We start from the raw sequence: 115,343 nt of genomic DNA on the forward strand, positions 1-115,343 counted from the left end.
ACTGGAAATCGGCACTCAATCAGTTTGCGATCATCTTCGGCGACAGGATGCCGACTTATTAACCGACAAACCCATTTACACAAAATCCTTTACAGGCCCGCTTGGCGTGGTTCAAATTTCAGATCTCGCTAAGAAGTACGATTACAAGTTCATCGATGATCAGTCCACGTTTTCGACGTCAAAAGTCGAGGATATCAAACGGTACAAACAGTCCATCTCAGGCGTCGCGGCGATTGCCGATGAAGACCATGACATCAATGTCTGGGTTTTCCAGGGGAACCCAAACCGCTACGACATCCTCAATGCCCTTAGCGATGAAGAGATTGGAAACTCGATTCATTGGCTTGTCTGCCAGAATAAGAATCGCATTCACAAAGGACACATGGTCCTGCTCTGGATGTCAGGAAAAGAAGCTGGTATCTACGCATTGTGTCGTATCGAGTGCGAACCGTCCCTCATTTCGGAAAATAGACCTGAGAAGAAATATTGGTTGGAAGACGTCGAAAACGAAATTGAAAATCGGGTGCGTCTCTCTGTAATTCGTCGCTTTGTCAACAAACCAATCTTGAAAAAAGATCTACTTAAGATTCCAGAATTGTCAAAGCTTTCGATCCTACGGCAGTTTCAAGGAACAAACTTTCCAGTGCGCGACTCCGAGTGGGAATTAATTGCACAGTTAATGTAGCCATCTAACAACTCGCAAAAGAGCGGACGGGTTAGAAGTCAGAAAGAAATGATGATGCGTAAATCAAAAGCTGAATTTGTAAAATGGTTTGGGCCGCTTCTTGACGCGCTTCGTGACCTTGGGGATTCTGGAAGGCCGCGAGAAGTTTCGGACCGTATTGCCAAGAATCTTAACCTCCCTGACGAGGTTCTGGACGAAACATTGAAGTCCGGTGGCAGCAGGTTTCACAATCAGGTTGCATGGGCGAGGCAGTATCTTGTCTGGGAGGGGATGCTCGAATCTTCTAAGCAAGGTACGTGGACGCTCACGGAAAAAGGACGTACAGCACACGTTACGGAAGCTCAGGCGGCCGAAATATTCAAGAAATGGGTGGCGATTCACGCTGAGATCCGAAAGCAAAAGGCTACTAAGTCGGTTGAAGTGCCTGAAGAGGAAGCACCGGCCCCGGACACACCGGAAGCAGACCAAAAAATGAGCCTGATCGCTGTTCTTCGCTCATTAAGCCCGCTCGGTTTTGAAAAGGTGTCTCGGGAACTCCTGCGGGAATCGGGATTTGAGAATGTCGAAATCACAGGTGGATCTGCCGATGGTGGCATAGACGGTTTCGGCACTCTGGAGATCAATCCTTTCGTAAGTTTCAAGGTATTGTTTCAGTGCAAACGCTACGCGGAGGGCAATTTAGTTGGCCGTTCTCAGGTAGGCGACTTTCGCAACGCCATGATTGGAAGAGCCGAGAAAGGAATCATCATCACAACATCTTCGTTTACCAACGCAGCGGTAGTTGAAGCCAATCGAGAAGGTGCGCCAAAGGTCGAACTTGTTGATGGTGTGAAGTTAGTGGAAATGTTTCAACGGGTTGAGCTTGGTGTTAAAAAACGGACAGTCTATGACGTCGATCCAACATATTTTGAGAGATTCAGAAATTGAATACTAAAACAATCGATCTAATTACCCTCCAGTCTTGCTAAGCACCACAAAAGGAACCGCCGATGCTTCATCCAGACCAATTCCAAGTCAACCAAGCCTGGATCCTCTTTCAATTGAATGACGCACCTATTCACATCAAGGCGGATGGCGACTTCAACTGTCTGGCACTCATGGACGCCGCCAGCTGCTACATCCTAACCTCATCGTTTTATCCCCTCTCCCAGGGTGAATTTTCTGAACTCGAATCGAGACGAATACTCAAACAGGCTTCGGAGCACAAAGGGGCACTGCCAAAAATTCTTTATATCCCCGTTGAACAAAAAGCCGATTCTTTGGCCCGTGCAGCCGAACGTCAGAAGATAGAAGTCATCCGTGTTCCTGAAGAGCAACTATTGATCTTCATCGGCGAAGCGCGACAAGGATTTCGTGAACGCTTTGGTGGCGCAGGCAAACATTCATGAGTTGCTATGGCTCCGACGCTTAAGTTGTGAAACGATCTGGCATCCGCCGGCGCTATCGCGAGCTGGAGCTCGCTCCTACAGAAAACGAATTTAATTGTTTGGTCATGAGGGCAATAAATTCAGCTCACATATGATCACCTGGTGATAAAATCGGTTCTCCTTATGGCTTGTTTTGAGAAAAATTGTTTGCGGTTGCTCTTGTTTGTCATCCTCCTGACGAACACTGTAGCGCCACACACTGCGATGGCGTCGGTCCTGGATCCGCAGGCCATTCAGCGTCCCCTTTTTAATGCGGAGCGCATCCAGCTGACCGTCGATTATGCTCGTCACCACTACGGCACAGCGACCGCAGTTCTGAGCAATCCACAGATGATCGTCATCCACTTTACAACGATCCCGACGTTGCAAAAGACCCTCGATTTTTTCCGCCCGGCCCGAATTGATCAGCAGGTCCGCCGGGATATTGTCGGCGGCGGCGAAGTGAATGTTTCAGCGCATTATCTCGTTGACCGTGACAGCACTCTGTATCAACTCGCCGGAGAAGACATCCTTTGCCGCCATATTATCGGCTTCAATCACAGCGCCATCGGCATCGAAAATGTTGCTGTTAATGCCGATGATCTGACGCAGGCCCAGCTCGAAGCTAATGCCGCGCTGATCAGCCGTATCGTGCAACGCCAGCCGATGATTCGCTATCTTCTGGGCCATCATGAATATCGCGACCATACCCTGCCGCACTATCAGCTGTATCGTGAGGATGACACCAGTTATCGTTTTACGGACAAAATCGATCCTGGGACGCTCTTTATGGCCCGCCTCCGTGCTTTACTTGAGGAACGATATAATCTTCGCTTCCAAAAGTAACGATCCAACAAAAAAGCCCACCGGATGACCGGTGGGCTTTTTTGTTGGAAGGGAAAGTCTCTTGCGAAGACTATTCGCAGAGATCGACTTTGACATCCCAGTTCTTGAGTTTCATGGTGCCGTTCTTCTCAAGGTTGAGGTGCATCTTGAAGGCGCGATCCCAGAGCTGCGGCTCGTGCCCGACTTTACGCTTGAGGCAGTCGGCTTCAGCAATGTTCAGATACTCGTTGAGCTGGTCTTTGTAGTCCGGATGGGCGCACTTCTCGATAATGCGACGGGCGCGATCCTTCGGAGCCAGACCGCGCACGTCGGCCAGGCCCTGCTCGGTGATGACGCAGTCGAGGTCGTGCTCGGTGTGGTCAATGTGCGAGCAGTGCGGAACGACGCAGGAGATACCATTCGGATCGGTCTTGGAAGGCCGGCTCGACGGGGTGTGCATCATCTTCAGGTAGCCGTTGCGCAGGAAGTCGCCGGAACCACCAAGACCGTTGATCATGCGGGTGCCGCCGACCAGGGTGGAATTGGCGTGAGCGTAGATGTCAATCTCAACCGGGGTATTCATGGCAATACACCCCAAACGACGGATCGGCTCCGGCGCATTGGAGATCGACAGGGGCCGTAGGGTGATCTTGTCGAAATACTTGTCCATGTTGGCGAAGAATTTCGGGAAGCCCGGCTCTGCCGAGAGGGAGAGAGAGCAGGAAGAAGCGGCATCGAGTTTGCCCGAATCGAAGAGGTCGAGCATGGTGTCCTGCAGAACCTCGGTGTAGACAGTGAGATTGCTGAAGGGCCCTTTGGCCAGACCGCCGATAACGGCGTTAGCGATGGAGCCGACGCCCGACTGGATCGGCAGGAGATTTTTCGGCAGACGACCGGCCTTCACTTCGTGGGTGAAGAAGTCGATGACATGACCGGCGATCGCTTCGGAGGTGTCATCCTGTTCGGCAAAGGCGCGACCCTGGTCACGGAGTTTGGACTCGACGATGGCAACGATCTTGCTCGGATCGCAGGGGCAGTAGGTGGTGCCGATGCGGGAATCGGCCTTGGTGATGTTGAGCACCTGACGATTCGGCGGGTGGTTACAGGAAACGATGTCGTGGATCCCTTCGAAAGAAGGCTGTCCGGTGTTGACCTCGATGATGACCTTGTCGCAGATCATGAGAATTTCGGGGATAACACCGCAGGAGGAGGTCGGAACCAGGCCGCCATCTTCGGTGATCGCTGAAACTTCGATGATGGCGAGGTCAAGTTTGCCGCTCGGGGTGTCTTTGGTGTAGAAGCCGTAACCGAGATCCTGGGCAAAGAGGGAGAGATGCTTGTCGCCCATGCGGATGCGGCCGGCATTAATCCCGGCGGCGATATCCTTGCCGGTCTGATAGGGCCAGCGACGGTCGATCATGTCGTTGATCGCCCAGCGGTTTTCGGTCTCGGCACCGACAGAGGCGCCGATAAAGAGATTGAATTTGAGCTTGCCCTGCAGGTTGTTTTTTTCAACATGCTCGGCAAGGGCGATCGGCACCATTTTGGGGTATCCGGCCGGGGTAAAACCGGACCAGCCAAGGTTCATACCATCTTTAAACATCGGGATGGTCTGTTCGGCGGTCATAACTTTACTCATCAGGGATTTACAACGTACGCGGTCTTGCAGGGTGCCATACTCGGACATAATTTTCTCTCCTTCATTGGTATAGGGGTCGCGTCATGTTGAGTGCGCGCCATTAATGCCAGTTTGACTACTAAAAGCGAGGGCGTTATGCGCTCACCGTATAAAAAAATGTAAAAAAAAGCTGTGAGAATTCAGATTATCTTTTGTATTCAAGGTCGTTATCTTTTTAAAATTGCGTTACATTTTATATAGAAGCGTCTTGACCAAGTCAAGAAAAAAGGCTGAAGTTGCAACCCGTCCAATTATAACTTCTCAGCGACAAGTTTCTGTGCTTTGCGCGTGTAAGAACTCTCCGGATACTCTGTTGCGAGCCGGTTGAAGTACTCTGCAGCCAACTCACTTTTATCATTATGGAGGTAGGCGCTGCCAAGGATGAAGTAAAGCTCATCTCTGCGACTGAAATTCGGGTAAGCAGCGACTAGAGGTTCAAGGCGGGCGATAGCCGCGGTGCTGACCCCTTTTTTTTCATAATATGCGCCGATATGGAGTTCGTGGGCAGCCAGAGCATCCATCTCCTCGGCCATGAATTTTTCGACAGCGGGTCGTCTCGGGTCGGCAGGATAACGGGCGAGGAAGGTTTTGAATGCTGACAGCGCATTTTTTGTTGTCGTTTGATCCCGCATCGGTGCCAGCATTTCACGATGATAAGAGACCCCGAGATTGTACAGAACATTGGCGTTATGTAGATCGTCAGAATGAGTTTTGAGATAGGACTCATAGGCCACAACCGCTTCGATATAGCGTTCTGCCAAGAAGTGGGCTTCCGCAATTTTTAGCTCAGCTAATGCATTCATCTCTGGAGAAACGTAGCGCTCACGCACCTTTTCCCAAGCGGCAATAGCCTCGTCATAGCGTTTCTCGGCAAAGAAGGTTTCCCCCTCGCTCATCAATATTTCCGCGGAACGGGGGGAGGGGGCGACGCTACTGCTGCAGGCAGTCATCAAAAGGAGGAAAAAGCTTGTTAACAACATAAAATGCATCGAATTTATCTTCCTTATAGGGTTTAGGCGGTGAGTAGTCCAAAAAGTTTTAGCGACAATTCCCCTGGCGTTTACCGGTCAAGGTGTAGGTGCGCATTTCCGTTTCTTTTCCGACTGCGGAGGTCATTGTCTGCACGGCTCCTTCAACTTTGCTGATGTCGTAGGTCGCATTGCCGACACTGCGGGTGACAAATTCTTTTTCACGGCACTCGGCGACCCAGAAGACGGTGTTCCCTTCGATCTCTTTGGTAAGGAGTCGACATCCCGCATTTTTCGCGGGGATCGGAACCGGTTCGTTTTGGCTGAGGCAGAGCATCTGAACGATCGGCAGGAAATCGGGAGTTTTTGGGTTGAGTTGCAAGGTGATGTTCCACGCCCCTTCTTTCAGAGGGATCTCAGGCGAGGCTGCAAAAGTCGCAGTCATGGGTAACATAGTCACCACAAAGATGTAAAAGCTAATAAAGGGCAGACGGTGCATCTAATTTAAAACCTTCCAGAATAAAACTATTGGGTCAAAATTTAATTTTCCATGAGGTGTTGCAATAATATTTTGGTGCCGATTGCGCATAAAATTAAACCTCCCAGTATTTCCACCCGTTTTCCCCAGATTGTGCCGCACCGCCGCCCCAGAAGTAAACCGGCAACAGTGAGGATTCCGGCGACCAGGCCGATGATCAGGGCAGGAGTCCAGACCGAGATGTTAAGCATCCCCAGACTCAGGCCGACTGCAAGCGCGTCGATACTGGTGGCGATTGACAGAATGATTAGAGTCCCCCCGCGCGTCGGATCTTTCCCGCTTTTTGTCTCCTCTTCCTGAAAGGCCTCGTAGAGCATCTTTACCCCGACAATAAAGAGGAGAACAAAGGCAATCCAGTGATCGTAAGCATGTATCCATTTCTGGATCGTCATGCCGGCGAACCAGCCAAGAATCGGCATCAAAGCTTGAAAAAGTCCGAAATGGAAACCAAGGCGAAAAAGATGTCTGCCGGTCAGGCGGGAGATGTTTATTCCCACGCCGAGAGCCACGGCAAAAGCATCCATGGCGAGGGCGATGGCAATTGCGATGATGGTCAGCCAATCCATGTTGTTGAAGTGTCATCCTGTAGATAAGGGGCTCGGATTCAGAAGGTTTTGCGATATTACCGACCTCTGAGTTGTGACACAAGCATAAAAAAACAAATTTATTCCTATCAAATTTTCAAGATACACAAGCGATTTTGTGGTAAAAGAATCCCGTTGGACAAAGGAAGTACTCGTGTTTTGAATGAAGGGTAGAATCATGATGGTGGAGAAGAATATAAGGCGTCAGTCGGGTGCCATTGATCCCCTCTATTTTTATATCTCGTCATGGGTGTTAGCCGCTGTCGTTCTTACTCTGGTTCTCAAACTGCATCTACTCCCGGCTCTCTTCGCCGGCTTGGCAGTCTATGAACTGGTGCATCTCATCTCTCCAAGATTTCATGGCTATACTTCGACGAAAAATCGGGCGCGACTCTGGGTTCTTGTTCTCATTGCTTCCTCGATTGTCGCTATTTTGTGGGTTTTTGCCCTTTGGTCCGTCTCCTTGTTTCGTTTCGGTGCAGGGAGTCTGCCGCGGATGGCGCAGATGATGGCAGAAATTATCGAAGGATCCCGGGATATTCTACCGGCAGGATTGCTGCAATATCTGCCCGCTAATGTTGATGCAATGAATGCCGCAGTGGCAAAATTATTACGTAACCACGCGGAAACGTTACAGGCAGCTGGAGGAATTTTCGTCCGATCGCTCGCCTACATACTCATTGGTATGGTGGTCGGCGCTTTACTTTCTTTACGGGAGGTTACCTCAGGGCGCAAGCGGCTGCGTCGACCTCTAGCCACAGCGATTGCAGAGCGGGCAAGACGTTTCACCCGATCTTTTCGTCGGGTTGTCTTTGCGCAGGTGCGGATTGCCGCTTTAAATACTTTTTTAACCTGGTTATATCTAGGCGTCGCACTTCCATTGTTGGGAATTTCAATTCCTTACGTCAAGACGATGGTGGCATTAACCTTTATTGTCGGACTGTTACCGGTGATCGGTAACATCATTTCAAATACAGTCATTGTTGTCATCAGTTTGAGCGTCTCTTTTCAAGTCGCTGGATCTTCGCTTCTCTTTTTGGTCATCATTCATAAACTTGAGTACTTCATTAATGCCCGGATCATTGGTGCTCGCATTGATGCGCATGCATGGGAATTGCTTCTGGCCATGCTGGTTATGGAGGCAGCTTTCGGGCTAAGCGGCTTGGTTGCGGCCCCGGTCTATTATGCCTATTTAAAAGATGAACTTGAAGCGCAGCACCTTGTCTGATTTGTGGTAAACAGATCAACGTGTCGAAATTACATTGGATTATTCAGAGATATGATCGATTTTTTGAAAAGTTTCATTGCGATCTTGCAGCAATTGCAGCGCAATCGTATGGCTTTGGCCGGGGTGGTGATTGTTGTCTTTATGTTTCTACTCGCCCTTTTTGCACCCCTGTATAACCGCGACCCCGGTGCTATCGATATCACGCTGCGCCTCATGCCTCCAGGGTGGGGGCATCCTCTTGGCACTGACGACCTTGGTCGGGATGTTCTGGCTAGGATCCTTTATGGTGCGAGAATCTCCCTTCTTGTTGGTTTTGTTGCTGTCGGCATTGCTACTCTGATCGGTATCATTGTCGGGGCAATGGCCGGTTTTTATGGCCGCTGGGTTGATGCTGTCCTGATGCGCTTTGTCGATATCATGCTCTGTTTCCCGACATTTTTTCTCATCCTTGCAGTCATTGCTTTTCTGGAGCCCTCCATCTGGAACATCATGATTATTATCGGTCTAACCGGCTGGATGGGGGTTGCGCGCCTGGTTCGTGCAGAGTTTTTGTCTTTGCGCAGTCGTGATTTTGTGGTTGCCGCCCAATCGATCGGCGCCTCCGACCAGCGCTTGATCTTTCGTCATATTCTCCCGAATGCACTTTCACCGGTGATCGTTTCGGCGACGCTGGGGGTGGCCGGCGCTATCCTTACTGAAAGCGCCCTGTCATTTCTCGGAATTGGTGTGCAGCCCCCGACGCCGTCTTGGGGGAACATGTTGATTACCGGGAAACAGACACTCGGTTCCGCCTGGTGGCTTTCGGTCTTTCCCGGCATGGCAATTCTGCTGACAGTTCTCGGGTACAATCTCCTCGGAGAAGGTTTGCGCGATGCCCTTGACCCGCGTATGGACCGCTAAGGAGGATTGATGATTCTGGCGTTGACCCCGGAAATTCTGATTCAGGAGCGTGTTGCCGCCTTCATGCAGCAGGATTTTCGTACCATTTTTTACAGCTATCACCCTGACGCCCCGTTTCTGCATTTCTTTCCTGATTGTGACACTTATCTGGCATATGCTACGGCAGAAATTGCAGGGATCTTCGAGATCAGTGCCTGTGAAATTCTGCGAAGTTGTCAGCACAGTGAGACCGCCGAAATTCTTTTCCGTCAACGATTGCACCTTAAGGGCGAAGTCCTTGACTCCCTTGAAATAGGCCGCTGCCGCCGCGCTGCAGATGGCAGGTGGTTATTTGTGGCAGCGCTGCGGCTCGATCTCTGCAAGTTACCAGCTGATCTTCAATCCTGTTCATGGGATGATCTGCGTGCTGCCGGTAATGACCTGTGGATTTAAACGATGCCTGAATTACCGGAAGTTGAGACGATCTGTCGCGGGATTGCCCCGCTTATTGTCGGCTTAAGCATTGCGGAGATTATTGTCCGGGAACCACGTCTACGTGTTTTGATCCCTGCGAATCTTTCCGTTTCTTTGCAAGTACGGACGGTTCTTGCCGTCAGCCGCCGGGCAAAATATCTGCTGATTCATTTTAGTGGTGATTGTACGCTGCTAATCCATCTGGGGATGTCCGGTACGTTGCGCTTCCTTGCTGAACCACTCCCTTTTGAATGTCACGATCATGTGGAAATCATCTTTGCCCAAGGGGGACAACGACTGCGCTTCCGTGACCCCCGTCGTTTTGGCGCCATCTTCCCCTGTTATGGAGATCCCCAGGCGCATCCTGCGCTGGCAGGGTTGGGGCCGGAACCCCTTTCGGATGAGTTTACAGCGAACTACCTTTATCAGCGTTCACGACAAAGGACAGTCACTGTCAAATCTTTTTTGATGGAACAGAAAACAGTTGTCGGGGTCGGGAATATTTATGCCAGTGAGGCTCTGCATGCGGCCGGAATTGCACCGTGGCGACAAGTCGGAAAGATCAGTCGCCGGCGTTATGCTTTACTGGTAAAGGAGGTCCGCGCCGTGCTGCTGCGTGCCATTAAGGCGGGGGGGACGACACTTCGCGATTTTAAAAGTGCTGCCGGGAAGCCGGGCTATTTCGCACAGGAACTAATGGCTTATGGTCGTGCCGGTGAACCTTGTCGAAGGTGTGGCGGGGAAATTCAGCGCATGCAGATTGATGGACGATCGAGTTTTTATTGCTCCGATTGTCAGTCGTAACCAAGAAAAAAGGCTCCCGATCATCTCGGGAGCCTTTTTTCTTGTCATATCCTCATAACTAGCCGAGAATTTTTTTCATGTCTTCGAACCCTTGTGCGTAAGCTTTTCTGTTGAGCTCAATGAAAGCTTCCGGAACACGGGAAAGGACAGCTTGTAAGCCGGCTTCGCGCGAGACAGCATCGGTCAGAGCAATCATGGCGCCGAGAGCGACGACGTTGGCGACGATTTCACGACCGACAACATCTTTGGCAGTGCGCATGATCGGCATCTTATAGACTTTAAAGTCGCCTTTCGGCTCGTTTTTGACAAAGTCAGAGTCGATGAGCAGGACACCGCCCTTTTTGATGCCGTTGGCGTATTTGTCAGCAGATTCCTGGGTCATTGCCAGGCAGGCGTCAACAATAGTTGCCTTGGGGTAATCGATGGGGCCATCGGAGATGATAACTTCCGACTTGGATGCCCCGCCGCGGGCCTCAGGGCCGTAGCTCTGGGACTGAACGGCATGCTTTCCCTCGATGATCGAGGCGGCCTCGGCCAGAATGATCCCGGCGGTGATCAGGCCCTGCCCGCCAGCGCCGGAAAACCGTATTTCATATCTTTTAGACATTCTTCGGTCTCCTTCGTCTGATTATTTCACGCCCTGGGCGCGGGCAATGACCTTGGCGTACTGCTCGCAGTACTCGGGCTTGTCTTCTTTGTAGAGGACGCCGGTCAGGATCTTCCCTTCAAGCTGTTCGGCAGTCATCTTGCCGGCGGCTGTGACAGGAACAGCAATATCCTTGAGGCGTTTCATCATATCGACAACGCTACGGAACTTGTTGCGACGACCGTAAGTGGTCGGGCAGTCGTCAAGAACCTCGATAATCGCCATCCCTTTGTGCTTGATCCCTTCAACAATCAACTTGTCGATCTGGGTAGCATGAAAAGCGGTGGTCCGGGCGACAAACGTGGCACCGGCGCCGATTGCCAGTTTGCTGATATCGAAGGTCGGGTCGGGGTTGCCGTAAGGCGTGGTTGATGCCTTGTCACCGGTCGGTGTGCAGGGGGAGAACTGACCGCCGGTCATGCCGTAGATGAAGTTATTCATGATGACATAAGTCATGTCGATGTTACGGCGGCAGGCGTGAATGAAGTGGTTACCGCCAATGGCGGTACCGTCGCCGTCGCCGCCCATGACGATGACATTCATCTCGGGTCTGGCCATCTTGACGCCGGTGGCAAAGGCAGCAGCGCGACCGTGGGCGGTGTGCAGGGTGCACATGTCAACGTAGCCGGGGAGACGGCTGGCGCAGCCGATACCGGAGACCAGAGCGGTGTTGTTCTTCTCAAGACCGCAAGTATCCATGGCCCGGAGCAGGCCCTTCATGACGATTCCGTGGCCGCAACCAGGGCACCAGATGTGGGGCAGTTTGCCAGGACGGAGAGATTTTTCGTAATCGTAAGCCATGTTACTTGACCTCCTTGACCTGGGCAATGATCTGGCCGGGGTTGAGTGGCTCACCGTCGACTCGACCGATGCTGATAACCGGGCAGCTGCCCTTGACCACACGCTCGACTTCAAGATTCATCTGGCCGAGGTTCATTTCGGGGACGATGATCGCCTTGACCTGTTTACCAAGAGCGGAAATCCGCTTCTCCGGGAAGGGCCAGAGGGTGATGGGACGGAAGAGGCCGGCTTTGATTCCTTCTTTACGCAGTTCGTTGACCGCGTAACGGGCGGAACGGCTGGTGGAACCGTAGGCAAAGACCAGAATATCGGCATCTTCAGTCAGATACTCTTCGTTCAACTCAATCTGGGCGCGAGCCACTTCGCCTTCGACTTTGCGGACCTGGCGACGCTCTTCAGCATCGACGTACTCCGCTTTCGTGGTCGGGAAGCCATCCTGTGCCTTGTTCAGACCGGTGACATGGAAGCGGTAACCGGAACCGAAAGCAGCCAGGGGAGGGACGTCACCGAAGGAGGTGTCGTACGGCTTGTACTGCTCGGGCGGAACGGTCGGCAGGGTGCGATTGATAATCTCAAGTTCGCCCGCTTCGGGGAACTCGATACGCTCGCGCATATGTCCGACGATTTCGTCATAAAGGACCTGTACCGGCATGCGGTACTTTTCGGCGAGATTGAAGGCGCGGACGGTCTCGGTGAAGATCTCCTGAACCGACGCGGGGACCAGAGCGATGGTTGCGTGGTCGCCGTGGGTGCCCCATTTGGCCTGCTGCACATCGGACTGGCCGGGGCCGGTCGGCATGCCGGTCGACGGACCGCCGCGCATGACGTTGATGATAACGCAGGGGATCTCGGCAATACAGGCGTATCCGATGAGTTCCTGCTTGAGGGAGACGCCGGGACCCGAAGTTGCGGTCAGAACTTTGGCGCCGGTCAGGGAAGCACCGAGGACCGAAGCCATAGCAGCAATCTCGTCTTCCATCTGGATAAATTTACCGCCGACTTTAGGGAGTTCGTTAGAAAGAACTTCCGCGACCTCGGTGGAGGGTGTAATGGGGTATCCGCCGAAGAATGTGCAACCGGCGTACATTGCGCCGTGCGCACAGGCTTCGTTCCCCTGCATCAGAGCTACTTTTTTTGCCACGTTAGCTGACCTCCTATGAATTAATCAGTGTGGACTTTGATGGCGAAGTCGGGACAGCGCAGTTCGCACTGCATGCACTTGATGCAGTCGTCAGGGCGAGCTACCTTCACGATGAACCCATCCATTTCAAGGACGTTCTTGGGACAGAACTCCACGCAGATGCTGCATCCTTTGCAGTATCTTTCGATGACCTCAATGCTCATTCCTATTACTCTCCTTTACAGATTTTTGAGCAGCCGAAACACGGTTTTACAACTTGCGGAGATTAGCACAACTGCCGGGAATCGATCTATAGAAAATTTCGAATATTTTAAAAAGAGTCGATGCTCGGTTTCTTCGCATTTTTTAGTAAAGAAGGGCAATGTCACCATTGCCCTTCTTTACTCTTTTACGTGTGGAGCAAATGATTAAAGAAGGCCCTGAGTTTTCAAAACACCGACCAGATCTTTAACCGCAGCAACGGATTTGTCCATCATTGTCTGCTCGGTGGCGTCAAGTTTAAATTCGAGAATTCCTTCAACACCTTTGTCGCCGAGGATGGCAGGGACGCCGACATAGTAGCCTTTGATGCCGAACTCACCATTGAGATAAACGCAGGTGGGGAGGACACGTTTCGAGTCTTTGAGGATCGATTCAGCCATGGCGATCGCCGAAGAAGCGGGGCTGTAGAAAGCACTGCCGGTCTTGAGCAGGGCAACAACTTCACCGCCGGCGCCACGGGTGCGCTTGACCATCGCTTCCATAACTTCTTTGGCTTTGTCAGCACTTTTGTACTTCTGTTCCAGGAGTTCCATTACCGGGATGCCCTGAACGCTGGCATAACGGACCAGGGGAACCATGTCGTCACCGTGGCCGCCAAGGGTCATAGCAGTGACGTCTTTTACCGAGACGCCCAGTTCCCAGGCGATAAAGGCTTTGAAGCGGGCCGAGTCAAGGACGCCGGCCTGGCCGATAACCCGCTCGTAGGGGAAACCGGTGATCTTCTGGCAAAGGGTGACCATGGCGTCAAGAGGATTGGAAATGACGATAACGATCGACTCGGGAGCGAATTTTTTGATCCCTTCGGCGACAGAAGTCATGATCTTGCTGTTGACTTCGATCAGGTCATCGCGGCTCATACCCGGTTTGCGGGGGAGACCGGCGGTGACGATAACAACTTTGGAACCTTCGATATCTTTGTAATCGTTCGTCCCTTTGAGACAAACATCAAAGCCGTCGACAGGCGCTGCTTCGGCGATGTCGAGCATCTTGCCCTGGGGAAGGCCTTCGACGATATCGAAAAGAACGACATCACCAAGTTCACGCAGCGCGCAGAGTTGTGCGAGAACGCCGCCAATTTGTCCACCACCAATCAATGAAATCTTCGGTCTTGCCATTGTCATCTCTCCTTGGGTTGGGAATTTAAGAATAAGAGCAGGGCATCAAGGATGCCCTGCTCCAGCCAAAATGCAATTTATAGAGTATCAATAATTGCGTTCAGTGTTGCACTGGGGCGCATCGCTTGGGCAACCTTGGTTTTGTCCGGGTGATAGTAGCCACCCATATCGACTGGTTTCCCCTGTGCAGCAAGGAGCTCTTCGTTGATCTTCGCTTCATTGGCGGCCAGAGACTGGTACACCTTGGTAAACTTTTCCTTCAGTTCCTGGTCTTTGTTTTGAGCAGCCAAGGCCTCTGCCCAGTACATGGCAAAGTAGAAGTGACTGCCACGGTTATCAATCTGGCCGACCTTGCGGGCCGGAGATTTGTTGTTGTCGAGGAACTTGGCAAGGGCTTGGTCAACGGTCTCGGCCAGGACTTGGGCCTTGGCATTGTTGAAGGTTGCGGCCAGGTGCTCCAGGGATGCGCCGAAGGCCGAAAACTCACCAAGGGAATCCCATCGAAGGTAGCCTTCCTTCACGAATTGCTGGACGTGCTTGGGGGCCGAACCGCCGGCCCCGGTTTCGAAGAGGCCGCCGCCAGCCAGCAGCGGAACGATGGAGAGCATTTTGGCGCTGGTCCCCAACTCCAGGATCGGGAAGAGGTCGGTCAGATAGTCGCGCAGTACGTTGCCGGTAACTGAAATGGTGTCCTGTCCTTTGCGGATGCGGGCCAGGGAGAACTTCATCGCTTCGACCGGGCTCATGATGTGGAACTCCAGGCCGGACGTATCGTGATTTTTCAGGTATTTCTCAACTTTGGCAATGACATTGGTATCATGCGCCCGGTTTTTATCGAGCCAGAAAACGGCCGGTGCGCCGGTGGCGCGGGCACGATTTACGGCCAGCTTGACCCAATCCTGGATCGGAATGTCTTTGACCCGCGACAAACGCCAGATATCGCCTTCCTCGACGTTATGCTCCATCAGCGCCTTGCCGTCGGCAGCGACAACGCGGATGGTGCCGCTGGCCGGGATCTCGAAGGTGGTGGGGTGGGAGCCGTACTCTTCGGCCTTCTGTGCCATCAGGCCGACGTTGGGGACCGAGCCCATGGTGACCGGATCGAAGGCGCCGTTTTTCTGGCAATCCTCAATGATCTCCTGATAGAAGGTTGCGTAGCAACGATCCGGGATCATCGCCTTTGTGTCCTGCAATTTCCCTTCGGCATTCCACATCTGGCCGGCTTCACGAACCACGACCGGCATGGAGGCATCGACGATAATATCGTTCGGAGTATGGAGATTGGTGATCCCTTTGTCGGAATCGACCATGGCCAGAGGCGGACGCTGTGCGTAAACAGCTTTGATGTCTGCTTCAATCTCGGCCTGCTTGGCTGCCGGAAGTTTTTCAATTTTCTTGTAGAGGTCGCCAATACCCAGATTGGGGTTCACGCCCAGTTCCTTGAGGGTCGTGGCGTGCTTCTCGAACACGTCCTTGTAGAAGACCGTCACGGCGTGACCAAACATGATCGGGTCGGAGATCTTCATCATTGTCGCTTTTAGGTGCAGTGACAGCAGGATGCCACTCTTTTTGGCATCTTCAATCTGGTCGGCAAAGAATTTCCGCAGGGCCTTCTTGCTCATAAAGGTTGCTGAGAGGATCTCTCCCGTGGAAGCCGTTAGCTTGTCCTTCAGTACGGTGGTCTTACCGTCAGCCACCAGTTCAATCCGGAAGTCGCCACCATTCTCCATATTCACCGACTTCTCGTTACCATAGAAGTCGCCGTCGGTCATGTGCGCGACATGCGCCTTGGAGCCGGCCGCCCAAGGGCTCAAGGGGACGGTCTTTGGATTCTTTCTGGCGTATTCTTTGACCGCGAGAGGAGCTCTGCGGTCAGAGTTGCCTTCACGCAGCACCGGGTTGACGGCGCTCCCGAGGCATTTTGAATAACGCTCTTGAATCTCTTTTTCTGCTGCATTTTTAGGGTCTTCAGGATAGTTGGGAAGATTATAGCCCTGGCTTTGCAACTCAGCGATGACTTCTATTAACTGGGGAACTGAGGCACTGACGTTGGGCAGCTTGATGATGTTCGCTTCTTTTTTCTGGGTAAGTTCGCCTAACTGTGCCAGAAAGTCGGGGACGCGCTGGCTTTCGGTCAGTAATTCAGGAAAGGTGGAGATAACCCGTCCGGCTAATGAGATGTCGCGCATCTCGACAGAAACCCCGGTCCCCTTGGTAAAGGCCTGGACGATAGGGAGGAGGGAGTAAGTCGCCAGAGCAGGTGCTTCGTCAATCTCGGTCCAGATAATAGTGGTATTCTTCGTTGTCATTTTCTCTCCTTTATTAAGCCAGTGGATGAAAGAAAGGTGATGAATATTCACCTTTATGAATGAAGCGAGCAAAACGTGTATACAGTATGTAAAAGGTTAAGGGGTGTCAAGAAAAAATAAGGGAAAAAACGCGGGTTTTGTGAGGTCCGCAGTAGCGGAACAACAACTTTATTCTGGCGAAAAAAAGTTGGATTTTTTTGCGAGAATACGTGCTTTTTGCCGCTCCTCCTCGCTGACATTGCGAGGGATGGTGAGGGTTTGACCAGCGTAAATTTTACGGGGATCTTTGATCTGGTCGCGATTCGCTTGATACAGGAGGGGCCAAAGCAAAGGGTCACCGTAGATGTCGGGGCGTTTGGCAATGACCCACAAAAGTTCTCCGTCGCTGACGATATAGCTCAAGCGCGTTTTGCTGTTTCCCCCGGTCGGCGGCAGGGACTGCTTGCTTGCCGTTGTGGCGACGGGTTCGGTCGTGGCTGACGGCGCCAATTCAACCGGCCCTGTTGCTTCTGCTACCGGCGGCGGAAACGTTTCTGCGGCAGAAAGAGGTTGGTTGCGGCACGGCAACAGGGTGCAGCCTGTCAATAAGGAGTTAATACAGAGGGTAATGAAAAAGAGTTTGAGAAGAATTTTCATGATGAGAAGATCATTCAGTGCAGGGGGGCGACGAGTTGAGACGCTCTTCGCCCCCCTGCTTTTCTTTTATTTAGCTTTAAGATTGGTGCGGATGGAGAGTTCCCGCAACTGCTTATCGTCAACTGCGTTCGGTGCATCCGACATCAGGCAGGTGCCGCGTTGTGTCTTCGGGAAGGCGATGACGTCGCGAATTGAATCGGAACCGGTGAGGATCATGATCATGCGATCGAGACCGAAGGCGATGCCGCCGTGTGGCGGGGTGCCGAAGTCAAGGGCATCAAGGAGGAAACCGAATTTGGAGTTGGCTTCTTCTTCTGAAAGCCCCAGCATGCGGAACATCAAGGACTGCACATGCTGCTGATGAATACGGATGGAGCCACCGCCGATCTCGTTGCCATTGAGGACAAGGTCGTAAGCTTTGGCGCGGCAGCGGCCGGGATCGGATTCGACATAATCGACGTCTTCATCCATCGGCGCGGTAAAGGGGTGATGCACAGCACACCAGCGTTTTTCGTCCTCATCCCACTCCAGCAGGGGAAAGTCGGTAATCCACACAAAACGGAAGTCCTCTTTGCTGGTGAGATTGAGCTGTTTGGCGAGGTGATTGCGCAGTTTGCCGAGGGCATCATGGACGACCTTGAACTTGTCAGCGACAAAGAGGAGGAGGTCGCCTTCTTCGGCGTTAAAGGCGGCGCTGATTGTCGCCATCTCGGCTTCTGTAAAGAACTTGGCGATCGTCGAATGCCACACGCCGTTCTCGATCTTGACGTAGGCCAAGCCTTTGGCGCCGTAAATCTTGACGAACTCGGTCAGTTCGTCGATCTCCTTGCGGGAGAATCTGGCGCAGCCCTTGGCGTTGATCCCCTTGACAATACCGCCGTCGCTGACAACATCGGCAAAGACTTTGAAGCCGGAATTTTGCACGGTTTCAGAAAGATCGACGAGTTCAAGGCCAAAGCGCAGGTCGGGATTGTCGACCCCGAAGCGCCGCATGGCTTCCTGGTAGGTCATGCGTTCAATCGGCAGAGTAATATCCAGGCCTTTTGTCTCCTTGAAGACGCGGGCCATCAAGCCTTCCATCACTGTGATGATGTCATCGCGGTCAATAAAGGACATTTCGCAATCGATCTGGGTAAATTCCGGCTGCCGATCGGCGCGCAGATCTTCGTCGCGGAAGCAGCGCACCACCTGGAAGTAGCGATCGAAGCCCGAGATCATCAGGATCTGCTTGAAGATCTGCGGCGACTGGGGGAGAGCATAGAAGCAACCGGGATTGATTCGTGACGGGACGAGGAAGTCGCGGGCCCCTTCCGGCGTCGATTTGGTCAGAAACGGGGTTTCAAGTTCGATGAACTTGTTCTCCGTCAGATACTGACGGGTGGTCTGCGCAACTTTGTGGCGGAGGATCAGATTATGCTGAAGCTGCGGACGACGCAAATCGAGATAGCGGTACTTAAGCCGGATATTCTCGGCGACGTCGCTGTGCTCGTCGAGCATGAAGGGGAGGACTTTCGAGCGGTTGAGGAGTTTGCACTCGACCACCTGCACTTCGACCTCGCCGGTCTTCATGTTAGGATTGATCGTGCCGGCCGGTCTCGGAATGACCTTGCCGCGGATCGCCAAAACATATTCGTTGCGCGCGCTCTCGGCGACTTTGTGGGCCGCTCCGCACAGATCCGGATCAAAGACGATCTGGGCCAGACCTTCACGGTCACGCAGATCGATGAAGATCAGACCACCATGGTCACGACGGCGCAATACCCAACCCATCAAGCAGACATCGCGACCGATATCGGCTGCGCTGAGATCCCCACAATAACTGCTGCGTTTCCAGTCGCCTATTACATCACTCAAGGTCTTATCCTCCGGTTCAAATATTTATCGTTAAAGATCGGTGATTATAGAGAGGGGTGAAGCATGGGGTCAATCTCTAATTACGGTGTGAAATCACCCGACAAAATTGTCGGCAGAGTTATTTCAATCCGGTCGAGAGCGATCGTACTTTGTGTCCCGGCATCCATATTTTTGAGCTGGGCCGTGCCACTGCGAATTTCATCCTCGCCGACGATCAGCACATGCCGCGCCAGCAGTTTGTCGGCGCGTCGCATTTGGCTCTTCAGGCTCTTGCCGGCATAGTCCAGTTCAGCGCTGATGCCGAGGCGTTGCAGTTTGGCAGCGAGGAGGAACCCCCAATCCCCCGCTTCCGCTCCAAGGGCGGCAACAAAGAGATCCGGTCGTTGCGGGGCAACACTTTGCTGCCCTTTGAGGAGGACAAGGCGCTCCAAACCCATGGCGAAGCCGATGCCGGGTTGATCGGGGCCGCCAATCTCCCGGATCAGACCGTCGTAACGACCGCCGGCAGCGACGGCGTTTTGCGCGCCGAGACTGTTGGTGACCATTTCAAAGGTCGTGCGGGTGTAGTAGTCAAGTCCCCGAACCATGCGCGGATTAACGGTAAAGGGGATCTCCATCTGCTTCAGGAGGCGGTTGACAGTGGCAAAGTGATCATCACAGTCCGGACAAAGGTGTTCAATGATCGCCGGAGCATGGCGGGTGGCGCTTTGACAGTCGGGAACCTTGCAGTCGATGACCCGGAGCGGATTGGTCCGGAAACGGCGCCGGCAATCTTCGCAAAGGTGCTCAAGTTGACTTTCGAGGGCGGCAATCAACTGGTCGCGATAGGCGGGGCGGCAAGTTGGACAACCGAGACTGTTGATTTGCAGCGAGATATCAGGGATCTCCGCTTCGGCAAAGAAATGGGTGAGCATCGCCAGAATCTGGGCATCGATCTTCGGGTCGGCAACGCCGATCGCTTCGGCGCCGATCTGGTGAAACTGGCGATAGCGGCCTTTCTGCGGGCGTTCATAGCGGAACATTGCGCCGAGATAGTAAAGTTTGGTCACGGCGTCGAGGGCATGAAGTTTGTGTTCGCAATAAGCCCGCATGACCGGCGCCGTCCCTTCCGGGCGCAAGGTCAGCGAGTTATTACTGCGATCGTTAAAAGTATACATCTCCTTTTCGACGATATCGGTCGTTTCGCCAATGGAGCGTTTAAAGAGTTCGGTCTTTTCCACGACGGGAACACGGATTTCAGCAAAGCCGTAAGCCTTGAAGACCCGGCGCGCTGTCTCTTCCATAAACTGCCAGGTCTCAACTTCTCCCGGCAATATGTCATTCATTCCTTTGATGCCTGTGATACTCACTTTGACCTCACTTTATGATTCGCCGGTGACGACGGTCCCGGTGTTTGAAATTAAAATATTAGTTAGAGCGAAGGGGAGGGAGGGGGGGCCTGAATTGGCAGCCCAGCGATCATAACGGATCGATTTCCCAGATGCCGCGAACGATGTTGCGCTGTGATTTGCCGTGATACATAGCCCGATCCGCCATTTCAAGAATACTCTTTTTATCAAAGGCATTTTCGGGATAGGTCGCATAGCCGATGGTGGCTGTTAACCGCAGTGACTTGCCGCTTTCCTGTTGAAAATGGAAGGCCTCAATCGTCGAGCGGATACGTTCGGCAACGCTGGCAGCACCTGCTGCTGTCGCTTCAACGAGGAGGATGGTGAATTCATCGCCGCCATAGCGAAAGAGGATGTCGACATCTCTGACACAGGTGCGCAGTAAGTCACCACATTCGCGCAACACATCGCTGCCAATCAGATGCCCCCGGGTGTCGTTGACGATTTTGAAGCGATCGAGGTCGATGAAGACCAGGGAAAAGGAGAGTTTATAGCGTTCGGATCGGCGAATTTCGAGATCAAGAACCTTTTGCAGGTAACGGTAATTATAGAGACCAGTTAAGTCATCAGTATAAATGAGTTCGCGGGCGCCCTGAAAGCGGAAGGCATTTTCAAAGCTGAGAGTGGCTTGTTCTGCAAGAAATATCAGATTGTCCACAGGAAATTCGGATAAAAAATCACCGAAATGGGGATTGAGCAGGACGAGTCCGCCTTTGACATTCTTTTCGCTTCTTAAGGGGAAGACGCAAAGGGTCTTGATCTGTTTAGGTCCGCCTGGAAGTCGCAAGGAGGAGAGATCTTCATCTTTGAAAATACGAATCTGCTCGATTTTATGCAAGTCGGGAAGTAACGCTTGTGCCAGCGTCAGGGCTTCTTCAAAATTAACACCTTCGTTGCCATCAACTTTGGAGATGTCTCTACCTGTTGACAGGAAGGCAAAGCCGCGACCTTGACCGATTTCGTTAATGAGGGTCGAGATGCTCAGGGCAAAGAGGCGATCGATATCGATGAGAGAGGCAATACTTTGTCCTCGCTGATAAAGACGAATCTGTTTTTTGAGGAGGAAATTTTCATCCAGCAGGTGCCGTTGATCGATGCAGGTATTGACCTGGTGATAGAGTTGTTCGGGCGAGAAGGGTTTGAGCAAGTATTCCCGCGCCCCCGATTTCAACGCTTCGATAGCGATTCCCAGGGTGCTTTCGGTTGTGATCAAGATGAGATCGGGGGTGGTTGGCAGCTTGCGGGCGTAGTCGAGAAACGGGCGACCGGCAGTGTCGAGGGTTTGCAGATCAGCAATAATGATGTCGACTTTTTGTGAATCAAGATAGATTCGGGCGTCTTCTTCCGAGGGCGCAATCCGGGTCTGATAGGTGGCATCAAGGAAGAGGTTACTATAATGCTGGTGCGCGGACGGGTCGCTGTCGACGATCAAAATAGAAGAAGATGTCATTCCGGCCGGCTCCGCTTCGGGGTTAATAATCCGCTAATCTCTAGCAAAGTAGCGACGCAGTTGTCAATGAAAAAGCCTGATTTCAGCTTTTCTACTGTCCAGTTTTTTTCGTTAGCGCGAAAGCGGAGAGTCCCGTCCTGATCCGTCCGGAAAAGCGGAATTTTTTTACCTTCGAGATAAGTCACGAGGGATGGATGCGGGAAATCGAAGCGATTTTGATAGCCGACTGAAACAAACGCAGTCTGCGGCTGCAGGGATTCAATGAGGGGGGCGGGCAGGGAGTAGCGGCTGCCGTGATGTGGCAACTTGAAGAGAGTCACCGGTCCCGGCGGAGGATTTTCGATCAGGTTTTGTATCCCCTTTTCACCGAGATCGCCGGTTAATAACGCCCCATGGATCTGGTTGCGGACATAAAGGGCCAGTGACCGGTCATTTTCGTCACTCGTTTCTGTCTCTGCTGGACGAAACAGGAAAAGTTGCATGTCATCAACAGTGAAAAGATGCGACCATCCCGGCAAAGCCACTACGAGGGGAATCTGATGGTCGCGGATCACCGGTAGCAAGGGATCATTTGCCGCGAGGGGCGTACCAATGATGAAGGATTGGCAGGGGATGTCGCTCAAGATACCGAGCAGTCCCTTGGCATGGTCGGGGTGGGAGTGGGTGAGGATTACCCCGTCTAGGCGGTGGATACCGAGTCTCCCCAGCGTCGGCGCTACGAGTTGGCGGCCGGTATCGAGCCGGTCGCCATAAAGACCGCCCCCATCGACGAGAAAATGGCTGCTGCCAAGGGAGACCAGGAGAGATTCCCCTTGACCGACGCTGATGGCCGTAACCGTTAATTCGGGTGGGGAACGCAGCCCCCAGAATAGAGAGAGGCCGGCGGTAGTGAGCAAGATTCCGCTGAGGATGAAATTTCTTTTGTGGAGAAAGAGGGTGATGATGACCAGGGAGATGGCCGCAAGGAGGGGCAGTGAGGGGTAAAGTATCCAGCCGGCCAGGCCGGGGGAAGTAATTATCAGCGCAACAATCTTGAGCAGGGCAGCAATAACCGCTTCGCAGCCGACAAGGAGGAGGATGGCAATATCCGGAAAGAAGGGCCAGAGCAGGGAACCGGCTAAAGCCAGGGGGACGCCGACCCAGCTGATCACCGGAATGGCGATGATGTTGGTGATGATGCCGCTCGGGGCGATGAGATGAAAGTGGTAGATGACCAGGGGCAGGGTTGCCAGGGTAGCGGCCATAGAGGAGAAGAAGAGGGCTGCCAGGTATTGCACCGCCTTTGGCCGATCGGCCACAAGGGGTGACCAGATGCGACTGCCGCCGAGGATGCCGGCCAGGGCGGCAAAGGAGAGTTGAAAGGAGGGGGTAAAGAGCAACAGCGGTTGACAAAGAAGGATGGCCAGAGCAGCAAAGCAGAGGATATTCAGCGGTACGGTCTTGCGGCGCAGCAAAAAGAGCGCTGAGCCGACCAGGACCATAAGTAGAGCGCGTTGTGTCGAGACGCCGATACCGGTCCAGAGCAGGTACAGGATCAAAAGCGGGGCAATGAACAGGGGGAGGATGCGGGCCGGGGGAGCAGCGAGCAAGAGACGGGTGGAACGGCAATAAATGGCGAGACCGACAGCGTATAGAGACAGTCCGATCAGCGCGAGATGCAGCCCCGAGATGGCAAAGAGGTGCGAGACGCCGCCGCGGGCAAGGAGATCACGAATCGCGGGGGCCAGACCGCTCTTGTCACCGATCGCCAGGGCTTTGACCAGCGGACTGTAACTTGAGGGGAGTTGTGTTGTGATAAAGCGTGCAGTGGCGGTGCGGCCCCGTTCTATCCAGTTGCGCTGGCCGGGGAGGGCGGGGCGCAGTCGTAAAATCTCTGTACTGTTCGGCACAAAACCGGTGACAAAGATCTCGTTGAGAGCGAGTTGCCGACCGAGATCAAACTCCCCCGGCGTGCCAAAAGGCCGCGGCTTTTTCAGCTTTGTACTGAAACGGATATCGTCGCCGGGATTCCATAAATTCTCGCCGCTTTCGACATAAAGCCGCAACCGCCCCTGCACCTCGCTCTCGTTCCTCTTGGCGATGATCCGCGCACTCTGGACATCGATGGAGTAGCCGCTCAACGCCCGCGTTGTTGTCGACAGAATCCGCCCATCAATAATAACCGCTGCTCCTTCTGCCAAGTTGAGGAGATGATCATTGCCAGGCAGGGGATAGCGATTGAGATCATAAAGGACGATGCCGAGGCAGAGAGTGATGGCGCAGAGCAGGGCAAAGGCGAGCGTTGCTTGCCGACGAAAGAAAAACCACAGGGAGATCAAAGAGAAAGGGACGATCAGGCTGGAAATAGAAAAGGGTGAAGAGTTATCCCCGATCAAGATCCCGGTCACATACGCGACCAGCAGGAGGAAGGACGACACGTGAGAGAATTAATCCCGGCGGTACAGGCAGGCAGGAAGGGTCAAATTTGCGGCGATTAGGGACATTCGATGGGACTCCCGGAAAGAGTAAGTGGCGACGCATGAGTGGATACTTAGCACAACCGCCAAGGAAAAGGGAAGAAAGGCAGTCAGAATCAAAGCTGCTTGCGCCGTCCCTGCTTTACTCTGGCTAAAACCTTGATAAAAGGCTGAGTTGTCCGTTGACATCATCGTTAAAAAATCGTATACAAAGTGCGCTTTTGGCAAAGGCCGGGCCGTTACTTTCAGGCCTTTATTTTGTCTCGAATGTTAACCATGGGCGCTGGCAGTCTTTGTCACGTCATATTTATCACGAAGGAGAGAGTTGATGATCGAAGCGTATCTCAAACATGAAGAAGAGCGGGCCTCGCAAGGGATTCCCGCCCTGCCGCTGACCCCCGAGCAGACGACCGAACTGTGCAAGCTGCTCGTCGCGCCGCCGGCCGGTAAAGAGGCATTTCTCCTCAATCTGCTGAAAGAGCGGATCTCTCCGGGCGTTGATCCGGCCGCTGAAGTCAAGGCGGCGTTTCTTGCCGAGATCATTCAGGGGACAAAAAACTCTCCCCTGGTCTCCAAGGTCGATGCCGTGCGCATTCTCGGCACCATGATGGGGGGCTACAATGTCGCGCCGCTTGTCGCTGCGCTGAGCATTCCCGAACTGGCCGACGAAGCCGCTTGTGCCCTTTCCGGCATGACCTTGGTCTACGACGGTTTTGATCAGGTCGCTGCCCTGGCCAAAACCAATGCTGCCGCTAAAAAGGTCCTCACCTCCTGGGCCAATGCTGAGTGGTTCACTCACAAGGCTGGCGTTCCCGAGCAGATCAAAGTCAAGGTTTTCAAAGTCGAAGGCGAGATCAATACTGATGACTTCTCCCCAGCCGGCGATGCCTGGAGCCGCCCCGACATCCCGCTCCATGCGTTGGCCATGGGCAAGACCCGTTTCCCCGAAGGCCTGGCGACGATCGCCAAGTTCCGCGCTGAGGGTTATCAGGTCGCCTTTGTCGGCGATGTCGTCGGCACCGGTTCTTCCCGCAAGTCGGCCTGCAACAGTGTCCTCTGGGCGATCGGTAACGACATCCCCTGCGTCCCCAACAAGAAGACCGCCGGTGTCATCATCGGCAGTGTCATCGCCCCGATCTTCTTCAACACCGCTCAGGATTCCGGCGCTCTGCCGCTGAAGACTGACGTCAGCAAGATGAATACCGGTGATGTCATCGTTATCGACACCACCAAGGGTGAGATCAAGTCCGAAGCGGGTGAACTCCTCTCCACCTTCGCCATCGCCCCCAACACCCTCGCCGATGAATTCCGCGCCGGCGGCCGTATCCCGTTGATCATCGGTCGCGCTGTCACCGACCGTGCCCGCGCTGCTCTCGGCATGGGTGCCACTGATATCTTTACCCTGCCGGTCAATCCGGTGGCCAAAGCAAATCAGGGCTACTCCCTGGCGCAGAAGATGGTCGGCAAGGCTTGTGGCGTCACCGGCATCCTCCCCGGCACTGCCTGTGAGCCGAAGATGACCACCGTCGGTTCCCAGGACACCACCGGGCCGATGACCGCCGACGAGCTCAAGGAGCTCGCCTGCCTCAAGTTCCTGTCGCCGATGTTCATGCAGTCCTTCTGCCACACCGCTGCTTATCCGAAACCGGCCGACGTCAAGATGCACAAGACCCTGCCGAGCTTCATCATCGAGCGCGGTGGCGTCCCCTTGAAGCCGGGCGACGGCGTCATCCACTCCTGGCTCAACCGTCTCCTCCTCCCCGACACCGTCGGCACCGGCGGCGACTCCCACACCCGTTTCCCCATCGGCATCTCCTTCCCGGCCGGTTCCGGTCTGGTAGCCTTTGCCGGCGCCATGGGCTTCATGCCCCTCGATATGCCCGAGTCGGTCCTGGTTCGCTTTAAAGGGAAACTCAATCCAGGCATCACCCTGCGCGACGTTGTCAATGCCATCCCTTACTGGGCGATCAAACAGGGGAAACTCACTGTTCCCAAGAAGAACAAGATCAACATCTTCAACGGCCGTATCCTCGAAATGGAAGGTCTCCCCGACCTCACTGTCGAGCAGGCTTTTGAACTGACCGACGCCGCTGCCGAGCGCTCTGCTGCGGCCGGTTGCATCCAGCTCTCCAAAGAGTCGGTCGCCACCTATCTGCGTTCCAACGTCGCCTTGATGAAACAGATGATCAAGGACGGCTATCAGGATGCTCAGACCCTGCAGAACCGCATCGATGCGGTCAATGCCTGGCTGGCCAAGCCCGAGCTTCTCGAAGCCGACAAAAATGCCGAGTACGCGGAAGTCATCGAGATCGATCTCGCCGAGATCACCGAGCCGATCCTCGCTTGCCCGAACGATCCGGACGATGTCAAGCTCCTCTCCGATGTCGCCGGTACGCCGATTCAGGATGTCTTCCTCGGCTCCTGCATGACCAACATCGGCCACTTCCGTGCCGCCGCCGAGATCTGGCGTGGTCTCAAGTTCAACCCGGAGGTCCGCACCTGGATCTGTCCGCCGACCCGCATGGATCAGCAGAAGCTTAAGGATGAAGCGTACTTCTCGGTCTACAGTGCCTTCGGCGCCCGCATCGAGATCGCCGGCTGCTCCCTGTGCATGGGCAACCAGGCCCGCGTCCCGGCCGGGGTGAACATGTTCTCCACCTCGACCCGTAACTTCGACGATCGTATCGGCGATGGCGCCAAGGTCTTCCTCGGTTCCGCCGAACTCGGCGCCGTGGCGGCGACCATGGGCAAACTCCCGACTGTTGCCGAATTCATGGCGGTTTACAACGCCAAGGTTGAGCCGAAGAAAGAGATGATCTACAAGTATCTGCAGTTTGATGAAATGCCGGAATACAAGTAAATCGTTTGCGATGGAAAGGCTTGAGGCTGAGAGGCTGATGGCGTAAGATGACCCCCGTCCGGGCTGCCTGGACGGGGGTTCTGTATTTTGAAACAGGGGGGAAGAGTCAATCAGAAGCATTTAAGACAACTCCCACCAAAAAGGATGATTCCCATGGGTTTTTTTAATAAAATCTTCGGCGGCAATGAGACCGTTGCTAATGCTGCTTCGCCCAAGGTGAACGATTTCATCGATGCCTTGGCCCTGCACCTGCGCGGGGATATCGATCCGGCCCTCGCCATCTATTTACAGATCGTCAAAGAATTCCCCAACGATTATCTGTCCCCCTTCTTTACCTCGGCGATTATGGCCGGCCAGGGACAGAGCAGCGAAGCCGCGGCAAATCTGCGCTCGCTCAGCCAGCAGATCGCTGGACAGGGGGGGACGATCTCACAATTAATCTACCAGCGTATTGTCGTGCAGATGGATGAAGCGCCGCATCTGAACGTCCCCGCGGTTGCGGAGATCATCACCACCTTCGGCGATCGCCTCAAAGAAAACCGGTTTATTCAGGAGTGTGCGGTCTGTTTCGAGATTGCTAAAGCGCTGGATCCGGAGAATGCCGACCTTCTCTACAAGTTCGGGGACACCCTGCACGATCTGCGTAACTATGATTATGCCGAGGTAATGCTGCAGGAAGCCCTGAAACACGCGCCGGAGCACTGGGGTGCACTTTACACCTATGGCGTCCTGCTGCAGGATCTCGGCCGTTTTGACGAAGCTATCAGCTGTTATGAAAGAGCCGTAGCGATCGATCCGGATCATGCCAAGTGTCAAAACAACTTTGCTGCTGCTCTGCTGATGTCAAACCGGGGCGATGAAGCTCTTGCCCACTGTAAACGCGCCGTAGAACTCGCACCCGATTTCCCCCTTGCCAGAATCAATCTCGGTCATATCCATTTGCGCCAGGGAGAGTATGAAGCTGCTCGCAGCTGCTATAAAGAAGCGATTGCCCTCGATGAGAAACTTGCTCCGGCCTATTTTGGTCTCGGTTCGGCCGAGAAGGGCTTGGGGAGCGGCAAAGCAAGAGTCGAAGAGCTGTATCGCAAAGCGATTGAGCTCAGCCCTGGGGTTCCGGTTTTCCAGCAAGCGCTGGATAAGTTTTTGGCCGCTGCAGGGGAAGGTTAAAGCGATATGAGAGAGACAAGCAAAGACGCTACAACCCTTGCCTACGACGACAACGGCAGCGGCCAACCGCTCATTTTGATTCACGGCTTTCCCCTCAACCGGACAATGTGGCGGCCGCAGATCGCGGCTTTGATTAAGGCCGGCTACCGGATTATTACTCCCGATCTGCGTGGCTACGGAGAGAGCAGGATGACTTCCGCAACGGTGAATATGAGCAGTTATGCCGATGATATCGTCGCTCTCATGGATCACCTTCGCATCCCGCAGGCGGTGATCGGCGGAATGTCGATGGGCGGTTACGTCCTTTTGAACCTCCTGGAGCGTTACCCCGAACGGGTCAGCGCCGCGATCTTCATCGTCACCAAAGCCGGCGCTGATGATGCGGCGGGGAAGGGCAAGCGCACCGCCCTTGCCACCGCGACCTCTGCAGAGGGGATGAAGCCGGTGCTGGAAGTTTTCCGCAGTCTCCTCTTTGCTCCGGCCACCCTGACTACCAACCCCGAGCTGGTCGCAGAAGTCTCGGGCTGGATCTCGGCCACCGACCCGCGCGGCGCTGCCGCCGGTCTGATCGCCATGCGCGAGCGGAAGGATTATCTCCCCCTCCTCGGGGCCATTCGCCAGCCGGCTCTGGTGATCGGTGCTGAACAGGATCAAGTGATGCCGATCGATCATTCCCGCGCGATCGCCGGCGGGATTGCGGGTGCAAAACTTTCAATTTTGCAGGGCGGCGGGCATCTGGTGAATCTGGAGCAACCGGACGAGTTCAATGCGGTGATAAAGGAGTTTCTGGCGGGGGATAAAACGATTGGGAAAACCGCCCCTTGATGCTATCCTGTTATTCCTTGCAGCTTGTTTTTAATCCTGCTCACCCTACTTTATGGAAGTGCTATGAGAAAAACCTTTAAAACGACCCATCCTAAGATCAAAGTTCCCAGGCTCTTTGAAGCCATCAAGCATGAAGTTAAAAAATATATCCAAAGAGAACGAGGAAAGCCTCTGCCCGCCGGCGTCGATTTTTGGGATTTTGACTGTCGCTACGGTGTTGATGAAGCAAGTAGTGAAGTGATTCATTTATCCGCCATTAATAAGTCCATTTCAGAGGCCGAAGCACAACAGCTCGAATCCTTTTATTTGGAAATTCTCGTCAAACCGGGGTATCGCAGTAAAAAACCGAAGGGTGAGCAAGCAGACCGGGAAGATTAATAGGTAGAGTTGGCAATGAAGTTAGAATCAATCAAAAAGGCCCGTCGGGATTTCCCGGCGGGCCTTTTTGATTGATTTTGTTCAATTCTCAGATTTTTGCAAAATTTTTGAGTAATTCCTGACGGTTGGAAACACCGAGCTTGTCGCAAATGCGTTTCATGTAGGTCTTGATGGACGACTCCGAGATGGCGAGTTCCTGAGCGGCTTCCCGATAGTTTTTCCCGGAAAGAATAATGGTCAGGACATGGATCTCGCGCCCGGAAAGGAGACATTGCACGGCTGCGGGGAGGGGAGGTGAGCCGCCTGACAGCGCGGATGACGAGTCAGAGCGCTGCTGCCGGTGATGACGGAGAAAGAGTGTCAGGGCGGCAATGTTGAGAACGAAACTTCCAGCCATCCCCACCATTGTGGAAGTAGAACTGAGGGCCAAGCTGATAAACTGCCCGGCGGCGATACCGCCACACAACACCGCTAATCCATAAGCAAAGGTCGCCACTGAACGGACACTGGTCAGCAGAAGGGCGAGCAGAAAGAGGTCGATACAGCCCGTTGCGGCTTGCATGAAGAACATACTCAGGTTGATGGTGAGTTCTCCCCCGACTTGAAGTAAGGCAAACGCCGCCATGGCCAGGGTCAGTCCGCCGACTAAGAGCAGATCGTGATCGCGGCGATAAATCGCCACCGCCGCCAAGACTGCCAGCATGTAAAAGGGGAGTTCCAGCCCGTGGACAAATGCGTGGTCGGCATAAGCCGGGTAAAGAAAGGCGTACATGAGGCCGCTGACGATTTGAAAAATAAAGACAAAGAGCAAATAACTTCGCTTCAATGGCGGTCTGGTATCGTCATCCTTCTCGACGGTTGTGACGATCGGCATAGTTAGTAATGGAAAAAATGGCAGGAGTATCGGCCAGATTGGCCAGACAACAGTCGATTGAATGACTGCCAACAGCAGGTTGGCAGCGATCAGGCACCAGGCTGCCGTGCGGGTTGGATGGGGAGAAGCGTGCAGATCAGAGCAGGTTTTGATGGTCAACGGGGCGGCGCTGATGCCGATGATGGCCATGAGGAGTAAAGAAGAATCTCCCGACACTGGCAGCCCCAGGGTCAGCAGGGCTGTCGCTACAGCCCCGATCCGGACGAAGAAACGCAGTCGGCTCGGATTCACCCATCGGCCAATTAGTACCAGCGTTGCTACATGGGTCAAAAGAAACCAGCGACTGCCACCGGCTACACCCCAATTTGTTAATAAGGGACCTTCCATCGGGACGGTAAGGAGCCAGAGGACATAAATGAAAAAGGGGAAAGCAGCAAAGGGGAAACGCATGATGAAAAACCTTGTCGGTGGAAAGGTTGCTCAGTTTATGAAGAGTTTTTTCGATGATAAGAGGCGGATCGCGTAAAGTCTACAAAAAGTCGACTTTACGCGTGGATGAGAATGGCATAATTTCAGAACAAAAAAGCGTAGCATTAGCCTCATCGCGATGACCTGAAATAAGTCTATCCTCCCCGAATCAGCTTACAGCTAAATCTCTTGTCGAGCAGATATAAACAAACTTTTTGAAAGTGGGTGGTGATCATGGCAAATGAATCCCGGACAAAGCAGTTGTGGAATTTTTTGTGGGTACAGGTCGTTGCTGCTTTGCTTGCTGTTGGTTGTGCTTTAGCGACTTCAGGCCCTTTTGCAGGCGGCGATGGTTCTGCCGACGCTCCTTATCAGATCGCGACGGCAGAACAATTGGACGCCGTGCGTAGCCATCTGGACAAGCACTTCATCCTTATCGTCGATATTGACCTCGGTGTCGCCCCCTACAATGCGGGGGAGGGCTGGGAGCCGATCGGAGTCTCAGGTGCGCCGTTCACCGGCAGTCTCGACGGCAAGGGCCACGCAATTGCCAATCTGTTCATCAACCGTCCCGCTCAGGATCACATCGGCCTGTTCGGCGATGCCAGTGGCGCTACCTTTGCCAACCTGAAGCTGCAGGTCGAGGTAACTGGTAATTACAGAGTGGGTGGATTGGTTGGCAATCTTGAACCCGGTTTGATCACGGGCGTCCATGTCACCGGCACGGTCACCGGCACCACCAACGAGGTCGGCGGCCTGGTCGGCCGGATCAAATATGTCGACATTATGTCATCGAGCGCGAACGTCCAGGTGTCGGGAGGAAGTACGACATCCGGCGGCGGGTCTGATCTCGGCGGGCTGGTGGGCAACGTACAGAACGGCTCGTCTATCGCCGATTGCGCGGCCTACGGATCCATCTCCGTTAACAGCGTATCTTCTCTTCTTACCGGCGGACTGCTCGGCACCCTCTGGGAATCGAGCCTCGAGCGATCCTTTGCCACCGGCGATGTCGTCGGCAGGGACAACGTTGGTGGTTTGGTCGGGCATAACGGCAAGAGTTCGATCGCCAATTCCTTTGCAACCGGAAATGTGACCTCCACGGCTAACGGTATCACCAACTACGGCGGGCTGGTCGGCTCTTCCGACAGCGGCTCGACAATCGCCAATTCCTTTGCCACCGGCAATGTCAACGGCATTGCCATGGTCGGCGGCCTGATCGGTCGACAGACAGCGGACAGCAGCGTGACCAACAGCTACGCCACAGGGCACGTGGCCGGTACCACCAGTGACGTTGGCGGGCTGATCGGCATCAATTACGATGGCGGCGTCACCTCCTCCTACTACGACAGCACCACCACCGGCCAGTCCGACACCGGCAAGGGTGAGCCGCACACGACCGTCCAGCTTCGGCAACAATCCACCTTTACCGACTGGGATTTTACCGAGATCTGGAAGATTGTCGAGGGTGGCAATTACCCTTATCTGGGTTGGCAAACCTTTGCCACAGTCGTGCCGATGCTCACCTCCCCTGCTAACGACGGGACGGTTGCCGACCTTCGGCCAACTCTTGCCTGGCTTCCCACTCTGACCCTTGAGGGCCGGGGAGTCGTCGGCTATGAAATTCAACTCAGCACCAGCAGTGCTTTCCCGGCAGATGCTACCGAAAGCTGGATGGTCTGGACCGGCGATCCTTTGTTTACAAATTTCGGCTTTGCGGCGCTGTTGCTGCTTGGTGGGCCCATGCTCTATCGCAACTTCCGCCACAAACTTGCCCTTCTGGCGATGGTTGGTCTTTTGGCCACTGCACTTGTGAGTGGTTGTGGCAATAGCAGCCATTCTAAACTCGTTGTTGAGCAGGATAGCAGTATCGTAACCCACTCTCTGGCGACCGATCTTCTCCCTGCGACCAATTATTTCTGGCGGGTCAAAGCTTTGGATGATCAGGGTCATTGGTCAAGTTGGAGTCCGGTCAGGAGCTTTACGACGCCTGGAGGAGATCGGTAGTTTAAGCTTTAGAACGTTGAAACGCTTTGGCTGGTGAGAATCAGCGCGTTTTAAGCCCTTAGCTTATTTATTTTGGACATCACCCCCAACAGGAGGAATACAAATGTACCTGCGAACGCTTTGGATAATCGGGGTGTTGATCACTCTGCTGATGGCCGGTTGTAGTAGTAACAGCGACTCGAATCACGTGCCGGTAGCCAATGCCGGACTCAACCAGAATATCACTGCCGGCACTATGGTTACGCTTGACGGAAGTAACTCTATCGATGCTGACAGTGATCTCCTGAGCTACGTTTGGAGCTTTGTCAGTCGACCCGACGGCAGTAGCGCTACACTTGCGTCGAGTACAGTTGTCAATCCGACATTTACAGCGGACATTGATGGGGAGTATGTCCTGCAACTGATTGTCAACGATGGTACGCTTGCGAGTACCCCGGACACGGTGACGATCATCGCCACGACCGTCACCCCCGAGTCCCTCATCATTACCGGGGTATGGTCCCAACCCCAACTCCTTGAAACATTAACGACAGCAGTAGTTGCTGAAAGACCTGCTGTTGCCATCGGAGCTGACGGCAGTGCGACGGTGACATGGTTGCAGAACTCAAGCACTATCGGATCTAATTTTTTCTCCCGTGGGAGTGGGTCTTGGGAGCAAGAGGCGGTATTAATGGAGGGGAGTAATCTGTCTGATCCGACCGTAGTCATGGATGCATCGAGTAATTCCATCGTAGCATGGCAATCACAGCTAGAATCACCTGCAATTCTTCGTTATAACTTTCGAAGTGCAGACGGTAACTTGTCCGGTCCTTCCCGACTTGATGAGTATGATTACAGTTGGTGGGGCCCCATTGGTGCGGCGTTTCCACCGAAACTGGCCATGAATAACGCCGGACAGGGGTTTGCTATATGGAATCAAATGACTCCGAGTTCCTATGGCTGGTATCAAAATCTTTGGATTCGTTTATTTAACACAACAACAGCACAATGGACCGGCCCCTTCAATCTGAACTATTCCAATTTGGGGGGACCAGCCGGGGATTATTATTCAAACTCCTTCGAGCCGCAGATCGCCATGAACGCAGCCGGTAGCGCCGTGGTGGTCTGGAAACGTACTACAGGTTTTTATGATTCTGGTTCTCCATATTATGAGCCGCCAGCACTGAAAGCCATGGTTTATGATAACAATGGCCTCACGCCCGCCTGGAAAGCACTGGCCCGGCTTGACAACGAAAGCATTTTACCCGCCAAAGCCAAAACGGTCATCGATGCTCAAGGCAATGTCGTCGTCGTTTGGCTGCAGGAGGTGGGGGCGGTGAACAACCTCTATTATAGTCGCTTGGCAGCCGGCGCAGAGACCTGGAGTGCAGCGGCATCCTTGGAAAACAGCGATACCCAGATCCGTGATTTTGATATGACGGTCGATGGTACCGGCAATGTTTTGGTGGTTTGGGATCAGGAAGTCGATTCCATCCCTCGTTTCTTCTTCAGTCTCTTTGATGTCGACAGCAGTTCCTGGAGCGTACCTGTTTCCGAAATGATCGCCAGTGGCCGTTTGGTTGTTGGGATGGATGAGGATGGCAATGCCGTGGCCGTCTGGCGCATGCCGAAGAGCGGTGGCGGTGATGGTGTCTATGCCAGTCGCTATAACCCCGCTGCGGCCAACGTTTTCTGGAGTTCTCCCGAGCGCCTGGATACGCTTCCTGGAACGACCGGTGACCCGGTTCTCGCCGTCAATGCTGCAGGCAATACATTTGTATCCTGGATTCAGAGCGACGGCACAACGGATAGTGTTTTTGCCAGTTATCTAAAATAAAAACCACAAGACCACTGATCAGCAAATGAAGAGCACCCCGACTAGTTTTGTCGGGGTGCTCTTCATTTATACGGCGTATTAAAAAAGATTGGAAAACACAACTCCATCAGTGAGGTTAACGCCGGCCTCGCTCCTGGTCTCTTTCCTGTCCTCGTTCTTGATTATCCTGTCTTTTTTCCTGCCTTTGCCCTTGCTGCTTTAACTTCTGGTCTTGCGATCTGGCTCTTTGTTGCTCGCGCTGCTGCACAGTTCCTGGCTGTTGCTGTAGTTTTCGTACTGACGATCCCGCCCAGGACGGGGATCGAGGCGATGACTGCGCGCGTCTGTTATCCGGACCGACCTGTTGTCTTTGGCTTCTTTGCGGTGGTTCTTGCACTCTTGCCCGCGGCGCCGGAGCGGGAGTTCTTCGTTCCATCCGTGGTTGAATGCGCTCGCGGATCATTGTGTCCCGGGGTTGGTAGCGGTAAAGCTGCTGATGCAGGTTGTACTGCTGCTCTACCCGTGGATAGCGATCTCCCGAATAGCGCCGTTGATAATCAGGTCGCGGGGCGGGCGGCGGCACAGAGCGTCGATCCCATCGATCCCAGTCGCGGCGCCGTTGCTCCCATTCACCCCCCCAGTGCCGATCCCAGCGCGGTGGCGCATTCGCCGGCCAGCCGTAAAAGTACCTTGGTGGACTCCGGTAGTAACGCACCGGGATGCGGAGGATGAAGACCGGCACAAATTCGGGCTCTACCCGCCACCAGGGACCGTTGTACCAGTCACTCGTGTACCAGTAATCATCCTGATAGACCCAGTACATGCCGTCGTAAAAGAAATAGTTGGCACTGAGCCGTGGCGCATAATAGACCGGATAGCCCGGCACCAGAGCGAGTTCCGGGTACACCGGCAGGTTGATCCCGATGCTGACGTGGGGGAGGCTGATACCGACACTCATCTGGGTGGTAGCGGAAGTCGCAAGGCACAACATAATCCCCAGGATGATGAGTCCGTAGCGTATTTTCTGCATGTTGTCCTCCATAGTGACAAGCTGGGCCGGCCATGCGACGACCAGCATTTTTTGAATTGTAGCAGTCACATCGATGGACGCAACCGATCCGGATGGAAAATATAGGAAGCGGATGTCTCAGCGGAGCGGAAATCGGGACGAGTAATCACTGAACTGGCGCAAGGCTGCTTCTTCCAGGCGGATGCGCTGGCGCAACAGGAGGAGGTTGATGGGGAAACAGAGGAGAAAGGTCAGGGGGGTACGAAACAAGAGGGGGAGGAGGAGGAATTCCAGGGTGACGATCAGGTAGTTGGGGTGGCGCAGCCAGCGATAGGGGCCACGTCTTTGCACCGGGGCGTCAGGGACGAGGAGAATGCGGGTGTTCCATTGCTCACCGAGGGCAGTGATGCACCAGTAGCGCCCCCCTTGCAGAAGGAGCAGCAGACCAAGGGTGCCGAAAGTCAATGCATCGAGGGGGACGTCCCAAGGGTAGGACTCCAGGGCGAGAGACAGGAGAAAGACGGCGTGGAGGGCGACGATGGGCGGAAAGGTCTCTGGATAAAACTCCCGACCGCCGCGGGCTAACAGGGCGCGGGTGTGGCGATGGGCAAGGACGAGTTCGAAGAGGCGCTCGCTCAGCAGTAACAGGAAGATCCAGCCGAGCGCCATCTACTCCACCTGCAACAGTAGCAGTTCGGCAGAGAAGCCGGGGCCGAAGGCGGAGAGCAGTCCGTAACCCGGCGTTTGGTGCGGGGTACTCGCCAACCAGGCTTCCAATACCAGCAGCACAGAGACCGAAGAGACGTTACCGTGATCCCGCAACGCGGCTTCGGTCAGCGTCAACTCATCACCGTGCAGTTCCAGCACGTCGCGGTAGACATCGATGATCCGTGCACCGCCTGGATGGGTGATGTAGTGCCGTACCTCACCGAGGTGGACGCCGTGCGCGGCAAGAAAATCATCGACCAGCGGTCGCAGCTCCTGCCGGATCAGTAGTGGCAGTCGGGGTGAGAGGACCAGCTGCATCTCTTGGCCGATAAAATTCCATCCCATAATTTGATAACTGTCGGGAAAGAGCTGTGAGCGGGTCGCCAGAACCCGCGGACCCGCCTCTCTGGTGCTGTCTCCGGCGATTAACGCGGCAGCGGCACCGTCGGCGAAGAGGGCGGTGCCGACCAGATTTGTCTTGCTGACATCCGCGGCCATAAAGGTGAGGCTGCAACATTCGAGGGCGACCAGCAGGACACGGTGCTCCGGGTAGGCGCGACAATGGTCCACGGCTCGTGCCAGACCGGCCGCACCGCCGGCGCACCCCAGTCCCCAGAGGGGGAGGCGAGTGGTGTTCGGCTGTAGCCCCAGGCGGTTGATGAGGTGGGCGTCGAGGGTCGGGGTGGCATGGCCGGTCGAGGAGACGACAATGATCTGGTTTATCTCTTCCGGCTTACAGCCGGCCTTTTCCAGACAGCGCCCGGCAGCCTGGACCATGAGTTCGAGCCCCTGTTCCTGATAGATGCGAGTTCTTTCCGCTGGCGAGTGCGGTGCTAAATACCAGTGAAGGGGCATCATGAACTGGCGGGTATCGATACGGGCGTTATCAAAGATAGAAAGTAGTTTTTCCAGATCCTCGACCTGATTGGCAAAGATCCCCCGGACCAAATCCCGGACAACGGATTGCGGAGCAATATACGGGGGCAAGGCGTGGCTGGCAGCGATTATTTTCGGCATGATCGGGAGTCCGATCCTTGGTTGCAGGACCTTAGTGTTACAATTTCATCGGATTAGGACGGATGATGCGGGATCGCTTCCAACGTCGTCTTTAATTCCGCGGTCGCCTTTTCGAGTTCGGCAATGAGCGTTTCTAATTCCTGCAATTCGCTGTCAACGCTCATCGTTCGGGCGAATTCCTTGATCGCCCCGATCTTGAGCGCGATCAGATCATTCAGGCGCGTTGTTTCGATGTGGGACATAGTCGTCATCTCCCTTGAGTGTAACGGAGTTCAGTTCGTAATTGATGCAGCGGAACGGTCGTGTAAAGAGGATACCGCTGCTCAACGATTTTTCAAGGACCAGGCAAATCAGATTTGTCGGGGGCGCGGGGAGATTTTCTTTGCGGCTGTATTGGAACCAGGGATGAGCGGTGAGTTACTGAAATAGTAGGTCATCGCCCGACGCGCGTAGTCGCTAGCGCGGATACCGATAAATTTCTCGTGCCCGACCATAACCGCCACCACCAGCTCCTTTTGGCCGTAGCGCTCTCTGGCAAAACCGACAAACCAGTCGTAGCGGACATCGTGGGTGGCGTTATCAAGCGATCCGGTCTTGCCGCCGATCTGCAGGGGCGCCAGGATTTTGTCGGTCTGGTGCTTGCGGAAGGCTTTGCGGGCAGTACCTGAGGTGATGGTCGTCTCCATCATTTCCCCCAGCGCAGTGGCAGCGCGGGCGGACATGATCTGTCGTGATGCCTCCCTCTCCGGACGGAGGTAAAGGGAGTTTCCCTGGTCATCGACAATGCTCTCAACGATGCTCGGTGTTATCATCCGTCCGCCATTGAGGATCGCTGTGGCCATCGCTGCCCCGTGCAAGGGGGAGAGGGTGGTTCCGAGGTTGAAGCCGCTGGCGACTTCGGCCCAGTTGTACGGTTTGTCGCTGATCTCAAACTGGCTGGGGGGGACGGAGACTTCGAAATCGAGGGTCTGGTTGAAGCCGAAGTTGCTGGCGGCTTCCTCCAGCAGCGGCTTGCGCAGCCGCAGTTCACCGAGTTTGCCAAAGACCGGATTAATCGAGTCGGCAAAGGCTTCGCGTAGCGGGATCGTTGTCGTATAGCGATCGACCTTGTCGGTCAGTTGCCGCTTGTACAGAGTGTGCTTGGAGCCGTTGTAATGCATCGGTGATTCGGCGGAATAGCCGTAGTGGTCCATGGCTGTTGCTGCGGTGACGATTTTGAAGATGCTGGCGGCCGGGAATTGACTGCGCAGGCAGGGGTTGCCAAAGGTATCGATGCGGTCGAAACCGGCCAGGGCCAGCACCCGGCCGCTCTCCCCCTCCATGACGACAATGCCGACATGGCGTGAGTTGACGCGATCGATGGTGTCGAGGAGGTAGTTCTGCAGGCCGGGATCGAGGGTGGTCTCGATATGCAGAGTGCTGCCACCCGTCGACAGGGAGAGATCTTTTCTGGTCAGGTGGCTGAAAGTCTGTTCGTCGAGGAGTCCCCGGATCTCTTCCTTGTTGAGGCGGACGACAGTCGGTGCCAAAACTTTTTCTACAACCGGGTGGAGATCCTGCGCGGTGCTGCGAATCATGCTGGAAAGGCCAAAGACAGCGATCAGTGTGAGGAGGCCGACGACGATGATACGCAGAGGAAGGCGCCGTTGCGGACGCGGTTCTCTGGCATATTTTTTGGTCATGCCGCGCTGGTAGTCCCGCCAGTTGCTGTGCTTGTGCTGGTGGTGACGGTGTGTAGGCGGTTTTTTTGAAAAGGGCATGAGAAAACCTGGAGGAGATTGATAGTGTCAGATAAAAGCAACTTTTTTCAGCTAAGTGATACGGCATCCGGCGGCGCCTGTCAAATATTGAAAGCTGTTTTCAGGTAAAAATTCTTTGGGGATGTGTCATCTCAGAAATTTGCCGCCAGCTGTTCAAACTCCGCCGGGGGGAGCGGTGCACTGATCACGTATCCCTGAAGGTGATCGCAGCCGCATTGCTGGATCGCTGTCCATTGTTCCTTTGTCTCTACCCCGTTGGCCACGACTTCGATTTTTAGATTGTGGGACATGGCAATAACGGCATTGACCACTGCCAGGTCGTCGGGTTGAGTTAACATGTTATTTATAAAACTTTTATCGATCTTAAGGCGGTGCGTCGGTAACTTTTTAATCCAGTGCAGAGATGATGAGCCGCAGCCGAAGTTATCGATGGCGATGGTCACGCCCATATCAGCGAGAGAGCGCATGCTGCGTAGTGAAAAGTCGGTATCCGCCATGATCGTCTGTTCGGTCAGATCAAACTCCAGTTGCTGCGGTTTCAAACCTGTCTCATTCAGGATCATGGCCGTCCTTTCGACGAAATTCGCCTGATGGAACTGACGACTCGAGAGATTCACTGAGATACTGAGGGGGTAGCCTTTTTCATTCCAGATTCGCGTCTGATGGCAGGCATTACGGAGAACCCACTCGCCGATGGGGATGATAGTGCCGCTTTCCTCGGCAGTGGCAAGGAATTGAGCCGGGGCCAGCAGCCCCTGTTCCGGATGCCGCCAGCGCAGAAGGGCTTCTGCGCCGATAATAACCCGCTTATTACTACAGACCAAAGGCTGGAAGAGGAGTTCCAGTTCTTCCTTGTCGACGGCTTGACGCAGGAACCTCTCCATCTTCTGGCGCTTCATGGTCCGGGCGTTTATCTCGGCATTATAAAACTGATAAGCGTTTTTGCCGGAGCCCTTGGCGTCATACATGGCGACATCTGCTTTTTTTATCAATTCTTCACTGTGCCCGCCATCGTCCGGAAACATGCAGACGCCGATACTGGTGGAGGTGTCGACGGCAACGTTATCCAGCATGAACGGTCTTTCGAAGACGCCCAGAATCTTTTGCAGCACAATCCCCACATCATCACTATGGCTGAGATCCGGCATCAGCACAGTGAACTCATCCCCGCCGAGGCGGGCAACGGTATCAGATTCGCGGATGCAGGCTCTGAGTCTATGGGCCACTTCCTGCAAAAGGAGATCACCGCAACTGTGTCCCATGGTGTCGTTGATCTGTTTAAAGCCATTGAGGTCGAGAAAGAGCAGGGCCAGCCTGGTATCGTTACGCCGCGCCAGGGCCAGTTCCCGTTCCAGAAAATCCATAAAGAGCTGCCGGTTTGGCAAATCGGTGAGAGTGTCGTGATAGGCCTGGTGCTGAATGATCTTTTCCAGCTGTCGACGCTCGGTAACATCGCGGGCAATGACTGAATTACCGAGTATTTTCCCATTCGCGCCGAGTATTGGTGAGGTGGTCAGCGAGACATAGATCTGGCTGCCATCCTTTCTCAGTCGCGTCGTTTCAAAATGACGGAGTTCTTCCCCTTGCAAAATTGCACGCAGTATATGGGGTCTTTCACCGTAACGTTCTGGCGGCATGATGGTGAAGATCGGACGTCCGATGATTTCCTTGGCAGTATAACCGAAAATTTTCTCCGCCCCCCGGTTCCAACTGGTAATGGAATCGTTGAGAGATACGCTGAAAATAGCATCATTTGAAGACTCAACTATTTGCGCCAGTCGGGCGCGTTCTTCGTCCAGTTGCCGATGTTCGGTGACATCATGAGCTGTACCGATGACCGACAGCACTTTGCCGTCGTTATCAAGATTCACTTCTCCCTGGCCGTGGATGGTGCGGATGGAACCATCCGGACGAACGATCCGGCAATCGTGACTGACAAGAGGTTGGCTTTTCCTTAAAGCTCTTTGTATAACCTTCTTTACAACTTCCCGATCTTCCGGGTGAACCCGCTCCATAAATCCTTTGTAGGATGCCGGGGTTGACAGCGGTTCCAGCCCTAATATCCGATAAAGTTCATCCGACCAGTACGTTTTTCCACTGACAAAATCCCATTCCCAGCTACCGAGATGCGTTATTTTTTGTGCTCTAGCGAGTTGTTGTTCGCGTTTGCGGATCTGCTCTTCCTGCTCGCTGATCAAGCGCTTTTGTTTAACGTCTTGCAGAGCTTTATCGATGGCGGCAAAGAGGTCCAGATTTTTAACCGGCTTCATTACATAATGACGGATACCGACCTCGATGGCATTGACGAGGAAATAAGGATTATTTTGTGCCGATATTGCAATAATGACAGCCTCTGCATCAATACTCTTGATCTCCCGGGTCATCTGCAGACCATCCATGACCGGCATACTCAAGTCGGTTAAGACGATATCCGGGCGTTGTTCCCTGAACAGCTCAACTCCCTGGGCGCCATTCTCTGCGACAAACAGTTTTAGGTGGGGATAGTTAACAGCTATAATTTTATTCAGCAAGCTGCGGGTTCCAGCATCGTCTTCCACATAAAGGAGCTTGTAACTGCGCACAACGCTCTTTATTAAAGGTTGCAGATTATAATGTCGACCACGGTGGGTGTTTCTCTTCGGCCGATGGTGTGCGACTCGTCCCTCTTTTTTAACAGTAAACATCGTCTCACTCCGGCCGGCGATAGAAATGGTTGCCAACGCACAAAGATATTTGTGATCTGACTTTACTTCTAACGAGAAGAAATTCTATCACCCGAATGATTATTTGTTGCCGCTGAATGGTTCGATACTATTAGGTGAAAAGTTGTTTAGAAAAAATCGATAAAATTGAACGAAATCGCCAGCCCCGAGATCGATGATGACGCGGTTTTTTTTTGACAAATTACTTTATTCTGCGGCCCCTATCCTCAGGCGACTATTGGAGAATCGTCATGGAGTCGATTAACGACGAGGTTAACTTCCTGTTGTCGTGGTGGGGCTGGCCCGACTTAACCGACGGCAAACGCACAGGCAAAATCATACTAAAGTTTAGATAAGACTTTAAAACTTTCCTCTTGTACTTCTACCTTTCCTGTCTCATCCCTTCTGTTGAAAGATATGGTCTTAGGACCCATTGCACCTTCCTTTTTCTAAACTATAGATAAGAAAGATGGAAAAAACGTCAAGTTGCCAAGAACAACCGTACCTGTGTCCAGCACACCGTAGGCCTTTCTCACTGACGCCATCATCGTCCAACGTTACAGCGTGGTGGAGAGCCGTTTGCAGCGGGTCATGGCGGTGGTCAAAGTGCGTGGCAGCACCCATAGCAACGAGATCAGGCGCTACGTCATTACTGCGGACGGTATTGTCATCGGTGACCAGGTGCTCGAGTACAAAGGGATCCTCGGCGGGCAACCGAGCCTGAAGAAAAACGACCGACAGGGCTAAGCGAGGCAAGCCATGATCAACAAAAAGAAGACCACGCAGAGAAAAAAGGCGAACAAACCGCCGCTGGCGACCAAAGAGCATGTGCCATCTCCGGCTCCGGCAACCGCTAAGAATCTCGCCAAACGCGAGACCGAAGTCATTGCCGACGAAGAAGCTGTCCTTGGTCGTGAAGAGGAAATCGACCTGCGGGAAGAGGTCGTCGACAAGCGTGAGAAGGTCCTGCGCACCGAAAAGAAGACTTCGAAGGCGAGGATTGCGCTGAGTGAACAGCTGCGCGATGCCAATGAACAGCTCATTCTTGCTACGATCCACGCACAGATCATGACCGAGGCGGCAGAACAGACCGTTGCCATCATGACCCATATGGCCGAGCACGACTTTCTTACCGGTTTGCCGAACCGGGCGCTGCTCACCGACCGTTTGTCGCAAGCGATGGCGCTCGCGCACCGCCACGGTAAAAAGGTCGCTCTGATGTATCTGGATATCGACAACTTCAAGCATATCAATGATTCCCTCGGGCATGCGATCGGCGATCTGCTGCTGCAGTCAGTGGCACATCGGCTGCTCACCTGCGTCCGTTTCTCGGATACCGTCTGCCGTCAGGGGGGCGATGAATTTGTCATCATGCTGCCCGAAGCCGAGGATGTACTGGATGCTGCCCACGCCGCCAAAAAGTTGATCGAGGCCGTCGCCAAACCCCACCTCGTCGTGGACCACCAGCTCCACGTCACTCTGAGCATTGGCATCAGCTTTTATCCCGACGACGGCAAGGACGTGGAAACGGTCCTTAGAAACGCCGATATTGCCATGTATCAAGCCAAGAAAAGCGGGCGTAACAACTACAAGTTGTTCACTCCAGAGATGAATGTCCAGGCGGTCGCGCGGCAGAGTATCGAACAGGCGCTGCATCGCGCGCTGAAGGAGAGCGAGTTCGTGTTGCATTATCAGCCGAAGGTCAATCTCGAGACCGGCGCAATTACCGGTGCCGAGGCCCTTATTCGCTGGCAGCGTACCGCTCATCGCCTCGTCGCCCCGACGCAGTTTGTGAGTATTGCCGAAGAGTGCGGCCTGATTCAGTCGATCGGCAGGTGGGTGCTGCGCGAAGCCTGCCGTCAAGCTCAGGTCTGGTTGCAAGCCGGCCTTGACCTTGGGCAGATCGCAGTCAATGTCTCTCCGGTCGAGTTCCATGGAAAGGATTTTCTCGCCGGAATCCGAAAAATCCTCGACGATACCGGCCTCGACCCGCATCGTCTTGAATTGGAGTTAACTGAAAGCGGCATGATGCAGGACATGGAACAGACAACGGCAATCCTGCATGCACTGAAGGAACTCGGCGTACAGATAGCCGTCGATGACTTTGGTACCGGTTATTCGAGTCTGAGCTATCTGCACCGCTTCCCCATCGATACGCTCAAGATCGATCAATCGTTCGTGCAGGACCGCGACGGTGAACCCATTGTCAGTGCCGTTATCGCCATGGGGACAAGCCTCAAACAGCGGATTGTTGCTGAGGGGATTGAAACGAAAAAACAGCTCACTTTTCTGCAATCCCAACACTGTGCCGAGGGTCAAGGTTTTTACTTCGGCCGACCTGTGGCTGCCGAAGAATTCGCCACCATGCTGGGCGGTCAACATTAGTTGGCTAGTCAGCGCTATGCAATTTAACGTTCATAACAGAAAGGAGAACATCATGAAATCGAGCATGAAGGACAAGGCAGAAGGGACGTTGCACGAATTGAAGGGAAAGGTTAAGGAGGTCGCCGGGAAGATCACCGATAATCCAAAGTTGCAAGCCGAAGGCACCGGTGAAAAACTTGCGGGTAAAGTGCAAAAAAAGGTCGGTGATGTCAAGAAGGCTGTGGGGAAGTAGTCCGCGCGGCGACTCCTTATGAACAACGTCACTGGCCAGACCTTCACCTCCGATTTCGATCTGCGGCAATCCGGCACTTACTGGTATCACAGCCATACCATGCTTCAGGAACCGCGGGGTATGTATGGATCGCTGGTCATCGCGCCGCAAGTTAAGGGCAGGTTTGACCGGCTCCGTGATCATGTCGTGGTGTTGTCCGACTGTGAGAGCTCGGTATTGCATTCCCACAAACCCGTCAGCGAAATTCGCCTCACCCTCGATGGCGATATGGAGCGCTACGTCTGGTTTGTGAATAACAAACCTCTCTTTGAAACCGATCATATTGGAATTAAACGCGATGAAATTGTACGCTTCATCATGATCAAGCACACCGTCGATGTCCCCCCGATGACGACCACCGTCATCGAGTTTGTGGCGGAAGAGCTCGGCGACTGGTTTTTTCACTGCCACCTAAGTGGTTTGCGTTCACTCCGAAAAGCACGAAGGCATTTTTAGGATGTGCTATCTGTTGCCCCTCAATATCGGGTCGCGAGTGAGGGTGGACACAGCCGGAGAATTTCAGTTCACGGTTGATAAGCACATGGAACTTACGCCGCGACTGGAGATATTTACAGAAGCTGAATATGGCACCGGAGAAAAGTGGGAATCCCGGGCGGGGGGCAACTATCTGCTGGCCAAGAATTTTTCTCTGGTCGGCCAGTGGCATTCCCGCTTCGGCTGGGGAGGCGGTCTGCGTTGGCAGTTTTGAAGGATCGCTGGCGGGCCGGTCGTAGCGCAACCAAAGAACGCCAACTAGGGAAAAAAGCCGCCAACCCGGATGACGATGGGTTGGCGGCTTTTTTCTGCTCTTTTAAGTCGTATCTAAAAGTTTATGTTCATCCTTTTTTATGACAACCGGTGCATTGGGTGGGACCGGAACCTTGCTGCTGATGACATCCCTTGCAGAGTAGATGCGCCTTGTCCTTTCCCAGGACGATCTTGGCCGGCGCTTCGGTGGAGTGACAACTGTTACAAGCATTGTTCGCGGCATGCTGCTGGTGATTAAAGGACACATTGCCATTGGTGGCTTTATAGATCACAGTCGGGGGGGCGGTCGAAGGAGTTGCTGCTGGTTTCACGGCCGGAGTTTCGGGCACGGGGGCCACCGGAGTTGGTTGTACGGTCGTGGCCGGTGCGACCTTTTCTGTCTCGATTGGAACCACCTTCACAGGTGCGGGCGGAGCCGGGATGATTGTGGCGGCGGGGGGAGAAGTTGTGTCCGCAACGACCGGAGGCGGCTCCACCCGGGCGGCCGGTTCCTGCTGAGCGGCGACGACTGGCTCCGGTTTCGGTGCTGGCGGCGCTGTTCCCTGTTGCTTGCAGCCTCCTGCAAACAGAATGACGGTGACGAGAGCGGACAGCCAAATGGTGTGGTTCATTGTTGTTCTCCTTAGTGGAAATGTTGGATAGTTGCTCAGGCTTCAGAGTGTAGCAGCGCAACTCTAAATGTCCAGAAAGGTTGGACCTGATAGTTTTTCAAGGCTTAGTAGTTCATCTTTTTGGCCTGGCCGGGAGGAAGATTGCCGCGGTGATGGCCATCGACAATGATGCAGCCAGCCAGATTTGAAAAAAGAAATGCCGTGAGTGCAAAAAACATAAGTGAACGGATCATGATAAATCTCCTGATGTATAGTGAAGCGTTAAGGGTAGAGCTTGACTTGGAGCGGCGAAAATTCGAGGGGAGGCGTCGATCTTTATGTTTACCTTTCCGATAGTTCGGTTGTGATGATCGGGCGCTGTTGTATCAGAAATAACTCCTTGCACCGAGAAAACGTTCGCTATAGTAAGGATGGTGTAGCGATTCAATCTGGACGTTCTCGCCGGTGCGCGGTGCGTGGATGAAACGGTTTTCGCCGATGTAAAGGCCGACGTGGGACACGATCCCTTTTTTGCGGGTGGCAAAGAAGACAAGATCGCCAAGGCGTAATTCCTCTTTGCTGATGGCTTGACCGGCACTGTATTGCTGTTGTGAAACGCGAGGGAGATTCAGCCCGTTCAGGCGATAACTGACCATGGTCAATCCGCTGCAGTCGAATCCATCTTCGTCAGTCGTCCCCCCCCATCGATAAGGTATGCCGAGATAGCGCAGAGCGGTTTGGACGAGTTCGTTACGCAAATCACCGCTGTGAGTCTGGTCGATGTGGGCAATAGCATACTCTTGCGGGGCGACAATGTAAAAATCGGCAATCACTCCCTGTTCTTTGAGTCTGAGGGCTTGCGTCTGTGCCTCTTGCCACTCTCTGAAATTACCGAATCTGACCTTGTAAAGACCGGAGTCGTGGCGAAAATAGAAAGATTCCATCCCACGGCGGTCGAGGTCACTATCGAGGCGCACGGCGTTATCAAGATTAGCAAAGGCTCCGACCTGAATAGTATAGCCGAGGCGGGGCAGGGACGAGGCGATAATGGCGTTAAGCAGTTCGGCGATGGGATCAGGGGGATCAGTAGCGTTGACCGCCGGTGCCGACAGCGGCAATACCAGCAGGACCATGAACGGGAGTATGAGCGCGCAACGACGAAAGAACGGGTGCATGAGCCATCCTGACTTTTTTTGCTGTTACAAAGTAAATTTGTTATATTCGGCTGTAAATATGGAATGACGGAGTATTATTCCATCCCGCCTTCCTTTATTCAAGAGATCAATCCTGCCTCTGCATGAAAACATTTCTGAGAGAATTAACTATGCCCTCAACAACCGAACTTCTGGAACGCCTCAACTCACAGCGCGGCACTGAAATCCACGTCGGGCCGTGGCTGACCATCACTCAGGAGCGGATTGACGCTTTTGCCGAGGTGACCGGTGATGTGCAGTGGATTCATACCGATGTGGAGCGGGCCCGGCGCGAATCCCCCTACGGGACAACCGTTGCACACGGTTATCTCACCCTGTCATTGCTTCCCTGCCTTACCGAGAGTAACCATCCTGATTTCTTTGCCAGCAACTATCCGGGGATGCGCTATCGCGTTAATTATGGGCTCAATCGCGTCCGTTTCCCGGCGCCGGTCAAAGCCGGGGCCCGCATCCGCGCCCGCTCGACCCTCCTCGATTTCGAAGCGTTGCCCAAGTGCGTACAGATAATCTATCTGTTGACCATCGAGATTGAAGGGGAAGTGAAACCGGCCTGCATTGCCGAGTCGGTCGTCCGCGTCTATCCTTGAGATTTTCAGCTTTTTCTTTACAAATCCCCCTCGTCTCGTATAAATTATGCGGTCGCATCAAGGCGCTGTTCTGTGCAGCGTCATCGTCGCTGCTTCGCAAAGGGAGTTCATGGATACCACGCTGATTCGCAACTTTTCGATTATTGCTCATATTGATCACGGTAAATCGACCCTCGCCGACCGACTTCTGGAAGCGACGGGTGCGTTGCAGTCCCGCGAGATGTCAAATCAGTTCCTTGACAAGATGGATCTGGAACGGGAACGCGGGATCACCATCAAGGCCCAGGCGGTTCGCCTTAACTACACAGCTGACGACGGCAAGACCTATATTCTCAACCTCATCGATACGCCGGGGCATGTTGACTTTACCTATGAGGTCAGTCGTTCCCTGTCAGCTTGTGAAGGGGCATTGTTAGTCGTCGATGCTTCGCAGGGGGTGGAAGCCCAGACCCTCGCCAACGTTTATCTCGCCATTGATCAGAACCTTGAAGTCTTTCCGGTCCTCAACAAGATCGACCTGCCGGCGGCCGATCCGGCGCGGGTCAAGACGGAGATCGAAGAGATTATCGGTCTCGATACCTCCGATGCGGTGGAAGCGAGCGCCAAGGCAGGGATCGGCATCCACGAGATTCTCGAAGCAATCGTCAAGAAAGTCCCGCCGCCGCAGGGAGATGTTACGGCACCGCTGAAAGTCTTGATCTTCGATTCCTGGTACGATGCTTATCAGGGGGTCATCATTCTCGTCCGCGTCATTCATGGCACGGTTCGCAAGGGTGAGAAGATCTTCCTGATGGCGAGTCGCAAGAGCCATGAAGTTTTGAAGGTTGGCGTCTTCACCCCGCATATGACTGAGGTCGATGAGCTCGGCCCCGGTGAAGTCGGCTTCCTGATCGCCGGCATCAAGGTTGTCTCCGATGCCAAGGTCGGCGACACCTTGACCCACTTCCATCGCCAGACCCCGGAAGCCTTCCCCGGTTTCAAAGTGGTCAATCCGATGGTCTTCTCCGGCCTCTATCCGATCGATAGCACCGAATACGATCTGCTGCGGGATGCCCTGGAGAAGCTGCGCTTGAACGATGCTTCCTTCTCCTTTGAGCCGGAGAACTCCATGGCTCTCGGTTTCGGCTTCCGCTGCGGTTTTCTCGGTCTTCTCCACCTCGAAATTATTCAGGAGCGCCTGGAGCGGGAATTCGGGGTCGATCTGATCACGACCGCACCGACCGTCCCTTTTCGGGTCACCACCACTAAAGGGGAAGTCATCACCGTCGAGAGTGCCAACAAGCTCCCGGAGCTTCAGTATATCGATTACATCGAAGAACCGTTTATCCTTGCCTCGATCCATGTGCCGAATGAATTTGTCGGCGCCGTCCTCGCCCTCTGTGAAGAGAAGCGCGGGGTGCAGCGGGAGATTCGTTATCTCACCGCGACCCGGATCATGATTATCTATGAACTCCCCCTCAATGAGATCGTTCTCGATTTTTATGACCGGCTCAAATCGATCAGTCGTGGCTATGCCTCCCTTGATTACGAACACCTCGATTATCGCCGCAGTGATTTGATCCGACTGAACGTCCTGATCAACGGCGATGCCGTTGATGCCCTCTCTCTCATTGTTCATCGCGACAAGGCGCAGTTTCGCGGTCGCGATCTGGTAGCCAAGATGCGGGAATTCATCCCCCGCCAGCAGTTTGAGGTCGCCATTCAAGCGGCGATCGGTACCAAGATCATTGCCCGTGAAACCGTCAAGGCATTGCGTAAGGACGTCACCGCCAAGTGCTATGGTGGCGATATCAGCCGTAAACGGAAGCTGCTCGAAAAGCAGAAAGAAGGGAAGAAGCGGATGAAGCAGGTCGGCAATGTCGAACTGCCGCAGGAAGCCTTTCTGGCTATTCTTAAAGTGAAAGAGTGAGATGATGAGTGCTGCAGAAGAGAAGCAAGTTGAAGCTGCGCCGGAAGCTCCGGTGCTTGCGCCTAAACCGCACAGAACAAAGACCAGGGAGTGGACGGAGTCGATCGTTGTTGCCCTGGTTCTGGCTCTGATTATTCGCACTTTTGTGATCCAGGCCTTCAAGATTCCTTCCGGGTCGATGGAGGATACCTTGCTGATCGGCGACCATCTCCTCGTCAGCAAATTCGTTTATGGCATGCAGATTCCCTTTACGGAGAAACGGATTTTGCGCTTCAAAGATCCGCAGCAAGGGGATGTAATCGTCTTTGAATTCCCCGAGGATCGGGATAAAAGTTACTTCGCAAAGCGGGATTTTATCAAACGAGTCGTCGGTGTCCCGGGAGATGTGGTCGAAGTTCGGGATAAACAGGTCTATGTCAACGGTCTGAAGTACGAATTGCCCCAGGCCATTCATAAAGAAGCCGATACCATGCCGGCAAAATCTGGCCCGCGTGACTTCATGAAACCGGTCACTGTCCCCGCTGATTCTTACTTTGTCATGGGTGACAATCGCGACCGCTCCTATGACAGTCGCTTCTGGGGCTTTGTCACGGAGCCGGAGATCAAGGGGAAAGCCTTTATTAAATATTGGTCCTGGGATTCAGAGCGCCATTTGCCGCGGTTTAGTCGTATTGGTAAACTGATTCATTAGCCCGTAATGCCCCGGCAAAAATCGATCATAACTAAAATTCTTCCGTTGACTTTCTGCCACTGCTCTTGGTAGGATTCGCGAAATTTTGAACAGCAGTTTCTGTCCCTTTTAAGTCGATCCTGTGAGGTTGACAAAGGTACTCATGAACACAAAAACTTTAGTCATTTTGAGAATACCTTTCTACTCAAGCAGTGGAGAGGTATTTTTTTTGTCCCAACCCCGATCAAAGAGGTGATTGAATGTCGCAAGATACGGTAATTCTTGATCAGGCTGGAATCGCCCGGGCGTTGACCCGGATTGCGCACGAAATTCTGGAAAAGAACAAGGGGACTGAGGATCTGGTCCTGGTCGGGATCCGCAGTGGCGGGGATCATCTGGCACGACTGTTGCGCGACCGGATTGCCGAGATTGAAGGGGTGGAGATCCCTCTTGGGACGGTCGACATTACCATGTATCGCGACGATATCAGCTCGCGCGGTACCCTGCCGGTCGGTAAAACAGAGATTCCCTTTGCTCTCGATGGTAAGAAGATCATCCTCGTCGACGAAGTCATCTTTACCGGGCGGACGATTCGCGCTGCTCTCGACGCCCTCATCGATATCGGTCGTCCCGACTGTATCCAGTTGGCGGTATTGATCGATCGCGGCCACCGGGAGTTGCCGATCCGTCCGGACTTTGTCGGACGCAATGTGCCGACCGCCCGCGATGAAGATATCTGTGTCTTTTTCGATCATGCGCAACCGATTGAAGTGCGCCTGGTTAAATCCTAACCTTACTTTCAGGAGAAGAGCGATGTCATTTCGGCACAAGCACATCATTGCCCTGCGTGATCTCAGTAAGGACGATATCGAGCAACTACTCAATACCGCCGAAAGTATGCGTGAGATCAACAGCCGTGAGATTAAAAAAGTCCCGACCCTGCGCGGCAAGACGATTATCAACCTTTTTTACGAATCATCGACCCGCACCCGCACCTCCTTTGAAATTGCCGGCAAGCGCCTCTCCGCCGATACGGTCAATATAACTTCGTCGAGCAGTTCGGCGACCAAGGGCGAGACGCTTGCCGACACCGCCCTGAATCTCCTGGCGATGAAGCCCGATATCATCGTCATGCGTCATGCCGTCTCGGGGAGTCATTATTTCCTTGCCGAGAAGGTCAATTGTTCGATTATCAATGCCGGCGATGGTGCCCACGAGCATCCTTCCCAGGGTCTTCTCGACATGTTGACGATCAAGGATAAATTCGGCCGTCTTGACGGGCTCAAGGTGGCGATTGTCGGTGACATTACCCACAGTCGTGTTGCTCGTTCCAATATTCAGGGGCTGACCAAGATGGGATCGTCGGTTTTTGTTGCCGGTCCGCCGACAATGATCCCTCCCGGCGTCGAGCGTCTCGGCAATGTCACGGTCTGCGCAACGATGAAGGATGCGATTCAGGATGCCGACGTGGTGATGATGCTGCGCATTCAGCAGGAGCGGCAGGGCAAGACGCTGATGCCGAATGCCCGCGAGTATTCCCGTTATTTCGGACTGAACCCGCAGAATCTCCAATATGCCAAGCCGAACGCCATGGTCATGCATCCCGGTCCGATCAATCGCGGCGTAGAAATGTCTTCCTATGTCGTTGATGGCAGCCAGTCGCACATCCTCAAGCAGGTGGAGAATGGCGTAGCAGTACGGATGGCGATGCTATATCACGTCTGCGGCGGCGAAATGGAATGAAACGGCCGCTTTTCCGCCAGCTCGGCGTAAGTCTTCGGGTTCGCTTGTGCGGCGTAGCTTGCTACGCCTCCGCGCTCTCCCTCGACAGCCTTGATCTGACGAAAAATCGACCATTTCCCCTTAACCTTTATTGCTACGAAGCGAGGTAATCATATGAATCTCTTGATCAAGAACGGCCGGATCATTGATCCGACACAAAATCTCGACCAGACCTGCGACCTGCTGGTCGAAAATGGGAAAATCAAAGAGATCGGCAATAAACTTGTCGCTCCGTCCGATGTGCAGAGTATCGATGCTTCCGGCTGTTATGTGACACCGGGACTCATCGATATGCACGTCCATCTGCGCGATCCCGGTCTCGAGTATAAGGAAGATATCGTCAGCGGCACCAAAGCGGCCGTGTCCGGCGGTTTTACCTCTGTCTGCTGCATGCCGAACACTAAGCCGGCCATCGACAACAAAGCGGTGGCGAGCTATATCATCAACAAAGCCAAAGCAGAAGGGTTCTGCAACGTCTTTCCGGTCGGTTCGATTACCCAGGGCTCAAAAGGGGACGCCTTGGCAGAGATGGGTGAATTGAAGGAGTCGGGCTGCGTCGCCGTCTCCGATGACGGCCATCCGGTGAAGAGTTCCGAGTTGATGCGACGCGCCCTGCAGTATGCAAATGGGATCGGTATCCCTCTGATCACCCACGCTGAAGATCTCGAGCTGGTCGGCGCCGGGACGATGAACGAGGGCTTTACCTCCACCGAGCTTGGTCTGAAAGGGATCCCCCACGTTGCCGAAGATATCGCCACCTCCCGCGATGTTCTCCTCGCCGAGTACACCGGCGCCCCGATTCATATTGCCCATGTTTCGACCTTAGGTTCGGTGCAGATCATTCGCGAAGCGAAGGGGAGGGGGGTCAAGGTCACCTGCGAGACCGCGCCCCATTATTTTACCCTTACCGACGATGCGGTGCGCGGGTACAATACCAATGCCAAGATGAATCCGCCTTTGCGCGAAGCCGCCGATGTCGCGGCGATCAAGGCCGGCCTGCAGGACGGCACCATCGACTGTATCGCCACTGACCATGCACCGCATCATATTGACGAAAAGGATGTTGAGTTTGATGTAGCGCTGAACGGGATTGTCGGTCTCGAAACCTCTCTGCCGTTATCCCTGAAACTGGTGAGTGAGGGGGTCTTGACCCTTGCGCAACTGGTTGAAAAGATGTCATGTAACCCAGCGAAAATCCTCAGTCTTGATCGCGGGACCCTGGCGGTCGGCGCGACTGCCGATTTGACGATTATCGATCCGGTCACCACCTGGAAGGTTGCAGCGGAAAAACTGGCAAGCAAGTCGAAAAATTCACCCTTTCTCGGCTGGGAAGTGCAAGGATGTGCCAAGGCAACGATTGTCGGCGGCGAGATTAAATTTCAACGGTAATTAATTCACCAATCATAAGGGCGAAAAATTTTCGCCCTTACAAAAACGATATGTTTCAGGAGAAATACATGAAAGCAGTTCTAGCCCTGGCCGACGGGCGCATCTTTACCGGAAAATCCTTCGGCGCAACGGGCGAAGCCCTCGGCGAAGTCGTCTTTAATACCGCCATGAGCGGTTACCAGGAAGTCCTCACCGACCCTTCCTACAAGGGGCAGATGGTCACCATGACCTACACCCAGATCGGTAACACCGGCATCAATTCCGAGGATATCGAGAGCCGCGGCCTCTTCCTTTCCGGTTTTATCGTCAAAGAGTATCAGGATTGCTACTCCAACTGGCGGGCGACCATGAGCCTCGATGCCTATCTCAAGGAGAACAGCATCGTCGCCATTCACGGTATCGACACCCGCGCCCTGACCCGCCATCTGCGTGATCACGGCGCTCAGAACGGCATTATCTCGACGATCGATTTCGATCCCGCCAGTCTGCTCCGTAAAGTGCGTGCTCAGCCGAGCATGGCCGGCCTTGATCTCGCCTCCGGTGTTTCCTGCGAAAAACCATATCAGTGGAACGAAGGGACCTGGCAATTAGGAAGCGGCTATCCGCAGGTCGATAGCAGTCAGCTTAAATACAAAGTCGTCGCCTACGACTTCGGCATCAAGTACAACATCCTCCGCTGTCTGGTCGATGCCGGCTGCGATGTCACCGTCGTTCCCGCCACCTTCCCGGCGGAAGCGGTGCTGGCGATGAATCCCGACGGTATCTTCTTCAGCAACGGTCCCGGTGACCCCGAGCCGGTGCTGGCCGCGCAGGAGATTATTCGCGCCTTTGTCGGCAAGAAGCCGATCTTCGGCATCTGTCTCGGTCATCAGCTCATGGGTCTCGCTCTTGGTGGCCGGACGATGAAGCTCCCCTTCGGCAATCACGGTTCCAATCTGCCGGTCGTCGATCATGCCACCGGCAAGGTGGAGATTACCGCCCAGAATCACGGCTTCTGTGTCGATCTCGATTCCGTGGCGGAGATCTGTGAGCTTGCGCACGAAAATCTTAACGACCAGACGGTCGAGGGGATTCGCCACAAGAGTCTGCCGATCTTCTCGGTGCAGCATCATCCGGAAGCCTCGCCCGGTCCACATGATTCGCAGTATCTCTTTGGCCGTTTCGTTGAGTTGATGGAGAAGGAACGCGCCACGGCATGAGAACCGTCGTCCTGCTGGTCATATCGAATATCTTTATGACTTTTGCCTGGTACGCGCACCTCAAGCACCTGCACAATCGCCACTGGTTCATCGCCGTCCTTCTTTCGTGGGGGATCGCTTTTTTCGAATATCTGGTCATGGTGCCGGCCAATCGCATCGGTTACAATGGCAGTTTTACTCTGGCCCAGCTCAAGATCACTCAGGAGGTGATCACACTTTGTGTATTCATCCCCTTTGCGGTCTTTTACATGGGGGTGCCGCTCAAGTGGGATTATCTCTGGTCCGGGTGTTGCATGGCCGGCGCGGTTTATTTTATTTTTCGATGAGTTGATGATGGAAAACAAAGAGATCGCCGACATTGTTGCCGCTTACTGCGCCGAACGTCCGGAGATCGTCGCCTGTTACCTCTTTGGCTCGCAGGCCACAGGAAAGGCGCGGTCTGACAGCGACGTTGATCTTGGTTTTCTGCTGAAGAGTGATATCCCACGAAGTAACTATACCGACCTGAGTCTTGAATATTTTGTACGACTTTCCAGAATGTTACGGCAGGACATTCATCCGCTGATTATGAACAGTGCCGGCGAGTTGGTCCTGGAACAGATTTTTCGTAAAGGGATGTCGATCTATGGTGGGGATTCCTTCGACTGCGCCTATTTCCGCATGGTACAAACGGTGCAGATCGCTGAATTCTCTCCGCTTCGCAAACTGACGGAAGATTCGTTTCTGGCGAGACTGAAGGAAAAGTACAATGGTTGATCGCCGCATTATTATAGAAAAGGCTGACACTATAGAGCAGAGTCTGCAACGGGTTGTCGAACGTCGGGGGAGCAACTGCGCAGTGTTCTCAGCCGATCGTGATTTGCAGGATAGCGTGATTCTTCACCTTATGCAGGCCGTGCAGGGTTGTATTGATTTGGCTGCACACGTCGTAAGTGACGAAGGTTTAGGTGTTGCTTCCAGTACCCGTGATTTTTTCTATATCCTCTCCGATAAGAAACTGATTGAGGCTGAATTAAGCGAGAAGATGGTCAAGGCGGTCGGCTTCCGTAACCTGTTAGCTCACGAATATGCCAAACTTGATCTAGCTCAGGTGTACGCTATCGCCACTGAGGGGGTTCGCGATCTGGAAGCTTTTCTAGCCGCTATGCTACGGCGGTTTGTGTGATTGCATTTGTTGCTTTCATCGTTCTCATGTTTAATGTCTTAACTAAACGTTATTTCGCAGACGCTCTACATAATTCAAGGAGTTCACAGTAATGCCCAAAAGAACCGACATACACAAGATTCTCATCATCGGCGCTGGCCCCATTGTTATCGGCCAGGCGTGCGAATTCGACTATTCCGGCACCCAGGCGTGCAAAGCGCTGAAAGAAGAGGGGTACGAAGTTATTCTCCTCAACAGTAACCCGGCGACGATCATGACCGATCCTGACTTTGCCGATCGCACCTATATCGAGCCGGTGACTCCGGAGATCCTCGCCAAGATCATTGAGAAGGAACGTCCCGATGCCATCCTGCCAACCCTCGGTGGCCAGACCGCTCTTAATACCGCGGTAGCGGTGGCTGAGGCGGGGATTCTCGAAAAATTCGGGGTGGAACTGATCGGCGCCAAACTGCCGGCGATCAAGAAGGCGGAAGATCGCACCCTCTTCAAGGCGGCGATGGAGAAGATTGGTTTGACCGTGCCGAAATCGGGCCTAGCGCATAACCGTGCGGAGGCGATGGAGGTGATTAAAAGCATTGGTTTCCCGGCGATCATCCGTCCTTCCTTCACCCTCGGCGGTACCGGCGGCGGCATCGCCTACAACATGGAAGAGTATGAGCGCATGGCGCTCTTCGGCATAGAATCGTCGCCGACCGATGAAGTCCTCGTCGAAGAGTCGGTGATCGGCTGGAAAGAGTACGAGCTCGAAGTCATGCGTGACACCGCTGATAACGTCGTGATCATCTGCTCCATCGAGAACTTCGATCCGATGGGGGTCCATACCGGCGACTCGATCACCGTTGCCCCGGCGCAGACCCTGACGGACAAGGAGTATCAGATCCTTCGGGATGCGTCCCTTAAGATTATTCGCGAGATCGGTGTCGATACCGGCGGTTCCAATATCCAGTTCGGCATCAATCCCCGTGACGGGCGCCTTGTTGTCATCGAGATGAATCCGCGCGTCTCACGCTCTTCTGCCCTGGCGTCCAAGGCGACCGGTTTTCCGATCGCCAAGATTGCCGCCAAGCTCGCCGTCGGTTATCGTCTCGACGAGATCCGTAACGACATTACCCGCGAGACCCCGGCCTGTTTCGAACCGACCATCGATTATGTCGTCACCAAGGTGCCGCGCTTTACTTTTGAAAAATTCCCGGCTGCCGATGCCACGCTGACGACACAGATGAAGTCGGTTGGCGAAGTTATGGCGATCGGCCGCACCTTCAAGGAGTCGTTGCAGAAGTCGTTGCGGGCACTGGAGGTTGGTGTCTGTGGTTTTGATTCGAAATTCTTCGATCTTAGCGACGATGTCCGCCGCGCTCTCTCCGAGAATGAGCGGCAACTCCTTCTCGATAAGTTGCGGGTACCGAATGCCGATCGTATCTGGTATCTGGCCGACGCGCTCCGCACTGGCATGAGTGTCGAGGAAATCTGTCAGATCACCTTCTTTGATCCCTGGTTTGTGCACAACATCCGCCAGATTATCGAAAAGGAGGAGGAACTCAAGGAGGTTGGCTGCGCAGGGATGTCCGTTGAAACCCTTCTGGAGGCGAAACAGTACGGCTTTTCCGACAAGATGCTCGGCAAGTTGTGGGGTAAAAGCGAAGATGAGGTACGCGCTTTGCGCCACGGTCTCAAAATCCGCCCGGTCTACAAGCGCGTCGATACCTGCGGCGCCGAATTTGTCGCATATACGCCTTACCTCTACTCCACCTATGAGGAGGAATGTGAAGCCGCGCCGACCGACCGCAAGAAGATCATGATCCTCGGCGGCGGACCAAACCGTATCGGTCAGGGGATCGAATTCGATTACTGCTGCGTGCACGGGGTCTTTGCTCTGGCTGAGGACGGCTACGAAACGATCATGGTTAACTGTAATCCTGAGACCGTCTCCACCGACTACGATACCTCGGATCGCCTCTATTTTGAGCCGCTGACCCTCGAAGATGTGCTGGAGATTGTCCACGTCGAGAAACCGGTTGGCGTCATTGTTCAGTTTGGCGGCCAGACGCCGCTGAAACTGGCGGTCGCCCTGGAGAAAGCCGGGGTGCCGATCATCGGGACTTCGCCAGACGCTATCGACCGCGCTGAAGACCGTGAGCGCTTTCAGGAGATGCTGCACAAACTCGGTCTGTTACAGCCGGAGAACGGTACCGCCCGCTCCTTCGATGAAGCCGAAGTTGTGGCCAATCGTATCGGCTACCCGGTTGTCGTCCGTCCTTCCTACGTCCTCGGCGGTCGGGCCATGGAGATCGTCTATGACGTCGAGAATCTGCGGCGCTACATGACGACGGCGGTGCTGGCGTCGCCGGAACATCCGATCCTCATCGACAAGTTTCTCAATGAAGCGATCGAGATCGATGTTGACGCCCTCTGCGACGGCAGCGAGGTAGTGATCGGCGGGATCATGGAGCATATCGAAGAGGCGGGGATTCACTCTGGCGATTCAGCCTGTTCTCTGCCGCCTTACACTCTGGCACAGGAAGTGATTGACGAGATACGCCGGCAAACGGTCATGATGGCTCTGGAGCTGAACGTCAAAGGGTTGATGAACGTGCAGTATGCCCTCAAGGATGGAAAAATCTACATCCTCGAAGTCAATCCGCGCGCGTCCCGCACCGCCCCTTTTGTTTCCAAAGCCACTGGACGCCCCCTTGCCAAGATTGCGGCACGGGTAATGGCCGGCAAAAGTCTCAAGGAGTTGGGGGTCTTTGGCGACATCGTCCCCTCCTACTATTCGGTCAAGGAAGCGGTCTTCCCCTTTGCCAAATTCCCCGGTGTCGATACCATTCTCGGGCCGGAGATGAAATCGACCGGTGAGGTCATGGGGATCGGCGACACCTTTGCTGAGGCCTTCGCCAAGGCGCAACTTGGCGCCAATGTCAAGCTCCCCTTGACGGGAAATGTTTTTATCAGTGTGCGCGATATCGATAAAAAGTGCATCCTTGAGACGGCGAGGAAGCTGCAGACATGTGGTTTCGGACTGATTGCCACCGATGGCACGGCGGCTTTCCTGATCGAAAAGGGGCTGAACGTTCGGCGTATCAACAAGGTTCTGCAGGGGAGACCGCATATCGTTGACGCTCTCAAAAATGGTGAGGTGCAGTTGGTGATCAATACGACGCACGGGGCGCAGGCGGTGATCGATTCTTACTCGATCCGACGCGAAGCCTTGATGCAGGGGATTGCTTACGACACCACCATCTCCGGTGCCAGTGCTATTGCTGACGCTATTATTGCTCTCAAAACGCAGGAACTGCGGGTCAAGCCGTTGCAAGATTATCTCGCAACCCTTTAAACTCGTTTGAAGAAATAAGAAACAACAATGGTCACGACTCCCTCATGGGATCGCGACCATTGTTGTTTCTTATTTGGCAATTTTGTTGTTTAGGATTTAGAGGTAAAACGTTCCATCGTTACGGCTATAGCATTTTTCTGCTCTTGCAGTTTTTCAATAATATCCTGCCTTGCTTCCGTACTTAAATCTTTTTTATAAATTTCTTGTTCCAGTTGATCGACATAGCTTGAAAGGCGTTCGTGGTCTTTTTTTAGAGAGATTACATAGCTGCGTAAATCGTCCGAAAAGAAATTGAATTGTTCGGCCAGTTCCTGCAAATCGTCCCATTTTCTTAAGCGGATCCTTATGTCAAGATTGCCGTTAATTAACTCGGTCAAGGCATGCTTCAAGCGATAGACTGGCCCGGCAATCTTATGGGTTAAAAAGATGCTGAGAATACTGAAGACTAAAATAGCCGCGCCGGTCGTCGGCCAGACCGTGCCGTGTAAAACAAGAAAAGTGCGGGCGGCTTCGGCCTTTTCTGCAAGGGAGTAGTCGAACAAAAGGGTAATTATTGAGGGTAAAAAGAGAATAATAGTCAAAATAAAAGTATAGGTGCCGAGTAAGAGGATAGTCAATAGCACGTATTTAAATTGGAAACGTTTGTCGATGAAATAGTTCGTGAAACTCCGTTTGTATAGTCTCATGTCAATTTCCCTGAATGTTTAACGCGTGTTCCGTCAGGACCAGGACGGTGTGATTCGAATCATTCGCCTGGGCTATAAGGGTGAAGCCGGCAGTATTGCCGGTGTAGCTGAGAGATGACGGGAAGAGGTCTCTACTGATCTGTTCTCGTAACAGTGGCGGGAGGATGGTGCGTCCCTGATCGTCATGGCCGGTAGTAAAATCAATGGTTGCCGGGTAGGAAGCGTTTGTCTCAGTAATCGAGTTCATCAACGTATCGCGGATGGTGAGCAGCGTATTTTGTGCAACGGTAATTTTGGCTTTGCCGACAAAATGTTGGTATGAAGGGATTGCCATTGCCGCAAGAACGCCGATTATTGCCACCACGATCAGCAGTTCGATCAAGGTGAAACCGGCGGCTCCTGTTACAGCCCGATGCGGATTTTGCTTGAGGGGGGGATAGGTATGCATGATAATTTTCTCACAATCGGCAAATACATAATACGTTGGCAGAAAAGAAAAAAATGTCATGTTTTTTTCTGGTTGTTTGCGATAGGTCCAGCGGTGTTAAAGATATCATTTGGAACTGCCGGGGATAAAGCGATAAGCGCCGGCGCCGTAAGCCGCCCCTTTACCGATATTCATCAAGGAGCCGAGGCGCAGCAGGGCAATGAGATCATCGGGGAGCTGCCCTTTTAGCCACAGTCGACCGCTGACCCCCCCGAGTTCGGTCAATATTCCATCACCCGAATGGCTGCGCCAATCGATCCAGCGCAACTCACTCACTTCTTCCTCTATCCCTGCGTTCATGGTCAATAGTTCTGCCGCCTCTGTAATTTCAATGTGGTTATAAAAGTAACAAAGTGCGGTTACGCGGCGCAGGATAAAGGGGAGAAGATGGCGAAATGCCGGGCGAAAGAGGGGTTTCTTCTTCACCAAAAGGCGCGCCGGGGTGATGATTTCCAGGCACCACTCGGTGCTCGGGGGCAGAGGATCAAAGCGCCAGGCGGCGATGATGCGCGGTGGATCGGCGCACTTTGTCATTCCTTTTTGCCAGATCGTTACTTCTTGTCCCGAGGCGTCAGCGGCGGACACGGAAGTGAGACAGCCATGCTGTTGGCGGTTGTTGAAGGCAAATGGTTGAACTCCTTTCATGGTTGTAATCAGATCATCAAGCAGAATAATCCCGTCCCCAAAGAGGTGACAGGAGATGCCCCCCTGTTCGGTCGCAGTTGGTGTCAGGATATTGGGGTGGGGCTGAAAGGCAAAGGACGGGGCAGGGCGTTGGTAGCGGCGTAGCGCCGTCGGGTCGTCGGGCAGGGCCGGGGTGAAGAGGCGTTCAAAAGGATCCGGATCGAGTAATTCCATCCCGATTTGGTGCAGTGGCGAGCGCAGCAGTAATTCGGGAAAAAGTGGTAAAACCCGTGGTGTCTCTAATTGATAGTGGAAGGAGATCGCTGCAAATTCGATATCCTGAAGATAAGAGCTAAGTGCGCGCATCAGGGGATCGGGGTCGCCGGCAGTGGAACACCGGTCAATTGCATGAAATGGCTCACCAGGCGATAAGTAATCCCCCAGAGGACGGTTCGGCCCGGGCCAAGGAGATCGATGGCAGGGCGTTCGAGTTGCTCCCCGCGGAACATGACATAATGCAAGCGCTGACGATCCGGGTCGGCAAGGTCCGCTAACGGTACCCAGAAGGTTTCATTGATCTCCCGGTTGGGAAAGAGCGGGGTGGATGCGGCGACACGATAGGAAAAACAGGACACGATCACCGGTAAATGGGCGCCGGCAACATCGTCAAGGCGTCCCAGAAACTCTTCCTTTTGCAGGTCAATACCGATCTCTTCAAGAGTTTCCCGCTCGGCCGCAGCTCGCACCGTTTCATCGTCGGCTTCAATGTGTCCCCCTGGAAAGGCGATATTCCCTGACCAGGGATCACCCTGGAATTCGGCCCGCAAAATAAAGAGGATCTCAACCCCGCGCCGGCCTTCTCTTAAAAGCAGGGCAACTGCGGCGTGCGTGTGTCCGGGCCAGGCGCTGCGCTCAGTCAGGCGGGGTTGATAGCTGGCAAGGGCGGAACGAAGGTGTCCAAGTGTGAAGTAGTAGTCGGGAGTTATATGCATTTATCGGGTGGTCTTCTTGCTGCGCATGAGGGCTGCACCGAGCTGTTGACGAATTTTACTGCTGTTTTCCAGGGTTAATATCTCTTTGGCGATTTTCCGGGTGGAGATGGTATTGAGGGTTGAAAGGATCTGTTTGACTTTAGGAATGTAGGGAGCTGCCATCGACATTTCACGAACGCCGATGCCGATCAAAAAGAGCAGGGCTTGCGGGTCGGTCGCCATTTCACCACAGATACAGAGCCCTTTATTGTGAGTGCGGGCGACGTCGGCCACATGCCGCAGTGCATGCAGTACGGCAGGGTGAAAGGGATCATAATAGTTCTTCACCAGGGGATTGTTGCGGTCGGCTGCGAGCATGTACTGCACCAGATCGTTGGTGCCGAGGGCAAAAAAGTCAACATGCTTTGCCAGCATCCCGATTAATTGCACGGCCGCCGGCACTTCGATCATGATCCCGACCGGTACAGAATCACTAAAGGGAATCCCTTCGCGCCTTAAATTCCCGGCCGCTTCTTCAACGATCTTACGGCAGGACAGGATCTCTTCAACGCCGCTGATCATCGGAAAGAGGAGTTTGACGTTGCCATGCACCGCCGCCATCAAGATGGCTTCAATCTGAGTGCGGAAAATATCCTGATAGTCGAGAGAGACGCGCACCGAGCGCCAACCCATAAAGGGGTTATCCTCCTTGGGAAGGGGGAAGTAAGGCAAAGCCTTGTCACCGCCGATATCGAGGGTCCGTATTGTCACCGGTTGACCGGCAAAGCCTTCAACCATGCGGCGATAAAGGAGGTATTGTTCGTGGCGGGAAGGGAAGGAACTGCGGGTCATGTAAGGAAATTCGGTGCGGTACAGGCCGATGCCTTCCGCGCCATTATGCACGGCAATACCGATGTCGCTCACCAAACCGACATTGGCACGCAGGCTGACCCGCTCTCCGTCGCTGGTCACGGCCAGTTGATCACGGAACTCCGCCAAGGACTCTTCTTCACGGTCCTGATCCCGTTCGATGCGCAGATATTCCGCGACAATATGTCGGGGCGGATTGATATACAGGCAACCTGAATTCGCATCGAGGATAAGGTGATCGTCGGGACGAATCGCCTGGATGACACCGAAGACCCCGACCAGCGCGGGAATGCCGAGGGATTTTGCCATGATCACCGCATGCGAGTTCATCTCGCCGACTTCCGTGACAATGCCGCGCACCTTGCTGTGGTCCAGGGTCGCCATGTCGGAAGGGAGGAGGCTGCGGGCGATCAGGACGCCGGCGTGCTTGAGTTGCAAGGGTTGGTATTCGTTGCCGAGGATATTGGTATGCAGGCGTCGAGCGATATCTTCCATGTCGACGGCCCGTTCTCGAAGGTAAGAGTCCTCCATCCGGGAAAAAGCTTCAATATATTCAGCGGCAACAGTTTTTAAAGCATGTTGGGCGCTGCGTCCCTGTTCAATTTCGCGGCGCAATTTTTCGATGAAGCCGCGATCCTCAAGGATCATCAGGTGGGTGTGGAAGATCGCGGCGTCATCTTCTGAGAGGCGTTCAGCGACCTGCTTTTCGAGGTAGATAGTTTCAATCCGGGTCTTTTCCAGGGCGCTTTCCAGGCGATTGAGCTCAAATTCCGGGTCTGACCATTCGTCGTCGAGAATATCGGTAAAACCGAGGCGTTCATCGAGAACATGCGCCGGTCCCGTTGCCAATCCCGGATAGGCGACCGTCCCGCGCAGAATGGATTGCGACTCTTTCCCCTTTTTTTTCTTCTTGTTATGGAGAAATGTTGAACGCGCCTTCGCTAGTTCCAAAGCGACATGACGCGATTCCTCCTCTTTCTGGCCGATGGAGTAAAGGAGGCGGGCATTAATAACAATAGAAGAGATCTGAAAAGCGATAGTGGAGAGGGCGCTGATCTCTTCGTTGGTAAAAGTACGGGGTTCTTTGGTCTGGATGACGATGACGCCGATGGGACTTTTCCGGTCAAAAAGCGGGATACCAAGAAATGAGTGGTAACGCTCTTCCCCTGTCTCCTTGAAGTAGCGATAGCGGGGATGGTTGTGGGGTTCAGGGATAGAGACAACTCGCCGTTCTTCCACGGCCAGACCGGTCAATCCCTCGCCGAGTTTCATCGAGACTTTGCCGACCGAGCGGGGCGAAAGTCCTTTGGACGCCCGTAAACGTAAGGTTTCACCATCGTCGTCAAAGAGGTAGATAGAACAGACTTCTGTTCCCATTCGTTTGGCAACCAGGGCGACGATGTTGCCAAGAGTCTCTTCGAGATCGTGGGATTGCAGAATCAGGGCGCTGATGTCTTCAAGGGTACTGATACCGAAATTTTCTGACTTGTTAATAGGCATATGTCATCCTGACAGGGGCAATGAGTTCAAATATTTTATCGTGAACCTGACCGGAATAACAGGAAAAAATAAAAAAAGCGCCATCCGGGGAGAGAGAGCCGGATGGCGCAAAGGGGGGTGGATGTCGGTGGTAAACCAAGTCTTATTCCCCGTTCAATGATTTATTGTTTAGCAATTACTGTGCCAATTATTTAAATTGCTGTTTTTGTTTGATTTTTAAAATTTTGAGCGCTGTGCTGCTTTTGCTGTTCCGTGAAATTCCGTATTTGTGCCGGAGATGGCACAGATTGTTGAGGCATTTTGCGCAGAAGTGCAGTTTTGGTGCGTTAATGAGTGTGCCGTTTTTGGCCCGTCATGATGAAGGAGTGTGCCATTTTTGGCAATACAGTTATGTCTGTCGGTTTTTATTGAATTCTTTTCCATTTAAATCGTTACGTTTGAGGAGGCGATAGAAGGTACGGCGGGGAATTCCAGCCTGAATTGCCGCCGCTGAAACATTTCCTCTGGCTTCCCGGAGAAAATGAATGAGGAGATTCTTCTCCATTTGGCCAATATGTTTGTCGCGTTGCGAGCGAAAGCTTGGTGTTGCGAGGTCTGTTTCCGTGCGTCCTTCGTTCAGGGCGAGTTCGGTAAAGACGACCGGAAGATTCTCCAGTCTGATGACGCTGTCCTGTGCCAGAACAGAGGCGCGTTCGATGATATTTTGCAGTTCACGAATATTCCCCGGCCAAGGGTAGCGCATTAGTGCTTGCAGCGCCCGCTCGTCGATTCCCTTGATCGGTTTGTTGAGACGGCGACTGGCCCGAGCCCGAAAATTTTCCACCAGGGCCGGCAGGGACTCGAGTCGACTGCGCAAGGGTGGTTGGGAGATGGTAAAAACATTGAGTCGGTAATAGAGATCTTCGCGAAACCAACTTTCGCGAATTCCTGCTTCTAAATCTTTGTTGGTGGCGGCAATGAGGCGGACATCGACTTTGATCGGAGCGTTCCCTCCCACCGGACGAATCTCGCCGTTGTCAAGAACCCGCAGGAGTTCCGCTTGCAGTTTCGGGGTAATGTCACCGATTTCGTCAAGGAAGATAGTACCGCCGTTAGCAGCCTCGAAGAGCCCTTTTTTGTCAGCAACAGCACCGGTGAATGCCCCTTTTTTATGACCAAAGAGTTCACTTTCCAAAAGACTGTCGGTAATTGTCGTGCAGTTGATGGTGACAAGCGGTTTATCGGCACGCAGGCTCTTTTCGTGAATGGCCCGCGCCGTCAGTTCTTTGCCGGTACCACTCTCGCCGCGAATCAGTACGGTCGTCGGCGTGGGTGCAACCTGATAAATAAGCCCGAGAATATCCATGGTGCGCGGATCCTCGCCGACGATTGCCGATGATCCGACTTCCTGCGCCAGGGCGCGTTGTGCCAGTTCAAATTTTTGCGTCAGCATGGTGTGATCCTCTTCCAGGCGTTTGACCGCATAAGGAAGACACATCTCACGCTCGGCCAATCCCTGAAAGACGGCCACGGCATATTCCCGGCAAGTCGCATATCCGCAGGCCCCACAATTCAATTCGTCACTTTCGACAAATTTATTGATCGACTGAAGAATGTTGCGCACGCTCTCGCCCCCCGGCAGTTCCAAACGCTTATGTTTGTTTCTGAAGCTGCGATTTGTGGCGATGCTCTGTTTCACCGTACAGTAATGACTGGCGGTCTGATAAGGGACTTCGCTGCAAGAATGCTGGTAGATCAGATTGCGTTTGCTGAAAGTTGTCAGGCGGTTATTTTTGCCTGGCCCACCGATACAGCCGCCGGTACAGAAGCGGATATCAATAAAGCGGGGGGTAATACGCCCGGCTGCGACGTCGCGGATGACTTCAAGGGCATTCTCCGGGCCTTCGGAGCTGAGGTATTCAGGATGAAAAATGTCGCTCTTGATGCCGAAAGCGTTCAGGGGACCACCGGCAATGGCAAAGAGTCGACTATCGTTATGTGGTGGCATCCCATTGAAGGGGTGGTTGGGGAGGCGGCTTAAATCGAGCTTCCTGAGCTTGAACATTTGTTGCAACTCTTTGTAGGTCAGGACGACATCGATCGCGTCCTGGATCTGTTCTTCTTCAATTTCAAATTTTCCGGCAATACATGAACTGATATAGACAACCTTGGTCCTGGGGCCAAGAGTCTCTTTGATAAAGCGTCCTGCGGCGATCTTCGGTGACACTGTCTTCATCAGGTTTCGTAAGAGTTGGGGGTAGTGCCTTTCAATTAAATCGACAATCGCTGGACAATGACTTGAAAACAGAGTGGCGGCGTTCTTCTTCTGGCTCTCAATCTCGGCCTGATAAGACAAACGGATTAATTCGACACCGCTGGAGCCTTCGTGAACTTCTGAAAAGCCGAGGTTTTTGATTCCCGCCACCAGTTGTCCGGGGCGAATATCATTGAAGAATGCCGGATAAGAACATCCGAGAATGGCAACGACCGGTTCTGACCCGTCTATGAGTTTTTGTACGCTCAAAATACTGTCAGCAATCACTTTGGCCTGCTGGGAGCAGACCTGTACGCAAATACCGCAGCCAATGCAACGGCTGTCAATGATTTCAGCGTGATCTTTGTGGACTTTAATCGCTTTAACCGGACAGTTGCGGACGCAGGAATAGCATTTGCGGCAGCGTTCCTGCAGCGTGGTAATCGGCCCTGTCATCTAGGATTCTCCTGTCAGATGTGCTTGCTTTGGCACGCTAAAGTGCCATGTCTGGCACAAAATGTCAAAAAGGATCTATAGGCGACAGGGAAATTCAGGCGAGGTTGCGGGAGAATTCACCGGCAAAGTGGCAGGCGGCGAAACGCGCCGGATCATGCTCCAACAGGACGGGACTGAGCTCCCGGCAGATCGACTGAGCGTAGATACAACGGGGATGGAAGTGGCAGCCGGCAGGCGGAGAGAGGGGGGAGGGGATTTCTCCTTGCAGGAGGATCCTTTTATGCTGCCGTCCGGGGATGGGGCGGGGGACAGCTTGCAGTAAAGCTTCCGTATAAGGATGAAAGGGGGCGCGGTAGAGTTCGATCGCCGGTGCGATTTCAATAATCCGGCCGAGATACATAACAGCCACGCGTTTACACAGGTGTTCGACCACTGAAAGGTCGTGGGAAATAAAGAGATAAGTCAAGCCGAACTGCTGCTGGATATCATCGAGCAGGTTGATAACCTGAGCCTGAATCGAGAGATCGAGAGCGGAGACAGGTTCATCGGCGATGATCAATTCGGGTTTGACTGCCAGAGCACGGGCGATGCCGATGCGTTGCCGTTGTCCACCGGAAAATTCATGCGGATAGCGTTCAAGTATATCACTGCCGAGACCGACGGTTGCCAGCAGATCAATGACGAGATCCTTGACCGTAGCCGGGGTCGCCAGGCCGTGAATGAGTAATGGTTCAGCGACAATGTCGCCAATTTTGCAGCGGGGATTGAGTGAGGAGAAGGGGTCCTGAAAGATCATCTGCATCTGCCGCCGCCGCGGCCGTAGCTCCTTTTGTCCCATGGGGACAAGATCTTCGTTGTGAAAGAAGACCGCACCGCTGTCGGCTTCAAGGAGACGTAAAATCAGGCGACCGGTTGTCGATTTTCCACAACCCGACTCGCCAACCAGACCGAGGGTTTCACCGGGAGCAAGGTCGAAGCTGATATTGTCGACGGCACGAAAGCGCTGCTCTTGACCGCCAAGCGGGCCCTGTGCCGCCGCAAAGGATTTGGTCAAATTCCGGACCGACAATAAAGGATTCATAAGGCCTTCCAGCAGCGCACCTGATGATTCGGCGCCACTTCCCGTAAGGGCGGCAGATGTTCACGGCACTGGTGCATTACTTCGCGGCAGCGCGGGGCAAAGGGGCAGCCGTCGCCATGCTGCATGGCGTCGGTCACTTGATCGGGAATCGGCACCAAACGTTGCCGCTCTTCTCCGAGGCGGGGAATGCAGGCAAGGAGACCGCGAGTATAAGGGTGGAGAGGTTCATTGAAGAGGGGGGCAACGTCTGCTGCTTCCATAATCAGGCCGGCATACATGATCGCCACCGCATCAGCGGTTTCGGCAACGACACCGAGGTCGTGCGAAATAAGGAGCATCGACATCCCGCGACTGCGGCGTAATTCATCAAGAAGCGCAAGAATCTGGGCCTGTATCGTCACGTCGAGGGCGGTCGTCGGTTCGTCGGCAATCAGCAGTTGCGGATGGCCGGCAAGGGCCATGGCGATTACGACCCTTTGGCGCATCCCGCCGGAGAGTTGGTGCGGGTACGATGCCAGTCTTTTCCGCGCATCCGGGATGCCAACCTGCTGCAGGAGCGCGGCGGCTTCTTCTTCTTGTTCCTGGCCGTGCAGGCCACGATGGAGCTCGAGAACTTCGCCAATTTGCCTCTTGACGGTAAAGACCGGATTCAGTGAAGTCATCGGTTCCTGAAAGATCATGGCAATCTGGTTGCCGCGAATCCGCCGCATCTCTGTCGGTGGCAGCCGGAGCAGATCTTCTCCGGCAAAAGAGATCGTTCCTTCGACAATCTTCCCTGGTTCCGGTACCAGACGCAAAATCGACAGCGCCGTCATCGATTTGCCACAGCCTGATTCCCCGACCAAAGCCAGAGTACGACCGGACCCAATCGAAAAGTCGATGCCGCCAATTGCCTTGATCAGGCCACGGGGCGTAAAGAAGTAGGTTTTAAGGGAGCAGACATCAAGAAGAGGGGAAGTCATCGATCGATCCTGGAAGGAGAATGTCCGGACTTTACAATGAATTGTTTAAGGGGTCAAGGAAGCGGCAAAAGTTGACGATTCTATTTATTGACAACAAGCTGCACTAAAGGCAGGGTTTAAGCATTGGACCCATTTATTTGTGAGGAATTGAAGCGTGAACAGGATTCAGCCACAACAAAGTCTCTTTACCCCTGAACTGGTGCAGCGCCTGCAGCGTGCTTTGCTGGCCGAAGGGGATGAGCTCTTTTCTCTGGTGCAGGATGGCGCCCCCGAAGTTCTCCGGACTTTGTTGAAAAATCGTTATCTAGCGGAGGAACACCTCCTGGCTCTGTTGCGGCGCCGTGATCTGGGAGAGGATCTGCTCAAAGCGCTGCATCAGCATGAACTGACATTGTCGTCATATCGCCTTAAGCTTGCTTTGGCGGTCCATCCCAAAAGCCCGCCAGCGGTGCTGCAACCCCTCCTTCCCCACCTTCATCTCTTTGATCTCCTCGGCATCTGTCTTCACCCCGGCACAACTCCCGATCAGAAGCTGGCCGCGGAGCGGACGATTGTACAGCGTCTGCCGGGAGTGCCGCTCGGCAACCGCATCACGCTGGCGCGTCGGGCCCCGTCGACTCTTCTGGTGGAATTGTTGGGGGGAGGGGAGGCGCAGGTTGTTACCGCCGCGCTTGACAATCCCCGCCTCAAGGAAGGGGGTCTGGTGCAATATCTCAGCGGTGGCCGGGCGACGGCGTACGCGATTAGCACGATCTTTCGTCATCACCGCTGGCAGAAGTTGCCGTCGATCCGTTCGACTCTGCTGAAAAATTCGCAGACACCGGAGACCATCTTCAGTCAACTCCTTGCCTCCTGCCCCCTTCCTGAGCTCAAAAACCTGCGCCTTTCCAATCGTCTTAGTACAATTCAGAAGCTTTTAGTTGCACAGGAACTCAAGCGCCGTCAGGGATGAAAGTTTACTCTGGTGACAATCCTTGCACCAAATCTTCCCAAAGATCCTCAACATCCTCAATCCCGGCCGAGATACGCAGCAGCGTTTCGCGAATGCCGAGCTGTTGTTTGGTGGCGACCGGGATAGCGGCGTGCGACATGCTCCAGCAGTGGGTGAGGATGGTTTCGACGCCGCCGAGGCTGGGGGCGATGATCGGCAATTTGACGCGCTGCAGAAGTGGAGCGATCTGGCTCTCATTTTTGAGCTCGAAGGAGAGGATGGCGCCGGCGCCGCTTGCCTGGGAAAAATGGAGTTTCCGGTCGGCAAAGTCGGGGAGGCCGGGGTAGTAGACGCGGCTGACGGCGGGGTGGACAGCGAGGCGCTCGGCGAGGATCTGGGCGTTGGTCTGGGCGGCATCAAGGCGCAGTTTGAGAGTCTTGATGCCGCGACTGAGGAGGAAAGAGTCAAAGGGGGCAAGGACGGCGCCGAAAGCGTTCTGGAAGAACTTGAGGCGTTTGGCCAGGGCCGGGTCGGCGGTGGTGACCAGACCGGCCAGGAGGTCGGAATGGCCGCCAAGGAATTTGGTGGCACTGTGAATCGTCACGTCGATACCTAGATCGAGGGGGCGCTGCAGCAGCGGGGTCATGAAGGTGTTGTCCAAGAGGGTGAGGAGTCCCCGTTCCTTGGCGATGGCGGCGATGGCGCGGAGGTCGACGATCTTGAAGAGGGGATTAGACGGCGTTTCGAGGAAGATTGCCTTGGTCTCGGGGCGGATGGCGGCAACAACAGCGTCGAGATCGGTCTGATCGACGAAAGTGGCACTGATGCCGTTGGCAGGCAAAACCTGCGACAAGTAGCGCCACGAGCCGCCGTAAAGATCATCCGGGGCGATGAGGTGATCGCCGCTGTTAAGCAGGGCCAGGGCGCTGCCGATCGCCGCCATACCGCTCGGGTAAGCAAAACCGCGCACCCCGCCTTCGAGCAGGGCAATGGCTTCTTCGACCTGGTCACGGCTGGGATTGCCGCTGCGGGCGTAGTCGTATTCACCGGATTTTCCGCCGCTATGGTGGTAGGTGGAGGCGAGGTAGACCGGGATGGTGCTGGCGCCGGTCGCCGGATCACGGTCGCGGCCCTGATGCACGAGAAGGGTGGCGGTACGATAAGCATGATCGCTCATGGAATAGTCCTTAGTCAGTGGGGCGCCCCTCGTGGGCGCCAGAATTTCAGTTCAAAGCCTGTTCAAGATCAGCAATCAGATCGTCAACATTCTCAATCCCCACCGAAAAACGCAGCAGGGAAGCACAAATACCGCGCCGCTCCCGTTCCGCTTCCGGGATATCCCCATGCGTCTGGATCGCCGGTAATGTGAGAAGCGATTCAACGCCGCCAAGGCTTTCGGCAAAGGAGATCAGCTCGATCTTCTTCAATACCTGGCGGGCGAGTTCTGGGCTGCTAACACGAAAAGAGAGCATGCCGCCGAAGCCGCTGCATTGCTGTTTGCTGAGTGCATGGCCGGGGTGATCTTCCAGTCCCGGATAGTAAACAGCCGTCACTTGCGGCTGACGTTGCAGCCAACGGGCAATCTGCAAAGCATTCTGGCAATGCCGCTCCATGCGCAGGGTCAAGGTCTTCAAGCTACGGATCAGCAGCCAGCAATCCTGCGGTGGCAGCACGCCACCTGTGGCATTTTGCAGGAAGTAGAGACGTTCACCGAGAGCGACATCTTTGGCGACGAGGACACCGGAACAGAGATCATTGTGACCGCCGAGATACTTGGTGCCGGAGTGTATCACCACGTCGGCGCCAAGGTCGAGGGGGCGCTGCAGGATCGGAGTGAGAAAGGTGTTGTCGACACAAAAAAGGAGGCTGTGTTGTCGGCAGATGGCGGCAAGAGCGATAATATCGCTGACTCCGAGGAGTGGATTTCCCGGCGTTTCAAGAAGGAGGGCGCGACTCTGCGGGGTGATGGCGGCGGTAACAGCAGCATGGTCATTGGTGTCAACGTAACTGGCAGAGATCCCCAGTTTAGCGAAAATCTGCTCTAAAAGGCGGTAGGTGCCACCGTAGAGATCTTCGGAAACGATGACGTGATCGCTGCTGGAGAAGTGGAGGAAGAGGGTGGTCAACGCCGCCATGCCGGAAGCAAAGGCGAGGCCGCGGCATCCTCCTTCGAGGGTAGCGAGCCCTTCTTCAAGGATCTGCCGGGTCGGATTGCCGGAGCGGGTATAATCAAAGCCGGTACTTTCGCCGACGCCGGGGTGGCGGTAGGTGGCGCTCGGATAGATCGGGAAGCTGATGGCGCCGTTTGTTTCATCACGGCCGACACCCAGGTGGACAATGCGGCTTTCAAGGCTTTGTGCTCCGGACATAGGTCTTCTCCTCTGAGGTAGTCCTGGCGAGGGGACATAAAAAAGCCCCTTCTCAAATATCGGATGAGAAGGGGCTTCGTAAAACGGCGCAGAGAATAGAAAGCACGGTCTTGCGAAACACCGTCCTCATTTTTCCCCGGAAAGACCGGAGCAGGAATTAGCACCTGGCATCCGTACAAAACGGATCGGTTGCTGTGGTGTCGCAGGGCCTGTCCCTCAACCACTCTGAATAAAGACGTGTTTAGTCGGCAGTAAAAGCCGTATGTAGATTTAAAATACAGAAGACAAAGTTGTTTTGTCAACAATAAAATATGCAGAAGATATTAAACTACTTTATTTTGATAAAGATCTCTCGTGGGGTACTGACTGATTATTTATATATTTGAAGAGGGAACGCCACATCATTAAAATATTTGGCGTTGTTTTAAGATCAACAGGTATCCCTGAGTTAATAATTGTAATTTACTCAAATATCTCTATACTTTCAAGTTGAAAACTCTGTTTGAAAAGGAGTCTGAAAATGATAATGATTTTCTCGAATTTTTACATGCAGACCCAACTTCGCTCCCTTGCAGGCCCCTTGTCAGCATGAGTATCACACAAACCGGCGTTGCGGATTATTCTGCGCGCCGGTTTTTTTAAAATCAGCACCTGCATAACCAGGAGGCATCTCATGAACCCGCAAGATCTCAGTAATCAACTGCTGACCACCATGATTAATGCCGACCGTTCCGCCGCAGCGGCACTGGTTGAACAGGCGCTTTCTGATGGAATCGAACCCCGGCAGGTGATTGCCGACATCCTTGATCCGGCAATCGTCCGCCTGGGACGACTGTGGGAGGATGAAACGATGTCGCTGGCACAGAACTTTGTCGCCTCAAAAATCGCCGAAGACACGCTGCTCCGCTGTATTCCGAACAAGGCGGATAATTCCCACAGCAAAGGCGCTGTCGTGATCGGCAATATTGAGGATGATTTTCACAGCCTTGGCCGTAAGACAGTGGGGCTGTTTCTGGCCGCCGCCGGTTGGGAGGTGCACGATCTCGGCAATGATGTCACTGCTGAGGAGCTGCTTGCCAAGGCTCTTGAAGTAAACGCCTGCGTGATCGGCGCCTCGGCCATGATGCAGACTACCGCATTGAACATCCGCAAGCTACGGCAGTTGATTGATGAAAGGGGTCTTGCCAACCGGATCAAGCTGGCGGTCGGGGGGGCGGTATTCAACTGGCGACCGGAGCTGGTGGAGGAGATTGGTGGCGACGGCACTGCTAACAACGCTATCGAAGCCGATGAGCTGTTCATGCGGCTGCAGGCAGAAGTGCGCGGAGAGGTGACGCCATGAATTCCTATCAGCGGGTCATGGGCACCTTGATGGGGCAGCCGGTGGATAAGCTCCCGGTCTTTGCGGTGCTCGGCGCGTATGGGGGCAAGTTGACCGGCGTTGACCTGCGCACCCTGTTCAGCGACGCCTCTGCCTATGTCACAGGACAAAAGGCGCTGCAACAGGAATTCGGTTTTGATCTGGTGATGACAGCCTTCGATTACAGCGTCATTGCCGAGGCGTTCGGCGGCGAGGTGGCCTGGTCGAACGATCAGGTGCCAAACATGAAGAGACCGGCGGTCCGTAAGGCCGCCGATGCCCTGCTGCTACCGCTCCCCGATCTTTCCCGAACCGCTCGCCTGCCGGTGGTCCTGGAGATGAACCGCCAGCTGGCCGGACTTTACAAGGAGCAGGTGCCGATCATCAGTGTGCTCCCCGGCCCCTGTATCTTGCCGTCGCTGCTGGTCGGTATCGAACAGTGGATGGAAGCGGTGCTGTTTGATCCGGAACTGGCCCAGCAACTGCTCGACTATACCGCACCGTTTTTTATTTCATGGGCCAATGCTTTACTGGATGCGGGTGCAGACTGCCTGGCCTTTACCGAAGGAATGGCAACCTCGGCAGTCGCCCCGCGCGCAATGTTTGCCGAACAGTTCCTGCCGCACCTTCAGTCTGTTTTTACCAGGATCCATGGTCCCAAAGTTATCAGCAGCACCGGCGGCTGTATGAATCATATTCTGGATCTTCTCCCCGGCACTGATGGCCTGGTCGGAGTCATTGCCGGATCAAAGGACGATCTGGGCGAAGCCAGGCGTTTGCTTGGTCCCGACCTGAACATTATCGGCAATCTCGATAACCTGAGCATGCCTGCTGCGTCTGCCGAACAGGTCTACGACATGAGCATGGCCTGTTTGCAGGCAGCAGCGCCATCAGGGCACTACATTCTGGCCAATGCCGGCTCCGACATGCCGCAAGCGACGCCGCCCGAAAACCTGCGCGCGATGCAGGCCGCCGCTGCGGCCTACGGTCGTAAAATATGACGCCGCACACCGTCTGGCTCAGTTGCGGTGTCGTCCGCGCCGAGATGGAGGAGTTACAGCGCCTCGGGCTGATCGAGGGAGAACTGCTGTTCCTCGACTCCATGCTGCATATGGATCCGCCGCTGCTTGAGACAAAGCTGGCTGCAGTGCTGGAAGAAAGGTCCGGTCAGCCCGGCATTCTGGTGCTGGTCTATGGCGACTGTTCGGCTCACATGCTCGATCTGGTGCGCCGCTTTCATGTCGGCCGCGTCTCCATTATCAACTGCGCCCAGCTGCTGTTGGGGCGTGAGCGTTATCGCCAGTTGATGCGTGAGGAAGCTTTTCTGGTGCTGCCGGAATGGGCAAAGCGCTGGGAGCATATCATGAAGAGCGAACTGGGGCTGAACGAAGAGGTGGCACGTGGCCTGATGGGAGAAAACCGTGGCGTACTGGTCTATCTGGACAGCGGCCTGGCACCGGTGCCTGATGAGCAGCTGGCAGCATTTTCGGAGTACAGCGGGCTCCCCTGGCGGATCGAAAAAGTAACATTGGACTGCATGCTGGCAGCGCTGCTGGCAGCGCAGGCCGGGGCGGAGGATCAAACATGAGCATCATCACCAACCAACCCGCTGTCCAACTGATGGCCATCGAGGTCATCTCGGAGCTGCTGGCTTCCACATCACCGCGCAAACTGGGAGAAGCGCTGACCGAGCATCTGCGCGAGTTGACCGGGGCCCGAACCATCATGGTGCTGGCCCATCGCCCCGGACCTCAACCGGGTGAACTGCTGTATGCCAGCCCGGAACGGCGGAGTACACTCTTTTCTGCCGCAGAACTCAATCTTTTCTGTCCTGAGATAACGCCGGGGGAGCTCCCGTTTTTACCGGAAGAGCTTTCTGTCGGGCATCCGCTGCGCTCGCTACTGCTGAGAGCCGGTATCCATTCCCTGGCGCGCTATCCGCTGCGCGCCGGTGGTGAGTTCGTCGCCCTGCTGCTGCTCTTTGACCTGCCGGGGGCAGAACGGATGGCCGGGACCAGCCATCTCATCAACCTCCTTGCCGCGCCGATTGCGCTGGCCCTTAAAAACGCCCTGGCCTTTCGTCTGATTGAGGAGCAGGCCAAAGAGCTGGAACAGCGGGTGGAGGAGCGGACGGCTGAGCTGCGGCAAAGTGAAGAACGCCATCGCTCCATCCTTCAGACCGCCATGGACGGCATCTGGCTGATAGACGCACAGGGGCGTTTTGTTGAAGTAAACGAAACCTATTGCCGGATGAGCGGTTACAGTATGCAGGAGCTGCTCTCAATGTCTGTTTCCGATGTCGAGTCTTTTGAGACAGCCAGTGAGACCTCTGCCCGTATCAAGAAGGTTATGGAACAGGGGGAGGATCGTTTCGAGTCCCGGCATCGCCGCAAGGATGGTACCGTTTATGATGTCGAAGTCAGTGTTCAGTACCGGCCGGCTGACGGCGGGCAGTTTGTGTCTTTCGTGCAAAACATCACCGAGCGCAAGCGAGCCGAAGAAGAAGAAATCAAACTCCAAGCCCAGCTCCAGCAGGCCCAGAAGATGGAGTCAGTCGGTCGCCTGGCCGGTGGCGTGGCTCACGATTTCAATAACATGCTGACGGTCATTCTCGGTCATGCCCAGCTGGGGCTGATGCGCCTGGATCCGAACCACCCGGTCGGTGCCGACCTCAAAGAGATAATCAGCACGGCACAGCGCTCCGCCGATCTGACCCGGCAGCTGCTCGCCTTTGCCCGCAAACAGACGGTTACTCCCAAAGTTCTGAATCTGAACGCTACCGTGTCAGAGATGCTCAAGATGCTGCAGCGGCTGATCGGCGAGGATATTAACCTTAGCTGGCAGCCAGCACCCGATCTCGGGCAGGTCCGGATAGATCCGTCCCAGATAGACCAGATTCTGGCCAACCTTTGTGTCAACGCCCGGGACGCCATTGCAGGAAACGGCCGGATCACCATCGAGACGGCAAACAGCACCATCGACAGGGATTACTGTGCCGTCAATTTGGAGGCAGTGCCCGGAGAATATGTCTGTCTGACGGTGAGCGATTCCGGCAGCGGCATGGACAAGGAGACACAGGCCCATATCTTTGAGCCGTTTTACACCACCAAAGAGTTGGGCAAGGGGACCGGGCTCGGGTTGGCCACGGTCTATGGCGCCGTCAAACAGAACAACGGCTTCATCAACATCTACAGCGAACCGGGTCAGGGAACGACCTTCTCGATCTATCTGCCCCGGGAAGCGAACTTGGGCACGGCACGCCGCACCCCGGATGCGGACACTGCCGTTCCGCGCGGTCAGGAAACCATCCTTTTGGTGGAAGACGAACCGGCCATCCTTGATATTGCCTCCGAGATGCTTGAAATGCAGGGCTATACCGTGTTGAAGGCAGATACCCCCGGCGAGGCGATTCGTCTGGCCCGTGAGCACGTCGGTGAGATCCAGCTGCTCATGACTGACGTGATCATGCCGGAGATGAACGGTCGGGATCTGGCTAAAAACCTTCTGTCAATGTATCCCCATATGAAACGCCTGTTCATGTCGGGGTATACAGCCGATGTCATTGCCACTCATGGTGTGCTCGACGATGGCGTGCATTTCATCCAGAAACCGTTCTCGCTGCCGGATATGGCAGCCAAGGTGCGGGAAGTTCTGGATAAACCGTAGATATAATGGTTGTCGTGCCCCTGATTTTGGAGATACCACATGAGAAAATATATCATATCGACTCTCTGCCTGTTGCTCGTCCTCATGAGTTGTCTCACCTTGTATGCGGCTGACCCACGTGTTGTAAGGGTTGGAGCGTTCAATTATTATCCCGCAATTTTCAAAGACACCGATGGTGCTGTCAAAGGCTTTTATGTTGATGCCCTGGCTGATATTGCACAAAGAGAAAATATCCGCTTCGAGTATGTGTATGGCTCCTGGAGTGAAGGACTGGAGCGGATTAAATCCGGTGAAGTCGATGTGCTGACCAGTGCTGCCGTGACACCGACGCGGGCTGAATTTCTGGATTATGGTAAAACACCGCTCCTGACCGTGTGGGGTGAGTTATATGTGCCGATTTCATCCGACATTGACGGGATCCGCGCAGTACAAGGTAAAAAAATCGCGGTGATGAAAAATGATTTCAACGCCCTGGACTTTATCAAACTGGTTGAAAAGTTCGATATAACCTGTGAATTCATCGAGATGCCAGGATTTGAAGAAGTGTTCAATGCGGTTGCGACAGAAAAAGTTGATGCCGGAGTTGTCAGCAGCACCTTCGGTGTTGCCAAGCAAAAGGAGTTCGGTCTTCGCTCTACAGGGGTCGCATTCAATCCCTTTGATATTTACTTCGCGGTTGCCAAGGAGAAAAACGGTGATCTTCTGGTCATGCTGGATAACTACCTGCACAACTGGAGACATCAAAAAGATTCGCCCTATAACAAGGCCCGTCAAAAATGGTCGCATGGCAGCGACAACGTCATACACGTCATTCCCGACTGGCTGATGACAGCCGTTGCCGCGATGACCATACTGGCGCTTTGTGCCTTTGCTTTTATTTTAATGCTGAAGAAACAAGTGAGCAGCAAGACCCGCTCTATTATTGAGTCCTCGAAGAGATATCAAATCGTATCCGAACGCCAGAATGCAATCCTGGCAGCGGTTCCCGATATCATTATGGAAGTTGACACCAGCAAGGTTTACACCTGGGCCAACCCTGCGGGACTTGAGTTCTTTGGTGATGACGTTGTCGGCAAGGAAGCCTCCTTTTATTTTGCGGGTGAGCAGAACACCTACGAAGTTGTTCAGCCTTTATTCGACAGATTGGAAGAAGTAATTTATATAGAAAATCTGCAGCGCCGCAAAGACGGCACGGTTCGACTGCTGGCCTGGTGGTGCAAGGTGCTTGTTGATGAACAGGGGGTCGTGACCGGCACTTTGTCGTCAGCAAGGGATATTACTGAAAGTAAAACAACAGAAGAACAGTTGCGCCGATATATACACCTCTTTAGAAAAACTGAAGAGATAGCACAAATAGGAGGCTGGGAGCTTACCATTTCGTCAATGGAATTATTCTGGTCAGAGCAGACTTATCTTATACATGAAGTCACTCTTGACGCCAAAGTTACGGTTGAAGAAGCAATCAGCTTTTATACTCCGGAAACCAGACCGCTTATTCAGGATGTTATGCAGGCTGCCATTGAGTCCGGCACACCATTTGATCTGGAGTTGCAAATCAACACTACCATGGGCAACCTACTGTGGGTTCGTGTCCAGGGTGAAGCTGAGTATGACAGCGGAAAGATTGCCAAAATATTCGGCACGATCCAGGATATCACCGGACAGAAGCAGGCCGAAGAGGAACTGATAGCAAACACAGTCGACCTGAGAGAATCGCAGCGTATTGCTCATGTGGGAAGTTGGCGGCTAAATATTGCCAGCAATCAGGTTGTCTGGTCCGAAGAACTCTACAGTATGTATGGCTTTGACCCGACACTTCCACCACCACCTTACACCGAACACCAGAAACTGTTTACTCCTGAAAGTTGGGAAAGGTTGTCAGCAGCCATACAAAATACCCGAAGCACCGGAATCCCCTATGACCTTGAGTTGAAAACACTTCGGCTTGATGGCAGTTCCGGATGGATGTGGGTACGCGGCATGCAAGTAGTTGATGAAAATGGCGTGACAATCGGCCTGCGGGGTATGGCGCAGGACATCACCGAGCAAAAACAGATCGATGAAGTTCAGTCGTATCTGCTGCAAATCAACTCGATCAGCCCGGGCGAGGATTTTTTTGAAACTCTGGCCCGCTATCTTGCCAACACCCTCGGCATGGACTACGTCTGTATTGACACTCTTCATGGAGATTGTCTCTCAGCCCGCACTCTCGCAATCTACAATGATGGCCGATTCGAGGACAATGTCGAGTATACCCTGAAGGATACCCCCTGCGGCGACGTGGCGGGTAAAGAGATCTGTGTATTCCCCCGGGAAGTTTGCAGCCTGTTCCCACATGATGCAGCTTTGCAAGAGCTGCAAGCTGAGAGTTATGTCGGCACCACGCTCTGGAGTTTCGATATGAAGCCGATCGGCCTGATCGCCGTTATCGGGCGAAAAGAGCTGCTCGACTCTCATTTTGCAGAAAACGTGCTGAAGCTGGTGTCTGTCCGGGCGGCGGGGGAGTTGGAACGGAGGCAGGCCTATGAAGAAAAGCACCTCATCGAACAGCAATTCCAGCAGACCCAGAGATTGGAAAGCCTCGGCGTCCTGGCCGGTGGCATTGCTCATGACTTCAACAATATTCTGACAATTATTGTCGGATATTGCGGCATGACAAAAATGGATTTTAAATCCGCAGAAAAAAATATCCCCAAAATAGAAAAAGCCGCCGAACGGGCCGCGGCATTATGCCGTCAGATGCTGGCCTACGCCGGTAAAGCCACACTCAGCGAGAGTCAGGTCAATGTTCGGACATTGGTAGATGAGATGGCTTCCATGCTGAAAACGACTATCCCACATAACGTCGTCATCAAACCTGATCTCAGCTCTGATATCCTTTTCATTATGGGCGATGCCAGTCAACTCAGGCAGGTGGTCATGAATCTGATCATCAATGCCGCCGAAGCTATCGGCGATGCAGAGGGGGAGATCGATGTCAAGCTGGCAAGGGCAGAGATCAAGGCGGAGCGACCAGAGAAGGATTATCTCGGCATGATCATACCGCCGGGACGTTATATCTGCTTTGAAGTCAAAGATAACGGCTGCGGCATGGATGAAGACACCAGATGCAAAATCTTCGAGCCGTTCTACACCACCAAATTCACCGGTCGTGGCCTGGGGCTCTCGGCAGTCCTTGGCATCATCAAGGCCCATAACGGGGCATGGCAGATGGAAAGCCGGTTAGGACATGGCACAACCTTCCGAGTCTACCTGCCAGTCCAGCCCGGCATTTCAGAAACAGAGGAAGCGCAACCGATCACAGCTTCAGCAGAGTGGCAGGGGAGCGGCACCATCCTGCTGGCAGAGGATGAAGAGCAGGTCAAAACCATTGCAATCATTCTCTTACAGGAGCTCGGCTTCACCGTTCTTGACGCCGCAAACGGTAAGGAAGCGCTGGAGCTGTATCAGCAGAACGCCGCTGACATTACCCTGGTCGTGACCGATATGGGGATGCCGGTTATGAACGGTTATGAACTGTTCCATAAACTGAAACAGCTCAACCCGCAGCTGCCGATCATTATCTCCAGCGGTTTTGGTGAAGGTGATATTTCTTCTAAAATTCCATCTGAGGAGATCGCCGGATTGATCAACAAGCCGTATAGATTTGAACATCTGCGGGAGGTGTTACGGAGTGCTGTGGAGCGATCCCCGGATCTCAGCTACTTTCCCACCATTAAAAGGGCTTCGTCGCCGTAAAGATCGCCCTAAGCGGTGCAGGGTGCCCTTCAAAGGTCTTTTCCGGATCGTCCTGATCCAGAAAATCCGCCAATGATTCAAAGTGCATCCACGCCGTCGAGCGCTGCTCCTCCCGACTGGTGCGGTTGGTGTCTACGCAAGCAATCTTTGTGAAACCACAGCGCTGCAGCCATAAGGTCATCGCTGCAATCGAGGGGAGGAACCAGACATTGCGCATCTTGGCGTAACGCCCGGACGGCATGAAGATGGTCTCCTGATCCCCGGCGACAATCAGCGTTTCCAGAATTAACTCTCCCCCGGATCGCAAACAGCCCTTCAGTTCGAGGAGATGGTCGAGAGGGGAACGTCGATGATAAAGGACACCCATAGAAAAGACGCTGTCAAAGCAGGCAAGATTGGCCGGCACATCCTCGATGCCGATCGGGATAACATGATGCTGTGGGTCGCGGAGATAACGCTGCATCACCTGAAATTGCAGCACCGAAAGGAGGAAGGGCTCGATGCCGAGGACAAATTCAGCCCCGGCGCCGCGCATGCGCCAGCCGTGATAACCATTGCCGCAACCGACATCGAGCACCCTTCTTCCCGCTAACGGTTGAATGTGCGGCAGCAGGCGCTCCCACTTCCAGTCGGAACGCCACTCGGTATCGATCTCCACTCCGAAGATGTTGTAGGGGCCTTTGCGCCAGGGGTGAAAGGTTTGCAACCCGGCAATCAATTCCTCCCGGCTGAACTTTCCGAGGTCTGCCGCTTCGCCGATGGCCACCATCTCCTTCAGTTCCAGCCGGGAAGGATTGATGTCCGGCAACGCCTGCAGCGCCTTGAGCCAGCCCGCCATCTTGCCGTGACTGCCCTGGATCATCCTTTCCGACAAGGTCGCTTGCAGTTGTTGCGACCAGAGGTGCTGTCCCAGCGCTTCGAGTTGTGGCCAGAGGGAGTCGTAAAAATTCATTTGATCGCGACCATTGAAACAAAGTTCAAGCACTGGAACCAGAGATCGACAAAGTTAAAGCCCGCCACATGCAGCCGCTGTTGATGACAATCCAGGGTCTCCGGAATCAGCACATTTTCTAACGCCGTCCGTTTTTGGCTGATCTCCAGATCGCTGTAGCCATTAGCCCGTTTAAAGTCATGATGTAACACGACATGAAACTGCTGCTGCTCCGGCTCGGCAAAGGCGATCTTCTCCGAGAGGATGAGGATACCGCCCGGCTTTAACCCCGCATAAATCCGTTTGATCAGCCCTAAACGCTCCTCAACGGGGATGAATTGCAGGGTGAAGTTCAGAACCACGACGGAAGCGTTGGCAATGGCGACCTCCTGGAGGTCGCTACAGATCATCGTCACCGGAACAGTCGATGTCATATCGCGGGCCAGAAGCGCGCGACCCTGCTCAATCATGGCCGGAGAGTTGTCGACAGCGATTATGTCACACTCCGGCTGAGCGATCCTTTGCCGCATGGCGAGGCTGACCGCCCCTAATGAGCAACCGAGGTCATAACAGTGACTGCCTGGCTGGGCATATCTCGCGGCGAGAATGCCGATGGTGGAGATCATCACCCCATAGCCGGGGACCGAGCGTTGAATCATGTCGGGAAAGACCGCAACGACCCGTTCATCGAATTGAAAATCGATCATTTCGGCGAGAGGCGCAGCATAGATGGCATCAGTATTTTTGGTCACAATCTGTGTATCCTTTCGGCGATTCCTTAGTCTGTCGGAGCGAGTTCGATCAGTGAACCATGTTTTTCTTGACATGCTTCCCCGTTGAGTCAATTATCCTCACAGTTCAATACAATGGTTAAACGATAATACTAAACCATTCGCGAGAATGGGACGGAAAGCCTACAGGGTCTCACAGAGATAGCCGGGTCGCCGAAATATCCAGAAGATATTCGGTGACCCGGCTTTTTTTTACCATCAAATTCATAGCTTTGCCTTTATGGTAATTTCGAAAAATTCGGTCATACTACGATACATCATTGAAAGGATCTTATTTGACCCATGTGCCGAATCATTGAACTGATACCCTTATCCAAAACGCTTCGTTTTACAACTCTTTTTGTCCTTATCCTGTCTCTACAGGGATGTATTGCCATGAAAAGAGCTCCTGACGAATACTCGATTGCTCCAAAATATTTGGAGGAAGATGTCATACGAAACGAGTTTTCTGTTGCAAAAGGAGATGACGTCATTGGCCGGTTGGCATTCATCCGTCTTGAAAAGAGCGATACGCTACCAGATATTGCAAGGCACTTCAGCCTGGGACTCAATGAAGTCAGTGCAGCGAATCCCGGGGTAGATACATGGGTACCTGAGGCCGGAGAACGCATCATGTTGCCGCTGAGTTTTATCCTGCCGGACGCTCCGAGAAATGGAATCGTCATCAACCTGGCAGCGATGCGGCTGTTTCAATTCAAAGGGAATAGCGAGCCATTGACGGTGTTGACCTACCCGGTCGGTGTCGGCAAAGAAGACCGTCCCTCGCCCAGAGGTCTCATGCATGTGGAACGCAAGGCAAGCCGACCGACTTGGCATGTCCCTGCCTCAATTGCCAGGGATCATCGGGAAAAAGGGGATCCTCTGCCCGCCAAAGTATTGCCGGGGCCTCTAAATCCCTTGGGAGAATACGCCCTTTATTTAAGTGAACCGAGTTATTTGATCCATGGCACCAATAAACCGGCCAGCGTTGGTCTTATGGCAACAAATGGCTGTATGCGTCTCTATCCGGAAGACGTGAAAAGACTTTTTGAAAACACTCCGGTTAAAACAGCGGTCAACATCGTTAATCAACCCTATCTCCTGGGTCAAAGCAATGGCATGGTTTACATGGAAGTTCATGCATCCACAGAAGACTTGGACGCTGCTGAGTTTGATAAGCTCTATGCAAAATTGAAGAATATCGAAAAGAAATCAGGGCGCACGCTTGACTGGGGTAAAATTAAAAAAATATTGGCTGAGGCGCGCGGGATACCAGTCCCCATCTTTGCGACCAGGCAAGGAATGGGAATAGGGATTGCGGAACCGGTAGAAGTCAAGCACCCAGAGGTATTATATGGCAAGCCCAAAATACCGGAACTGAAAAAAGATGCGTGGTCGGTTTTGGCTGCTGACCTGCGTGACAAGAACGATGCGGTACGGCTTACCGCCATTATCAACCACCAGGGCCCACAAATCCCGGCACGGGTGATTGCAAAGAACTCCAGCTACCAAGTCGTCGCCGGTCCGTACAGCGATATCAAAGAGGCCAAAGATGCAATCAAACGCTTGAAAATTGATTTGGAAATAGAGGGCAGATTGATTGAACCAGTCAAGAAGGGATAGCCGGAAGAGAGGAGGTGAAAAGCGATGCATGGAGAAGGTCGCTGTTTAAAATAAAAAAAGAAGATGGCTGACGAGATTTTCCGTGAATCATTGAAGAAGTAAGACCATTTCGAGGAGGTAATAAACGATGAAAAACCTTTTAGTGTTCACAGTGATGCTTGTTCTTGCCCTCTCTTTTGGGGGTTGCGCAACAACAGGCGACCTTGAAAAAGTTCAGGCGCAGCAAATGATGACTGGTGCAAAAGCTGATCAGGCAGTGCAGGATGCGCAGGCTGCCAAGGCGGCAGCTGATGCGGCCACGTTAAAGGCAGAGGCTGCCGCAATCCGGGCAGAAAATGCTGTAATGATGGCAGAGGAAAGGGCGAGGATCGCAGATGAAAAGGCGAGGATCGCAGACGAAAAGGCCAAGCAGGCTGACGAGATTTTCCAGAAATCAATGATGAAGTAAGTCGATTTTATAGGGAGTCGTAATCTTTGTCCGTTAGAGCTATGGAGAGAAAGTGGCAGGGTTTTGATACTCTGCCACCTTCTTATGCTTTTACCTGGCAAAACTGACTGGAACATTCAACCCTTTAATCTGTCAAAACCATACTAACGAAACGAAGTGGATATGGGTAAAACGCAACGCAGGGTGGTTAAGCGTCTAAACTTTTTCTTTGTCTGCATTATCATGGCTCCAATGCTGCTATGCGGATGCAGTCTCTTTCATGAGGGACATCGGGCCAAGTCGACCTTTGTAGAGGCGAATGTTTTTTTCGGCCAGGGGGACTACGAGGCCTCTCTGACTAAATATCAGCAGATTATTGAAAAGTATCCCACGGTGGCAGACAGGGTTCTTTTCGAGATGGGTATTATTTATGCCTATGCCGGGAATGCGCAAAAAGATTACCAAAAATCTCTGGAATGTTTTCAGCAACTCATAAATGATCACCCGCAAAGCGGTTACAGGAAAGACAGTGAGATGATGATATTTAATATCAATAATATCATTGTCAAGGATCAGACAATTGCTACGCAACAGGCACAGATTGAGGCACTCCGGCTAGAGGTCCAAAACAGGAGAGGTGAGCTCATTGCCTTGCAAAAAAAGCTTGAAGCGCTTGAACAAGAGCTTAACAGCAAAGAGAATGCAATTATTACCCTGAAAAATGAGGTTTTTGTCCTTAAAAATGGACCGGCAGACAAGATTTTGATAGAAAAAAAAGATCGACGATTGACGTTGATCGCAAAGGGCAAGGTGCTTAAGACCTACCAAATAGCTTTGGGGGGAAACCCGATTGGTCCAAAAGAAAGGCAAGGGGATAACAAGACCCCGGAGGGAACCTACGTTATCGATTCAAGAAATAGAGACAGCCGTTATTACCTGTCTCTTCATATCTCCTATCCGAACGAGAAAGACAAAAAAAGAGCAAAGCAACTTGGTGTTTCTCCGGGTGGAGACATTATGATCCACGGCATTAAGAATGGATTCTCGTGGGTTGGTGATCTTCACACAGGGGTTGACTGGACGAAGGGGTGCATTGCCGTTACGGACGAAGAAATAGAAGAAATTGACAGATTGGTGCCAAATGGCACGATCGTTGAGATCAGGCCCTGAAGTCATGATGGGGAGCCGTTGATTCGCTGACTAATTTCCTGCCGCCGTATAAAAAGAAAGGGCCTCTGATTTCTCAGGGGCCCTTTCTTTTATTTATCCGATATCAGATCGTCTCGGATGTTTAACTGGTGATCCCTGCGGGAATCGAACCCGCGTTACCGACGTGAAAGGCCGATGTCCTGACCGCTAGACGAAGGGACCACTATCTTTTCATGCGACGATGTCGCTCTAATCCTGGCTGGGGAGCTAGGATTCGAACCTAGGATACCGGTGTCAGAGACCGGTGCCTTACCGCTTGGCGACACCCCAAAATTTGAGAAGCGATATTTAACAAATGGCGGTATTCAAGTCAAGAAAAAAACTGGCTGATTGGCGATTTTAATTTTCTTGTGACACTCTTTGCGGTTCTTGTCGAATCCGACCGCCACTGGCCGCGGCAATACCTTTCAGCATGCCGTTAAAGACAATATGATGCGCAGGGAGGACAGAGTACCAGTAAAGAATGCCGGCTAAGCCCCGAGGACGAAAACGGGCGGTCTGCTGTAACCGGAAAATGCCGTCACTGACCTTGGTAATGGTGAATTCCAGGGTCGCAACGCCGGGGACCTTCATCTCCGCGATAAGGAGAAGGCGACTTTCTTTCTCTAGTTGTGTGACCCGCCAGAAGTCGATGGTATCACCAAGGCGCAAGTCGAGAGGGCAGCGCCGGCCGCGCTGGAGACCGACACCACCGACAATCCGGTCGGCTAATCCTCTGATCTGCCATAAAAAATTAGCAAAATACCAACCCTGGCTGCCGCCGAGGGAGGTGATGGCCCGCCAGAGTTGCAGGCTTTGGGCTTCGACTTCAATTGTGCGTGCATCGACATAGCACGTCCCCCCTGCCCACTGCGGATCACTCCCATCCCGCCATTCCGCCGGCGGCATGGCGCCGCTTTCTCTCCACGAGCTGAGGACTTGTCCCATACGAATCTCTTCGAGAGCTTGATGGATCGCTTCCCGGCAGTCGAGAAGATGCTGGGGAATGATCGACCGGATCCGGGTGTCGTGACAGATCACCGGATTACGCAGGCCTTCAACCAGAGGGCGGGCGAGGGCGGCAGGGAGGGGCGTGACCAGATTGATCCAGTAGGAACTGAGGCGTGGGGTCAAGACCGGAACGGGGATGACAATGCGTCGCGGCAGCTGTGCTTCTTCGGCGTAGACTTCCATGAGTTTACGGTAGGAGATGACCTCCTCCTGACCGATATCGTAGACCTCACCGGTGGTCCGTTTTTCTGACAAGACGCCAACAAGATAGTGAAGGACATTAATGATGCTGATCGGTTGACAGGGTGTATCGATCCAGCGAGGGGTGACCATGACCGGCAAGCGGTCGACAAGGTAGCGGAGAATTTCGAAGGAGGCACTCCCCGAACCAAGGATGACGCCGGCACGCAGGATCGTGGCGGGAACCTTGCCCTGCTGAAAGATCCGGGCAACTTCGGCACGGGAACGGAGATGTTCACTGAGTTGGTCCGTGTCCTCACCGAGACCGGTGAGATAGATGATCCTCTCAACTTTGCTCTGCGCTGCCGCGGCTATGAAGTTTTCTGCAGCTTTGCGGTCCACGGCAGCAAAATCCTTGACCGCCGCATTCATCGAGTGAACAAGATAGAAAGCACACTGGCAGCCACTCAGCGCTGTCTGCAAGGACTCCGGTGCAAGGACGTCGCCTTGTACGATTTGCAGGCGGGGATGTTGCCCCCAGGATTGACTGGCAATTTTGGCAGGTGTTCGCGCCAAAGTGCGGACGCGAAAGCCGGCGTCAAGGAGCCGGGGGACAAGGCGGGCTCCGACGTAGCCGCTGGCACCGGCAATCAGGATGGGGCGGTGCTGATCATCGGTCATATTGCGTGCCTTTCGGGAATCAGAGCAGCCGATTTACCTTCTTTGACAACAATTGTGCCTGGTTATCGCAGATGACAAGGAGTGGCAACCCTGATAGAATGCCACCCAGAAATCCTCCACTCGAAAGGAATCATTATGTCCCGTTCTCCGGTTGTCGATCAAGAGGCCTGTATCGGTTGTGAAACCTGCACCCTTGTCTGTCCAGAAGTCTTTCGCATGCAGGAAGAAGAGCACAACAATGGCCACAGTCATGGCAAGGCGATGGTTTATAACCCCGCTGGTGCCCCTGAGCCGAAGATCGAAGCTGCCATGGATCAGTGTCCCGCCGCTTGTATCTACTGGGAGTAAGGAGCGCCTAAAGCATGCTTTGCTCCATGAGCCCGGCCAGGGTGAAGTTGACGAGAAATTGCTCATCATCAGGCCGCTCGCGATAGGTAAAGATGACGCCCCAGCATTGGCCGCGATATTCGAGGTTGGCGCGATGTTCGAGAAACTCTTTGCCGTCAACAGAATAGCGGGCTTCATAAGCAAAGCTGGTCTGGTCAGTTAAAGGCATTTTTAAACGACCGGACAGGTAGTTGGCGCCGTCCCCGTCCTCGTCCTTGTCCCGATAGTAATAATCGATGCTCAGTTCGTCGCGCCGACGATCTTTGAGCTGTATGCCGCTCATGACGGAGTTCCAGCGGTGTTCTCCTGCCTCAAGACCATAATTGGCGTCAGAGCGCAAGGTGAGCCACTCTGCGACATTCAGCGACACTTCACTGCGTAACGGGAGAATGGTCTCCGGGGCAGTGGAATCGGCGCTTAAGGCATAGCCGCTTGAAAGACGCAGCCAGAGGCGTTCGACCCGGAGAGAGTTCCCCTCGGCGTCACTCGTTCTCGTCGTCAGGCGGTTGGTCAAAGCGAGTGTGACGCGATCGGTCGGCAAGAAGGAATTTTCAGGGATCAATTCGCTAAAGTCCGCTTGCCTTCCATTGGCAATATGAAGATAGCTGATTTCCGGTTCAATGTCATGGCGGAGGCTACGATTTCCCTCTGCACTGATGAAGGTTCGTTGTAAACGGGTTCCGAGTCTGGCGCTGAGATCGTGAAAGCCGACATCCCCTGCATCATTGGGAGTTTTTGACAGCATAGAGCGATAACCGGCTTCAAGGTCGAGGCTGATACCAGTGACAGGGGTGAGAGCCAGGCGGGCGGCAGGGCGCAGTAACAGTGTCTCGCCAATCGTCGTTTGACCTTGTTGCAGATGAACTCCCTGAACATCGAGACGTAAATACAGGGGGGTTGTCGCAATTCGTTGCGGCAGGATGGCGAGATGAACTGCCGGCAGGCGTGACAGCGGGTAAGCATCAGTCGACGTTGAAAGATCGCTGATATACTCCCCCTGCACCGAGAGATCCGTCTTGTTCCAGGCGCGGGAGAGATAAAGATAGGATTCAACCAGTTCACGATTGTAATCCTTGGCCTCGACGGCAAAATCTTGCAGATAGCTGCGATCACTTACATATTCCAGATTCGTCCGCAGGAAAATTTCCCCCGGCAGAACGCCGCTATGCTGCCATCGTCCAGCGTAAACATCTTTTCTCCCCTCAATGCCAGTCACGTGATACAAAAAAGTTTCGCCACGGTTGACTTCCCCGAAGATATAACGGTACTCCAGTCCCTTGCCGAGGCCGGCGCGTGAATAGCTGTCGAGCAGGAGGGTCGCATCCATATTGCGACCCAAAACTTGATAATAGGACAGATAGGTCTCAAATCCGCGTACGCGAGACATACCGAGGTGGGGAATGAGCAGTCCCGACTCCCGTTCGGTTTTCACAGGATAAAAGAAGTAAGGGATATAAAAAACCGGGATGTCACGAAGATAGAAGACCATATTCCTGGCGCGAGCATAACCCCCCACCTCAACGTCGACAGTGCTGGCACCAAATTTCCAGGCAGGGGGAGTGGCGGTGCAGGCGGTAAAATTTCCGGATGTCACTCTATAGTTATTGGCATCAAGGCGTTCGATGCTTTCTCCGGAGAGATTAAAGCCTTCCTCGCTGAGGTGGGCTTTAGCATGACTGAGACGGGCCTGTCCGCTGGTGAAGTTTAACAAAAGATCGTCACCGACGAGGGTCCCGCTCTTTTCCATCAGCGTAACCTTCCCCTTTGCACCGGCTTCGTTCTTGCGTTTGTCAAACCAGATGCTGTCGGCATGCAGGGTGAGATTCTCCTGCCGCAACGTCGCCGCACCGATGGCGTCAAAACGCTCATCGTTGTAACTGCCGCGCATTTCATCGGCTTCAAGACGAATCGGCTGATTGAGTTGAATGGACATCAACGATTCAGCGTGTGCCTCCGAAATCACCAGGATGAGAAGAAAGAGGAATTGCAGGCAATATTTCAAGATCTCTCCTCTTCTCTGCTCAACAGCTCACGCACGGCTCCGACCAGAAAAAGTGAACCGGCGACGAGGATAATATCCTTCGGCTGGCAGGCGACGCGGGCGGCCTGTAAGCCCTCTGCAACACTGGCAAAGACTTGTGCCGGGACGTTGGACATTCGGGCGACTGTGGCCAGTTTCTCTGGCTCTGTGGCTTTAACCTCCGGAGGGGCGACAGCATAAAGTCTCGTCGTCAGCGGCAGTATGGCGGTGAGGATCTCGTGGAAATTCTTGTCATTCTTTACCCCGACCAGCCAGTGCAGGGCAGGGGCGTTCAAACTCGCAAGGTAGGCAGTCAGTACGGTTGCTCCGGCGGGATTATGAGCGCCATCCAGAAGAATCTGACGCTTTCCCCCCCACCATTCGAGGCGGCCTGGCCAGTAAACCTGCCTTAGTCCCTGACGAATCGCGGCCTCGTCGATGTTAAGCCCTTGCTGACGCAGGCGGAATGCCGCCGTAATCGCCAGGGCTGCATTGTGGGGCTGGTGGTGTCCCGGGAGTCCGGACTCCAGAGCCTGTAGGTGATGATCATCATTGTCTTGATAGTCAAACCCTCCGGAATTATTCACTGTCACGAAGAAGTCACGTCCGGCACAAAGCAGCGGAGTGTGACAAGTTGCAGCTTTCCGGTGGACGATGGCAAAAACTTCTTCTTCCTGTTCACTGCAGATCACCGGCACGCCATCCTTGATGATTCCGGCTTTTTCTCCGGCAATCGCCGTCAGGGTCAGGCCGAGATGCTCCTGATGGTCGAGGCTGATCGGTGTGATCAGGCTCAGGTTGGCGGTGACGGCATTGGTGGCATCGAGGCGTCCCCCCAGCCCGGTCTCAAGGATGGCGATCTCGACTTTGTGCTCTGCAAAGGCACAAAGAGCCATGACCGTGGTGAATTCAAAGAAAGTAACAGGAATCTCTGCACTTAAGGTGCGGAGCCGATTGGTCAGCGCTGCTATCTCGGCTTCACTGATTGCTTTTCCGTTGATGCGGATACGCTCGCAAAAAGATTGCAGATGGGGAGATGTGTAGAGACCGACCCGATATCCTGCTGCCTCGAGGATGGCAGCGAGGAATGCGGCGGTCGATCCTTTACCGTTAGTTCCGGCAACGTGGACACAAAGGAAGTGTTGCTGCGGCATCCCCGCACGCTCTAAAAGTGTGCGGGTAATCTCAAGGCCGAGTTTGATTCCGAAGCGTTGCAGGCCGTAAAGGAATTCCAGGCTCTCCCGGAAATCCACGCGCTTAGCTCTTGGTAAAGATGTGCAGGATTTGGGCGAGGCGATCTTTCATCTCGGCGCGCGGCACGATCATGTCGACCATGCCGTGTTCTAGGAGATATTCCGAGCGCTGAAACCCTTCCGGGAGGGTCTGACGGATCGTCTGTTCGATAACGCGAGGGCCGGCAAAGCCGATCAAGGCCCGAGGTTCGGCAATGTTAACATCGCCGAGCATGGCAAAGCTGGCGGTGACACCACCGGTCGTCGGATCGGTGAGGATTGAGATAAAGGGGATACCGGCGGCCTTGAGTTTGGCCAGAGCGGCACTAGTCTTCGCCATCTGCATCAGAGAGAAGATACTCTCTTGCATGCGAGCGCCGCCGGAAGCGGAGAAGATCAGGACCGGGCGGCGTTCAGCGAGCCCTTTTTCGATGGCACGGGTAATTTTTTCACCGACAACCGAGCCCATGCTGCCGCCGAGAAAGGAGAAGTCGAAGACGGCAAGTGCGACGCCGAGGCCATGAATATCCCCGGTACCACAGATCACGGCATCGGCAGGGCCACATTTAGCGACGGCGGCCTTGATGCGATCTGCGTAGTTTTTACTGTCCTTGAAGTTGAGAACGTCGACCGAAGCGACAGTTGGATCCATTTCGACAAACGTCCCGTCATCAATGATCAGCTCAATGCGTTCACGGGCGGAGATACGGAAATGATACTCGCACTTGGGACAGACATTGAGGTTCCGTTCAATCTCTTTGGTGTAAATGATCTCGTTACAGTTTTTGCATTTGGTCCAAACCCCTTCCGGGATCTGTTTCTTGCGCTCTTCAATCGGCGTCAACGGCGCCTTTTCTTTACTGAACCAGCCCATATGCCTCCAGGGTGTGTCGGGGTTTCCCAACACAGGTCGATATTGCAGTTGCTGTTGTCCAGGGGGAGTGATTGACATCCTCGCCCGCGAAGAAACTTTAACGTGTTTTTCTGCTGTTATCCAGTCCGGCGCGGATCGCTGTTATAAAGTTTTTGACTTCGTCAAGCAGGGCCGGGCTTTGCCGATGCTGGTGGATAATCTTGACCAAGGCACTGCCGATGACGACTCCATCAGCAAAAGCGCCGACGGCGGCGGCATCTTCTGCTGTACTGATACCAAAGCCGACCGCTACCGGTACCGGTGACACGGCCTGAAGATTTTCGACCTCGCCGCGAATTGCGGATGTATCGATGCGAGCTGTTCCAGTCACTCCGGTCATAGAGACGTAGTAGAGATAACCCTGCGCTGCTGCGGCCAGCTGGTCGCGACGTTCCTGCGGCGTCGTCGGCGCAATCAGGGTAATCAGCGGCAGATTAAGGGGGTCAGTGCAACAACGCAGTTCCTGAGCTTCCTCGGGAGGGAGGTCGACAAGCAGAAGCCCATCGACGCCGGCGGCTACGGCATCGGCGGCAAAACGCTTTGTGCCATAGGCAAGTAGCGGATTGTAGTAGCCCATGAGAATGATCGGGGTCGCATTGCTTGCGCGTACTTTGCGCACGAGGTCCAGAACCCGGCTCAAGGTCACTCCTGCCAGCAGTGCCCGTTCGGAAGCCGCTTGGATGACCGGTCCGTCCGCCATCGGATCGGAAAAGGGGATCCCGAGTTCGATGACATCGGCACCGGCGGCAGTCAAGGTGTGAATGATGGCTTCCGTCCTGTCCAGATCAGGATCACCAGCGGTGATGAAAGGGACAAGGGCTGGAGTGCCGCGCTCTTTGGCGCCTTGAAAGGCACGGTTAAGACGATTCATAGTGACAGTGACCTTCGAAAAGATGCGAAGTTTATCCTAGAGCCGCTATCGGGTTCAAGGTTTTTTTCCCCGCGGCCGGTTCCGTCCCGGGGCGCTGCTGTTATTGCCGGGACGGGGCGGGCGCCCCTTGTCTCTGCCGGCTCCGGCGCCAACGCCGGGACGCAACGGGCTGCGTCGCTGCACCTTAGGTTTGTGATAATCCCAGCGGAAATCGCTCTCTTCCGGTATGGAGCTGGGGATCTTCTGGCCGATATACTCTTCAATTTCCGGGAGATGAAAGACCAGATCTTCGTCGGCAAAGCTGATCGCTATGCCGGCGGCGCCGGCACGAGCGGTACGGCCGATGCGGTGGACGTAATCCTCGGCATCCTGGGGCAGGTCATAATTAAAGACGTGGGTGACGGCGTCGATATGCAGTCCGCGCGAAGCAACATCGGTGGCGACCAGGAAGGTGAGTTTACCGTCCTTAAATTCACTGAGGATGCGCATCCTTTTGTTCTGCGGAATATCGCCGGAGATGACGGCGGCATTGTAGCTGTTGGCACAAAAACAGTCGGTGAGGTATTCCGCTTCCCGTTTGGTGTTGACGAAGACCATGGCGCGGGTGATCGTCGGATCCTTGCTGATCAGGCCGAGGAGGAGGGGGAACTTTTCGCGGCGACTGACGTGGTACAGGACCTGCTCGACTCGTTCGGCGGTGACCTGTTCCGGCTCGATGCGGATCTTTTCCGGCAGATCCATGAATTCCCAGGCAAGTTCCATAACCCGCGGCGAGAGGGTGGCGGAGAAGAGCATGGTCTGGCGATTTTCCAAGGTCGGAAGTTTGCGGAGAAGATAACGCAGATCCTTGATGAACCCGAGATCGAACATGCGGTCAGCTTCATCGATGACGACCATCTCGACACTGTCAAAGGAAAAGACCTTCTGCTTGGCATAATCGATCAGACGACCGGGGGTGGCAACAATAACGTCAACCCCATCCTTTAGCGCCTGGCGCTGTTTATCGTAATCCATGCCGCCATAGATTGCCTGCACTTTGAATGGGCAGCCGCTACCGAGAGTTTTAGCGTCAGCAACGATTTGAACCACGAGTTCGCGGGTCGGGGCGAGGATCAGGGCGCGCGGGTTGCAGCCGGTCTTTTTGGGGTGACGGAGGAAACGGGTAAAGAGGGCGATTAAAAAAGCCGCAGTCTTGCCGGTGCCGGTCTGCGCCTGGGCCGCGACGTCCTTTCCATCAAGGGCAAAGGGGATAGATTCTTCCTGGACAGGGGTGAGCTCGGTAAACCCGGCAGCTTCGACTCCGATCAGGACTTCGGGCGGCAGGTTCAGTTCGGTGAATTTCATGAAAGCCTTTCTTGTATAACTACAACATCGTGCGCTGTAGAAGCGGGCTCCAGCCCGCGAATTTAAAGATTGAATGCAAGCTGGAGCTCGCTTTTAGAGTTCTACGCCCATTGCATCGGCGACAGTATGAATATCCTTGTCGCCGCGGCCGGAGAGACAGACGACGATAATAGCATCTTTCGCAAGAGTTGGCGCGATCTTCATGACATAGGCAATGGCGTGGGCACTTTCCAGCGCTGGGATAATCCCTTCGCAGCCGGTCAAGGCCTTGAAGCCGTCCAGAGCCTCGTCATCAGTGATGGATACATATTGAGCGCGACCGATTTCGTGCAGGAGAGCATGTTCGGGGCCGACGCCAGGGTAATCGAGGCCGGCGGAGATCGAATGGGCATGGGCAATCTGGCCGTCATCATCCTGCAGTAGGAATGTCTTGTTGCCATGCAGGACCCCGACTTTGCCGGCACTGATACTCGCGGCATGCTTGCCGCTTTCAATGCCGTGGCCGGAAGCTTCGACCCCGACCAGTTGTACGCTGCGATCATTGACAAAGGGATAAAAGAGCCCCATGGCGTTGGAGCCGCCGCCGATGCAGGCGATGGCCATATCCGGCAGACGTCCCTCCAGGGCGAGGATCTGTTCCTTGGTCTCGCTGCCGATCACCGCCTGAAAATCACGGACCATTTCGGGATAAGGATGGGGGCCGGCGACCGTGCCGATGACGTAGAAAGTGTCGCGCACGTTGGTGACCCAGTAACGCAGGGCATCGTTCATGGCGTCTTTAAGGGTGGCGGTACCGCTGGTAACACCGTGCACCCGCGCCCCCAGAAGTTTCATGCGAAAGACGTTGAGGGACTGGCGGCGAATATCCTCGGTCCCCATGAAAACGTCGCATTCCATGCCGAAGAGTGCGGCGACTGTCGCCGTGGCAACGCCGTGCTGGCCGGCACCGGTTTCGGCGATCACCTTCTTCTTCCCCATCCGTTTGGCGAGGAGGGCCTGTCCGACGGTGTTGTTGATTTTGTGGGCGCCGGTATGGTTGAGATCTTCGCGCTTGAGGTAGATTTTGGCCCCACCCAACTGCTCGGTCAACCGTCGCGCAAAGTACAAAGGACTGGGGCGACCGACATAGTGTTGAAGATAGTAGTTAATCTCCTGCTGAAAGGCCGGATCCGCCTGCGCCAGTCGATATGCTTCTTCGAGTTCGAGGAGGGCGGGCATCAATGTCTCGGCAACATAACGACCGCCAAACTGGCCGAAGTGTCCTTTAATGTCGGGGTAGGTGTACATGTAAGGATCCTTAATGTTTTTTGCTCGAGCGTTGTTACTGCGACTACTATTAAAGGCTGCTGGTCAAGAATTCTGCCGGTAGGTTTTGTTTTTTTTGTCGAGCGCTCCTAAGAAGAGAGGCGTCAGCAAATCCCTCAGAAGCATTACCCCCGGCCTAGACAGGTGATTACCATCAATATAGAGGGACTTTCCCTCCAAACGGGTGATGCACGCACCAGACTTACACAATACTTCGGCTGGGTCTGGAAAATAAAGGCCGTCATGACGTGCCTCCTTCAATAGACGATTCATCAACTCCATTCGCTGGTTATGTTCTGTCAACGGCTGTGAAACTTTGTTGATGTTTCCGTAGATCGCGTTTTTAGCCAAGGCATGCGAGACGTTATAGCTGTAGCTCGGGACGTCCTTAATAATCCACAAATCGACACCATTATCCCGAAAAAAGTTAATGGTATCGACTAAACTCTCTTCAAAGATGTGGTTTCTTTCGGCAGTATTTCGGGAGAGAATATATCCACCATCCTCACGGTCGGTTGAATATTTTGCCCAGAATGCAGACAATATGACCGTTTTTATCTGCTTCTCTATGACGAGGCGGAACATTGCATCGTTGAACTCCTTGCGCACGTCACTTCTTTTATTCTTCTTGTAGACATAAGTGCCCAACAGCGGGGGATTGGAGGCATAAGCCGTGTACCAACCGGTAAGGCCATAGGCTTTAGCCAGTTCGTCCAGAACCGGGACGAGCATGTCGGCGTGACTGTCTCCCCAGAGGAGGAAATCCGGCACTCCATTCGAAGATTTGCCGATACCTTGTATCTGTCGTTTTCCGATCTTTCCTTCAGAAAGTTCAAACCCCGGGTTGTGGATTATATTTTCGCTGGTATTCAAGTATGCAATGGCAGAATCAGGAAAACGAGATGGCGCGCCCTTAGCACCATACGCTATTCCGGCACCGATTACCGCTAGGATGAGTAGTTGTGCAAAAGAGGCGATAAAAAGGGGCTGGCGTTCGGTAAAGATTTGACGACGGCGAAACGGTTGTTCGACAAACAAGTAGGTCAAAATGGCACCGGCCACACTCAGCAGGAGCATCAGGGTGGCAGTGCTGAGACCAAGTTTTTCGTCGGCCGTCAAATATTTAGCAAAGACCAGAGCCGGCCAGTGCCAGAGGTAAAGGGAGTAAGAGATTAGCCCGACTGCAACGCACGGTTTAAGGCTCAGCAATTTACCGGTAAGCGTTGTCCGGCCGCCTCCAGCAGTATTGCCCCAGATAACGAAGAATGCTCCGGTCGACGCGAGGAATTGGGCTGTGAGGGTATTGGATAACGGCAGCAGCGTCACGATTGCTTCAACATCGTAGAGTATGACTGCAGCGAAAATCGCCACCATTCCGCCGATGCCAGCGATTTCCTGAAGTAGGTGACTACTGTGTCGGGCTGTTGCTGTTGTTCTTTTCCCGACGGAAAGAAGTGCGCCGAGCATCAGTTCCCATCCACGGGTGTGGAGCATGTAGAATGCCGTTTCTGGATAATTTTCACTCCAGATGCGCAAACTTAGCGATACGATCGTTAGTATCAGAATCAGTCGACCGAGATGGCGGGGAAAAAATTTAAAGAAGAGGACCAGAATCAGAGGGAAAAAAATATAAAACTGCTCTTCAACTGCCAGCGACCAGGTGTGGAGTAGCGGCATCAATTCAGCTGCTTCGCCAAAGTAGCCAGAGGTTTGTTTCCAAAAGTACACATTGGAAGAAAATCCCGCTAACGCCGCCGCTGATTTTCCAAAACTGACAAAGTCAGGAGGGAGGAGTATAAACCAAGCAATGATTGCGGTGAGGACGGTAGTCACGAACATCGCCGGTAGGATGCGGCGAAAGCGACGCTCGTAGAACTGGATGATGGAAAAACACTTATTATCCAATTCCTTGAGAATGAGTGAAGTGATCAAAAAACCAGAAATGACAAAGAAGACATCGACACCGACAAAGCCGCCGTCAAAACCGGAGTAGCCAGCATGAAAAAACAGCACGACCAGTACCGCGACCGCGCGAAGACCATCTACATCCGCTCTGTACTTGATGTCAGACATCAATTTCTCATTTCCGAAATAATTGTTGTTCTATTGGAGTGGTGCACTCCCTTGATAAAGGCCGCGACTTTTTTTCGATCCTTGCGACCTGGAGCGTCTTCGACGCCGCTGGAGACGTCAACTCCATAGGGCCGGACCGTTTGAATCGCTGCGGCGACATTTTCGGGGGTGAGGCCGCCGGCGAGAATCAAAGGACGTTGTTTGGCTATTTCGGCGGCAATCTCCCAGCTAGAGAGGACGCCGGTGCCGCCGAACGCTCCTGCAACCCAGGCATCAATGAGAATACCGCTGGCTGGGTAAGCATTGAAATCGGTGAAGGTTACATCCTCTCTGATCCGCAGGGCGCGGATCGAACGCCGTGGCGCTTTCCGCACAATTTCCGGGGTTTCATCACCGTGATACTGAATCACATCCAGATGGCAGTGATCGGCAACTTCCTGAACAATGCGGGGATCTTCGTTAACAAAGAGCCCCACCACCGTCACAAACGGCGGGAGTTTAGCGATGATTGCCTGCGCCTTGTCGGGTGTAATGGCCCGCGGACTCCGTTCGTAAAAGACAAAGCCAAGCGCATCAACCCCGCAATCGACGGCGTGTAGAGCATCGTCAATCTCAGTGATACCGCAGATCTTTATTTTGACCATGGGAACCCTTAAAAAGAAACCTTGGGCAGGTTCGCCAGAGATTCTTTGATCGCCTCAGCGGGGTACTCGAAGTCATCAAGTTTACCGGCCAAGTAATCGTCGTATGCCACCATATCAACGTGACCGTGACCGGAGAGGTTGAAAAGGATGGTCTTCTCCTTCCCTTCTTCCTTGGCTTGCAGTACTTCATCGATAGCGCCGCGAATGGCGTGGGACGACTCCGGTGCCGGGATAATCCCCTCGCTGCGGGCAAAGAGGACAGCCGCTTCGAAGCAGGCAAGTTGTGGTACTGCTTTGGCCTCGACGATGCCGGCATGGACGAGTTGCGACACCAGGGGCGAAGCACCGTGGTAACGCAGACCACCGGCGTGGATACCCGGCGGCATGTAGTCGTGACCAAGCGTGTACATCTTGGCGACCGGAGCCATCTTGGCGGTGTCGCCGTAATCGAAGGCATACACACCTTTGGTCAGGGTCGGGCAGCTCGTCGGCTCAATGGCGAGGATGCGCACATTCTTGCCGGCCGCTTTATCGGCAGCAAAAGGGAAGCCGATGCCGGCGAAGTTGGAGCCGCCGCCGTGGCAGCCGATGACGACATCGGGATAATCGCCAACCATGGCCATTTGTTCCTTGGCTTCGATGCCAATGATGGTCTGATGCAGGCAAACATGATTGAGAACGCTCCCCAGTGCATAGCGGGTGTCGTCGCGGGTGGCGGCATCCTCAACCGCTTCACTGATGGCGATGCCGAGGGAACCATTGCTATCAGGGTGAGCAGCAAGGATGGAACGCCCGGCATTAGTCTGGTTCGACGGCGAAGGGATGACGTTCGCCCCCCAGAGCTGCATCATGCTCTTGCGATAAGGCTTCTGCTGGAAAGAGACTTTGACCATGTAAACGGTACATTCAAGGCCAAACATCTGGCAGGCCAGAGCAATGGACGAGCCCCATTGGCCGGCGCCGGTCTCACTGGCGATGCGCTTGGTTCCGGCGATTTTGTTGTAGTAGGCCTGGGGGATGGCAGTATTCGGCTTGTGCGAACCGGCTGGGGAACCCCCTTCATATTTATAATAAATTTTGCACGAAGTGCCGAGAGCCTTCTCCAGGCGATGGGCGCGGAAGAGGGGAGCTGGACGCCAAAGCTTGTAGATCTCGCGCACCGGTTCCGGAATGTCGATCCAACGCTGCTGCGACACTTCCTGTTCAATGAGTCCCATGGGGAAGAGAGGGAGCAAATCGTCGGGGCTGACCGGCTGCATCGTCCCGGGATGAATGACCGGCGCCAGGGGCCCCGGCATGTCAGGGATGATATTGTACCACTGTTTGGGAATACGGTCTTCGGGGAGGAGGATTTTGGTTTGCATGATGATCTCCTTGGATGACATTATGTAGGGGCGACGCATGCGTCGCCCTGGGCAAGGCATGCCTTGCCCCTACGTACAATTAATCTAAAAATTCTTCGAGCTTCGCTCCAATATCTTCTTCACGCATTAACGCCTCGCCGATAAGGAATGCCCCGGCGCCGGCAGTCAGAAGGCGTTTAATGTGAGTACGGTTGTTGATGCCGCTCTCGGCGACGACGAAGCGATCAGCAGGGATCAAAGGACGCAGCCGTTCTGTCGTCCCGAGATCGGTGACAAAGGTGCGCAGCGAGCGGTTGTTGATGCCGATCAGTTCACAATCCGTCTGCAGTGCCAGTTCCAGTTCCGCCTCATCGTGAACTTCGAGGAGGACGTCAAGATGGAGTTCGCTCGCCAGAGAGGCAAAGTCACGTAGTTGCTGCAGGTCGAGCATCGCCGCAATCAGCAAGATGGCATCGGCACCGTAAGCACGGGCCTCGACAATCTGATAGGGATCGCAGATGAAATCCTTGCGCAACAGCGGCAGGCTGACCTGTTCACGGATGAGTCCGAGATAGCCGAGATGGCCGAAGAAGAATTTTTCGTCGGTGAGGATCGAGAGGCAGGTGGCACCGTGCGTCTGATAGGTCTCGGCAATAGTGAGCGGATCGAAATCAGAGCGGATAATCCCCTTGCTCGGCGACCCCTTTTTAACCTCGGCGATGATCGCTGTGCCTCCCGATTCATGCATGGTACGCAGAGCACGGATGAATCCCCGGGGCTGATCCTCGGCCAGAGAGAGGCGGTCGTGGAGGCGCGTCAGTGGGAATTTTGCCTGGGCGACAGCTACCTCTTCGCGTTTATAGGCGACGATTTTTTGCAGGATGTCAGGGGTGTTGGTCATGTTGTTTCCGTGTTATGGGTTGGTCAATTGCGCCAACTTCTCGATCTGCGCCAGAGCGCGGCGAGAATCGATCGCCTCGGCGGCGAGCTTGAGGCCCTCCAGCGGAGTGGCCACCTTGCCGGCAGCCACCAAGGCAAAGGCAGCGTTGAGAAGAACGACGTCGCGTTTCGGACCACGCTCTCCGGCAAGGACGGCGCGGACGATGACGGCATTTCCCTGAGCGTTGCCACCGCCTAGATCGGCCATGCTGCAGGGTTGCAAGCTGAACTCCTCCGGAGTGATGCTTCCGATTTTCACACCGTCTGCGGTCACCGTCGCGATCGTGGTGGCGCCGGTCAAGGTGATTTCGTCCATGCCGTCGCTGCCGCAGACGACGAAGCCTTTGCGGCAGCCGAGGTTGTGCAGCACCTGGGCGAGGGTCTCGACGAGATCTTCGCGGTAAACGCCCATGACTTGACAGTCAGCCTTGGCCGGGTTGGTCAAGGGGCCGAGGATGTTGAAAATGGTTCGAATCCCGATCTCCTTGCGCGGCCCGATGGCATACTTCATCGCCCCATGCAGGGCCGGAGCAAAGAGAAAGCCGAGACCTATCTCGTTGATGCAGCGCTCAACGACTTCCGGGGTCACATCGAGGTTGACGCCGAGGGCTTCAAGGACATCGGCGCTGCCGCAGGCGGAGGAGACGGAACGGTTGCCGTGTTTGGCGACCTTGACGCCGCAGGCTGAGACGACAAAGGCAACGGTGGTTGAGATGTTAAAGGTGTTGGTGCCATCGCCGCCAGTCCCGACGACATCGAGGATCGTCTCCTGATCAAGATTGATGTCGTCGCGATCGATATCGAGGACATTACGGCCGACCCGGATCGGCGTGGCGCGCTCGCGCATAACACGGGCGGCCCCGGTGATCTCGGCAACGGTCTCTCCCTTCATGCGCAGGGCAGTAATGAAGGCGCCGATCTGCGCCGGAGTCGCGCCGCCGGACATGATCTGGTCCATGACCTCGATCATCTCCCCTTCCGAGAGATCCTGGCGTTCCACAACTTTTGCAATGGCGCTCTTGATCATGACAACTCCTTCTTGGGGGCAATTACAAGCATCTCCCCTACAAAACTCAGGTCATCTCCAGAAAGTTTTTCAACAGTTTTTTGCCTTCGACCGTCAAGATCGATTCCGGATGGAACTGGACACCCCACAGCGACTGGACACGGTGTTCGACAGCCATGATTTCATGGTCGGTCGTCCAAGCGCTGATGCGCAGGCAGGAGGGGATCGATTTGCGTTCGATGACCAGGGAATGGTAGCGCGTCGCTTCAAAGGGATTGCTGAGGCCGCGAAAGAGTCCGGTGCCGTCATGGTGGATTTCGCTGATCTTGCCGTGCATCAATTTTCCGGCACGAACGATCTTGCCGCCAAATGCTTCGCCTATGGCCTGATGGCCAAGACACACACCTAAAATCGGGATGCGGCCGGAAAAGTGGCGGATGGTCTCAACCGAAATCCCTGCTTCTGCCGGTGTTCCAGGCCCAGGCGAGACCACAATGCGGCGCGGATGCTTCGCCTCGATCTCTTGCATGGTGATGGCATCATTGCGATAAACTTCGACTTCTGTCCCAAGTTCTTGAAAATATTGAACGAGATTATAGGTAAAGGAGTCGTAATTATCGAGCATGAGTAGCATGAAAATACCCCTGTCAAAAGAAAATGGCAGCTTTATTCGGGTTACGGAAATAATTAAATAGCAAAGAAGTGCACATTAATAGTCCTTTTCGTCAAGAATCTCAAGCTTAGAATCATTGGCGGGTACGGCGCATTGGTCTGTTAGATGAAAAAACCCGCCACAATTTCGGGCGGGCACTTTCTTCGATGAATAGTTCACAGGTCAAGCAGACATAAAGCTGGCCAAGTGCTACTTGATATCACGACGCGTGGCAAAAATCAGGATTTTTTGATCAGTGAAGCTCTCAACTTCACCGGCAAAGGTTTCGAGCTTGAAGTAGTCCTGCACCTTGGCCGGAGCGTCGATAAAGGTTCGATTCAATTGTTGAACCGCTTCCCGACTCATACCTGTTCGTTTTGCCCACTCCTGAAACTCATGGGTTTTGGGAAGGATTTCCGTTTCACGGACATCAAAGCCTGCTTCATCGATCATTCTTACCCATTCCTCCTGCCGGTAGGACTGAACATGGGTAACATCTCGTGATTTTTCAATTTTCTGTAAAAATGCAGCGATCTCTTCCTCTTCGGGCAGAAGTGTGTCGACGATGACCAGTCGGCCTTCTTTGCGGCGTAACACCCGGTGAAACTCCTTGAGCGCCCGCGGGACGTCCTGAAAGTGATGAGGGGCGATGCGACAGGTCAGGATGGTAAAGGCGCCGGAAGGGAAGGGAAGGTCTTCGGCATCGGCTTCGCGAAAGGTGACATTCTCAACCCCACCTTCTTCACTGATATATTCTTGCGCTTTTTTGAGCATTTGCATGGTCAGGTCGGAGGCGACGACGCTGCGGACATAAGGGGCAAAATAAAGCGCGGTGTGACCGCCACCACAGGCGACATCTAGCATCACGTCATCCTGGGTCGGTTTGAGCAAGCGTACTGCCTCGGAGAGATCTTCTCCTTGGGCAAATCCTTTGTTGCGTACATAACCATCGGCAGTCCGTCCAAATTGTTCACGGACTTTATCCTTGAAGTTGCGGGCCATAAATTTCGCTATCCTTTGTGGCGGAATTTTCCGCGAAATGATGAATTATCAATATAGCACGAAAAAAGACGCTTGAAAAGCGAACTTAAACAGTGAATTTATTGTCCCCCTTAATGTTGACAAGGAATGTTAACTTTACGGGCATCTGCGCCGTTCTTAGCCTTCTTTCCCTTCCTTTTTCTTGATCCTTTGCCAGTAATGCATGCGTTCACTTATCGTCTTTTCGTAGCCATGTTCGGTCGGCCGATAGTATTGCGTCCCCTGGAGAGCTTCCGGAAGATATTCCTGCGCGAGATAGCCTTTGCTTGAGTCGTGAGCATATCGATAACCTTGATGATAGCCGAGGTCCTTCATTAATTTGGTCGGGGCATTACGAATGTGAAGAGGGACCGGCAGGCCGCCGCTTTTACGCACTTCAGCCAAGGCTGCATCAATGCCGAGATAGGCAGCGTTGCTCTTGGGGGCGGTGGCGAGATAAGTGGCGGCCTGTGCCAGCGAGATGCGCCCTTCCGGCAAACCGATAAGATGGACGGCCTGTTGGGTGGCTACTGCCACCTGTAGAGCACGAGGGTCGGCATTGCCGATATCTTCGGAAGCGAGGATGACCATGCGCCGGGCAATAAAGATGGGATCCTCCCCGGCATCGAGCATCCGTGCCAGCCAGTACAGGGCGCCATCGGGATCGGAGCCGCGCATACTTTTTATAAAGGCGGAGATGATATTGTAATGCTCTTCAGCATTCTTGTCGTAACGGTTGGCGCGGCGTTGCAAGGCATCGCGGATAATATCGAGGGTGATAGTTTGCTGCGACGCCGAATCGGCCGCAACTTCGAGGGTGTTGAGGGCGATGCGGGCATCCCCCTGTGCCATCTCCGCCAGGTAGTCAAGGGCCTCGGACTCGACCGTCAACTGCCGCTCGCCAAGGCCGCGCGGGTCGATGAGGGCGCGTTCGAGGAGGCGGCGGATCTCACTCTCCGGGAGGGGTTCAAGGACAAAGACCCGCGAGCGGGAAAGGAGGGCGGCATTGATCTCAAAGGAGGGATTTTCGGTGGTAGCGCCGATCAGCGAGATCTCGCCGCGTTCCACATAAGGGAGAAAAGCATCCTGCTGCGCCTTGTTGAAGCGATGGATTTCATCGACAAAAAGCAAGGTTTTACGTCCATGGTAGCGCCGTTCCTCCCGGGCTTTGGCGACGATCTCCCGCACCTCTTTGATCCCGTTAAGGACGGCAGAGAAGAAGACAAAGCGACTCTGGGTGGTCTGGGCGATAACCTGAGCCAGGGTCGTCTTCCCGGTCCCTGGCGGCCCCCAGAAGATTGCAGAGGTGAGGCGGTCGGCTTCAATTAGTCGCCGCAGGATCTTTCCGTCGCCGATGAGGTGAGCTTGTCCGACCACTTCGTCAAGGCGCTGCGGACGCATCCGTTCCGAGAGAGGGCCGTTCTTTTCCGGGGCAATTTCGTCAAAGAGATCCATTAAATTATGTCCGTCACAATAAGGATATTTTCAACATAAGTTAGCATACGAAGATAAAGTTCGGCAATATGATGCCGTCTGTAGAGATTGCTGCAGCCTTGGTATATTCCAAAAAATTAAGGCCGCTCCCGAATGAAGGAGCGGCCTTAATGATCAAATGAAGAGAAAGAAGATTACCATGAGTAGCCAATGGCGAGGTTGCCGGCCGGTTGTGGCCGATCGATCGGTGACATAGCGAAGCCACCTTTAACGACATAGCGTTCTTTGAAGCGAGCGCTCAAACCGAACGCCAATGAATACTTGTCCATATAGACGCCGGTGCCGGCAGCTATGGCAAAGGTTTTTCCCGGCTCGACCTGAGGCAATCCGGCCAATCCGGCCGCCAAAGCAACTCCGGCAGCAAATTGGCGTACATTGACGGCATCGTAATCGCCGGTACCGTCATCAACACCATGCACCTGAACCGGATTACCATTACTGGAGTTCGAAAATGTTGCGCCGTTATCGTTCAAGGTCAAAGAACTGGAATTCACACCGCCGGATACCGTGGTCTGTCTTTCTGTGACAACGATGCCGTGGGTATTGCCGATGCCATTTGTCAGGGTCATGGAGGCAGTCGACTCGCTGGCAAGACCGCTCACGTTGGTTAATTTGCCGTTGGCATCGACGACGGTCTGTGAACCGGTGGACCCCTTCATCACGATGGCGGTACCGGCCGATGTACCTTGGGTGGCTATATTCAATATGCTGGTTCCAGAGTCAGACCCGATAACAGTGGTATTAGCCGAGTTGCTGGATACGTAGTCAAGTGTACCGTTAATGTACACGTTGCCGTCCACTAGTAGATTTCCATTGATTTTGTTTTGATAGGTCTTGCCGTCTACTATTCCACCAACTGAGGAACCGGGAGTAACCGTCTGTGCTGAATTAAAAATTGTCAGGCCGCCAGAGTTGTTACCGGATGTTGTGCCGATTGTGCCGTTGGTGGCCAGTACAGTCCCGGCGGTCAGGCTGGCGGTGCCATCTTTTACCGTCAGGGTGCTGTTACCGCCACGGGCAGTTACCGTCGTGCCGACATTGTTGCTGCCGATGGCGTTGGTGCTGACAAGGGCGTTGTTCGTACCCATGTTGTTCATTGAGTTGGCGGTTGTGACACCGATGTTGTTGGTTCTTGCTTCGATATTGTTGATCCCGGTAATCGCGTTGGCGGTTAGATTGTTGCTGCCGTTGGTCCCGGTAGCGGATAGTGTGTTCGACTGGTTAGCTGCATTGGCCGAGACGGTGTTGCTGCCGGTTTCTGCGGTCACGGTATTGTTGGTGTAACCGGTGATGGTGTTGCCGCCACTGGCCGCATTGATCAGGTTGGCGTCATCGGCGTTGTTATTGGTTGCTACCAGCGAATTCTTGCCATCGGTCGCGGTCACGCTGTTGTCGAGCTTGGCTGTGACGCTGTTGGAGCCGGTGACTGCGTTCACGGTATTGTTGGTGTAACCGGTGATGGTGTTGCCGCCACTGGCCGCATTGATCAGGTTGGCGTCATCGGCGCTGTTATTGGTTGCTACCAGCGAATTTTTGCCATCGGTCGCGGTCACGCTGTTGTCGAGCTTGGCTGTGACGCTGTTGGAGCCGGTCACTGCGGTCACGGCATTGTTGATATAGCCAAAGATTGCATTGGAGCCAGTAGCAGCGTTGATTGCGTTGTTGCCGGTGGTAGCGGTGATGCTGTTGCCAGTGCCGCCGACCAACTGATTCTGCTGGGTAGCGTTCAACAGGTTGTTGGTGCCTGCGCTGATGGTGTTGGTGGTGGTGGCAGTGAGGGCGTTGGACGCTCCGGTCATGGCGTTAGTCGAAGACCCTGCATTACCGATGGTGTTAACCGAGTTGATGGTGGCAACGCCGATGTTGTTGCTCTTTGCCTCCACATTGTTGGTGCCGGTGTTGGCATTGGCGGTCAGGTTGTTACTGCCGTTGGCCCCGGTTGCGGAGAGGGTGTTCGACTGGTTGGCAGCGTTGGCCGAGACAGTGTTGCTGCCGGCGATAGCGTTGATGGCGTTGTTGCCGGTGGTAGCGGTGATGCTGTTGCCGGTATTGCCGACAATCGCCACGCCGCTGTTGTTTACCAGGAGGCTGCTGGCACCGCCGGTGACTGTGGTTGATGCCCCAGCATGGTTATTGCCGATGTTCGTTGTCGAGGCTGAGTTGGTGGTGTTGATTGAAACTGTGCTGCCTGTTATCCCGACGATTCCGGTGGTATTGCCGATGCTGGTATTGTTGGTAGTGCCAACATTGATGTAGGTGTTGCCGTTGATGGTATTGGTTCCGCCACTCAGAGCACTCACAGTGTTGTTGATGCCCTGGATTGTGTTGACTCCGGTCGTGCTGCCGAAGGTATTGGTTGCACTTGCGCCAGAACCGAAGGAGTTGGTTGTATTTGAGCCAGAGCCGAAGGCGTTGTATGTGGAACTTCCGGTGCCGAGAGTTGTTTGGCCGGATGAAGTGAGGGTGTTGGTGCTAATATTGCCGGTATTGCTGATAGTGTTGGAATTAATCGTTGTGATGTTGCCGGTGCCGGCGCCGAGTGTTGTTATCCCGGTGATATTGTTGCCGGCCGCCGCAATACTCCCGCCAAGGGTTGTACCACTCAAGGTGGTGAATGTACCGATGGCGCCCGAGACAGTGCCACTGGCAGTGAGCGAGTTGGTGCCGATACTGCCGGAGTTGATGATAGTGCCTGAGTTTAGCGTCGTGATGTCGCCGTTAGCTGCACCGAGTGTTGTTATCCCGGTGATATTGTTGCCGGCCGCCGCAATATTCCCCCCAAGGGTGGTGCCATTCAAGGTGGTGAATGTCCCCGTAGCGCCGGATACTGTGCCTGTGGCTTGAAGGCCGGTGGAAATAATGTTGCCTATATTGGTGATGGTGCCGGTATTGGTAATACCCTTGGTCGTAGTGGCACCATTTACGTTAAGAGTTCCCGAGATGGCCGTGTTGCCCGTAGCGGAATCAACTGTAAACACATTGGTATAGGTTCCAGGCAAAAAAGGGATCAGGTTGGGAGTGTAGTTACGGACTGCTAAATTACCCGTAACGCCAGTCGTGCCAGAAATATTGACAACGTCTGAAGAAATATCAATATACCCACCATCAGGTTGATAGTCGCCGCCGCCTCCTGATCCTGATTTAGTACTCATGACTTTGATATAAGACTCTGCTCCTGCCACGCTAGTATCAGCAAAACCTTCGCCATTGGAAGTTATTATTGCACCTTGACTCTGACCCAGGCTGAGCCACCCTGTGCTATTGCCTGTTACCCGTGCATTCTGTTCGGACGATATAGATTCAGCAGCAAAGGCATTTCCGGAAAAAAGACCGCCAGACGCAATTAAGCTAAAACACAGAAGACTTCCCAACGGTAAAAGCATACCTCGTTTCATAATCCGACTCCTTCTCATAAATTTCCCTACCAATAGCTCGGCAGTTGCCGTCATTCTGGGTTGAGTTTGCCCATCAGCATGATGCCTTTGCGCCATGGGATTCGTTTGCACGATCTTTGTCTTGGGTTTCATCTTTTTTGCCATGTCTCTACCTCCAGTGGTTGGTTTATTGAACGATCTCTTTTTTGATCGACACACAGCCATCGCCGGCCGGCATCAGGAAAATTTTGACGAGCTGTCCACCGTCAAGCATGTGAACCGTTTTCGATAGTAGACCGATCTTCTTGAATGCCCCGAAGTTCTTGTCCGCCACCTCCGCGCAGGTTGCTGGCCAGAAAACAACGGTCTCGTACAAGCTGCCACAGCCGTTTACCTGGTTGGGGGCGAAACTGGCACTGGCGTAGGCAGATGGTCCATCCCCCATGGGAATCTCCAGGGAGACGGAGACCAGTTCCTGATCAGGTGCTGCAGGCGGTGTAAACAGAATGGCCCCAACCCCCTGGCTACCAGAGGTGAGGAAGTTGGCCACCTGATTGACACGACTGGCGCAGGCCAAAACACCGGCACTGACCGTAGCCTGAGTGATGCCGTTCACAACCGGGGCGGGATCAGAGTGTTGAGATTGTGGCGCGATCATTCCCGGTGCTTTAGTATCGGCAGCGGTTGTCGGCAGCGTTGTGAATAGCTGGAGCACAATGAACAGCAGGGCGACCCGGAGACTTATCCTTGTCATTTAATGGCCTCTGAGTAATCCGCACCTGTCGTTATTTTTGTAAGGTGTTGCCGGTAAATGGGACATTCCTGAAAGCGTTCCATGCAGTACTGAGCGATATTTGGCACGGTACGACCGGTCACATTGCGGCAGTAACATTCCGCAAAGGGCTGGAGCGAGTATTCGCAGAGATAGGCTGCAGCCTGGTGACTGCTATTGGGGACGGAGTTAATCATGGAGTTTTTAGTTAGCACGGGGCGTGCCTGTTTATAAAATAAGTAATTACGGTTAGATAGGCATTAATTATGCGACATGAACTATTCAAAAAGAATAGTCTCTATCAATATTGACTAGCTAAAATGGATAGTTTTTAAGGGTAAGATGCTGTGGTGGGCCACCTTGTGGTCGGCGGTATTTCAACTTGAATATGGATTGCTTGTGTGTATGATAGCGGCCATGAATTCGATAATTCCTCTCATCTTTCGACTGGCGCTGGTCTCCCTCCTCTCTTTGCTTCTCCCCGTCGTTGCTCTTGCCGTAAATTTTGCTGCTGGCGCAAAAGCGCCGGCCGGCCATCAGTTTAAGCTCTATCCCTATTTCTATAGTGCTGACACCAAAACAGACAAGGATGGGAATCCTGCTATCAGGGAGTTAGGGCTGAAAAAATACGGTGTCCAGATCTTTAACAGTTATCAGACCGGAGATCTGAATCTGAGTGCGATTATTCCGATCAGTAGGGTGGAGGTTGCCAAATTTGACGCAGTCGATAGCGGGATCGGTGATATTCAGTTGCGGCTGGGTTACTACCTGCCGGTAGAATGGGCGACCTTCCTCCCGGTTTTGATGGTCAAGATCCCTTTCGGGAACTACGACAAAAACGCGCTGGTCAACGTCAGTGACGGCCAGAGCGACCTGGTCGCCGAACTCTATTTTTTCAAACTGGTACAGCCCCTATCGTTCGATGCAGTGATCAAATACGCCAAGCGCTTTCGCAATCACGACAACGACTTCACTCCCGGCAACGAATTCAGCGCCGAGGGCCTTCTCACTTGGCGTCTGGCTGAAAAAATCCGGTTCGGACCGGCCATTAATTTTGTCGTGGGAGGAGAGAACAGGCGGGAAGGAAAGAGTGTTGCCGATAGCGGTCTGATGCGACTTGCCGCCGGAGGAGAGTTATATTATGCCCGCATTGACCGTATGATTATCTCATTGGCCGCCTATCAGGATCTGCTGACGCGCAATAGTAATTCCGGCATTCTGGTCATGAGCCGCTTCGCCATAGATTTTTAACAGATTGGTCCTCATGCCGGGTATAGGCGGTTGGCTGCCCGACTACACTTCATCTGTGGCGATTTCATGTTTTTCCAGGCGCCGCCGGAAGGTGTAATAATTCATCCCCAGCATCGTTGCGGTCTTCATGCGCTTGCCGCCGCAGAAGCGGAGCGCCTCCTCCAGCGACCATTTTTCCAGCGCATTGATGCCGCAGGGGAAGGGCGGCGGCGTCGACTGACCGTTGCCGGCGGGGAGGGCGACGGCGACAGGGGCTTTGTCCGCCCCACCAATCTCTTCCGGCCCGATGACCTTCCCCGCATTTAACGCCGCGCGGCGCATCACACTCTTTAACTGGCGGACGTTCCCCGGCCAGGGCATGTTGCAGAGGTGGCGGCACGCCTCATCGTCGAGGAGAGGAATATCGCGATCGAGTTCATCGCAGGTTTCACGAAGGAACTTGAGTGCCAGCGGCACGATCGTCTCCGTTGCTTCCCGCAAAGGGGGTAGGGTAATGGTGACGTCGGCGAGGCGGTAGTAGAGGTCTTCACGAAAGTGACCGGCCATGGATTCTTCTTTGAGGTTGCGGTTGCTGGCGCTGATGATCCGCATATCGACCTGCTTCTCCGTGCTGCTGCCGACCGGTATAAACTTTTTCTCTTCGATAAAGCGCAGCAACTTAGCTTGGAGGGGGAGGGGACAGGCATCGATATCATCGAGAAAAAGCGTCCCCCCCTGGGCAGACTCCACCAGACCGGCGCGGGTCCGATCGGCGCCGGTGAAGGCGCCCTTGAGGTGGCCGAAGAGCTCACTTTCGGCCAGGTGCAGAGGCAGGGCACCGAGCTGAACCGCAACAAAGGGTCTTTCCCGGCGCGGGCTCAATTGGTGAATAATGCTGGCGAGGCGTGATTTTCCACTGCCGGTCTCGCCTTCCAGGAGGACATTAAAGGAGGTTCTGGCGACACGCGCAGCCTGCTCTGCCACTCCCTGCTGAGCCGGGGTGCTCCCGAGTTGGAACTTCAGCGTCGCGACCAGTTCGTCCGAGAGTCCCTGAATCTCGCGGCGTTGCAACACCGGCAGGGCAACCCTGGCAATGACGGCGAGGAGTTCATCGGTATCGACCGGTTTGCGGACGAAAGCGGCGGCCTGAAGTTCGATAGCCTTGAGCAGATAATCGGTCTCGGTGAAGGCGCTGCAAAAAATCAGCGGCGTATCAGGCGCCAGTTTTTTCATCTGCACCGCCAGTTCGAGCCCGTCCATCACCGGCATGCGGATATCGCTGAGCACTAGGTCGGGGCGCTCGGAAGCGATCAGGTTTAGGGCTTCGCGGCCATGGCGGGCCGGGATGACACGGCCGCAGTAGAGTTCGAGAAAGGAGACGGTCTCGCGCCGTAGTTCATCTTCATCCTCGACTAGCAGGAGGGTGAGGAGTTTCAGCTCGCTCATACTGGTCTCCTTAAGGGGAGTTCGATCCGGAAGGTGGTGGCGCCGGCCTCCCCTGACAACAGGCTTAGATGCCCCCCCAGGCTCTCGTTGACGATCATCTTCGACATATAGAGACCGATCCCGCTGCCGCCACTCTCCTCCTTGGTGGTGAAGTAGGGGTCGAAGATGCGTGGGGCGATGCTGGTTGGAATGCCGGGGCCGTTATCGCGGATATCGATCCACAAATTGTCGTCTGCGCCGTTGGCTAGCAGCACGAGAATCCACCCCTCGGCGGGGGCGCCCGTGGCGCTGCGGCTGCCGAGAATGGCGTCGCGGGCATTCCCTAACAGGTTGAGGATCACCTGTTTGAATTCGTTGGGGAAACCCTCCACCAGCAGGATCTCTCCTAGCGGGACCTGCAGGTCGACGCGGATGCCGCTGCTGGTAAAATGCGACTCCAGCAGGCGCAGGGAGTCGGTGACGCAGGTGGCGGGGGAGAAGAGCACCCTCTGCTTGTCGGGCCGATAAAAGCCGCGAAACTCCTCGATGGTGTCGGACATGTGGTGGATCTGGCGCATGGCGCTGGTCTTGAACTCGGAGAGGCTCTCCGGGGTCAGCCCTTGCGTGGTCCCCACGGCATAGGTGCGCTGCACCATCATCCCCAGGGTCGCCAGGGGTTGGCGCCACTGGTGGGCGATGGCGTTGATCATCTCCCCCATGGCCGCCAGGCGGGAGTGGTTAGAGAGTTGGCGTTCCTGAACCATGCGGCGCGTGGTCTCCACTTCGACGCGGGTCTGCAGGGTGGCCGAGAGCTCGCGATAACTTTTCTCGCTCTGCTGCAGTTCTTCTTCGACCCGGCCGCTGGTCAGGGAGAGGTAACTGTAGGCGATCATCAACTCGACGATGATGCCGTAGATCATCAGCCAGCGTAGCAGGGTGTCCTCGTTCAGGTTCACCTGCACGGTGTCGGGTGCGGATCCGGTCGCGTAGAAGAACCAGAACCGCAGTGCCAGCAGGAAGATCAGCGGCAGCAGGGAGAGGGAGAGCAGCCACTGCATGGAGTTGCTGCGCGCTCGGGCGTAGAGGAGCGGTTCCAGTGCGACCCGCGTAAAGAGGAGCGTCAGCACCAGGCTGATGACGATGATGCGGGCACCCATATGCTCATGGACATAGAAGTAATAGCACTGGTTGACCAGGAAGAGCAGCACCAGAATGAGGTTGAGCGGGGTCCCCCACCACCGGCTGCGAATGCCGTAAAACTTCTGAATTCCGACATAAAGCAGCAGCGGGTGCAGCATGATCAGGGTGTTTCCGAGGATTTTGGGGATGAACTGAGGCTGCAGGTTAAAGAGGAGCAGGGTCAGGGTTGAGCCGACCGACCAGCAGGCGGTGCCGGCGATCCAGGTACGGAAGCCGGGATAGGTGGTGCGGGTGCGCCAGGTGTGAAGGAGAATCAGCACCAGGGCAAAGTCAACAAGTATGCTGATGAACACTATGGTGGCGGTGTCGAAAGTCATGGGAATACCTTAACAGGCAAAGACCGGTTGCTGGTCGAGTACGGTTCAAATTGGGAAGCTGCGAAGGGTTTCCGTCGGTTGTCTCTGCCCTAGATTTATATAAATCAGCAATTTTGTCGAGCCATTTAATCTCTCTGCCGGAAGGAGTTTAATCTTCTACACACAGGCTTGGACTCTACAGCAAACCTGTGCTAATAATATACACCATTTCACTGGGAAGGATCATCGATGCAAAGGGTTGCCCTCTACGCCAAAAAGAATCATCCCCATGCCAGCATCTTTGCGGCTGAGGTCATGAACTGGCTGCTGTCGCGCGGACTCGAGGTCCTTCTCGAAGAGGATCTCGCCAAATCATTGTCGATCCGCCGTGACTATGTCGATAGCGATATCCCCGAACGGGCTGATCTGGTGATCATCCTCGGGGGGGATGGCACTTTGATTTCGGTGGCGCGTCATCTCGGGGACCGGGAGAAGCCGATCCTTGCCGTTAACCTTGGCAGCCTCGGTTTTCTCACCGAGATCACCAAAGATGAAACCTTTGCCACGCTAGAGCGGGTTCTTGCCGGGGACTATGAACTTTCAAGGCGGATGAAACTCGATTGTGTGGTGCTGCGAGACGGCATTCAGGTTGGGCATTATTCCGTCCTCAATGATGTCGTGATCAACAAGGGCGCACTGGCGCGGATCATCGATATGGAGGCGATGGTCGACGGACATTACCTGACCACCTTCAAGGCCGATGGCCTGATCGTCGCGACCCCGACCGGTTCGACGGCTTACAACCTGGCGGCCGGTGGCCCGATTATCGATCCCCAGGTTAACTCTCTGGTGATTACCCCGATCTGTCCGCATACTCTGACCAACCGCCCCCTGATTGTCCCCGGTGATGCAGTGATTCGCCTGCATGTCACCTTTGATGATCAAATGGTTCATCTCACTGCCGACGGACAGGTGGGGATGCAGCTGCAGCTTGGGGATATTATCGAGTTGCAGCAATCGGCCGTTCACACTCTGCTGATCAAGAGTCCGACCAAGGATTATTTCGAAGTTCTTCGTGCCAAATTGCGCTGGGGCGAACGGTGATTTTGCACCTTCTTCAGGATCCTTTCTATGCTCTGTGAACTGAACATCCGCAACTTTGTCATCATCGATCGTCTCTCCCTGACCTTTGCGGCGGGATTGAACGTCCTCACCGGTGAGACCGGTGCCGGTAAGTCGATTATCATTGATGCCATCGACCTCCTTTTGGGAGGAAAGGCACGGACTGATCTGATCCGTACCGGCGAAGAGGAAGCGGTGGTCGAAGCCCTCTTTGATCTGAGGGCGGCGGCCAATCTCCGGGCAGCTCTGGCGGATGCCGGCTTTGATAATGGCGACGAACTGCTGGTGCGGCGGGTTCTGTCGCTGTCGGGGAAGAATCGTATCTATGTCAATGGCACTCTGGCGACGGCAGCCCAGCTGCAAACCTGGCTGACGCAAATTGTCGCAATCTATGGCCAACACGAACAGTTTACTCTGGCACGGGCCGAGACACATGGCCAACTTCTCGACAGCTATGCCGGGATCTTGATAGAGCTGTCGTCTTATCGCCGCCTTTTTGAGCAGATCAGAAAGCTGCGTGAAGAGTTGGCTCGTTTCGATCGGGCCGAGCAGGAACGGCAGCAGCGTCTTGATCTCCTCGACTACCAACATAAGGAGATTGCTGCCGCTGATTTGCATCCCGGTGAAGATGTGCAGTTACTGGCCGAGCGCACCTTGCAACAGCATGCGGAGAAGCTGGCGGGGATTGCCGGGGGCGGCTACGATGATCTCTATGCCAAAGAAGGGGCGATCTGCGAAACATTAGCGCGTCTGGCCAGCCAGCTAGGCGAAGGGGCGGCAATCGATCCATATCTTGCCCCCTTGGCCGAAGCAGTGCAGAGCTCTTATTATGCTCTGGAGGATAGCGCCACGCAACTGCGCGCCTATGCAAAGAAGATCACTTTTGATGCGGCGCGCATGGAAGAAATTGAGGCCCGGCTTGATCTCCTGCATCGGCTTAAACGTAAATATGGCAACACGATCGAAGCCATCCTTGACCA

97 protein-coding genes, 2 tRNA genes, 1 pseudogene and 2 riboswitches (1 of these 102 running past the window's edge) are annotated in these 115,343 nt (G+C 54.0%); of the genes and pseudogenes, 43 read left to right on the forward strand and 57 right to left on the reverse strand.

The window, feature by feature from the left end:
• Nucleotide 1 precedes the first annotated feature (1 nt).
• The 4 genes from CVU69_08170 (at nt 2) to CVU69_08185 (ending at nt 2,937) form a co-directional block, all read left to right on the forward strand.
• A complete protein-coding gene (locus CVU69_08170; GenBank protein PKN12163.1) occupies nt 2-685 on the forward strand; it encodes a hypothetical protein in 684 nt (227 codons plus the stop codon).
• Nucleotides 686-733: 48 nt separating this feature from the next.
• Nucleotides 734-1,612 (forward strand): restriction endonuclease, encoded by an 879-nt coding sequence (locus CVU69_08175; GenBank protein PKN12164.1) that lies wholly within the window; start codon nt 734-736, stop codon nt 1,610-1,612.
• Nucleotides 1,613-1,674: 62 nt separating this feature from the next.
• Complete coding sequence (locus CVU69_08180) at nt 1,675-2,073, forward strand: hypothetical protein (protein ID PKN12165.1); 399 nt, start codon at nt 1,675-1,677, stop codon at nt 2,071-2,073.
• 162 nt (nt 2,074-2,235) lie between these two features.
• Complete coding sequence (locus tag CVU69_08185) at nt 2,236-2,937, forward strand: N-acetylmuramoyl-L-alanine amidase (protein ID PKN12166.1); 702 nt, start codon at nt 2,236-2,238, stop codon at nt 2,935-2,937.
• 70 nt (nt 2,938-3,007) lie between these two features.
• On the opposite strand, the gene CVU69_08190 is transcribed toward CVU69_08185, so the two are convergent.
• The 4 genes from CVU69_08190 to CVU69_08205 form a co-directional block, all read right to left on the reverse strand.
• Nucleotides 3,008-4,603 (reverse strand): acetyl-CoA hydrolase, encoded by a 1,596-nt coding sequence (locus CVU69_08190; protein PKN12167.1) that lies wholly within the window; start codon nt 4,601-4,603, stop codon nt 3,008-3,010.
• A 242-nt stretch (nt 4,604-4,845) separates the two neighbouring features.
• On the reverse strand, nt 4,846-5,583 hold the full coding sequence (locus CVU69_08195; protein ID PKN12168.1) for a hypothetical protein: 738 nt from the start codon (nt 5,581-5,583) through the stop codon (nt 4,846-4,848).
• A gap of 49 nt (nt 5,584-5,632) precedes the next feature.
• Nucleotides 5,633-6,061, reverse strand: coding sequence for a hypothetical protein (locus CVU69_08200; GenBank protein ID PKN12169.1), 429 nt, complete (start codon nt 6,059-6,061; stop codon nt 5,633-5,635).
• 41 nt (nt 6,062-6,102) lie between these two features.
• Entirely contained in the window at nt 6,103-6,666 is a 564-nt protein-coding gene (locus CVU69_08205) for a hypothetical protein (protein ID PKN12170.1), read from the reverse strand.
• 199 nt (nt 6,667-6,865) lie between these two features.
• On the opposite strand from CVU69_08205, the gene CVU69_08210 reads away from it, so the two are divergent.
• Genes CVU69_08210 through CVU69_08225 form a run of 4 tightly spaced genes read left to right on the forward strand, consistent with a single transcriptional unit; the run spans nt 6,866 to nt 10,069 of the window.
• Nucleotides 6,866-7,912, forward strand: a complete 1,047-nt coding sequence (locus CVU69_08210; GenBank protein PKN12270.1) for a hypothetical protein — start codon at nt 6,866-6,868, stop codon at nt 7,910-7,912.
• Between the two features lie 51 nt (nt 7,913-7,963).
• Nucleotides 7,964-8,812, forward strand: coding sequence for a peptide ABC transporter permease (locus tag CVU69_08215; GenBank protein PKN12171.1), 849 nt, complete (start codon nt 7,964-7,966; stop codon nt 8,810-8,812).
• A gap of 9 nt (nt 8,813-8,821) precedes the next feature.
• Nucleotides 8,822-9,244: a hypothetical protein gene (locus CVU69_08220; GenBank protein ID PKN12172.1), complete on the forward strand. Its 423-nt coding sequence runs from the start codon at nt 8,822-8,824 to the stop codon at nt 9,242-9,244.
• A gap of 3 nt (nt 9,245-9,247) precedes the next feature.
• Nucleotides 9,248-10,069: a DNA-formamidopyrimidine glycosylase gene (locus CVU69_08225; protein ID PKN12173.1), complete on the forward strand. Its 822-nt coding sequence runs from the start codon at nt 9,248-9,250 to the stop codon at nt 10,067-10,069.
• Nucleotides 10,070-10,127: 58 nt separating this feature from the next.
• Here the strand turns inward: CVU69_08225 and CVU69_08230 are convergent, their stop codons facing one another.
• The 11 genes from CVU69_08230 to CVU69_08280 form a co-directional block, all read right to left on the reverse strand.
• Entirely contained in the window at nt 10,128-10,676 is a 549-nt protein-coding gene (locus tag CVU69_08230) for a 2-oxoglutarate ferredoxin oxidoreductase subunit gamma (protein PKN12174.1), read from the reverse strand.
• Nucleotides 10,677-10,697: 21 nt separating this feature from the next.
• Nucleotides 10,698-11,516 (reverse strand): 2-oxoacid:ferredoxin oxidoreductase subunit beta, encoded by an 819-nt coding sequence (locus CVU69_08235; GenBank protein ID PKN12175.1) that lies wholly within the window; start codon nt 11,514-11,516, stop codon nt 10,698-10,700.
• A gap of 1 nt (nt 11,517) precedes the next feature.
• Nucleotides 11,518-12,657 carry a 2-oxoglutarate synthase subunit alpha gene (locus CVU69_08240; GenBank protein PKN12176.1) on the reverse strand — a complete coding sequence of 380 codons (1,140 nt, stop codon included), beginning with the start codon at nt 12,655-12,657 and terminating at the stop codon, nt 11,518-11,520.
• A gap of 20 nt (nt 12,658-12,677) precedes the next feature.
• Nucleotides 12,678-12,860 carry a tungsten formylmethanofuran dehydrogenase gene (locus CVU69_08245; GenBank protein ID PKN12177.1) on the reverse strand — a complete coding sequence of 61 codons (183 nt, stop codon included), beginning with the start codon at nt 12,858-12,860 and terminating at the stop codon, nt 12,678-12,680.
• Nucleotides 12,861-13,064: 204 nt separating this feature from the next.
• Nucleotides 13,065-14,033, reverse strand: a complete 969-nt coding sequence (gene mdh, locus CVU69_08250) for a malate dehydrogenase (GenBank protein PKN12178.1) — start codon at nt 14,031-14,033, stop codon at nt 13,065-13,067.
• A 77-nt stretch (nt 14,034-14,110) separates the two neighbouring features.
• On the reverse strand, nt 14,111-16,342 hold the full coding sequence (locus CVU69_08255; protein PKN12179.1) for an isocitrate dehydrogenase (NADP(+)): 2,232 nt from the start codon (nt 16,340-16,342) through the stop codon (nt 14,111-14,113).
• Between the two features lie 168 nt (nt 16,343-16,510).
• A complete protein-coding gene (locus CVU69_08260; GenBank protein PKN12180.1) occupies nt 16,511-16,978 on the reverse strand; it encodes a hypothetical protein in 468 nt (155 codons plus the stop codon).
• A gap of 66 nt (nt 16,979-17,044) precedes the next feature.
• Nucleotides 17,045-18,832, reverse strand: coding sequence for an aspartate--tRNA ligase (locus CVU69_08265; protein ID PKN12181.1), 1,788 nt, complete (start codon nt 18,830-18,832; stop codon nt 17,045-17,047).
• 80 nt (nt 18,833-18,912) lie between these two features.
• On the reverse strand, nt 18,913-20,181 hold the full coding sequence (locus tag CVU69_08270) for a histidine--tRNA ligase (GenBank protein ID PKN12182.1): 1,269 nt from the start codon (nt 20,179-20,181) through the stop codon (nt 18,913-18,915).
• A 109-nt stretch (nt 20,182-20,290) separates the two neighbouring features.
• On the reverse strand, nt 20,291-21,670 hold the full coding sequence (locus CVU69_08275) for a diguanylate cyclase response regulator (GenBank protein ID PKN12183.1): 1,380 nt from the start codon (nt 21,668-21,670) through the stop codon (nt 20,291-20,293).
• Nucleotides 21,667-24,087: a DNA internalization-related competence protein ComEC/Rec2 gene (locus CVU69_08280; protein ID PKN12184.1), complete on the reverse strand. Its 2,421-nt coding sequence runs from the start codon at nt 24,085-24,087 to the stop codon at nt 21,667-21,669. Before CVU69_08280 ends, CVU69_08275 begins: the two co-directional genes overlap by 4 nt.
• 367 nt (nt 24,088-24,454) lie before the next feature.
• On the opposite strand from CVU69_08280, the gene CVU69_08285 reads away from it, so the two are divergent.
• The 4 genes from CVU69_08285 (at nt 24,455) to CVU69_08300 (ending at nt 29,356) form a co-directional block, all read left to right on the forward strand.
• Nucleotides 24,455-26,986, forward strand: coding sequence for a bifunctional aconitate hydratase 2/2-methylisocitrate dehydratase (locus tag CVU69_08285; protein PKN12185.1), 2,532 nt, complete (start codon nt 24,455-24,457; stop codon nt 26,984-26,986).
• Between the two features lie 144 nt (nt 26,987-27,130).
• Nucleotides 27,131-28,153 carry a hypothetical protein gene (locus tag CVU69_08290; GenBank protein ID PKN12186.1) on the forward strand — a complete coding sequence of 341 codons (1,023 nt, stop codon included), beginning with the start codon at nt 27,131-27,133 and terminating at the stop codon, nt 28,151-28,153.
• A 6-nt stretch (nt 28,154-28,159) separates the two neighbouring features.
• Entirely contained in the window at nt 28,160-28,978 is an 819-nt protein-coding gene (locus CVU69_08295; protein ID PKN12187.1) for an alpha/beta hydrolase, read from the forward strand.
• Nucleotides 28,979-29,041: 63 nt separating this feature from the next.
• Nucleotides 29,042-29,356, forward strand: a complete 315-nt coding sequence (locus tag CVU69_08300) for a hypothetical protein (GenBank protein ID PKN12188.1) — start codon at nt 29,042-29,044, stop codon at nt 29,354-29,356.
• Nucleotides 29,357-29,444: 88 nt separating this feature from the next.
• On the opposite strand, the gene CVU69_08305 is transcribed toward CVU69_08300, so the two are convergent.
• Nucleotides 29,445-30,680 carry a hypothetical protein gene (locus tag CVU69_08305; GenBank protein PKN12189.1) on the reverse strand — a complete coding sequence of 412 codons (1,236 nt, stop codon included), beginning with the start codon at nt 30,678-30,680 and terminating at the stop codon, nt 29,445-29,447.
• A 252-nt stretch (nt 30,681-30,932) separates the two neighbouring features.
• Between CVU69_08305 and CVU69_08310 the strand changes: the two genes are divergently transcribed.
• Together CVU69_08310 and CVU69_08315 are read left to right on the forward strand one after the other, a co-directional pair.
• Entirely contained in the window at nt 30,933-32,702 is a 1,770-nt protein-coding gene (locus CVU69_08310; protein PKN12190.1) for a hypothetical protein, read from the forward strand.
• A 919-nt stretch (nt 32,703-33,621) separates the two neighbouring features.
• Entirely contained in the window at nt 33,622-34,518 is an 897-nt protein-coding gene (locus CVU69_08315; GenBank protein PKN12191.1) for a hypothetical protein, read from the forward strand.
• Nucleotides 34,519-34,633: 115 nt separating this feature from the next.
• On the opposite strand, the gene CVU69_08320 is transcribed toward CVU69_08315, so the two are convergent.
• From CVU69_08320 to CVU69_08345, 6 genes are all read right to left on the reverse strand, one after another.
• Complete coding sequence (locus tag CVU69_08320) at nt 34,634-35,527, reverse strand: hypothetical protein (GenBank protein ID PKN12192.1); 894 nt, start codon at nt 35,525-35,527, stop codon at nt 34,634-34,636.
• A 117-nt stretch (nt 35,528-35,644) separates the two neighbouring features.
• Nucleotides 35,645-36,175 (reverse strand): hypothetical protein, encoded by a 531-nt coding sequence (locus CVU69_08325; GenBank protein ID PKN12193.1) that lies wholly within the window; start codon nt 36,173-36,175, stop codon nt 35,645-35,647.
• Nucleotides 36,176-37,231: a type III polyketide synthase gene (locus tag CVU69_08330; GenBank protein PKN12194.1), complete on the reverse strand. Its 1,056-nt coding sequence runs from the start codon at nt 37,229-37,231 to the stop codon at nt 36,176-36,178.
• Nucleotides 37,232-37,284: 53 nt separating this feature from the next.
• The gene (locus CVU69_08335) at nt 37,285-37,473 is read right to left on the reverse strand and encodes a hypothetical protein (protein PKN12195.1); all 189 of its coding nucleotides are present in this window, start codon (nt 37,471-37,473) and stop codon (nt 37,285-37,287) included.
• 108 nt (nt 37,474-37,581) lie between these two features.
• A complete protein-coding gene (locus CVU69_08340; GenBank protein ID PKN12196.1) occupies nt 37,582-38,991 on the reverse strand; it encodes a PbpA in 1,410 nt (469 codons plus the stop codon).
• A gap of 131 nt (nt 38,992-39,122) precedes the next feature.
• The gene (locus tag CVU69_08345; GenBank protein ID PKN12271.1) at nt 39,123-41,597 is read right to left on the reverse strand and encodes a hypothetical protein; all 2,475 of its coding nucleotides are present in this window, start codon (nt 41,595-41,597) and stop codon (nt 39,123-39,125) included.
• Between the two features lie 639 nt (nt 41,598-42,236).
• On the opposite strand from CVU69_08345, the gene CVU69_08350 reads away from it, so the two are divergent.
• The 5 genes and pseudogenes from CVU69_08350 to CVU69_08370 all read left to right on the forward strand — a co-directional run bounded on the left by CVU69_08350 (nt 42,237) and on the right by CVU69_08370 (nt 45,058).
• Nucleotides 42,237-42,440, forward strand: coding sequence for a hypothetical protein (locus CVU69_08350; GenBank protein ID PKN12197.1), 204 nt, complete (start codon nt 42,237-42,239; stop codon nt 42,438-42,440).
• Nucleotides 42,441-42,452: 12 nt separating this feature from the next.
• Nucleotides 42,453-44,078, forward strand: a complete 1,626-nt coding sequence (locus CVU69_08355; protein PKN12198.1) for a diguanylate cyclase — start codon at nt 42,453-42,455, stop codon at nt 44,076-44,078.
• A gap of 52 nt (nt 44,079-44,130) precedes the next feature.
• Nucleotides 44,131-44,310, forward strand: a complete 180-nt coding sequence (locus CVU69_08360; GenBank protein PKN12199.1) for a CsbD family protein — start codon at nt 44,131-44,133, stop codon at nt 44,308-44,310.
• Nucleotides 44,311-44,328: 18 nt separating this feature from the next.
• Nucleotides 44,329-44,511, forward strand: a pseudogene (locus CVU69_08365) (copper resistance protein CopA).
• 295 nt (nt 44,512-44,806) lie between these two features.
• Nucleotides 44,807-45,058, forward strand: coding sequence for a hypothetical protein (locus CVU69_08370; GenBank protein PKN12200.1), 252 nt, complete (start codon nt 44,807-44,809; stop codon nt 45,056-45,058).
• 127 nt (nt 45,059-45,185) lie between these two features.
• On the opposite strand, the gene CVU69_08375 is transcribed toward CVU69_08370, so the two are convergent.
• Nucleotides 45,186-45,455, reverse strand: coding sequence for a cytochrome C (locus tag CVU69_08375; protein PKN12272.1), 270 nt, complete (start codon nt 45,453-45,455; stop codon nt 45,186-45,188).
• A gap of 638 nt (nt 45,456-46,093) precedes the next feature.
• Nucleotides 46,094-46,840, reverse strand: a complete 747-nt coding sequence (locus CVU69_08380) for a hydrolase (protein ID PKN12273.1) — start codon at nt 46,838-46,840, stop codon at nt 46,094-46,096.
• Nucleotides 46,841-47,031: 191 nt separating this feature from the next.
• Here CVU69_08380 and CVU69_08385 point away from each other — a divergent pair, with 191 nt between their 5' ends.
• The 11 genes from CVU69_08385 to carB all read left to right on the forward strand — a co-directional run bounded on the left by CVU69_08385 (nt 47,032) and on the right by carB (nt 58,956).
• The gene (locus CVU69_08385; protein PKN12201.1) at nt 47,032-47,508 is read left to right on the forward strand and encodes an enoyl-CoA hydratase; all 477 of its coding nucleotides are present in this window, start codon (nt 47,032-47,034) and stop codon (nt 47,506-47,508) included.
• Nucleotides 47,509-47,617: 109 nt separating this feature from the next.
• Nucleotides 47,618-49,417 (forward strand): elongation factor 4, encoded by a 1,800-nt coding sequence (locus tag CVU69_08390; GenBank protein PKN12202.1) that lies wholly within the window; start codon nt 47,618-47,620, stop codon nt 49,415-49,417.
• A gap of 4 nt (nt 49,418-49,421) precedes the next feature.
• A complete protein-coding gene (lepB, locus tag CVU69_08395; GenBank protein ID PKN12274.1) occupies nt 49,422-50,108 on the forward strand; it encodes a signal peptidase I in 687 nt (228 codons plus the stop codon).
• A 239-nt stretch (nt 50,109-50,347) separates the two neighbouring features.
• Complete coding sequence (locus CVU69_08400) at nt 50,348-50,878, forward strand: bifunctional pyr operon transcriptional regulator/uracil phosphoribosyltransferase PyrR (GenBank protein ID PKN12203.1); 531 nt, start codon at nt 50,348-50,350, stop codon at nt 50,876-50,878.
• Nucleotides 50,879-50,900: 22 nt separating this feature from the next.
• Entirely contained in the window at nt 50,901-51,830 is a 930-nt protein-coding gene (locus tag CVU69_08405) for an aspartate carbamoyltransferase (GenBank protein PKN12204.1), read from the forward strand.
• A gap of 153 nt (nt 51,831-51,983) precedes the next feature.
• Nucleotides 51,984-53,258 (forward strand): dihydroorotase, encoded by a 1,275-nt coding sequence (locus CVU69_08410; protein PKN12205.1) that lies wholly within the window; start codon nt 51,984-51,986, stop codon nt 53,256-53,258.
• 68 nt (nt 53,259-53,326) lie between these two features.
• Nucleotides 53,327-54,457 (forward strand): carbamoyl phosphate synthase small subunit, encoded by a 1,131-nt coding sequence (locus CVU69_08415; protein ID PKN12206.1) that lies wholly within the window; start codon nt 53,327-53,329, stop codon nt 54,455-54,457.
• Nucleotides 54,454-54,783, forward strand: a complete 330-nt coding sequence (locus CVU69_08420) for a hypothetical protein (GenBank protein ID PKN12207.1) — start codon at nt 54,454-54,456, stop codon at nt 54,781-54,783. The genes CVU69_08415 and CVU69_08420 overlap by 4 nt, the downstream gene beginning before the upstream one ends.
• A gap of 4 nt (nt 54,784-54,787) precedes the next feature.
• On the forward strand, nt 54,788-55,213 hold the full coding sequence (locus tag CVU69_08425; GenBank protein PKN12208.1) for a hypothetical protein: 426 nt from the start codon (nt 54,788-54,790) through the stop codon (nt 55,211-55,213).
• Nucleotides 55,206-55,622 carry a transcriptional regulator gene (locus tag CVU69_08430; protein PKN12209.1) on the forward strand — a complete coding sequence of 139 codons (417 nt, stop codon included), beginning with the start codon at nt 55,206-55,208 and terminating at the stop codon, nt 55,620-55,622. Before CVU69_08425 ends, CVU69_08430 begins: the two co-directional genes overlap by 8 nt.
• 91 nt (nt 55,623-55,713) lie before the next feature.
• Nucleotides 55,714-58,956, forward strand: coding sequence for a carbamoyl phosphate synthase large subunit (gene carB, locus CVU69_08435; protein PKN12210.1), 3,243 nt, complete (start codon nt 55,714-55,716; stop codon nt 58,954-58,956).
• A gap of 89 nt (nt 58,957-59,045) precedes the next feature.
• On the opposite strand, the gene CVU69_08440 is transcribed toward carB, so the two are convergent.
• The 8 genes from CVU69_08440 to CVU69_08475 form a co-directional block, all read right to left on the reverse strand.
• Entirely contained in the window at nt 59,046-59,642 is a 597-nt protein-coding gene (locus CVU69_08440) for a hypothetical protein (protein ID PKN12211.1), read from the reverse strand.
• Between the two features lies 1 nt (nt 59,643).
• Nucleotides 59,644-60,090, reverse strand: a complete 447-nt coding sequence (locus CVU69_08445; protein PKN12275.1) for a hypothetical protein — start codon at nt 60,088-60,090, stop codon at nt 59,644-59,646.
• Between the two features lie 105 nt (nt 60,091-60,195).
• Nucleotides 60,196-61,119: a hypothetical protein gene (locus CVU69_08450; GenBank protein ID PKN12212.1), complete on the reverse strand. Its 924-nt coding sequence runs from the start codon at nt 61,117-61,119 to the stop codon at nt 60,196-60,198.
• On the reverse strand, nt 61,119-61,745 hold the full coding sequence (locus CVU69_08455) for a CoA pyrophosphatase (protein PKN12213.1): 627 nt from the start codon (nt 61,743-61,745) through the stop codon (nt 61,119-61,121). Before CVU69_08455 ends, CVU69_08450 begins: the two co-directional genes overlap by 1 nt.
• Complete coding sequence (ptsP, locus tag CVU69_08460) at nt 61,746-64,094, reverse strand: phosphoenolpyruvate--protein phosphotransferase (protein PKN12214.1); 2,349 nt, start codon at nt 64,092-64,094, stop codon at nt 61,746-61,748. It abuts the gene before it with no gap.
• A gap of 388 nt (nt 64,095-64,482) precedes the next feature.
• Nucleotides 64,483-66,783, reverse strand: coding sequence for a sigma-54-dependent Fis family transcriptional regulator (locus CVU69_08465; GenBank protein ID PKN12215.1), 2,301 nt, complete (start codon nt 66,781-66,783; stop codon nt 64,483-64,485).
• A 94-nt stretch (nt 66,784-66,877) separates the two neighbouring features.
• Nucleotides 66,878-67,864, reverse strand: a complete 987-nt coding sequence (locus tag CVU69_08470) for a peptide ABC transporter ATP-binding protein (GenBank protein ID PKN12216.1) — start codon at nt 67,862-67,864, stop codon at nt 66,878-66,880.
• On the reverse strand, nt 67,861-68,826 hold the full coding sequence (locus CVU69_08475) for an ABC transporter ATP-binding protein (GenBank protein PKN12217.1): 966 nt from the start codon (nt 68,824-68,826) through the stop codon (nt 67,861-67,863). The genes CVU69_08470 and CVU69_08475 overlap by 4 nt, the downstream gene beginning before the upstream one ends.
• A 154-nt stretch (nt 68,827-68,980) precedes the next feature.
• Between CVU69_08475 and CVU69_08480 the strand changes: the two genes are divergently transcribed.
• Entirely contained in the window at nt 68,981-69,778 is a 798-nt protein-coding gene (locus CVU69_08480) for a hypothetical protein (protein PKN12218.1), read from the forward strand.
• Nucleotides 69,779-69,782: 4 nt separating this feature from the next.
• Here the strand turns inward: CVU69_08480 and CVU69_08485 are convergent, their stop codons facing one another.
• A complete protein-coding gene (locus CVU69_08485) occupies nt 69,783-70,934 on the reverse strand; it encodes a cystathionine gamma-synthase (protein ID PKN12219.1) in 1,152 nt (383 codons plus the stop codon).
• 46 nt (nt 70,935-70,980) lie between these two features.
• The gene (locus tag CVU69_08490) at nt 70,981-72,126 is read right to left on the reverse strand and encodes a cystathionine gamma-synthase (protein ID PKN12220.1); all 1,146 of its coding nucleotides are present in this window, start codon (nt 72,124-72,126) and stop codon (nt 70,981-70,983) included.
• A gap of 123 nt (nt 72,127-72,249) precedes the next feature.
• A riboswitch (SAM riboswitch) is annotated at nt 72,250-72,362 on the reverse strand.
• 437 nt (nt 72,363-72,799) lie between these two features.
• Between CVU69_08490 and CVU69_08495 the strand changes: the two genes are divergently transcribed.
• From CVU69_08495 to CVU69_08515, 5 genes are read left to right on the forward strand one after another with little or no spacing between them, the layout of a single operon-like run.
• On the forward strand, nt 72,800-73,468 hold the full coding sequence (locus CVU69_08495; GenBank protein ID PKN12221.1) for a corrinoid-binding protein: 669 nt from the start codon (nt 72,800-72,802) through the stop codon (nt 73,466-73,468).
• The gene (locus CVU69_08500; GenBank protein PKN12222.1) at nt 73,465-74,487 is read left to right on the forward strand and encodes a hypothetical protein; all 1,023 of its coding nucleotides are present in this window, start codon (nt 73,465-73,467) and stop codon (nt 74,485-74,487) included. Before CVU69_08495 ends, CVU69_08500 begins: the two co-directional genes overlap by 4 nt.
• Nucleotides 74,484-75,074, forward strand: a complete 591-nt coding sequence (locus CVU69_08505) for a hypothetical protein (protein ID PKN12223.1) — start codon at nt 74,484-74,486, stop codon at nt 75,072-75,074. Before CVU69_08500 ends, CVU69_08505 begins: the two co-directional genes overlap by 4 nt.
• Nucleotides 75,071-77,152 carry a hybrid sensor histidine kinase/response regulator gene (locus CVU69_08510; GenBank protein PKN12224.1) on the forward strand — a complete coding sequence of 694 codons (2,082 nt, stop codon included), beginning with the start codon at nt 75,071-75,073 and terminating at the stop codon, nt 77,150-77,152. Before CVU69_08505 ends, CVU69_08510 begins: the two co-directional genes overlap by 4 nt.
• A 39-nt stretch (nt 77,153-77,191) precedes the next feature.
• The gene (locus CVU69_08515) at nt 77,192-80,890 is read left to right on the forward strand and encodes a hypothetical protein (GenBank protein PKN12225.1); all 3,699 of its coding nucleotides are present in this window, start codon (nt 77,192-77,194) and stop codon (nt 80,888-80,890) included.
• Here the strand turns inward: CVU69_08515 and cmoB are convergent.
• Together cmoB and CVU69_08525 are read right to left on the reverse strand one after the other, a co-directional pair.
• Entirely contained in the window at nt 80,868-81,842 is a 975-nt protein-coding gene (cmoB, locus tag CVU69_08520; protein ID PKN12226.1) for a tRNA 5-methoxyuridine(34)/uridine 5-oxyacetic acid(34) synthase CmoB, read from the reverse strand. The genes CVU69_08515 and cmoB overlap by 23 nt on opposite strands.
• Nucleotides 81,839-82,573, reverse strand: a complete 735-nt coding sequence (locus CVU69_08525) for a carboxy-S-adenosyl-L-methionine synthase CmoA (GenBank protein PKN12227.1) — start codon at nt 82,571-82,573, stop codon at nt 81,839-81,841. The genes cmoB and CVU69_08525 overlap by 4 nt, the downstream gene beginning before the upstream one ends.
• Nucleotides 82,574-82,693: 120 nt before the next feature.
• Nucleotides 82,694-82,770: riboswitch (cyclic di-GMP riboswitch) on the forward strand.
• Between the two features lie 124 nt (nt 82,771-82,894).
• Between CVU69_08525 and CVU69_08530 the strand changes: the two genes are divergently transcribed.
• The 3 genes from CVU69_08530 to CVU69_08540 all read left to right on the forward strand — a co-directional run bounded on the left by CVU69_08530 (nt 82,895) and on the right by CVU69_08540 (nt 85,811).
• Nucleotides 82,895-84,214 (forward strand): peptidase, encoded by a 1,320-nt coding sequence (locus tag CVU69_08530; GenBank protein PKN12228.1) that lies wholly within the window; start codon nt 82,895-82,897, stop codon nt 84,212-84,214.
• 127 nt (nt 84,215-84,341) lie between these two features.
• Entirely contained in the window at nt 84,342-84,662 is a 321-nt protein-coding gene (locus CVU69_08535) for a hypothetical protein (protein PKN12229.1), read from the forward strand.
• 162 nt (nt 84,663-84,824) lie between these two features.
• The gene (locus CVU69_08540) at nt 84,825-85,811 is read left to right on the forward strand and encodes a peptidase (GenBank protein PKN12230.1); all 987 of its coding nucleotides are present in this window, start codon (nt 84,825-84,827) and stop codon (nt 85,809-85,811) included.
• Between the two features lie 126 nt (nt 85,812-85,937).
• On the opposite strand, the gene CVU69_08545 is transcribed toward CVU69_08540, so the two are convergent.
• From CVU69_08545 to CVU69_08555, 3 genes are all read right to left on the reverse strand, one after another.
• Nucleotides 85,938-86,012 (reverse strand) — tRNA-Glu (locus CVU69_08545).
• Between the two features lie 34 nt (nt 86,013-86,046).
• Nucleotides 86,047-86,120: transfer RNA gene (locus CVU69_08550), tRNA-Gln, on the reverse strand.
• Nucleotides 86,121-86,189: 69 nt separating this feature from the next.
• Nucleotides 86,190-87,701, reverse strand: a complete 1,512-nt coding sequence (locus CVU69_08555) for a DUF2867 domain-containing protein (protein ID PKN12231.1) — start codon at nt 87,699-87,701, stop codon at nt 86,190-86,192.
• 135 nt (nt 87,702-87,836) lie between these two features.
• On the opposite strand from CVU69_08555, the gene CVU69_08560 reads away from it, so the two are divergent.
• On the forward strand, nt 87,837-88,049 hold the full coding sequence (locus tag CVU69_08560; GenBank protein PKN12232.1) for a ferredoxin: 213 nt from the start codon (nt 87,837-87,839) through the stop codon (nt 88,047-88,049).
• Nucleotides 88,050-88,056: 7 nt separating this feature from the next.
• On the opposite strand, the gene CVU69_08565 is transcribed toward CVU69_08560, so the two are convergent.
• The 16 genes from CVU69_08565 to CVU69_08640 all read right to left on the reverse strand — a co-directional run bounded on the left by CVU69_08565 (nt 88,057) and on the right by CVU69_08640 (nt 109,072).
• On the reverse strand, nt 88,057-90,090 hold the full coding sequence (locus tag CVU69_08565) for a hypothetical protein (protein PKN12233.1): 2,034 nt from the start codon (nt 90,088-90,090) through the stop codon (nt 88,057-88,059).
• Nucleotides 90,087-91,361 (reverse strand): bifunctional folylpolyglutamate synthase/dihydrofolate synthase, encoded by a 1,275-nt coding sequence (locus CVU69_08570; protein ID PKN12234.1) that lies wholly within the window; start codon nt 91,359-91,361, stop codon nt 90,087-90,089. Before CVU69_08570 ends, CVU69_08565 begins: the two co-directional genes overlap by 4 nt.
• 4 nt (nt 91,362-91,365) lie before the next feature.
• On the reverse strand, nt 91,366-92,214 hold the full coding sequence (locus tag CVU69_08575) for an acetyl-CoA carboxylase carboxyl transferase subunit beta (GenBank protein PKN12235.1): 849 nt from the start codon (nt 92,212-92,214) through the stop codon (nt 91,366-91,368).
• Nucleotides 92,215-92,311: 97 nt separating this feature from the next.
• Nucleotides 92,312-93,124 (reverse strand): tryptophan synthase subunit alpha, encoded by an 813-nt coding sequence (locus CVU69_08580; protein ID PKN12236.1) that lies wholly within the window; start codon nt 93,122-93,124, stop codon nt 92,312-92,314.
• 54 nt (nt 93,125-93,178) lie between these two features.
• Nucleotides 93,179-94,468, reverse strand: a complete 1,290-nt coding sequence (locus CVU69_08585) for an RNA helicase (GenBank protein PKN12237.1) — start codon at nt 94,466-94,468, stop codon at nt 93,179-93,181.
• Nucleotides 94,469-94,561: 93 nt separating this feature from the next.
• A complete protein-coding gene (trpB, locus tag CVU69_08590) occupies nt 94,562-95,755 on the reverse strand; it encodes a tryptophan synthase subunit beta (protein ID PKN12238.1) in 1,194 nt (397 codons plus the stop codon).
• Between the two features lie 63 nt (nt 95,756-95,818).
• A complete protein-coding gene (locus CVU69_08595) occupies nt 95,819-97,846 on the reverse strand; it encodes a hypothetical protein (GenBank protein ID PKN12239.1) in 2,028 nt (675 codons plus the stop codon).
• A complete protein-coding gene (locus CVU69_08600) occupies nt 97,846-98,490 on the reverse strand; it encodes a phosphoribosylanthranilate isomerase (protein PKN12240.1) in 645 nt (214 codons plus the stop codon). Before CVU69_08600 ends, CVU69_08595 begins: the two co-directional genes overlap by 1 nt.
• Nucleotides 98,491-98,498: 8 nt before the next feature.
• A complete protein-coding gene (locus tag CVU69_08605) occupies nt 98,499-99,854 on the reverse strand; it encodes a TrpB-like pyridoxal phosphate-dependent enzyme (protein PKN12241.1) in 1,356 nt (451 codons plus the stop codon).
• A 79-nt stretch (nt 99,855-99,933) separates the two neighbouring features.
• Complete coding sequence (locus CVU69_08610; protein PKN12242.1) at nt 99,934-100,734, reverse strand: indole-3-glycerol phosphate synthase TrpC; 801 nt, start codon at nt 100,732-100,734, stop codon at nt 99,934-99,936.
• A gap of 12 nt (nt 100,735-100,746) precedes the next feature.
• Nucleotides 100,747-101,799, reverse strand: a complete 1,053-nt coding sequence (trpD, locus tag CVU69_08615; GenBank protein PKN12243.1) for an anthranilate phosphoribosyltransferase — start codon at nt 101,797-101,799, stop codon at nt 100,747-100,749.
• Nucleotides 101,800-101,845: 46 nt separating this feature from the next.
• Nucleotides 101,846-102,412 (reverse strand): anthranilate/aminodeoxychorismate synthase component II, encoded by a 567-nt coding sequence (locus CVU69_08620; GenBank protein PKN12244.1) that lies wholly within the window; start codon nt 102,410-102,412, stop codon nt 101,846-101,848.
• A 228-nt stretch (nt 102,413-102,640) separates the two neighbouring features.
• Nucleotides 102,641-103,432, reverse strand: coding sequence for an SAM-dependent methyltransferase (locus tag CVU69_08625; GenBank protein PKN12245.1), 792 nt, complete (start codon nt 103,430-103,432; stop codon nt 102,641-102,643).
• A 156-nt stretch (nt 103,433-103,588) separates the two neighbouring features.
• The gene (locus CVU69_08630) at nt 103,589-104,905 is read right to left on the reverse strand and encodes an AAA family ATPase (protein PKN12246.1); all 1,317 of its coding nucleotides are present in this window, start codon (nt 104,903-104,905) and stop codon (nt 103,589-103,591) included.
• Nucleotides 104,906-105,078: 173 nt separating this feature from the next.
• The gene (locus CVU69_08635; protein PKN12247.1) at nt 105,079-108,543 is read right to left on the reverse strand and encodes a hypothetical protein; all 3,465 of its coding nucleotides are present in this window, start codon (nt 108,541-108,543) and stop codon (nt 105,079-105,081) included.
• Nucleotides 108,506-109,072: a hypothetical protein gene (locus tag CVU69_08640; protein PKN12248.1), complete on the reverse strand. Its 567-nt coding sequence runs from the start codon at nt 109,070-109,072 to the stop codon at nt 108,506-108,508. The genes CVU69_08635 and CVU69_08640 overlap by 38 nt, the downstream gene beginning before the upstream one ends.
• Before the next feature lie 360 nt (nt 109,073-109,432).
• Here CVU69_08640 and CVU69_08645 point away from each other — a divergent pair, with 360 nt between their 5' ends.
• On the forward strand, nt 109,433-110,341 hold the full coding sequence (locus tag CVU69_08645) for a hypothetical protein (GenBank protein PKN12249.1): 909 nt from the start codon (nt 109,433-109,435) through the stop codon (nt 110,339-110,341).
• A 42-nt stretch (nt 110,342-110,383) separates the two neighbouring features.
• Here CVU69_08645 and CVU69_08650 read toward each other — a convergent pair whose 3' ends face one another.
• Both CVU69_08650 and CVU69_08655 read right to left on the reverse strand, forming a co-directional pair.
• A complete protein-coding gene (locus CVU69_08650; protein PKN12250.1) occupies nt 110,384-111,766 on the reverse strand; it encodes a sigma-54-dependent Fis family transcriptional regulator in 1,383 nt (460 codons plus the stop codon).
• Nucleotides 111,763-113,262: a hypothetical protein gene (locus tag CVU69_08655; protein PKN12251.1), complete on the reverse strand. Its 1,500-nt coding sequence runs from the start codon at nt 113,260-113,262 to the stop codon at nt 111,763-111,765. Before CVU69_08655 ends, CVU69_08650 begins: the two co-directional genes overlap by 4 nt.
• Nucleotides 113,263-113,490: 228 nt before the next feature.
• Between CVU69_08655 and CVU69_08660 the strand changes: the two genes are divergently transcribed.
• Complete coding sequence (locus CVU69_08660; GenBank protein ID PKN12252.1) at nt 113,491-114,345, forward strand: NAD(+) kinase; 855 nt, start codon at nt 113,491-113,493, stop codon at nt 114,343-114,345.
• 27 nt (nt 114,346-114,372) lie between these two features.
• On the forward strand, nt 114,373-115,343 hold the 5' portion of the coding sequence (gene recN / locus CVU69_08665; protein ID PKN12253.1) for a DNA repair protein RecN. Its footprint extends 727 nt past the window's final position; the window shows 971 of its 1,698 coding nt (coding positions 1-971); its start codon is at nt 114,373-114,375; its stop codon lies beyond the right edge, outside the window.

This window comes from Deltaproteobacteria bacterium HGW-Deltaproteobacteria-4 (assembly GCA_002841765.1).
Taxonomy (GTDB): domain Bacteria; phylum Desulfobacterota; class Desulfuromonadia; order Desulfuromonadales; family UBA2197; genus UBA2197.

Excerpts from the sequence above, each read along its gene's own strand:
- CVU69_08605 (PKN12241.1), bottom strand. The coding sequence starts at position 99,854 with ATGCAAACCAAAATCCTCCTCCCCGAAGACCGTATTCCCAAACAGTGG.
- CVU69_08620 (PKN12244.1), bottom strand. The coding sequence starts at position 102,412 with ATGCTACTCATGCTCGATAATTACGACTCCTTTACCTATAATCTCGTT.
- CVU69_08370 (PKN12200.1), top strand. The coding sequence starts at position 44,807 with ATGTGCTATCTGTTGCCCCTCAATATCGGGTCGCGAGTGAGGGTGGAC.
- CVU69_08500 (PKN12222.1), top strand. The coding sequence starts at position 73,465 with ATGAATTCCTATCAGCGGGTCATGGGCACCTTGATGGGGCAGCCGGTG.
- CVU69_08485 (PKN12219.1), bottom strand. The coding sequence starts at position 70,934 with ATGAGCGATCATGCTTATCGTACCGCCACCCTTCTCGTGCATCAGGGC.
- CVU69_08195 (PKN12168.1), bottom strand. The coding sequence starts at position 5,583 with ATGCATTTTATGTTGTTAACAAGCTTTTTCCTCCTTTTGATGACTGCC.
- trpB (PKN12238.1), bottom strand. The coding sequence starts at position 95,755 with ATGTACACCTACCCCGACATTAAAGGACACTTCGGCCAGTTTGGCGGT.
- CVU69_08295 (PKN12187.1), top strand. The coding sequence starts at position 28,160 with ATGAGAGAGACAAGCAAAGACGCTACAACCCTTGCCTACGACGACAAC.
- CVU69_08215 (PKN12171.1), top strand. The coding sequence starts at position 7,964 with ATGATCGATTTTTTGAAAAGTTTCATTGCGATCTTGCAGCAATTGCAG.
- CVU69_08445 (PKN12275.1), bottom strand. The coding sequence starts at position 60,090 with ATGCATACCTATCCCCCCCTCAAGCAAAATCCGCATCGGGCTGTAACA.
- CVU69_08585 (PKN12237.1), bottom strand. The coding sequence starts at position 94,468 with ATGAAATTCACCGAACTGAACCTGCCGCCCGAAGTCCTGATCGGAGTC.
- CVU69_08230 (PKN12174.1), bottom strand. The coding sequence starts at position 10,676 with ATGTCTAAAAGATATGAAATACGGTTTTCCGGCGCTGGCGGGCAGGGC.
- CVU69_08655 (PKN12251.1), bottom strand. The coding sequence starts at position 113,262 with ATGACTTTCGACACCGCCACCATAGTGTTCATCAGCATACTTGTTGAC.
- CVU69_08515 (PKN12225.1), top strand. The coding sequence starts at position 77,192 with ATGAGAAAATATATCATATCGACTCTCTGCCTGTTGCTCGTCCTCATG.
- CVU69_08580 (PKN12236.1), bottom strand. The coding sequence starts at position 93,124 with ATGAATCGTCTTAACCGTGCCTTTCAAGGCGCCAAAGAGCGCGGCACT.
- CVU69_08385 (PKN12201.1), top strand. The coding sequence starts at position 47,032 with ATGCCCTCAACAACCGAACTTCTGGAACGCCTCAACTCACAGCGCGGC.
- cmoB (PKN12226.1), bottom strand. The coding sequence starts at position 81,842 with ATGAATTTTTACGACTCCCTCTGGCCACAACTCGAAGCGCTGGGACAG.
- CVU69_08300 (PKN12188.1), top strand. The coding sequence starts at position 29,042 with ATGAGAAAAACCTTTAAAACGACCCATCCTAAGATCAAAGTTCCCAGG.
- CVU69_08560 (PKN12232.1), top strand. The coding sequence starts at position 87,837 with ATGTCCCGTTCTCCGGTTGTCGATCAAGAGGCCTGTATCGGTTGTGAA.
- CVU69_08200 (PKN12169.1), bottom strand. The coding sequence starts at position 6,061 with ATGCACCGTCTGCCCTTTATTAGCTTTTACATCTTTGTGGTGACTATG.
- CVU69_08315 (PKN12191.1), top strand. The coding sequence starts at position 33,622 with ATGACTCCGAGTTCCTATGGCTGGTATCAAAATCTTTGGATTCGTTTA.
- CVU69_08290 (PKN12186.1), top strand. The coding sequence starts at position 27,131 with ATGATTCCCATGGGTTTTTTTAATAAAATCTTCGGCGGCAATGAGACC.
- CVU69_08185 (PKN12166.1), top strand. The coding sequence starts at position 2,236 with ATGGCTTGTTTTGAGAAAAATTGTTTGCGGTTGCTCTTGTTTGTCATC.
- CVU69_08530 (PKN12228.1), top strand. The coding sequence starts at position 82,895 with ATGTGCCGAATCATTGAACTGATACCCTTATCCAAAACGCTTCGTTTT.
- lepB (PKN12274.1), top strand. The coding sequence starts at position 49,422 with ATGAGTGCTGCAGAAGAGAAGCAAGTTGAAGCTGCGCCGGAAGCTCCG.
- CVU69_08260 (PKN12180.1), bottom strand. The coding sequence starts at position 16,978 with ATGAAAATTCTTCTCAAACTCTTTTTCATTACCCTCTGTATTAACTCC.
- CVU69_08220 (PKN12172.1), top strand. The coding sequence starts at position 8,822 with ATGATTCTGGCGTTGACCCCGGAAATTCTGATTCAGGAGCGTGTTGCC.
- CVU69_08255 (PKN12179.1), bottom strand. The coding sequence starts at position 16,342 with ATGACAACGAAGAATACCACTATTATCTGGACCGAGATTGACGAAGCA.
- CVU69_08340 (PKN12196.1), bottom strand. The coding sequence starts at position 38,991 with ATGCCCTTTTCAAAAAAACCGCCTACACACCGTCACCACCAGCACAAG.
- CVU69_08360 (PKN12199.1), top strand. The coding sequence starts at position 44,131 with ATGAAATCGAGCATGAAGGACAAGGCAGAAGGGACGTTGCACGAATTG.
- CVU69_08285 (PKN12185.1), top strand. The coding sequence starts at position 24,455 with ATGATCGAAGCGTATCTCAAACATGAAGAAGAGCGGGCCTCGCAAGGG.
- CVU69_08610 (PKN12242.1), bottom strand. The coding sequence starts at position 100,734 with ATGACCAACACCCCTGACATCCTGCAAAAAATCGTCGCCTATAAACGC.
- CVU69_08455 (PKN12213.1), bottom strand. The coding sequence starts at position 61,745 with ATGCATATAACTCCCGACTACTACTTCACACTTGGACACCTTCGTTCC.
- CVU69_08595 (PKN12239.1), bottom strand. The coding sequence starts at position 97,846 with ATGTCTGACATCAAGTACAGAGCGGATGTAGATGGTCTTCGCGCGGTC.
- CVU69_08380 (PKN12273.1), bottom strand. The coding sequence starts at position 46,840 with ATGGTCCTGCTGGTATTGCCGCTGTCGGCACCGGCGGTCAACGCTACT.
- mdh (PKN12178.1), bottom strand. The coding sequence starts at position 14,033 with ATGGCAAGACCGAAGATTTCATTGATTGGTGGTGGACAAATTGGCGGC.
- CVU69_08325 (PKN12193.1), bottom strand. The coding sequence starts at position 36,175 with ATGGCGCTCGGCTGGATCTTCCTGTTACTGCTGAGCGAGCGCCTCTTC.
- CVU69_08490 (PKN12220.1), bottom strand. The coding sequence starts at position 72,126 with ATGTCCGGAGCACAAAGCCTTGAAAGCCGCATTGTCCACCTGGGTGTC.
- CVU69_08640 (PKN12248.1), bottom strand. The coding sequence starts at position 109,072 with ATGACAAGGATAAGTCTCCGGGTCGCCCTGCTGTTCATTGTGCTCCAG.
- CVU69_08275 (PKN12183.1), bottom strand. The coding sequence starts at position 21,670 with ATGACATCTTCTTCTATTTTGATCGTCGACAGCGACCCGTCCGCGCAC.
- CVU69_08650 (PKN12250.1), bottom strand. The coding sequence starts at position 111,766 with ATGAGCGAGCTGAAACTCCTCACCCTCCTGCTAGTCGAGGATGAAGAT.
- CVU69_08190 (PKN12167.1), bottom strand. The coding sequence starts at position 4,603 with ATGTCCGAGTATGGCACCCTGCAAGACCGCGTACGTTGTAAATCCCTG.
- CVU69_08575 (PKN12235.1), bottom strand. The coding sequence starts at position 92,214 with ATGGGCTGGTTCAGTAAAGAAAAGGCGCCGTTGACGCCGATTGAAGAG.
- carB (PKN12210.1), top strand. The coding sequence starts at position 55,714 with ATGCCCAAAAGAACCGACATACACAAGATTCTCATCATCGGCGCTGGC.
- CVU69_08390 (PKN12202.1), top strand. The coding sequence starts at position 47,618 with ATGGATACCACGCTGATTCGCAACTTTTCGATTATTGCTCATATTGAT.
- CVU69_08335 (PKN12195.1), bottom strand. The coding sequence starts at position 37,473 with ATGTCCCACATCGAAACAACGCGCCTGAATGATCTGATCGCGCTCAAG.
- ptsP (PKN12214.1), bottom strand. The coding sequence starts at position 64,094 with ATGCCTATTAACAAGTCAGAAAATTTCGGTATCAGTACCCTTGAAGAC.
- CVU69_08555 (PKN12231.1), bottom strand. The coding sequence starts at position 87,701 with ATGACCGATGATCAGCACCGCCCCATCCTGATTGCCGGTGCCAGCGGC.
- CVU69_08400 (PKN12203.1), top strand. The coding sequence starts at position 50,348 with ATGTCGCAAGATACGGTAATTCTTGATCAGGCTGGAATCGCCCGGGCG.
- CVU69_08625 (PKN12245.1), bottom strand. The coding sequence starts at position 103,432 with ATGGCCCGCAACTTCAAGGATAAAGTCCGTGAACAATTTGGACGGACT.
- CVU69_08425 (PKN12208.1), top strand. The coding sequence starts at position 54,788 with ATGATGGAAAACAAAGAGATCGCCGACATTGTTGCCGCTTACTGCGCC.
- CVU69_08320 (PKN12192.1), bottom strand. The coding sequence starts at position 35,527 with ATGCAGAAAATACGCTACGGACTCATCATCCTGGGGATTATGTTGTGC.
- CVU69_08305 (PKN12189.1), bottom strand. The coding sequence starts at position 30,680 with ATGCGTTTCCCCTTTGCTGCTTTCCCCTTTTTCATTTATGTCCTCTGG.
- CVU69_08235 (PKN12175.1), bottom strand. The coding sequence starts at position 11,516 with ATGGCTTACGATTACGAAAAATCTCTCCGTCCTGGCAAACTGCCCCAC.
- CVU69_08415 (PKN12206.1), top strand. The coding sequence starts at position 53,327 with ATGAAAGCAGTTCTAGCCCTGGCCGACGGGCGCATCTTTACCGGAAAA.
- CVU69_08420 (PKN12207.1), top strand. The coding sequence starts at position 54,454 with ATGAGAACCGTCGTCCTGCTGGTCATATCGAATATCTTTATGACTTTT.
- CVU69_08645 (PKN12249.1), top strand. The coding sequence starts at position 109,433 with ATGCTGTGGTGGGCCACCTTGTGGTCGGCGGTATTTCAACTTGAATAT.
- CVU69_08205 (PKN12170.1), bottom strand. The coding sequence starts at position 6,666 with ATGGATTGGCTGACCATCATCGCAATTGCCATCGCCCTCGCCATGGAT.
- CVU69_08535 (PKN12229.1), top strand. The coding sequence starts at position 84,342 with ATGAAAAACCTTTTAGTGTTCACAGTGATGCTTGTTCTTGCCCTCTCT.
- CVU69_08180 (PKN12165.1), top strand. The coding sequence starts at position 1,675 with ATGCTTCATCCAGACCAATTCCAAGTCAACCAAGCCTGGATCCTCTTT.
- CVU69_08245 (PKN12177.1), bottom strand. The coding sequence starts at position 12,860 with ATGAGCATTGAGGTCATCGAAAGATACTGCAAAGGATGCAGCATCTGC.
- CVU69_08405 (PKN12204.1), top strand. The coding sequence starts at position 50,901 with ATGTCATTTCGGCACAAGCACATCATTGCCCTGCGTGATCTCAGTAAG.
- CVU69_08330 (PKN12194.1), bottom strand. The coding sequence starts at position 37,231 with ATGCCGAAAATAATCGCTGCCAGCCACGCCTTGCCCCCGTATATTGCT.
- CVU69_08660 (PKN12252.1), top strand. The coding sequence starts at position 113,491 with ATGCAAAGGGTTGCCCTCTACGCCAAAAAGAATCATCCCCATGCCAGC.
- CVU69_08495 (PKN12221.1), top strand. The coding sequence starts at position 72,800 with ATGAACCCGCAAGATCTCAGTAATCAACTGCTGACCACCATGATTAAT.
- CVU69_08410 (PKN12205.1), top strand. The coding sequence starts at position 51,984 with ATGAATCTCTTGATCAAGAACGGCCGGATCATTGATCCGACACAAAAT.
- CVU69_08505 (PKN12223.1), top strand. The coding sequence starts at position 74,484 with ATGACGCCGCACACCGTCTGGCTCAGTTGCGGTGTCGTCCGCGCCGAG.
- CVU69_08310 (PKN12190.1), top strand. The coding sequence starts at position 30,933 with ATGGCAAATGAATCCCGGACAAAGCAGTTGTGGAATTTTTTGTGGGTA.
- CVU69_08355 (PKN12198.1), top strand. The coding sequence starts at position 42,453 with ATGATCAACAAAAAGAAGACCACGCAGAGAAAAAAGGCGAACAAACCG.
- CVU69_08475 (PKN12217.1), bottom strand. The coding sequence starts at position 68,826 with ATGACTTCCCCTCTTCTTGATGTCTGCTCCCTTAAAACCTACTTCTTT.
- CVU69_08600 (PKN12240.1), bottom strand. The coding sequence starts at position 98,490 with ATGGTCAAAATAAAGATCTGCGGTATCACTGAGATTGACGATGCTCTA.
- CVU69_08430 (PKN12209.1), top strand. The coding sequence starts at position 55,206 with ATGGTTGATCGCCGCATTATTATAGAAAAGGCTGACACTATAGAGCAG.
- CVU69_08210 (PKN12270.1), top strand. The coding sequence starts at position 6,866 with ATGGTGGAGAAGAATATAAGGCGTCAGTCGGGTGCCATTGATCCCCTC.
- CVU69_08175 (PKN12164.1), top strand. The coding sequence starts at position 734 with ATGATGATGCGTAAATCAAAAGCTGAATTTGTAAAATGGTTTGGGCCG.
- trpD (PKN12243.1), bottom strand. The coding sequence starts at position 101,799 with ATGATCAAGAGCGCCATTGCAAAAGTTGTGGAACGCCAGGATCTCTCG.
- CVU69_08510 (PKN12224.1), top strand. The coding sequence starts at position 75,071 with ATGAGCATCATCACCAACCAACCCGCTGTCCAACTGATGGCCATCGAG.
- CVU69_08440 (PKN12211.1), bottom strand. The coding sequence starts at position 59,642 with ATGAGACTATACAAACGGAGTTTCACGAACTATTTCATCGACAAACGT.
- CVU69_08450 (PKN12212.1), bottom strand. The coding sequence starts at position 61,119 with ATGCGCGCACTTAGCTCTTATCTTCAGGATATCGAATTTGCAGCGATC.
- CVU69_08465 (PKN12215.1), bottom strand. The coding sequence starts at position 66,783 with ATGACAGGGCCGATTACCACGCTGCAGGAACGCTGCCGCAAATGCTAT.
- CVU69_08630 (PKN12246.1), bottom strand. The coding sequence starts at position 104,905 with ATGGATCTCTTTGACGAAATTGCCCCGGAAAAGAACGGCCCTCTCTCG.
- CVU69_08470 (PKN12216.1), bottom strand. The coding sequence starts at position 67,864 with ATGAATCCTTTATTGTCGGTCCGGAATTTGACCAAATCCTTTGCGGCG.
- CVU69_08225 (PKN12173.1), top strand. The coding sequence starts at position 9,248 with ATGCCTGAATTACCGGAAGTTGAGACGATCTGTCGCGGGATTGCCCCG.
- CVU69_08635 (PKN12247.1), bottom strand. The coding sequence starts at position 108,543 with ATGGCTGTGTGTCGATCAAAAAAGAGATCGTTCAATAAACCAACCACT.
- CVU69_08540 (PKN12230.1), top strand. The coding sequence starts at position 84,825 with ATGGGTAAAACGCAACGCAGGGTGGTTAAGCGTCTAAACTTTTTCTTT.